Here is a 112,832-nt window from a genome sequence, read left to right as displayed (position 1 = left end):
CGCCTGGTGGGCGAACACCGGCCAGCGTTGCGGGTCGCGCCCGGCCGTGAGGTCGCAGGCGAGCACGGTGGCGCCGAGCCGGCCGGCCAGCGCCCCCGGCCCCTCGCCGACGGTCGCCTGGAGTTCCGCGAGGTGGGAGGCCGCCTCGTCGCTGGCGCTGATGCGTACGGGCACCCCGTCGGACCGCAGGGAGACGCTCGCGCCGCTCACCGGCAGCAGTTCCACCAGCGCCGCGCACATCCGGCCGGGGATCTCCTCGGGCCGTGCCCCGCGCAGTCCCGCGATCACGGCCTCGGCCCGGGCGTGGTCGTCCCCGGACCCCGAGGCACCGCCGAAGAACCCATCGCGGTCGTCGCCGGACCGCACGGCCACCGCCTCCTTCGGTCACAGCCGTACCCTGACGTCTCCCCCTCGGACATGGCACGCATTCGCGAACTTCCCGCAGTACCCGTGCGACCACGGCCGAAACGTCGTCGCCCGCCTCAGCCCCGCCCCGCCACAACACCGCACCGAACACCCGCCACAACACCACCGCACCGACCCCACCGGTCACAACGCAGCAGCACCCACCCCACCGGTCACAACGCCGCAGCACCCACCCCACCCGTCACAACACCGCAGCGCCCCTCACAACGGCGGCTGTGCGGGAGCCGGCCCCAAGGTGGTGGTGCCCGGCGCCGTGCGGTGACCGAGCCCGGTCCGGTAGGCGTCCAGTGCCGCCTCCACCCGCCCGGTGCGCCGCAGCAGGTCCCCCAGCAGCCGGCACAGGTCGGCGAGGTCACCCGCGGCCCCGGCCCGCTCGAGCAGACTGAGCGCCCGTACGTAGTGCTCCTCGGCGGTCTCCGTGTCGCGGGCGTCCTCGGCGATGATGCCGAGGAGGCGGTGGGCGGCGGCGGAGTGCAGCGCGCCGCGTTCGGAGTTCAGGTCGCTCAGGGTGTCGTGGAGGAGGGCCGCGGCCTGTTCGGACTTGCCGCGGCGGTGCAGTACGTCGGCCAGCTCGACGGCGACCTGGCTGCTGTAGAGGGCGGCCCGCTTGGCGGTGAGCATCTCCAGGGCCTGCCGCAACTCCGCCTCGGCACGCTCCAGTTCGCCGTTCTGGGCGCACACGTACCCGCGCATCCAGTGGCAGTTGGCGAGTTCGGTGCGGATCTGCAGGGTGCGGTACAGCTCGGACGCCTTGGCGAGGGAGGCGTCGGCCTCGGCGATACGGCCCTCGGCGAGCAGGGTGCGCGCGACCGAGCGGTGCATGCGGGCGACGAGCGCGGGGTCGCCGGAGTGGGGTGCGAGGGCGAGGGCGAGTTCGGCGGCCTGGGCGGCGCGGGCGTGGGCGCCCATGTCCATGTAGGGGCCGATGATGCTGGCGTACAGCAGGAGCAGGGCGTCGGGGTCGTGCAGCCCACCGCGGTTGAGCTCGTCGAGGGTGGACTCCAGCAGGTAGACGGCGTAGCGGAGTTCGCCCGCCAGGTAGTGGGAGACGGCGCGTCCGCGCAGGGCCGGGACGCGGGCGGGCAGCGGGGCGTCGGCGAGGGTCTTCTCCGCCCGTTCGAAGTACCGGCGGGCGTCGGTGAGTTCGCCGGTGTCCAGGGCCGACTCGCCCAGTCCCAGCAGCGCGGCGGCCTGTACGTCGGCGAGGTCGTGCCCCTCGGCCTCGGCGAGCAGCGCGTCGTACTGCTCGGCGGCCCGCTCGGCCTCGCCGCCGGCGAGCGTGCGCTGGGCCTCGGTGAGCCGGAGCCTGAGGTCGGTGGCGAGCCGGGCCGGACGTCCGGTGGCGAGTTCCTCGTACGCGACCCCGAGCCGCTCGGCGATGTGTCTGAGCGCCTCGTCGGAGGCGCGCACCCGGCCGGCTTCCAGGGTGGAGATGTAGGCGGGGGTGTAGGCGGGCTCGGCGAGCTGCTTCTGCGTCAGCCCGCGTGCGGCTCTGAGCTGCTGCACCCGTCTGCCGATGACCTCCGGTTCGTCGCGGTCCGCCATCCCCAACTCCCCCTGGCCCTCTTGCTGTTAGCCCCCGTCCGCCCCTAGGTTAAGCCACGGATTAAACATGCTTAACCCGTTGCTGTAATCACCGCTGTTGCGAGGTCGCCGTGAACGAACGCACCAGCCCCACCGAGCGCTACGCAAGAGGCTTCGCCGCCGCGCTGATCGCCGTGGCGACCCTGGTCCTGGCGGCGAACGCGGGCCCGGCGAGAGCGGCGAACGATTCGAAGCCGGCGGCCCAGATCCACCAGACCGAACAGGCCGAACAGACCCAACAAATCCACCGAACCCGGCACAGCGACTGAGGACGCCCCCTCCCCGGGAAACTCCACAACGCACAACCCACACCGCGCCGCACACCGCACACCGCGCGCCGCACACCACTCGCCGCGAACAGCATCCTCACAGCTTGATCGGTTCCGCGAAATGCCCCCGCGAATTTGACAGAAAGGCCTTTCCAATAAGGCCTCGGCCCTGCCAGTCTTCGGGCCGCCCGGATGTCATGTCCGGGACGAGCCCGTTCGTCGACTGGAGCCCCCCATGCCCCACCGCCTCGCCCGTTCCGCGGCCGTCGCGGGCAGCGCCGCGGTCCTCGCCGTCGCCCTCGCCGGCAGCGCCTCCGCGGGCGTGCTGCAGAACCTGCCCGAGAACGCGACCGCGTTCCAGAAGAACTTCGAGCCCCTCTACGACTACGACACCGAGAGCTGCTACCCGGCCGCCGCGATCGACCCGGGCGGCAACCTCAACGGCGGCCTCAAGCCGACCGGTTCCATCACCGGTGAGTGCCGCAGCGGGCACCTGAACCACGCGAACACCTACTCGCGGGCCAAGTGCAACAACGGCTGGTGCGGAATCGTCTACGCGAGCTACTTCGAGAAGGACGAGGCCTCGCCCGGCATCGGCCACCGCCACGACTGGGAGTGCATCGTCGTCTGGGTCAAGGAGGGCGCGGCCACCCCGTCGTACCTGTCGGCCTCCGCCCACGGCGGTTTTGACACCGAGCCGGTCGCGAACGTGCCGATGAGCGGACAGCGCGTGCAGGTCGTCTACCACAAGGACGGCGCGAGCACCCACGCCTTCCGCTTCGCCAAGTGGGGCGAGACCGCGGAGAACGACACCGGCGCCTGGCACCAGGAGAACCTGCTCACCTGGGACGACATGGCGTCCAACCTGCGGACGATCCTCAACGGTTCCGACTGGGGCAGCGCGAACCTCCCGCTGCAGGACTCCAAGTTCTCCGACCACCTGAACAAGGCCAAGCCGAGCGGCATCACCTTCGACCCGTACGCCTGACGCGCGGCCGCGGCCGGCGACGGAGGCTTCCCCTGCCGTCGGCGGCCGCTTTGCGTACGCTGCGGGGATGACCTCTGCCGCCGCGCGCACCGCCCTCGACCTGACCGCCGACCTGCCGGTGACCGCCCTGGAGGACCTCTACCGGGACCTGCACCGCCACCCCGAGCTCTCGTTGCGGGAGCACCGCACGGCAGGACGGCTCGCCGAGCAGCTGCGCGAGGCGGGCTACGAGACCGCGGAGGGCATCGGCGGCACCGGCGTCGCCGGGCTGCTGCGCAACGGCGACGGGCCGACCGTGCTGCTGCGCGCCGACATGGACGCGCTGCCGGTCGTGGAGGACACCGGGCTGCCGTACGCCTCCGAGACCCCCGGCGTGATGCACGCCTGCGGGCACGACCTGCACGTCACCTGGCTCGCGGGCGCGGCCCGGGCGCTGGCGGCGGGGCGGGAGACCTGGAACGGCACCCTGCTGGTGGTGGGCCAGCCCGCCGAGGAGTCCGGGCAGGGAGCCGAGCGGATGGTCGCGGACGGTCTCTACGAGCGGTTCCCGCGGCCGGACGTGCTGCTCGGGCAGCACGCGGCGCCGGGCCCGGTCGGGTTCTACGCCCACTCCCCGGGCCTGATCATGTCGGCGTCGACGGACGTCGACATCGTCGTGCACGGGCGGGGCGGGCACGGTTCGCGGCCCGAGACGACCGTCGACCCCGTCGTCACGGCCGCCCACCTCGTCACCCGGCTGCAGACCGTGGTCTCCCGCGAGATCCCGGCGAAGGAGTCGGCCGTGCTGACCGTGGGCCGGATCGAGGCGGGCACCCGGCACAACATCATCCCGTCCGAGGCGCGCATCGCCCTGAACCTGCGCACCCAGTCCGAGGAGGTGCGGGCGCGGATGCTCGCGGCGATCCGCCGTATCGCGGCCGGCGAGGCGCTCGCCGCCGGGTGCCCGCGGGAGCCGGAGATCACGGTGGGCGCGACCTTCCCGGTCACCGTCAACGACGCGGACACCGACCGCCGGGTCGCGGCCGTGCACGAGGAGGTGCTCGGGGCCGGGACGGTCCTCGACTTCGGGCCGGTGATGGGCAGCGAGGACTTCTCGCACCTGGCGCAGGGCGGTATCCCGTACTCGTACTGGTTCGTCACGACGACCCGGGCGGATGTGTGGGAGGCGGCCGAGGGTGCGGACCTGATGGAGAAGTTCCTGGCGGTCCCCAGCAACCACAGTCCCCACTTCGCCCCCGACCTCGCCACCGTCGCCCCGGGCGTACGCACATTGGTGTCGGGCGCGCTGGCCTGCCTCGAGGGATGAGGGTCCGGGGACCCTAGTCCGGCAGGGCCTTGCGCAGGGCCCGGTCGAGGGTGCTCGCCAGTTTCTCGTCGGTCGGCGGGCTGTCGCCGAACAGGGCGTCGAGCTGGGCGATGAAGGTCTGGGTGAAGGCGCCGTAGAGGGGCGTGCGGGGGCGCTGGACGGCCCTCTGCAGGGCGGGCAGCAGGATCTTGCGGGCGTATCCGGGGCGGCCGTCCGCGTCGCGGGGCATCGGGTCGGTGCGCTCGCCGGTGGGTGAGGCGGACGGCGCCGCGGTGCCCGTGGTGCAGCGCAGGCGGCGATCCCGGTAGGCGGAGGTGCGGGTGGCCGCGAACCCCGCGTCGAGCAGGCAGCGTTCGCTCTCGGCGCTGGTCAGGTAGGAGATCAGCTCGGCCGCCTTGTGCGCCCGCGGGGACGAGGCGGTCACCGCCAGGTTCTGCCCGCCCAGCACCGCGGCGCCCGGCAGCGGGGCCACGCCCAGCTGTTTCTCGGTGAAGGTCTGGAACAGGCTGCGGTAGCCGTAGGGCCAGAAGCGCAGGAAGGCGGTCCGGCCGTCCGCGAAGTCGCTCATCGATGCGGGCTCGTCGGAGTGCACGGCGGCGGGGAGGAGGTAGGGCGTGGCGGTGCGCCGGCGCAGCTCCGCGATGCCCCGCGCCAGATCGTCGACGTCGGCGTCGTAATGGCCCTCGGCGTCGGTGAGCTTCAGTTCGGGCACCTCCGTCTCGAACGCCTCGATCGCGTTGACGGTACGGCCCTCGTAGCCGGCCAACTGTGTGGTCCAGCCCCTCCGGTAGCCCTCGGGGGCCAGGTCGTCCACGTCGCCGATCAGCGCGTCGATGTCCGTCCAGGACGTGTCCTTCGCGCTCAGGTCGGTCTCCCGGACGCCCGCCTTCCGCAGCCAGTCGCGCCGGTAGAAGAGCAGCCCGACGTCGCTGTTGAACGGCACCGCGTACACCTTGCCGTCCCAGCGGGCCGTGCTGGCGACGGAGTCGATGACGTCGTCCGGGATCAGCGAGCCGGGCAGCGGGCGCACGAGGTGGGCGGCGGCGAACTCCGGCACCCAGGTGACGTCCAGGTTCACCACGTCGTACGAGGCGCTGCCGGACTGCAGGGCGCCGAGCAGCTGGCTGCGCTGTTCGTCCGCGCTGCCGGAGAGTTCGACCAGGCGGGCGTGGTAGCCGGTGTTCGCCTTGTCCTGCTGCCGGTTCCAGGCGTCGATGAGCTGCTCGCGAATGCCGTTCTTGCCGGTGACGTCCCGGCCGCTGGCGATGACGATCTCGCCGGGCACCTCCGGGGAGGAGGACGCGTCGGTGTGTCCCGTCGCGTTGGTGCAGGCGGCGAGCAGCAGCAGGGCGGCCGCGGCCGCCAGGCGCCGTAGGACCATCAGTCCTCCCCCGTTCCGGTGCGGGCGACCTCGTCGGTCAGGCCCGTGCCCAGGTCGTCGTCGGCGTCCAGGCAACGGCCGCCGCTCGCCGCGGAGACGAGGGCGTCCGGCCTGCCGCGGTCGCAGCCGCCGCTCACCAGGGACACCATGGTCACCGGCACCCGCCCCTTGCCGGCGCGGGCCTTGTTCAGCACGTCGTCGAGGGCGGCGCCGGTCAGCCGGCCGTCGTCCTCGTCGTCGGTGATGTACACGATCAGCTCGGGGCGGTGGTCGTCGGTGCCGCGGCGGTGCATCTCGTCGAGGGCGGCGGTCAGGGCGGCGGGCGGGTCGGCCTCGGCGTCCCGGAACCTCGCTCTGTCGACGGCCTGTTCGGCTTCCTTGCGCGTGTGGTGGTCGAAGGGCAGGAGCGTCGCGTACGGCCGCTCGCCCAGTCCCGACACCGTCCATATGCCGAACTCGTCGCCGGACCCGAGGCCGCCGAGCGACTGCCTCAGCAGTCCGGGCCCGCCGCTGGGCCCGTCCCACAGCCCGCCCATGGAACCGGAGTTGTCGAGCAGGTAGAGCACCCGGCCGGCCCCGTTGGCGCCCCGGTACTGCTTCAGCGCCTTGTCCAGCGCACCGCTCGCGGCGCCCTCGGTGCGCGGGGACGGGGCGTGCAGCACTCCGTCGGCCGCGTCCTCGTCGTCCAGCAGCGCCCGGTGGCCGGTGTCCCGGAACCCGTCGCGCGCGAACACCGCCCGCCCGCCGGAGCCGGCCAGCCAGGTGCCGAACGCCTCCGCGGCCCTGTCGCGGGCGGCGCCGTCCCGGTCGCCGTGGTCCCAGCGCACCCGCACGAAGGTGGGCTCGACGCCGGGCACGTCGTCCGGGTACCGGGCGGTGCGCCGCTCGCGGGTCGTTCGGTCGCAGCCGACGCCGGTCCTCAGCAGGAACTCCGGTACGAGGGCGGCGGTGCCGGCGTCCGACGACGGGTCCTCGGGCAGCGCGCACATCAGGTCGGCGGCGGTCCGGGAGGGCGGCCCCGCCTGGGAGACCAGGCGTTCGGCGCGGCCGGGGTCGGTCGGCTTCGCGGTGCCGGTGCCGTACAGGCCCGTCGTGGCCAGCAGCGCGGCGTCGGCGTACTCGGGGTCGGGCCGGCGCACCCGGAAGTCGGCGGTCCGCGCGGTCAGGGCGGCCAGCATCGCCGACAGCGGCCGCCCGGTGCGCGGCCCGGCGCCGGTGACGGTGTCCGGGACGGCGAGCACGACCGGCGAGTAGGCGAGCGGCCTGCCGGCCGCCACCAGGTGGGCCACGGCCGCGGTGTCCTGGCCGTCCTTGACGCGGTCGACGTCGGCGGGTGTGGCGGGGATCCACACGTCCGGCTGCGGCCCGACGTCCCGCTGCGGGTTGACGTCCGGGTCGTTCGGCTCCCGCCAGTCCTCGGTCTGCCGCCTGAGCGCGGTGACCGCGTCGGCCGCGCCCGCGCCGTAGACGGTGATCCGGCTGCGCCGGCAGCCGTGGCCGTCGGTGTTCGCGTCCGAGGTGAGATAGGCGTCGGCCGCCGCGGTGACCGTCGGCTCCAGGTCGGGGTCGGTCAGGACCCGCAGTTCCAGCGGCGGGGCGCAGGAGGCGGAGCCGCGCAGCAGGGCGGAGACGCCGATGGAGCCGGCGCCCAGGACGGCGAGGGCCAGGGCGAGGACTACGCCGATACGGGCGGGGCGGGACAGCTTCCTGAACCGGTCGGCACCGCGCCCGGCCCGTGCGCGGAGCGCGGCGAGCGGGACGGTGAGGGCGTTGCGGACGCGGTGGGGGAGCGTCGGGCGGCGGGCGGGCGGCAGCCGGGACTGGTCGTCGGAGGGCCCGGGGCTGTCGGTGGACGACGTCGGGGCGCCGGGCCGGATCGTGATCGGCAGCGTCGGCCGGGTGCGGGGCGGCTCCGGGGGGACACCCCGCGCCGACAGCAGTACGTCCGCCTCGGCCTCCATCCTGCTGAACGGGCGCCACGGTCTGTCGCGCAGGGTCCGCAGGTCAAGGGCCTCCATCCGGGCGCGTAAGTCGGCGGCGAGCCGGCCGAACCCGACCTCGCCCTCCCGGCCGAGGAGGTGCACGAGTTCGGCGGTGAACGGGGTCGGCGTGGTGTCGTCGCCCGCGTCGATGCGGTGGTTGGGCTGCACGCTCATCAGCAGCAGCACGCGCCGGCGGTCCTCGAAGGGCTCCCACTGCTCCCAGACGTGGGAGGCGTTGCCCGCGTAGCAGCAGTCGAGGATCACCACGATCCGCTCGGCCCGGCTGGCGGCCAGCATGCCCAGGACCGTGTCGAAGGTCTCGGCGCCGGGGAAGACCGACGCCTCGCCGCGGTAGACCTCCGCCCCGCGCAGTTGCAGGAACAGCGGTTCGGCGGCGCTGGGCACCGCCGCGTGCCCGGCGAAGTACACCAGCAGCAGGCCCTCGGCGCCGTTCGCGGCCCCGCGCAGGGCGTTGTGGAAGGTGCCCACGTCGGGCGAGGCCAGGGCGGTGACCTGGTCGGCGCCGAAGACCTGCCCGTCCCGCAGCGCCTCCTGGAGCAGGGTCAGGTTGTGCGCCACCGCCGGCAGCGGCCCGGGTACGCCGTGCGGCGGTCGGACGTGGTCATACTCGCTGACGCCGACCAGCAGTGCCCGGTTGGCCTTGCCACGCGGGTCCACGCGGTTCACGGCACTACCTGTCGTCGGCCGCACCGCCGACCTGGGCCTCGGGCGGATCGCCGGCCTCGACGCTGCGCCGGTTCTCCTGCCAGGCCACGACCGCGAGCCGCACCGCCACCATCAGTTCCTTGAAGGCGGCGGAGGCGGCCCCGCCGATCAGCACGACGACGACCTCCGTGCCGAAGCCCATCGGCGTGCCGGGGTCCTCGTTCCTGCGGTCGCGCAGTTCTATCTGCAACTCGCCGCGCCGCAGCCGTTCGGCGAGCGGTTCCTCCCGCTCCAGCCACTGCCGCAGCGCCACGACGTCCCGGTCACCGGCGGTGCGGTCCAGGCGTACGCGTATCTCCTGGTCGGCCACTCCATCCCCCTCAGCCATGACTCACCATCATGGCACCACGGTTGCTCAGAGGGGAGGGGCTGTCACCGTGCGTCGCAAGTGAGTTGTCAGCTCTGCGTCTGCAACTGCCGCAGCTGCCGCCGGACATGGTCCAGCGCGCCCTGCCGCCGCCCCGGCACCCGGGCGCGCAGGTCGGCCAGCGCGGGCCCGGTCCGCCGCGCCTCCTCCGCGTCGCGGATCTGCCCCCACTGGTGGTGCGCCCGGTCCACGGCCGCCTCGACCGCGGGCGCGTCCACGGGCTGCCCGGCCGACAGCCGGGCCAGCGCCACCAGCATCCAGGCCCGGCAGCTGCGCACCGGATCCCCGGCCAGCATGGCCAGATCGGCGCGCACCTCGGCCCAGTGCAGGGCCTGTTCGGAGCCGGCTCCGTGGGCCTGTACGGCGGCCCGCTCGTGGCCGGCGGCGAGGGAGTCGGCCTCGGGGTGCCGGCCGGCCTGGACGGCGGCGGTGATGGCGGCGTGCGGGTCCGGCCTGGTCAAGGGGGCCGGAGGGACGCCGACGGCCGGTTGCCGCGCGGCCGTCAGCACGATGCCGGGGCCCTCCTCGGCGATCCGCGCGAGGGCCTGCTGGTGCAACTGCTCCACCGGCGGCCGCCATCCGCTGCGCAGGATGGTCGCCACGGCCCTCATGTACGTCGGCACCGCCACCGCCCGCCGGGCCGCGCCCGGTGCGACACGGCCGTAGACCGCGTTGTTGTGGCCGGAGTCGAGACGGTTCGCGGCCAGCCACTCCCAGGTCTCGGCGTCGGCGTGCAGGTCGGCGAAGAGCGTCGTCGAACCGGGCGGGCGCAGCCGCAGCTCCTCCTTGAGCCAGTGCCAGGGGAGCCCGGTGTAGCGGACGGTGGAGGGGGTGGTGCGGGCCAGCGCCAGGTGCGGCAGCCGCTGCCGGCGGTCGAGCTGGAGCTGACCGGTGACGAAGACGGTGAGCGGGCCGGGTGCGCCCGCGGCGGCGCGCAGCCGCGTCAGCACGGCCTGCGGTTCCAGCGGGTCGGCGAGCTCGACGACGTTCGCGGTGTCGGTGCCGGACAGTACGGCGGGCGGGACGGCCGCGAGGACGGGAAGCACGGACGCCGCGTCCACCAGGCACCCCTTGCCCGCCGGGGCGGCGGCGAGCAGCAGCACGGTTCCGGGCATCGTTCCCTCCCCATCCCCCGTCGATCACGTACGTCAGCACCGTAACCGCTGCGACTGCTAAGCAGGCACGGCAGGACCGCGAACGTCCGCTTCCTCCCCTCCCGCCGACTTGCCAGGGCCCTCGCACAGGTGTGCCCTGGAAGGCAGGGGCGAGGAGAGAGAGGAGTGCTCTCATGGCTCATGCGGCACCCCCGCACGGCGGAATGATGGAGAAGGTCCGGGCCAACCGGTCCGCCCGGCCCACCCGCACACCCGACCTGTTCGACGAGCGTGTGCACACCGTGGGCCGGTACGGGATCCCCGTGGTCCTCGGACTCGTGTACGGGTTCTGGGCGGCCTCCAACCGCCGTCACGGCGGCGAGATCACGGGCTGGAACATCCTGTTCGGCTTCGTCACCGCGGCCGTGTTCATCGTGCTGTGCATCGCCGTCGCGACCTTCGCACCGCTGCTGAAGCGGGAGTTGCACTCGCTGGTGAAGTCGGCCTTCGCCGGCGCGGCGGTCGGCTTCCTCTACAGCCAGACCGGGGACTCCGTGCTGCGGTCGGTGGCGCTGGGCGTCGGGGTGACGGCGGCCGTCTTCCTGGTGTTCTTCTACCGCTACTACACGCGTGAGGACGCCGAGGGGCACCGCATCCGCTGACGTGCGGGCACGGGTGGGCCCCGGCCGTGACGGCCGGGGCCCACCCGCTCCCTCACCTTCCGGTGGTCACGGTGACGGTGACGCTGGTGGTCACCGCCCATGTCCCGCCCCAGCTCGGGTCGTTCCAGTCGGCGTTGGTCCAGTTGCCGTCCCGCCACCGCGGACAGGGGTCCGCGCAGGTCGGCACCCAGCGGCCGCCGGTGTCGACGAACTCGGCGCTGGCCCAGCCCTGGGCGCCGACGAGCCAGTACCAGTACGGATTGCGGTCGACGCTCTGCCCGCGGACCATGCACTGGACGCGGTCCTGGCTGCCCGGCAAGAGCCGGTCGACGACCGGTGAGTCGACGGTGGGTCTTGCCCGGACGTTCAGCGCGGTGCGGGAGACTACGGTGCCCCAGATCGGACCGCCGCTGCCTCCAGGGTGGGAGGGCTGGGCCGCCGCTGACGTGCCCGCCGCCGCTGCGACGAGGGTGCCACCGGCGAACAGGGCAGCGGTGAGGGTCCTCAGGGCCGGAGTGGTGCGCATGATCGGCCTCCTTCTCCCCTGCACCATGAGACACCCGTTCGGGTGAACCCTCCACCGGAGAGCGGAACCCCCAGTTCCGGCCTGCTTTCCCTGGCACAGCGCCCGTTGGGCGCGCGGATGCACCCGTATGCAGGAGCACCGCTCGCGCGCCCCGCCCGCAGGACCTTGCCTGAGAGGGTGTCCATACGCCTCAGGAGCGCCCTGTCGGCCGCTCTCATCGCCCTCGCCTGCCTCCTCGCGCCGTGCGGCGCGCTGGCGGCCTGGGCGGCGTACGACCTCGCCGACACGGGCCGCTACGTCAGCACGATGGCGCCGCTCGCCGGGGACCCCGCGGTGCAGGGCGCCGTCGCGGACACCGTGGGCGCCCAGGTCATGGACGAGGTCGGGGACCGCCCCGAGGTCCGCCCGATGCGCTCCGCCGTGGGCCCCTACGTGCACGACGCGGTCCGCTCCTTCACCCGCACCGAGACCTTCCGCGCGGCCTGGGACACCGCCAACCGCGCGCTGCACGACGCCGTCCTGCACGCCCTGCGCGACGACCGCGAGCGCGCGGTACGGGTCGACCTCGCGCCGGTCACCGCCCAGGTCAAGCGCCGCCTCACCGACCAGCACATGCCGCTCGCCGCCCGCATCCCGGTCGAGCACACGGCGGTCGACGTCCTCCCGGCCCAGGACCTGGACCGGCTCCGGAAAGGGTTCCACGTGCTGGAAGTCGCCGGTTTCTGGCTCCCCTTGGCGGCCGTGGTCTTCGCCGTCGCCGGTCTCGCGGTGGCCGCGTGCCGCCGCCGCGCACTGACCGCGACCGGCCTCGGCACCGCGCTCGGCGGCGCGTGCCTCGCCCTCGCCGTCGCCGTCGGCCGCCGTCTCACCCTCGCCGACCTGCCCGAGGCGGCCCACCGCCCGGCCGCTGGCGCGGTCTACGACGCCCTCACCACCACGCTGCGCGAGGCGTCCTGGCTGCTGGTCACCCTCGGCCTGGCGGTGGCCCTGGCCGCCCGCCTCAGCCGCCACCTGCCCACACGCCCGCGCAGACCCGGTACGCCGGAGGCCGGCCCACGACTCCCCGACCTGAGCGTGACCATCGCGTCACCGACCGAAGCCCAGCCGATCGCCCGTCCCTGACGGAAATGAGCGCGAAAGCGTAGGCTCGGGACGCGTGGATCATCCAGCCCGTCCCGCGTTTGAGGACGAGGCCCGTTCAGGGCCGAAGCGGGGGCCTGGGGGCGGCAGCCCCCGGCAACGGCCGTACCGACGCCGGGGCCCCGCCAGGAGGCTCGGTGCCTGGTGCGCGGGTCTGCTGCTGGCGAGCACCAGCACCGTCGTCGCCTGCCGCGCCGCCGACACCGACGCCCTCACCCCCGTCACCCAGCTCCTCGCCTTCCTGCCCTGGCTGCTCGTCCCCACCGCGCTCGCCCTCCTCCTCGCCCTGCTCGCCCGCTGGCGGCCGGGCATGGTGTGGGCGCTGCTCGTCCTCGCGTTCCTGGCCTGGTTCATCGAGCCGTACGGCAAGGTCGACGAACCCGGCGGCACCCCCCTCGCCGAGCTCAGGGTGCTGACGTCGAACGTCGAGTTCGGGCGGGGCACGGCCGCCCTGGTCCCCGAGATCCGGCGGCACAGGCCGGACATCGTGTTCGTCGAGGAGTGCGAGTACACCTGCCAGGCCACGCTCCGGCGGGAGTTCGGCACCGCGTACCCGTACCGGCAGGCCGTCGTCGCCGGCGGCTCCCAGGGGTCGGTGGTCCTGAGCCGGCTGCCCCTCACCGGCACGGACGGGGTGAACGGCGAGATGGGCATGCCCGGCGCCGTCGCCGACGTACGCGGGCACGACGTACGGCTCCAGCTCGCGCACCCCATGCCCCCGCTGCCCGGGCAGGTCGGGGTGTGGCGCCGTGAGCTCGGCCGGCTGCGGTCGGCCGCCGCAGCCCGCGCCGATACGCCGATGATCCTGGCCGGCGACTTCAACGCCTCCCAGGACCACGCCGCCTTCCGCCGCATCCTCGACACCGGCCTGCGCGACACGGCCCGGCTCGCCGACCACGACCGCACACCGAGCTGGCCGTCGCGCACGACCCCCGTCTTCGGCGCCCAGATCGACCACGTGCTCGTGTCGGAGGACTTCTCCGCGAACAGCGCCCGCTTCCTGGACCTCGCCGGCACCGACCATCGCGCGCTGCTCGTGGACATCACCCTGCACCGGCGCGGATGAGGCCGGCCCCGGGTGGACACAGACGGGTGCGGGCCGCCTCGTGCAGGAAAGGCGGCCCGCACCGTGTGGGGGGTGGGGTCAGGTCTCGAGGGGGTCAGCTCTTGCTCAGGGCCTTGTCGAGGGCGGCGGCGAGGCCGTTCGCCCACAACTGGTTCACGCGGGCCCGCTCGTTGGCGTCGGGCTGGGAATTGGTGCACGACGGCCCCGGACCGCCGCCCGACATCAACTCGCTGCACGGGCCCGAGTAGTGGTCCGGCAGCCCCAGGACATGGCCCGTCTCGTGGGCGGTCACGCGCGTGGAGTCGTACTGCCGGTTCTGCGCGTAGTCGAGGAAGACGTAGCCGCTGCCGTGCCCGTCGGTGGAGGCGTACGAGCCTCGGGAGTCGTTGCCCTCGCGGTAGCTGAAGTCGGCGTTCGAGGACGAGCCCGACTGCAGCTTCACGTTCGACACGGCGCTGTTCCAGATCTGCGCGCTGCGGGATATCTGCGCGCTGAACGTCGGCGCGCGGGAGGCGTCGTAGACGACGGTGACGGCGGCGGCGCTGTCCGGATGGGCGGCGCGCTTCTCCGCGACCGACTTCAGGACGGCGTCGAAGAAGGCCCGGTTCGCCTTGGCTTCGACGGGAGAACCGGTGTAGCCGGAGTACGGGGCGGGAGCCGGCGCGGCGGTGGCCGGAACCGCCGTACCGAGACCGAGGACCGCGAGGCCGACGACGGCCGCGGCCGCCGTACGGGAGAATGACGAATGCATCGAGGACTCCTTGGTGGGGGGTGAGTCGTCGATGTGAGTGTCGGCGCCTGTGGGGCGGCTGTGATGATGGCAACCGGCGATAGCACGGCCGTATCACCGGCCGTGTCACCGCCCCGGTCCGGGCCCGATTCGCCTGTGCACGGCGGGATTTGTGCGTCTGGTGAAACCTTTGATTCCGCTTTACGCTCCGAGGGCATGGAGCTTGAGGTGAGACACCTCCGGGCGCTGTGCGCCATAGCCGACACCGGCAGTCTGCACCGCGCCGCGCGCCAACTGGGCGTCGCTCAGCCGTCGTTGAGCACCCAACTGCGCCGCATCGAGCAGGAGCTGGGCGGCACCCTGTTCGTCCGCGCCCGCACCGGCTGCCGGCCCACCCCGCTGGGCAGCCTGGTGCTCAGCCGCGCCCGCCCGCTGGTGGCGGAGATGCGCTCGCTGGTCACCGAGGCGAGGGCGGCGGCGACCGGCGGCCAGGAGTTCCGCGTCGGCTCCACCGCGAGCAAGGCCCTGGCGGGCTGGCTGCGCCGGCTCCGCGCCCGCGGCCAGGAACCGACCCTGCACATGAACGTCTCGCCGAACGCCCTGCTGCGCATGGTCGCCGACGGCCAGCTCGACGTCGCCTTCGTGCACGAGGTCGAGGGCAGCCCGCTGCGCGTCCCCGAAGGACTGCGCGTACGCGTCCTGATGGACCGCGAACCGCAGTTCGTCCTGCTGCCCGTCGACCACCCGGCCGCCGCCCGCCCGGCCGTCCACGTCCGCGAACTGGCCGGCGACCGCTGGATGATCGATCCCACGGTGGACGGCGAGTGGGAGGCCGTGCAGCGCATGTTCCGCGCGGCCGGCATCAGCCCGCACGTCCTGCACGGCGACTACCACACGGCGGCCGCCCTGGTGGCGACCGGCGAGGTGGTCACCGTCTGCCAGCCGACCGCGCTCTCCCGCCCGGACATGTCGGTGCGCCGCCTGCACGGCGACCCCCTCGGTGTACGGCTGCTCCTCGCGGCCCGCACGGAGACGGACCTCGACGGCGCGCTGCCCGCGCTGGAGGAGGCGTACCGGGAGGCGGCGAGACTGGCGCCGGCGTACCGGGACTGGCTGGAACTGGAGGGTGCGGGGAGCACACCGCCCCCTCGCACTCCGGTTCCCGCTCTCCCGTAGACGACTTCCGGCCGCACGCGAAGCCTCAGGCGCCCCAGTCCCCCAGTCCCCCAGTCCCCTCAGACGCCGATGTCGCGACCGTCCCGACGCCATACGGCGACCACGGCCGGCCGGGTGATCCTCCCGGGCCCGTCGGGCCAGGTGCTCGCGGGCTTCTCCACGGACGCCCCGTCGATCTCGCCCGGATGCTGTACGGCGACGAGCACGCGCCGCCGCTGGATCACCGGCCCGCAGGTCTCCGCACCGGTCGGCACGGTGAGGAACTGCTTCAGCTCGCCCCGCCGCTCGCCGCAGGTGGCGACGCCGAACAGTCCGTCGTGGGAGCCGAGTTGGTTACCGTCGGTGGAGATCCAGAGGTTGCCGTGCGGGTCGAAGGCGACGTTGTCCGGGCAGGAGATCGGGCTGACGGCGTCCTTGGGGAACCCGGCGAAGTAGGTGGCGGGATCATCGGGATCACCGGCGACGAGAAAGAGCGACCAGGCGAACTCCGTGCTCTCGGGCCGGTTGTGCCGCTCGGTCAGCTCAAGAACGTGCCCGTGCTTGTTGGCGTTGCGCGGGTTGGCCTCGTCGGCCTTCGCGTTCGCGCCGATTCCGCGGTTGCCGTTGTTGGTGAGGGCGACGTACACCTTGCCGGTGTGCGGGGAGGGCTGGATGTCCTCCGGCCGGTCCATCTTGGTGGCGCCGACCTTGTCCCCCGCGAGCCGGGTGAAGACGAACACCTCGTCGGCCGACATGCCCTCGACGTGCGAGACGGCGCCGTCGGCGGTGGCGGTGGCGGTGGCGAGCGGGATCCACTGGCCGCCGCCGTCGAACTCGCCGTCGGTGGGCAGCTTCCCGCTGCCGTCGATCTCGACGGCGGGGGAGTCACCGGTGAGCCGGGCGACGTACAGCGTGCCCTCGTCGAGCAGCGACAGGTTGTGCTCGCGCACGGCCCGGCCCGTCCCGTGCCTCATGCGCTTGCTGCCGACGAACTTGTAGAAGTAGTCGAACCGCTCGTCGTCGCCGGAGTACACGACGGGCCGCCCGTCGGCGGTGAGCCGCACGGTCGCCGCCTCGTGCTTGAACCGGCCGAGGGCGGTGTGCTTGCGGGGCGTGGAGTCCGGGTCGTACGGATCGAACTCGACGACGTACCCGAAGCGGTGCACCTCGTTGGGCTCCTGGGCGAGGTCGAACCGCCTGTCGAAGCGCTCCCACTTGCGCTCGGTCGCCCCCGTCCCGACGCCGTACCGCTTGTCCGTGGCCCGCGATCCGTTGGCGAAGTACTGGTTGAAGTTCTCCTCGCCGTGCAGGGTCGTCCCCCAGGGGGTGGTCCCGCCGGAGCAGTTGTTGAGGGTGCCGAGGACCTTGGTGCCGGTCGGGTCGGCGGACGTCCTGAGCAGCGGGCCGCCCGCGGCGGGCCCGGTGAGCCTGAACCCGGTGGTGGCGGTGACGCGCCGGTTGAGGTGGTGCCGGGGCACGGGGGTCAGCCGTCCCGTGCCGCGGTCCTCCTCCACCACGACGGCGGACAGTCCGTGCGCGGCCCAGGCGACCTCGACCTGCTCCCGGGTCGGGCGCTCGGCGTCGTAGCCGCGGAACATCAGGATCTCGTCCGTGTACTCGTGGTTGGCGACGAGCAGCTGCCGTCCCCGCTCGCCCGGAAGGGGCAGCAGGGCGAGGAAGTCGTTGTTGTACCCGAACTGTCCGGCCTGCGCGGCTGCCGTCTGGTTCGCCGGGTCGAAGGCGGGAGCGCCGCGCAGGATGGGCTCGCCCCAGCGGATGACGACGTTCTGCGCGTAGCCGTCCGGGACGACGACGGCGTCGACCGTGTTGGGTGCGACGGCGTCGAACCGCAGCCCGCGGGCGCCCTGGCCGCCGGGTTTCGGCTTCCCGTACGGCTGCGCGCCCGCGGCGGCCGGATCGGCGCCGGCGAGACCGGCCGTGCCGGCCGCGGCCGCGACGGTCACCACGGCGGCGGCCCGCACCAGCGAACGGCGGCCGACGGCGGCGGCGATGACATCGCCGACGTAGGGGTTGGCGCTGGTGTTCGGCACCTCGTGGAAACAGGCGTCACCGCACCGGAACCGGCAGGTCATGGCGGACCGCCCGCCTGAATGCGAGATGATCGGCAGCAGCTTGCGCACTTTGCTCTCCCCTTGCGATCCCTTGGTGTGATCGTGACGGTAGGGGTATACCCGCGCGGGGACGCTGCGACCGGGTGAACGAGGAGTGAACGCGGGTGAGCCGTGGGGCCGTTGACAAAGGCGGGTGCCCCGTCTACTGCCCCTCCCCAAGATCGCCATCCGGGGCCGCTAACCTTACGTGTCCGTCCTGGCCAGTGATTGACGGTTTCAACTCACGCGAAGGGTTGCGCGCATGGGCATTCTCACTCTCCTTCGAAACGCATTCGGCAGGTCACGCAAGGGGCGTGCCGCCGAAGCAGAGGGTGCCGACCGAACCCTTACGCAGCCGGCTCCCGAGCCGACGGCGTCCCCCCGGCTCCCGTCCCCCCGCACCGAATCGACCCCGGACGCTCCCCGCGACGACGAACACGAACTCGTCGCCGCGGCCTTCGACAACGTCTCGGTCCCCAAGCCGCCGGAGTCGCCGGAGCCGACCCCGGCTGCGGAGACGGTCGCGGAGCCGACCCCCGAGGCCCCGTCCGAGGAAGCGGCTGAGCCGAAGACCGAGGCGACTGCCCCGGAGCCGACCGAGCCGGCGACCGAGCCGGCGGAGGAAACCGCCGAGCCGAAGGCCGAGCCGGTCGAGGCGAAGGCCGATGAGCCTGAGGCCGAGGCGGTCGAGGCGAAGGCCGACGAGCCGAAGACCGAGGTCGAGGCGGAAGAGGACGCCGAGCCCGAGGGCAAGACGGAGGAGCCGGAGCCCACCGCTGCCGAGGCCCCGGTGACGGAGGAGCCCGTCACCGACAGCGAGCCCGAGGCTGCCGCATCCGACCCCGAGCCGGTGGCGGAGGAGCAGAAGCCCGCGCCCCCGGCGGCCGAGGAGCCGGTGGCCGATACCGAGGCCGAGAACAAGCCGGCCACGGAGGAGCCGGCCGCCGAGGAGGCCGCCCCCGACGCCCCGGCCGCAGAGGCCGAGCCGAAGCCCGAGCCCGTCGCGGAGGCCACCCCCGCGACCGAGGCCCCGGTCGTCGAGGCCGAGCCGGAGGCTGCGCCCCTTACGGAGGCCACCCCCGAAGCCCCGGTCGCCGAGGAACCCGTCGTCGAGGACGAGCCGGTCGCGGAGGCCCCGCAGGAGACCGCCCCCGAACCCGAGGCGGCCGCCACGGACGCCGCCGCGGCCGCCGATGGCGAGGACGCCCCACAGGAGGCACCCGCACCCGACGACGAGACCGTCACGGGTGGTGCGGGTGGGAACGACCAGCCCGCCGAAGGCGAAGCAGAGGCCGTATCGCCCCCGCCCGCCGTCGCAGACACCGCCGCGGACACCGACGCCCCCGCCACCGCCCTGGCGAAAGCCAACCTCACCGGCACCCGAGCAAAGCTCTACCTCGTCCTCGACCGCTCCGCGAGCATGCGCCCGTACTACAAGGACGGCTCCGCCCAGGCCCTCGCCGACCAGACCCTCGCCCTGGCAGAGCACCTCACGGACGAGGCGCCCGGCGTCCACGTCGTCTTCTTCTCCACGGAAGTGGACGGCACCGTCGACCTCACCCCCGCCTCCCCCGAGAACGCGATCGACGAGGCACACGCGGGCCTCGGCCGGATGGGCCGCACCAGCTACCACGCCGCGGTGGAAGCGGTCCTCGCCCACTACGACGAGCACGCCACCCCCGGCACCCCCGCCCTGGTCGTCTTCCAGACGGACGGCGCCCCGGACGCGAAGACCCCCGCCACCCAGGCGCTCACCGACGCCGCGAAGTCCCACCCCCAGGTGTTCTTCTCCTTCGTCGCGTTCGGCGACCACGACAACAAGGCCTTCGACTACCTCCGCAAGCTGAAGACCGACAACACGGCCTTCTTCCACGCGGGCCCGACCCCCCTGGAGCTCACGGACGCCGAGCTCTACGACGGCGTACTGATCGACTGGCGCCCGTAACCCCGCACCCGTCGGACGACAAGCGGCCGCCCCTTCCCACCCTGTAAAAGGGGAAGCGGGCGGCCCACCCGTGTCGGCTACGATTTCAAGGTTCGCAAAGAACCGAGAACCCCGAAATCCGACCTGGGAGCAGCCCCCGATGGCTCGACACCTCATCACCAGCGCCCTTCCGTACATCAACGGAATCAAGCACCTGGGCAACATGGTGGGGTCCATGCTCCCGGCGGACGTGTACTCCCGCTACCTCCGCCAGCGCGGCCACGACGTCCTGTACATCTGCGCGACGGACGAGCACGGCACCCCGGCCGAGCTGGCCGCGAAGGAGCAGGGCCTCCCGGTCGACGCGTTCTGCGCGCAGGCCCACGACGCCCAGAAGGCGGTCTACGACGGCTTCGCGCTCGCCTTCGACTACTTCGGCCGCAGCTCCAGCGCGCAGAACGTGGAGATCACCCAGCACTTCGCCCGCCGCCTCAACGAGAACGGCTTCATCGAGGAGCGGGCGATCCGCCAGGTGTACAGCCCCGCCGACGGCCGCTTCCTGCCGGACCGCTACGTCGAGGGCACCTGCCCGCACTGCGGCTACGACAAGGCCCGCGGCGACCAGTGCGAGAACTGCACCCGCGTCCTGGACCCGACCGACCTGATCAACCCGCGCTCGGCGATCTCCGGCTCCACCGACCTGGAGGTCCGCGAGACCAAGCACCTCTTCCTCCTCCAGTCGAAGCTCCAGCACGAGGTCGAGGAGTGGGTCTCCCGCCACGAGGACGACTGGCCGCAGCTCGCCTCCTCGATCGCCCGCAAGTGGCTGAACGAGGGCCTGCACGACCGCGCGATCACCCGCGACCTGGACTGGGGCGTGCCGGTCCCGGCGGACACCTGGCCGGAGCTGGCGGCCGAGGGCAAGGTCTTCTACGTCTGGTTCGACGCCCCGATCGAGTACATCGGCGCGACGAAGGAGTGGGCGGACCTCGACCCGGCGAACCGCGACTGGAAGTCGTGGTGGTACGACGTCGACACCGACGTCCGCTACACGGAGTTCATGGCCAAGGACAACGTCCCCTTCCACACGGTGATGTTCCCGGCCACCGAGCTGGGCGTGCGCGAGCCGTGGAAGAAGGTCGACTACGTCAAGGCCTTCAACTGGCTGACGTACTACGGCGGGAAGTTCTCCACCAGCCAGAAGCGCGGTGTCTTCACGGACCAGGCGCTGGAGATCCTCCCCGCCGACTACTGGCGTTACTTCCTCATCGCCAACGCCCCCGAGTCCGACGACTCGTCCTTCACGTGGGAGCACTTCACCGCCACGGTCAACAAGGACCTGGCCGACACCCTCGGCAACTTCGTCAACCGCGTCCTGTCCTTCTCCCGCAAGCGCTTCGGCGACGAGGTCCCCGCGGGCGGGCAGCCGGGCGAGGCGGAGACGAAGCTGGGCGAGCAGATCGCGGAGCTCCTCGCGGAGTACGAGTCCCACATGGAGTCCCTGCAGTTCCGCAAGGCCGCCGCGGCCCTGCGCGCCCTGTGGTCGGCCGGCAACTCCTACCTGGAGGAGAAGGCCCCCTGGCTGGAGATCAAGACGGACAAGGAGGGCGCGGCCCTCACCCTGCGCACGGCGATGAACCTCATCCACCTGTACGCGGTGGTCTCGGAGCCGTTCATCCCGGCGACCTCGGCCGCCATGCGCCAGGCGTTCTCCCTGGCCGACGACACCGCGTCCTGGGTCACCCCGGCCGAGGCCCGCACCCTCGCCGCCGTCCCGGCCGGCACCCCGTTCACGGTCCCGCCGGTGCTGTTCGCCAAGCTCACGGACGAGGACCTGCAGGCCTACAAGGAGCGCTTCGGCGGCGAGCCGGAGCAGTAACACGCGGAGGAACCGTGGAGACGGGACTCGGGAAGCCGAACAGCTTTCCGAGCCCCGTATTGTTCCGCCATGGCAGTGCCCGAAGTCGTCCCGATCGCCTACGAGCCCAGGAGCCGGACCGAGTCCATCGGCCGGTACTCCGAGGGGCAGTTCCTGGCGTCGCTCACGTACGCCTTCCCCGCCGGATTCCGTCTCGACCACGGCTGGGAAGAGCACAAGCGTCTCTACACCGTCCTGCACACCTTCGACTTCGAGGGCCGCTACCGCGACTCGGAGATCTGGTGTGCGGGCACCTGGGCCGAGCAGTTGCAGGATCCGGACGGTGACGCGTCGGTCCTCCAACGCGCCCGCGTCCACCTGGCCAAGCTGCTGCGCAGCCTGCCCCGCCGCTCCTACACGGACATCGCGATACGGCCGTTCCAGGTCACCGTCGACGACGTGGTGTTCGGCCTGGTGACCGGCGAGGACGAGGAGGGCAGCTGGGCCGAGCTCTACCCGGACCGCCTGTTCTTCTCCTCGCCGTGGGACGGCTCCTACGACACCTAGGACAGGATCCCGGCGCCGGTCGTGGAAGCCAGCTCGGTCGGCAGGTTCTTCGCCGAGGTCTCCAGGCCGGCCGTCAGCGTCGGCGTCCAGTTCACCGTGGTCTTGATCTTCTTGGAGTTGGCGGCGTTGTAGGCGGCGACGACATCGGTCGCGGTGCCGTTGACCAGGTTGCCGCTGCCCGCGATGGAACCCGTGCCGTCACCGCTGACGAGCTTGGCGACCTTCTGGCCGGAGGGGATCTTCCAGTAGTTGGCCTGCGCGACGACCTGCGCCTTGGCGCGGGAGTTGATGCTGTACTGCAGGTCGTAGCCGTTCACGGGCGCCGTGTCGTACACGTTGTTGTAGATGTGGATCTGGCCGAGCCGGGCCAGCGGTGCCCGCTGCACGACGCCCTTCCACACGTTGTGGTGGATGGAGACGCGCAGCTTGCCGGTGCTGTCGGTGTCGCTGCTGCCGATCAGCATGGTCTTGTCGTGGTCGGTGAACCGGTTGCGTTCGACGGTGACCAGGTCGGAGCCCTTGGTGATGTCGAGCTCTCCGTCGTGGATCTGGTACTGGCGGCCGTAGTACGTGGGGTCGGCGGTGTCGAGGCCCGGCGCGTCGGTGAACGTGTTGTGGTCGGCCCAGACGTGGGTGGCGCCGCGCAGGGTCACCGAGTCGTACTGCGAGTTCCAGTTGCCCTTGTCGCCGTCGGTCGGGTCCCACTGCGGGAAGCAGTCCTGGGTGGCGGAGAAGGTGAGGTTGCGGACGATGACGTTGTCCACCTTCTGGATCTGCAGCATGCCGCCGGTGATGCCGGCCCTGGTGCCCGGCACGCCCACGATGCTGGTGTTGGCCGGCACCTTGAAGACGATGTTCTCGGCCTGCTTCTGCTGCGCGGCGGCGCGCGCGGCCTCCTGGGTGCCGGAGGGCAGCTTGGAGCGGCCGTAGGTGGCGGGGTCGAAGGCCTTCAGATAGGCGGCCAGTGAGTAGCCGGTGCCCTTCGCATAGTCGGCGCAGGCCAGCTTCTTGCCGGAGTCGTCGGTGTTGGCGTCGATGGTGCCCTTGACCTTGATGATCCGCGGGGTGGTGTCCGACGCGGATCCCAGGGCCTTCACCAGTTGGGCGCGGGTGGAGACGGTGAAGGTGTGCGCGGCGTCGGCCTTCGCGCCGCCGGTCGTACCGGTACCGGAGGAGGCCCAGCCGTCCTTGGCGGCGAGCGTCTGGTGGTACAGGTCGACGGTCGTCGTCCCGGCGTTCGCGTTCATCACGAGAACACCGGCACCGACACCCGCGGCGACAGCGGCGGCGGACACGACGAGAACACGCCGCTTGCGAAGAGACCGGCGGTGGGTGGGAGCGGCCACGGGACGTCCTTACGTACGGGTGGGAACTGTGCGGATGGAGAAGCTCCGGCGAAGGGGCTTTCGATCCGTCAGTTGCCGCTGGTGCACGTGAGGTTGCCGGGGCCGCGGACTTTTCTGCCGGGCGGGTTTCAGGAGGCTCAGGCGGTCATTTCCAGGCCCAGCGCCTCGCGGGCCGTCCGGACGTGGCGCAGGCCCTCCTGGGCCGTGCGGGTCGCCTGTTCGTACTGTGCGGTCGTACGGGCCTCGGTCAGCTGGGTGCGGGCGGTGCGGTGGCACTCGGCGGCCTCGGTCAGGGCCCGGCCGGCCGTCTCGCCCGCGGTCACCCAGCCGGCGGTGCCGGGCGGCATCAGGCTGCCGCCCAGCCGGATCAGCCAGCGGTTGGCCTCGGCCTCCGCGTCCAGCCGGGAGCCGTCCCGCCCCGTCCGCCCGCGCCGCAGCAGGGTGACGGCGACGACCGCCGCGGTGATCAGCAGTGCCGAGAACGCGATCGCGTGGCCCATGGTTTCCTCCTCGCCCGGCGGCCCGGAGGGCGGCCCTTCCTCGTGGTGTCGTCCCCCATGAGACGCCAGGGCTCTGTGCTCCTCCCCCGGGATTGCTGTGGGCCTCCAGTGAGGTTCCCCAGACCGGCCGGGCAAACGGAAGGGCCCGAAACCGGCGTCGGTCTCGGGCCCTTCGGGTTCGCTCGGGGTTACTTCGGCTGCGGCTTGCGCACCGACAGGTGCAGCTCCTTCAGCCGCTCCTCCTCCAGCTCCGTCGGCGCGCCCATCATCAGGTCCTGGGCGTTGCCGTTGAGCGGGAAGGCGATGGTCTCGCGGATGTTCGGCTCGTCCGCGAGGAGCATGACGATGCGGTCGACGCCGGGGGCGATGCCGCCGTGCGGCGGGGCGCCGAAGCGGAAGGCGCGCAGCATGCCGGCGAACTTCTCCTCGACCGTCTCGCGGTCGTAGCCCGCGATCTCGAAGGCCTTCAGCATGATCTCCGGCTCGTGGTTCCGGATCGCGCCGGAGGACAGCTCGACGCCGTTGCAGACGATGTCGTACTGCCAGCCCAGGATGTCCAGCGGGTCCTGGGTCTCCAGGGCCTCCAGGCCGCCCTGCGGCATGGAGAAGGGGTTGTGCGAGAAGTCGATCGCGCCGGTGTCCTCGTCCTTCTCGTACATCGGGAAGTCGACGATCCAGCAGAACCGGAAGACGCCCTCCCCGAAGTGCCCGGCGCGCTTGGCGGCCTCGACGCGGACCGCGCCCATGATCTTCGAGACCTCGTCGAACTCGCCCGCGCCGAAGAACACCGCGTGGCCGGCGGCCAGCGACAGGCGCTTGGTCAGCTCGGCGACGTTCTCCTCGGTCAGGAACTTGGCGATCGGGCCGGAGAGCGAACCGTCCTCGGCCACGCGCACCCAGGCCAGGCCCTTCGCGCCCTGCGAGACGGCGAAGTCACCGAGCTGGTCGAAGAACTTGCGGGGCTGCGCGGAGACGTCCGGCACCGGCAGCGCGCGCACGTGCTTGCCGGCGAAGGCCTTGAACTCCGAGCCCTCGAAGATGTCGGTGATGTCGACGAGCTCCAGCTGGGCACGCAGGTCCGGCTTGTCGGAGCCGTACTTCAGCATCGCCTCGCGGAACGGGATCCGCGGGAACGGGGAGGTGACGTGGCGGCCGCCGCCGAACTCCTCGAACAGCTCGGTCATCAGCTGCTCGATGGGGCGGAAGACGTCCTCCTGCTCGACGAAGCTCATCTCGACGTCGAGCTGGTAGAACTCGCCCGGCGAGCGGTCGGCGCGGGCGTCCTCGTCGCGGAAGCAGGGCGCGATCTGGAAGTAGCGGTCGAAGCCGGAGATCATCAGCAGCTGCTTGAACTGCTGCGGCGCCTGCGGCAGGGCGTAGAACTTGCCCGGGTTCAGCCGGGAGGGGACCACGAAGTCGCGGGCGCCCTCGGGGGAGGTCGCCGACAGGATCGGGGTCGCCATCTCGTTGAAGCCCAGCGCCGTCATCTTGTGCCGGATCGCCGAGATGACCGCCGTACGCAGCATGATGTTCTTGTGCATGCGCTCGCGGCGCAGGTCGAGGAAGCGGTACTCCAGGCGCCGCTCCTCGTTGACCCCGTCCTCGGCGTTGATCGTGAAGGGCAGCGGGGCGGCCGTGCCCAGCACCTCGACCTCGCCGACCTCGATCTCGATCTCGCCGGTGGGCAGATCGGGGTTCACGTTCTCGGTTCCACGTGAAACAACGCCGCCGTCGACGCGGACGACCGTCTCCTTGGACAGCTTGTCCAGGGCCTCGTACGCGGGGGTGCCGGGACGGGCGACGAGCTGCGTGATGCCGTAGTGATCGCGCAGATCGATGAAGAGGATGCCGCCCAGGTCGCGCCGATTGTGCAGCCAGCCACTCAACCGGACGTCGGTGCCGACGTCAGAGGAGCGGAGCTCGCCGCAGGTGTGGGACCTGTACCGATGCATCGTCGTTCATCGTCCTTCGTGGTGGGGTGGTGTGCGCCGGGTTTGCCGCCCGGCCTGAACGGGCGCACGGCCCGGACCTCCCAAGGGTACCGGCCGCCCCACGGTCGGCTCCCCACCATTTCGTGGCGGTCTTGACAGACGCGTGACGAGCGGCACTCCTGGTGCGGATCGGTGGCACTCCTCGATCACCTCTCCATAAAGTGGGGCAATGCGCACTGGCGAGCCCTTGCCGCCCGTGGGGGAGGTTCTCGCCACCCTCGCGACCGGCCTGTGGACCTGGGACACCGCCACCGAGCTCGTCACGGTCGACGCCGAGGCGGCACGGCTGCTCGGGCTGCCCGCCAAACAGGCCACGCTCACCGAGGCCCAGGCCCGGGCCCGGCTGCACCCGGTCGACTGGAACGAGATCATCAGCGTGGTGGGTCTCGCCGTCGCCGAGCGCACCCTCGCCGAGGTACGCATCCGGATCATGGACGAGCACGGCCGGGTGCTGCGCGTCGTCCGCTCCCGTTCCAAGCCGTCGTACGACAAGGAACGCCATGCCTTCCAGCTGATCGGCACCCTGCAGGAGGTCACCGAGCCCACCCCGGGCACCCCGGCCGGGCGCAGCGCCGTCACCGGTGACTGGCGGCGCTCCCGGGAGGCGTTCCTGCTGGACGCGGGCCGGGCGCTGGCCGAGGCGCGGTCGACGGAGGAGGTACTGCGGGTCGCGGCGGGCCTGTCGATGCCGGGCTTCTCGCCGGACGGGCTGGCGGTCTTCGGCGTCGAGGGCGAGCGGGTGACCATCGTCGGCCTGCACGGCTACCAGCCCGGCGACGAGGACCCGTTCGCCGCGATGCCGCTGGACACGGACCACCCGGCGGCCGAGGTCATACGCTCCGGCCGCGCGGTCTATCTGTCGACCCCGTCCGACTACAAGACCCGCTACCCCGTCATGTGGCAGCTGGTGGAGAGCTTCGGCCGCCAGTCGTGGGCATTCCTGCCCCTGATCGTGGCCGGCCGCACGATGGGCGCCTGGATGGCGTCCTTCGCCTATCCGGTCGCCTTCACGCCCGACGAGCGCTCGGTCCTGACCACCGTCGCCCGGATGCTCGCCCAGGCCCTCTCCCGCGCCGGCGCCGCGGAGACCGAGCGGGCCCTGACCGACGGCCTCCAGCGCTCCATGCTGCCGACGCTCGGCCCGCAGATACCGGGCATGAACGTCGCCGCCCGCTACGTCCCCACCGGCGGCGGCCTCCAGGTCGGCGGCGACTGGTACGACATGATCCCGCTGCCGGGCGGCAGGTTCGCACTGGCCATCGGGGACGTCCAGGGCCATGACGTGCGCGCCGCCGGACTCATGGGCCAGCTCCGTATCGCCCTGCGCGCCTACGCCTCCGAGGGGCACCGGCCCGACGCGGTCCTCTCCCGCGCCTCCCGCTTCCTGCACGGCATGACCGACGGCGACGGCGACGGCGACTCCGCCGACCCGCGCTTCGCGACCTGCCTCTACGTCGAGGCCGACCCGGCCACCGGCACCCTCGACATCGCCCGGGCCGGCCACCCCGACCCGGCGATCCGTCTCGCCGACGGCACGGTGCTGGCCCGCCCGACCGCCGGCGGTCTGCCGCTGGGCATCGACCCGGACGCCGACTACCCCACGACCCGTTTCGCCCTCGAACCCGGCGAAACGATGCTGATCTGCACCGACGGCCTCATCGAGACCGGCGGGCACGACCTGGACAGCGGCTGGCAGCGCATCCGCGAGATCCTGGAGGACCACAAGGGCGACCTGGAGGAACTGGCCGACGCCCTGGTCCAGGGCGTGCACGGGCCGTCCTCGCACCACACCACGGGCCCGCTCGCCGACCGCCGCGAGGACGACATAGCGGTGCTGCTGCTGTGCCGGCCGGGGGAGGGCTGCGGCGAACCGGTGACGGCGACGGCGCCGCAGATCCGGCGCACGATGCTGTCCGTCGCCCAGACCGAGCCGGAACGGGTGGCGGTGGCCCGCCAGCATCTGCGCGAGCTGCTGCACGACTGGCGCTCGCAGGACCAGATCGACTCGGCGGTGCTGCTGCTGTCGGAGATGCTGACGAACGTCCTGGTCCACACCGACGCCGACGCCCTGCTGCTGGCCGAGGTCCGGGGCGAGCCGGGCAGCCGCCGGATGCGCGTGGAGGTCAACGACACCAGCGACGACCTGCCGCACCGGCGCCGCCCCGGGGAGCTGGCCTCCTCCGGCCGCGGACTGGTCCTGATGGAACTGCTCGCCCAGGCGTGGGGCGTGGAGCCGCGGGGCGAGGGCAAGAGCATCTGGTTCGAACTCTACGAGGCCGAGGAGGCGGTCACCCCGTAGGGTGCCGCCTCCTCGGTGATCGCCGTACCGGCCTTACAGCCCGCCCTCGGTCATCCCGTGCACGGCGGGGATGGTGCCCAGCCGTCCCTTCTGGAAGTCCTCGAAGGCCTGCTGCAGTTCCTCGCGGGTGTTCATGACGAACGGGCCGTAGTGGGCCATGGGCTCACGGATCGGCTGTCCGCCCAGCAGCACGACCTCCAGGTCCGGGGTGTGGCTGTCCTGCTTCTCGTCCGCGCGGACGGTGAGCGAGGAACCGGCGCCGAAGACCGCCGTCTGGCCGAGCTGGACCGGACGCCGCTCGGTGCCGACCGTGCCCCGTCCGGCCAGGACGTACGCCAGGCCGTTGAAGTCCTCCCGCCAGGGCAGGGTGAGCTCCGCGCCCGGCGCGAGCGTCGCGTGGATCATCGTGATCGGGGTGTGGGTGATGCCGGGGCCCTGGTGGCCGTCCAGCTCACCGGCGATGACCCGCAGCAGCGCGCCGCCGTCGGGGGTGCTGAGCAGCTGGACGTTGCCGCCGCGGATGTCCTGGTAGCGCGGCGCCATCATCTTGTCCCTGGCCGGGAGGTTCACCCACAGCTGCAGACCGTGGAAGAGGCCGCCGGACATCACCAGGGACTCCGGCGGGGCCTCGATGTGCAGCAGGCCGGAGCCGGCCGTCATCCACTGGGTGTCGCCGTTGGTGATGGTGCCGCCACCGCCCTGGGAGTCCTGGTGGTCGAAGATCCCGTCGATGATGTAGGTGACGGTCTCGAAGCCGCGATGCGGGTGCCAGGGGGTGCCCTTGGGCTCGCCCGGCGCGTACTCCACCTCGCCCATCTGGTCCATCATGATGAACGGGTCGAGGTGCTTGTAGTTGATCCCGGCGAACGCCCGGCGCACCGGGAAGCCCTCGCCCTCGAAACCGCTCGGCGCGGTCGTGACGGCGAGCACGGGACGCGCCACGGCGTCGGCCGGCGCGGCGACGCGGGGCAGGGTCAGCGGGTTCTCGACGGTCACTGCAGGCATGTCGGTACCTCCTTGTGCGGCCAGTTTAGTTGAGCATTGAACTTTCTGCCACCCCACAACAGAAGGAGCCCGGAGGACATTCCCTCCGGGCTCCACCCGCGCGCGGTCGTCAGCCGTCTGCGGAGCATCGGCGTCTAGCCGTACATCCGTCTCATCGCGAACTCCACCATCTGCTCGACCGCCTTCGCGTCGAACACCATCCGGTGCTCGCCCTCCATGTCCAGGACGAAGCCGTAGCCGGTCGGGAGGAGGTCGATCACCTCGGCGCCCGTGATCACGAAGTACTTGGACTCCTTGCCGGCGTACCGGCGCAGCTCCTTGAGGGAGGTGAACATCGGGATGACCGGCTGCTGGGTGTTGTGCAGGGCGAGGAAGCCGGGGTTGTCGCCGCGCGGGCAGTACACCTTGGACGTGGCGAAGACCTGCTGGAAGTCCTCCGCCGACATCTGGCCGGTGGTGAAGGCGCGCACCGCGTCCGCCAGCGAGGGCGGGGACGGCTCGGGGTACAGCGGCGGCTGCTGGCCGTACCCGCCCGCCATCTGCTGCTGCGGCGGGACGCCGTACTGCTGCTGGGCCCCAACGTTCTGGTCGTAGCCGTACATGCCCCACAGAGTACTGACCCCGCACGAGGGCTCGGTCACAGATGTCCGGAACGGGGTTGCTTCTTATTACCGACGGGTAGCATCATCGGAGCTACTTGTTGGTACGTGAACTAGAAGCAGGCGCGAGGATCCACATCAGTGCCTCGCCGATCTCTCTTACGGAGCTGTCGCCATGGGGCACTACAAGTCGAATCTCCGCGACATCGAGTTCAACCTGTTCGAAGTCCTCGGACGGGACCAGGTGTACGGCTCCGGTCCGTTCGGCGAGATGGACACGGAGACCGCGAAGAGCATCCTCGAGGAGCTGACCCGGCTCGCGGAGAACGAGCTGGCGGAGTCCTTCGCGGACGCCGACCGCAACCCGCCGGTCTTCGACCCCGAGACGAACACCGCGCCCGTCCCGGCGTCCTTCAAGAAGAGCTACAACGCCTTCATGGAGTCCGAGTACTGGCGCCTGGGCCTGCCCGAGGAGATCGGCGGCACCACCTCGCCGCGCTCCCTGATCTGGGCCTACGCGGAGCTGCTGCTCGGCGCGAACCCGGCCGTGTGGATGTACTCCTCCGGCCCCGCGTTCGCCGGCATCCTCTTCGAGGAGGGCAACGAGCAGCAGAAGCACATCGCGAAGATCGCCGTGGACAAGCGGTGGGGTTCGACGATGGTGCTCACCGAGCCCGACGCGGGCTCGGACGTCGGCGCCGGCCGCACCAAGGCGGTGCAGCAGGAGGACGGCTCCTGGCACATCGAGGGCGTGAAGCGCTTCATCACCTCCGGTGAGCACGACATGGAGGAGAACATCCTCCACTACGTCCTCGCCCGCCCCGAGGGCGCCGGCCCCGGCACCAAGGGCCTGTCCCTCTTCCTGGTCCCGAAGTACCTCTTCGACTTCGAGACCGGCGAGCTGGGCGAGCGCAACGGCGTCTACGCCACGAACGTCGAGCACAAGATGGGCCTGAAGGCCTCCAACACCTGCGAGATGACGTTCGGCGACAAGCACCCCGCCAAGGGCTGGCTGATCGGCGACAAGCACGACGGCATCCGCCAGATGTTCCGGATCATCGAGTTCGCCCGCATGATGGTCGGCACGAAGGCCATCTCCACGCTGTCGACGGGCTACCTGAACGCGCTGGAGTACGCCAAGGAGCGCGTCCAGGGTCCGGACCTGGCGAACTTCATGGACAAGACCGCGCCCAAGGTCACCATCACCCACCACCCCGACGTGCGCCGCTCGCTCATGACGCAGAAGGCGTACGCGGAGGGCATGCGCGCGCTGGTGATGTACACCGCCTCGATCCAGGACGCGATCCAGATCAAGGAGGCGAACGGCGAGGACGCCAAGGCCGAGCACGCGCTCAACGACCTGCTCCTGCCGATCGTCAAGGGCTACGGCTCGGAGAAGGGCTACGAGCAGCTCGCCCAGTCGCTGCAGACCTTCGGCGGCTCCGGCTTCCTGCAGGAGTACCCGATCGAGCAGTACATCCGCGACGCCAAGATCGACACCCTGTACGAGGGCACGACCGCGATCCAGGGCCAGGACTTCTTCTTCCGGAAGATCGTCCGCAACCAGGGCGCGGCGCTGAACTCCCTCGCCGAGGACATCAAGAAGTTCCTGGCGCTGGGCTCCGGCGGCGAGGAGCTGGCGGGCGCCCGCGAGCACCTCGCGAAGGCCGCCGTCGAGCTGGAGGCGATCGTCGGCCTGATGCTGACCGACCTCGCGGCCACGGAGCAGGACACCAAGAACATCTACAAGGTGGGCCTGAACACCACCCGCCTGCTCATGGCCTCCGGTGACGTGGTCGTCGGCTACCTGCTCCTCAAGGGCGCCGCGGTCGCCGCCGAGAAGCTGCCGTCGGCCTCCGCCAAGGACAAGGCGTTCTACAGCGGCAAGATCGCGGCGGCGAAGTTCTTCGCGGCCAACGTCCTGCCGGGCGTCACCGGCGCGCGCAAGCTCGCCGAGAACGTCGACCTGGACCTGATGGAGCTGGACGAGGCCGCCTTCTAGTCACCCCCCACAAGGGCCCGCTCCCCGTACTTCCAGTACGCGCGGAGCGGGCCTTCGTACGTCGTTAAGGTGAACCCCATGAGCGAACCCCCCCGCTTCGACCGCGGCCACACCGACGACCTCATGTCCTTCCTGACGGCGAGTCCCTCGCCGTACCACGCCGTGGCGAGTGCCGCGGAGCGGCTGGAGAAGGCGGGTTTCCGGCAGGTCTCGGAGACGGACGCCTGGGACGGGACGACCGGCGGCAAGTACGTACTGCGCGGCGGCGCGATCATCGCCTGGTACGTCCCCGAGGGCGCGGCGCCCCACACGCCGTTCCGTATCGTCGGCGCCCACACCGACTCCCCCAACCTGCGGGTCAAGCCCCTGCCGGACACCGGGGCGCACGGCTGGCGCCAGGTGGCCGTGGAGATCTACGGCGGCCCCCTGCTCAATTCCTGGCTGGACCGCGACCTGGGCCTGGCCGGCCGGCTGACCCTGCGGGACGGCTCGACCCGCCTGGTGAACATCGACCGGCCGCTGCTGCGGGTGCCCCAGCTCGCCATCCACCTGGACCGTTCGGTCTCGGCGGAGGGCCTCAAGCTGGACAAGCAGCGTCATCTGCAGCCCGTGTGGGGGCTCGGCCACGACGTGCGCGACGGAGACCTGATCGCCTTCCTGGAGGAGGAGTCCGGTCTGGGCGCCGGCGAGGTCACCGGCTGGGACCTGATGACGCACTCCGTGGAACCGCCCGCCTACCTGGGCCGGGACCAGGAACTGCTCGCCGGGCCCCGCATGGACAACCTGCTGTCCGTGCACGCGGGCGTGGCCGCGCTGACCGCGGTGTCCGCCGGGGGCTCCGGGCTCCCCTTCGTCCCGGTGCTGGCCGCCTTCGACCACGAGGAGAACGGCTCGCAGTCGGACACGGGCGCGGACGGCCCGCTGCTCGGGAACGTGCTGGAGCGCTCGGTGTTCGCGCGCGGCGGCTCCCTCGAGGACCGGGCGCGGGCCTTCGCGGGCACGGTCTGCCTCTCCTCCGACACGGGCCACGCGGTGCACCCCAACTACGCGGAGCGGCACGACCCGACGCACCACCCGCGCGTCAACGGCGGCCCCATCCTCAAGGTCAACGTCAACAACCGCTACGCCACGGACGGTTCGGGCCGCGCGGTGTTCGCCGCCGCCTGCGAGAAGGCGGGCGTGCCGTTCCAGTCCTTCGTCTCCAACAACTCCATGCCGTGCGGCACCACCATCGGACCGATCACCGCGGCCCGGCACGGCATCCGGACCGTCGACATCGGCGTCGCGATCCTGTCGATGCACAGCGTGCGCGAACTGTGCGGCGCGGACGACCCGTTCCTGCTGGCCAACGCGCTCGTGGCCTTCCTGGAGGGATAGGTCCCGTGACCGGCGTCCGCTGGGTGAGCTCCGGGAGGAGGACCACGTCGACGTGACGTGAGCTACGGCCTCCGCATGGTCAGGGCGCGTCCGGGTACACGGAGTTGACCGGAAGTCCGGAACCACCGGACCGGACAGGGAGGCGACGCCATGGGCCTCGGCGGATGCATCATCCTCATCGCCGCGGGAGCCATCCTCACTTTCGCGACCGACTGGCACATGCAGGGGGTCAATCTCGACCTGGTCGGCATCATCCTCATGATCGTCGGGCTGATCGGTGTGAGCACCTTCAGCAGCATCGCCCGACGGCGCCGCGTGGTGGTACCGCCCACGACGCCGGTCATCGACGAGGAGCGCGCCACGCATCGGCGGGACGGCTACAGCGACGGTTACGGCGTCTGATCGGGACGCCCCCGCGTCCATGCCGACGAGCATCAGGGCAGGGCGGGTCCGTCCCCTCGGCGACGAGGGGACGGACCCGCCCCGGTCCTGCGGCCGGCGGTTCCGGTCACCCGGACCCTGCTCAGCCCTGGCGGACCACGTCCGCGCCCGGGCCACCGGAGAGGGTGTCGTTGCCGGGGCCGCCGTACAGCCTGTCGTTGCCGCTGTTGCCGTAGAGCTTGTCGTTGCCGCTGTTGCCGTACAGGACGTCGTTGCCCTTGCCGCCGTAGAGGGAGTCGGCGTCGGATCCGCCGGTGACGGTGTCGTCGCCGTCGTCGCCGGACAGGTACTGGGCGCCGTTTCCGCCGTGCAGCACGTCGTTGCCCCGGCCGCCCTGCACGATGTTGTCGCCGCCGCTCGCGGTGATCGTGTCGTTGCCGTCCTCGCCCCAGGCCAGGCCCTCCGCGCCGACGGTGATCGTGTCGTTGCCCGCGCCGCCGGAGACGTAGGCGCCGTCGAGGCGGCCGGAGTCGGTCGCCCGGTCGTTGCCGGCGCCCAGGGCGATCTGCGCGTAGGTGTAGATCTGGTCGGTGCCGTTGGCGTACTTCAGCGTGTCGTTGCCGTCGCCGAGATCCACGATCACACCCGGGTAGGGGTCCTGGCTGTCCACGAAGGTGACGGTGCAGGAGACCTTGGTGAGGTCCGAGGCGGCGGGGTGGACGCAGTCGTGGCCCGCGGCGATCGGGACGACGTCGTCGATCAGGTACGTGATGCCCGTCTTGTCGGCGGTGAGCGACGCGGTGACGGCGGCCTTGTTGGCCTGGCCGGCGGCGGCCCGGTAGGTGAGCTGCCAGTCGTACTGGTTGACCGAGGCACTGGCCGACGCGGTCGCCGCTCCCGCGGTGCCGGAGAGGGCGAGCGGGGCGGCCAGGGCCGTGCCGAGGACGAGGGCCGCCGCCGAGACGGTACGGGTCACCCGGCGGCGGACGGGACGAGAGAGCATGACGGACCTCCGGAAGGAAAGCGCGGCGCTGTGCGCCCTGTGCCTGATCCGACTCGGCGGTACCGTCTTTGGTTGGACAACTGCCGCACACACGAGCGAAGTTCACCTGCGGGACACCCCTCGGCCCGGTCGAGTACGGGGCCCGGTCAGGTCGGGGCACGGCCGCGTGCGTGGCGAAGGGGCGTCAGCCCGTCGGCCTACCGGCGGCGTTCCGGGCCCGCGGCCGGGGAAGGGGTGGGGACATGAGATTCCAGGTACGCGACCGGCTCCTCGGCTTCGGCGAGGACTACTGGATCGAGGACGAGCGCGGTGACAAGGCGTTCCTCGTCGACGGCAAGGCCATGCGCCTGAGGGACACCTTCGAGCTGAAGGACACCCAGGGACGGGTCCTGATCGACATCCACCAGAAGATGTTCGCGCTGCGCGACACCATGGTGATCGAACGGGACGGCGAGGCCCTGGCCACCATCAGGCGCAAGCGCCTGTCCCTGCTGCGCAACCACTACCGGGTGTCCCTGGCCGACGGCTCCGAACTCGACGTCAGCGGCAAGATCCTGGACCGCGAGTTCGCCGTCGAGTACGACGGTGAGCTGCTCGCGGTCGTCTCCCGGCGCTGGCTGCACGTCCGGGAGACCTACGGCGTCGACATCGTCCGCGACGACGCCGATCCGGCGTTGCTGATCGCGGTGGCGGTGTGCGTGATCCACTTGGCGGAGAAGGACCGGGACGACTGACGGCCCGGTGCTCCGTCAGACCCGGTGCGGGGGTTCCAGGCCGAGCATGCGGTCCTTCAGGGCCGGGAACTGCTCCCGGGTGGTGGCGACCTTCGCGGGGTCGAAGTCCACGGTGAGGATCTCCTCGTCGGCTCCCGCCTCGGCCAGCACCTGGCCCCAGGGATCCACCACGATCGAGTGACCCGCCTGCGGAACCCCCGCGTGCGTCCCGGCCGTTCCACAGGCGAGCACGAACGCCTGGTTCTCGACCGCCCGCGCCCGGGCCAGCAGCGTCCAGTGGTCCCGACGGCGCTCGGGCCAGCCCGCCGGGACCACCAGGGTCTCGGCGCCGGCGTCGACGAGGGCACGGAAGAGTTCGGGGAAACGGAGGTCGTAGCAGGTGGCGACGCCCAGGGTCGTCCCGGGCAGCCGGACCGTCACCAGTTCGCTGCCCGCGCCCATCAGCACGGCCTCGCCCTTGTCGAAGCCGAAGCGGTGGATCTTCCGGTAGGCGGCGGCCAGGTCGCCGGACGGCGAGAAGAGGAGGGAGGTGTTGTAGAGCGGCCCGTCGGGGTCCCGCTCGGGGATCGAGCCCGCGTGCAGCCACACGCCCGCGTCGCTCGCCGCCTTGGCCATGGCCTCGTACGTCGGCCCCTCCAGCGGCTCGGCCTCGGTGCCGAACTCCTCGTACGCGAAGGCGCCCGTGGTCCACAGCTCCGGCAGCACGACCAGGTCGGCCCCGGCCTGCTCCCTCACCAGGGACGCCACACGCCCACGTCGGGCTTCGACCGATTCGCCCTCTTCTACGGCGATCTGGATGAGAGAGGCGCGCACACTACCACCGTCCTGGCATTCGAGCCGTTGATACGGGCCTACGATCGTCACACGAAAGCACTGCCGGGGTGCCTCACAGCAGCGTAACTTGGGGGTCCCCCCGGTTCGAGCACAGCCGAGAATCGGGGGAGTCTCAAGACCGCGCCGAGTGCAGCCACCTCCCACTGGCAACGCCGCCACCAACCGCCCGTGTACCGACCGCCGAGGGGTCCCGTTCCGTGAGTCTGCATCCCACCCTCCAGCCCTACGCCGACGCCTGGACCCATTCCATCGAAGCGATATCCGAGCTGGTGGGCCCACTCGTGGAGGGAGAGTGGAACCGGCGGACGCCGTGCCCCGGCTGGTCGGTCCGCGACATCGTCTCCCATGTCATGGGACTGGACTGCGAGATGCTCGGCGACCCGCGGCCCATCCACACGCTGCCGCGCGACCTGTTCCACGTCACCAACGACCACCAGCGCTACATGGAGATGCAGGTCGACGTGCGCCGCCACCACACGGCGCCGGAGATGACCTCCGAGCTCGAGTACGTGATCATCCGCCGCAACCGCCAGCTGCGCAACGAGTCCCGGGACCCGGGGACCAAGGTGCGCGGCCCGCTCGGCACCGAGCTGACGCTGGAGGAGTCCATGCGGGCCCACGCGTTCAACGTGTGGGTGCACGAGCAGGACCTGCGCGCGGCCCTCGGCCGTCCGGGCAACCTGGACTCCCCCGGCGCGCACATCGCGCGGGACGTGCTGCTCGGCGAACTGCCCGTGGTCGTGGCCGAACGGGCGGACGCGCCGCGCAGTTCGGCGATCGTCTTCGACGTGCACGGGCCCATCGAGTTCCTGCGCACCATCCGGGTCGACATCCAGGGCCGCGGGACCCTGGAGACGGCCCCCGCGCTCGGCCCCGCCGCCACGCTCACCCTCGACTGGGAGACGTATGTGCGCCTGGCCTGCGGCCGGGTGACGGCGGACGCGGTGGCGGACCGGGTGAAGGCGGAGGGCGACCCCCAGCTGACGGCGGCGATCCTGCGGAACTTCACGGTGACCCGGTAGGACGACGCGTGGGGCCCGGCTCCACCGGCACAGGGTGCTCCCTGTGCCGGTCCCCGGCAGAACCCCGCTGGTGGACCGTGCGCGTCAGGCGGGTACGTGCACCGTCTCCACCCGGCTGGCCACCAGCCGTTCCCGCTCCCGCCGGGCCACCCGCCCGCGCAGCCGCAGGATCTGACTGACGCCCAGCGCCTGGAGCACGAACACCGCGGAGAACGCGACGGTGTAGTCGTCGCCGGTCGCGTCCAGCAGGACGCCGATCAGGAACAGCGTGGTCATGGAGGCCACGAAACCGCCCATGTTGGTGATGCCGGAGGCCGTGCCCTGCCGCTCGGGCGGGTTGGCCGGACGGGCGAAGTCGAAGCCGATCATCGACGCCGGTCCGCAGGCCCCGAGCACCGTGCACAGCACGACCAGCAGCCACATCGGCGCGCGCTCGCCCGGCCAGGCCAGCGTCACGGCCCACATCAGCGCCGTCGCGCCGACCGTGCCGAGCGCCAGCGGCAGCCGGGCCACGTGGTGCCGGGCGACGATCTGGCCGTAGACGAGCCCGATCAGCATGTTCGACAGCACGACCAGGGTGAGCAGTTCGCCCGCCGCGGCCCGGGACAGGCCCTGCGCCTGGACCAGGAACGGCAGGCCCCACAGCAGCAGGAACACCATCGCCGGGAACTGGGTGGTGAAGTGCACCCACAGGCCGAGGCGCGTGCCCGGCTCCCGCCAGGAGGCGGCGATCTGACGGCGGACGTAGGCCGCCCCCTGGTGCGGCACGGGCTCCGGCTCATGACCCTCGGGGTGGTCCCGGAGGAACAGCAGCATCAGCACGAGGACGACGACACCGGCGAGCGCGCTGCCCGCGAACGCCGCGGTCCAGCCGACGCCGTGCAGCAGCCGGGCGATGACCAGGGTGGAGACGAGGTTGCCCGCCATGCCGACCAGGCCCGCGAGCTGGGCGACCAGCGGGCCGCGCCGGGCCGGGAACCAGCGGGTGCCGAGCCGCAGCACGCTGATGAACGTCATCGCGTCGCCGCAGCCGAGCAGGGCGCGGGAGGCGAGGGCGGTGCCGTAGGAGGGGGAGAAGGCGAAGCCGAGCTGGCCCGCGGTGAACAGCACGACCCCGATGGTCAGCACCTTCTTGGTGCCGAGCCGGTCCACCAGCAGGCCGACCGGTATCTGCATACCGGCGTAGACCAGCAGCTGCAGGATCGAGAAGGTCGACAGCGCCGAGGCGTTCACATGGAAGCGGTCGGCGGCGTCCAGGCCGGCCACGCCCAGGGACGTACGGAAGATGACGGCGACGAAGTAGACGGAGACGCCGACCGACCAGACGGCCATCGCGCGCCGGCCGCCCGGCGGATCACCCGGGAGGGTGATCGTGGCGGACGAGGAGGAGCGGCTCATCGGACCTCACCCCGGGCGAGGTGCGAGAACCAGCTGACGTGCCGGTGGACCACTCCGACCGCGGCATCCGGGTCCCCGGACCGCAGTGCCTCCAGGATCTCCTCGTGCTCGGCGAGGGTCTTGGCGATCCGGTCCGGGTGGGAGTGCATGATCGCCACGCCCATGCGCAACTGGCGGTCGCGGAGCTGGTCGTAGAGGCGGGAGAGTATCTCGTTGCCGCCGCTGCGGACGATCTCGGCGTGGAAGCAGCGGTCGGTGACGGCGGCCCCGGCCAGGTCGCCGGCGGCGGCCTGCTCCTTCTGCCTGGCCAGCAGCTCCTCCAGACGGCCGATCAGCCCGGCGGGCGCCGGTACGGCCTTGCGGGCGGCGTGCTCCTCGACCAGCAGGCGGGTCTCGACCACGTCCGCGATCTCCTGGGCGGAGACGGGCAGGACCAGCGCTCCCTTCTTCGGGTAGAGCCTGATCAGCCCCTCCACCTCCAGGCGCAGCAGCGCCTCGCGCACCGGTGTGCGCGAGACCCCGACGGCATCGGCGAGTTCACCCTCGGTCAGCAGGGTCCCGCCCTCGTAACGGCGCTCCAGGACGCCCTGCTTGACGTGCGTGTAGACGCGGTCGGCGGCAGGTGGTTGCTTCGCGGTCAGGGTGCCGGGGCTGGTCATGCGAACAGCATAGATACAACACGTACGCATGAGGATCCCCGTCCATCATCCGGACCCTTCTGTACCAAGGTCGTCACAGAAGGCAGTCCCGGCTCAGCGGGCGCACAACCATCTGTGCTAATTACGTGTCACACACGTGCGGCCCCACTTTCCCCCCTCCAACTCGGCCGCATTTCAGGGGCATTCGACGTAATCGGGGTATTTGAGTTGAAAACCGCCATCCAGGGCTTCCGTGTCCGCAGAGCCGCAGCCGTCGCCGTCACGGCCGGCGCAGTGCTCGCCACCGGAGCTCTCACCGCGGCACCGGCGCAGGCTGTCACGACGCCCACCATCACCGCCAAGGGCGGTTACCTGATGAACAGCGCCACCGGCAAGACCCTCTTCACCAAGGCCGCCGACACGAAGCGGCTCACGGCCTCCACGACGAAGATCATGACCGCGAAGGTCGTGCTCTCGCAGTCGAACCTGAACCTGGACACCAAGGTCACCATCAAGAAGGCCGTCAGCGACTACATGGTCGCCAAGGGATACCCCTCGTCGGCCCACCTGATCGTCGGCGACAAGGTCACCGTCCGTCAGCTGCTGTACGGGATGATGCTGCCGTCCGGCTGCGACGCCGCGTTCGCGCTGGCCGACAAGTTCGGTTCCGGCACGACGTCCTCGGCCCGCACCAAGAACTTCATCGGCAAGATGAACACGATGGCCAAGAGCCTCGGCATGACGAACACGCACTTCGACTCGTTCGACGGCCTCAGCAACGGCTCCAACTACTCGACGCCGCGCGACCTGACGAAGGTCGCCCGGAGCGTGATGAAGAGCACCACGTTCAAGACCGTCGTGAAGGCCAAGTCGTACACGGCGAAGACGATCACGAGCTCCGGGTCCACGCGCACGATGAGCACCTGGACGAACACCAACACGCTGCTCGGCTGGAACGGCACGCTCGGCATCAAGACCGGCTCGGGCCCCGACGCCCACTACTGCCTCGTCTTCGCCGCCACGCTGAACGGCGAGTCGGTCATCGGCGCCGTCATGACCGCCCCCTCGGCGACCGACCGCACGTCGGACGTGAAGAAGCTCATCAACTACGGCTACGCGAAGATCAGCTGACCCTTACGCATGACCGCGACGGCCGACGGTCCGTGGGACCCCGGGGTGAGCGAGCCCTCGTATCTCGCCGCCGTCCGGGAGTCCTACGACACCGTCGCCGACGCCTACGCCGAGCAGGTGCCGCGGCCGGCGGACCTGGATCCGCTGGACCGCGCACTGCTGGGCATGTTCGCCGAGACGGTACGTGAGGCCGGCCTGGGCCCGCTCGCCGACCTCGGCTGCGGGCCCGGTTTCGTGACGGCCCATCTGGCCGGCCTGGGCGCCCCCGTCTTCGGCGTCGACCTCTCGCCGAGAATGGTCGAACTGGCCCGACGCGCACATCCGGACCTCGCCTTCGCGGTGGGCTCGATGACCGCCCTCGGCATCGGCACCGGAACCCTCGGCGGCATCCTGGCCCACTACTCCACCCACCACACCCCGCCGCGGGAACTCCCCGTCCTCTACGCCGAGTTCCACCGCACCCTCGCGCCCGGCGGCCTGCTGATGCTGGCGGGCCACGCGGGCACCGGAGAACGGACCCGCCCGACACGGGCCTACGGCGGCCTCCCGGTGTCGTACGAGTCCCATCTGCTGCCCGTGGATCGGCTCGCGGAGCTGCTGGAACGGGCCGGGCTGACCGTGACCGCCCGGGTGGTGCAGGAGCCGGAGAAGCCCAGCGGGCGCACATACGTGACGTTGCTGGCACGAAAACTCGCGAACGTTCAAGCCGAATAGGTGAACTTCGCTCGCATAAGTGAACATCATTGCGCCGACTGGCATATTCGATTTTCTCCGCCCTAAGTTCCGCAGCGGAGGTGGTTCACATGATCGAACCCAGCAAGCACCGGCCCAGCCCTCGCGCGCAGCAGGACGCGATCGACGTCAGCGACTTCGTCTACGCGGCCACCGGAGCCCGCGTCCGGAGGCTGACCATGCCGGACGGGACGCACTGGTTCCCGGCGGTGGACGTGTGCAAGGAGTTGGGCTACACGACTCCTCGGAAGGCTCTCCTCGACCATGTCCCGGAGGAGCATCGAGAGATTCTCGAGACAGTGACTGGAGGTCACGGTCTCAGCGTTCCCGCAGGTAGGGAGTGGCGGCGAGACCTGAATCTGATCGATCTGCAGGGTCTGATTCTTCTCGTCAGCGCCTGTACCAAGCCAGAGTGTGCGCCCTTCAAGCAGTGGGTCGCCGAGGTGATCGAGACCGTGCAGCGAGAGGGTTCCTACAGTCTCGAGGAAGCCGAGGTGCAGCCGTCCGACCCGGGTGCGCCGACCGCCTACGTGATGCCCGAGCAGGTCGTGGAGGCCATCGTCCGGCTCGAGGCACACAATCTCCAGCTGGACGAACGGCTCGCCGATGTGCAACAGCAATCACTCGCCCTGCAACAGGAGATGGCGGAGACGCAGCGGCAGAACCTCGTCGTCCAGCAGGCCATCGCCCAGGCCATCGAACGCATCGCCGACCGGCTCGACCTCCTCACGCTCGACCGTCCAGCGGCCACACCGCGCCTCTCCGCGCAGCCGACCACGGAATCCGTCCTGGCCGACTGGCGGCAGCGGCTGTCCGTGACGTCGGACGTGTGGGCGGTGGCCGTGGTGATCGCGCCGGTTCTCGTGGAACAGGGCGAACTGCGTCAGCCGCTGGAGTCGATCGCGGCCCGGACCGGCCTCACGGTCCAGCGGGTCAACGAGTGCCTGCGGCTGCTGCGCAAGTACGCGTGCATCCATCCCCGCGGTGCCACCGAAGACGGTGCACCGGTGTATGTGCTCGACCGGCCCTGAGCCGGCGGGCGGCGCAAAGGGATGAAGGGGCGGCCGCAACGAGAGCTTGCGGCCGTCCCTTCATAGTTCAACGTATCCCGTCGCGACGGGTCACGCCCAGCTGATCAACCTCTTCGGCTGCTCCAGGATCGCCGCCACGTCGGCCAGGACCTTGGAGCCGAGTTCGCCGTCGACCAGACGGTGGTCGAAGGACAGGGCCAGGGTGGTGACCTGACGCGGCTTCACCTTGCCCTTGTGGACCCACGGCTGGAGCTTGATCGCGCCGACCGCGAGGATCGCGGACTCGCCGGGGTTGAGCAGGGGGGTCCCGGTGTCCACGCCGAAGACGCCGACGTTGGTGATGGTCACCGTGCCGCCCTGCATCGCGGCGGGCGAGGTCTTGCCCTCACGGGCCGTCGCCACCAGTTCGCCCAGGGACTGCGCCAGTTGCGGCAGCGTCTTGGCATGGGCGTCCTTGACGTTCGGCACGATCAGACCGCGTGGGGTGGCCGCCGCGATGCCCAGGTTGACGTAGTGCTTGACCACGATCTCCTGAGCCGCCTCGTCCCAGGACGCGTTGATGTCCGGGTTGCGCTTGACGGCGACCAGAAGGGCCTTGGCGATCAGCAGCAGGGGGTTCACGCGCAGGCCCGCGAACTCCTTGTCCTGCTTGAGCTCCTCGATCAGCTTCATGGTGCGCGTCACGTCCACCGTCACGAACTCCGTGACGTGCGGCGCCGTGAACGCCGAACCGACCATCGCCTGAGCCGTCGCCTTGCGCACACCCTTGATCGGCACCCGGGTCTCACGGGTCGCGTCGTACGACGCGACCGGCGCGGGAGCCGCCACGGCCGGCGTCTCCGCCGGGGCGGGGGTCGTCGCGGGGGCCGGCGCTGCCACGGCCGCGTGCACGTCGTCCCGCGTGATGATGCCGTCCGGGCCGGACGGGATCACCGTGGCCAGGTCCACGCCCAGGTCCTTGGCCAGCTTGCGCACCGGCGGCTTGGCCAGCGGGCGCGGCCGGTCGGTCGTCACCGCCGGCGCGGCGGCCGCCGGGCCGTGGCCGTTCAGCTCGGTCTGGATCGCCGTCGACGCCTGGGCGACCGCGACCTCCGGGCCCTTGCGCGGGCGGCGCTTGGTGGAGGACGTGGCGACGCCGTAGCCGACGAGGACCGGCTGGCGACCCTCGGGCTTCTTCTCCTCGGCCTCGGGGGCGGCGGGGGCCGCGCTCTCGGCCGGGGCCGGCTCCGCGGGGGCGGCGCCACCCGACACGTCGACCGAGATGATCGCCGTGCCCACGTCCACCGTGGTGCCCTCGGGGAAGCGCAGCTCCCTGACGACCCCGTCGTACGGGATGGGCAGTTCGACGGCCGCCTTGGCGGTCTCGACCTCGCACACCACCTGCCCGTCGGTGACCGTGTCACCGGGCTGGACGTACCACTTGAGGATCTCCGCCTCGGTGAGCCCCTCGCCCACGTCCGGCATCTTGAACTCGCGAACGGATGCTTCCGTCATCGTCGTCACGACCCTCTCCTCAGTACGCCAGGGCGCGGTCGACGGCGTCGAGTACCCGGTCCAGGCCAGGCAGGTACTCCTCTTCCAGGCGGGCCGGCGGGTACGGGGCGTGGTAGCCGCCCACCCGCAGCACCGGGGCCTCCAGGTGGTAGAAGCAGCGCTCGGTGATCCGGGCGGCGATCTCCGCGCCCGAGCCGAAGAACACCGGTGCCTCGTGCACGACCACCAGCCGGCGGGTCTTCTCCACCGACGCCTGGATGGCGTCGAAGTCCAGCGGCGAGACCGAGCGCAGGTCCAGCACCTCCAGGGACTTGCCCTCCTCGGCGGCCGCGTCGGCGACCTCCTGGCAGAGCTTCACCATGGGGCCGTAGGCGACCAGGGTGAGGTCCGTGCCCGCGCGGACGACCTGCGCCTTGTGCAGCGGGCCGGGGATCGCCTCGGGGTTGACCTCGGCCTTGTCCCAGTAGCGCCGCTTGGGCTCGAAGAAGATCACCGGGTCGTCGCTCTGGATGGCCTGCTGCATCATCCAGTACGCGTCGGAGGCGTTCGACGGCGAGACCACCTTCAGGCCGGCCACGTGCGCGAACAGCGACTCGGGGGACTCGGAGTGGTGCTCGACCGCGCCGATGCCGCCGCCGTAGGGGATGCGGATGACGACCGGGAGCTTGACCTTGCCCAGCGAGCGCGCGTGCATCTTCGCGAGCTGCGTGACGATCTGGTCGTAGGCGGGGAAGACGAAGCCGTCGAACTGGATCTCCACCACGGGGCGGTAGCCGCGCAGGGCGAGGCCGATCGCGGTGCCGACGATGCCGGACTCGGCCAGCGGGGTGTCGATCACCCGGCTCTCGCCGAAGTCCTTCTGCAGACCGTCCGTCACCCGGAACACGCCGCCGAGCTTGCCGACGTCCTCGCCCATGACGAGGACCTTGGGGTCGGACTCCAGGGCGCGGCGCAGCGACTCGTTGATCGCCTTGGCCAGAGCCATCTTCTCGGCTGCCATGTCAGGCCCCCTCTCCGTCGGCGAACGACGCCTGGTAGGCGGCGAACTGGGCTCGCTCCTCGTCGACGAGCGCGTGCCCGTCCGCGTACACGTTCTCGAAGATGGCGAAGTGGTCCGGGTCCGGCATGGCACGGACCGCCTCGCGCACTCGCTTGCCCAACGCCTCGGACTCGGCCTCGAGTTCCGTGAAGAATCCCTCGTCCGTGTGGTTCGAGGCCTCCAGGTACCGGCGGAGCCGCAGGATCGGGTCCTTCGCCTCCCAGGCCAGCCGCTCCTCGTCGCCCCGGTAGCGGGTGGGGTCGTCGGAGGTGGTGTGGGCGCCCATGCGGTAGGTGTAGGCCTCCACCAGCGTCGGTCCCTCACCGCTGCGGGCCCGCTCCAGCGCCCACTTGGTGACGGCCAGGACGGCCAGGACGTCGTTGCCGTCGACCCGCACGCCCGGGAAGCCGTAGCCCTGCGCGCGCTGGTACAGCGGGACGCGGGTCTGCTTCTCGGTCGGCTCGGAGATCGCCCACTGGTTGTTCTGGCAGAAGAACACCACCGGGGCGTTGTAGACCGCGGAGAAGGTGAAGGACTCCGCGACGTCGCCCTGGCTGGAGGCGCCGTCGCCGAAGTAGGCGATCACCGCGCTGTCAGCGCCGTCCTTGGCGATGCCCATGGCGTAGCCGGTGGCGTGCAGGGTCTGGGAGCCGATGACGATCGTGTAGAGCTGGAAGTTGTTGCTGTTGGGGTCCCAGCCGCCGTTGTTGACGCCGCGGAACATGCCGAGCAGGTTGGCCGGGTCGACGCCGCGGCACCAGGCGACGCCGTGCTCGCGGTAGGTGGGGAAGACGTAGTCGTCCTCGCGGGTGGCGCGGCCGGAGCCGATCTGGGCGGCCTCCTGACCGAGCAGCGACGCCCACAGCCCCAGCTCGCCCTGGCGCTGCAGCGAGGTGGCCTCGGCGTCGAAGCGGCGGGTGAGCACCATGTCGCGGTACAGGCCGCGCAGCTCATCGGGGGTGATGCCGGCGACGTACTTGTCGTACTCGGCGTTCTTGACGCGCTCGCCCTCGGGCGTCAGCAGCTGTACCAGCTCGGGCTCGGCGCCCGGCGTGTTCCTCGCGGTCGTTCGCTTGCCGGCCGTGCTCTTGGTCCCGGCGCTGCGTCGCGGCTTGCGCGCGGCAGTGCTCTCCACGGTCACGTGTGCTCCTCCGTCGGTCCGGCCACCCGGGTTCGCCGGATGCCTGGGGTTCCCCCCAGCTCCGTTCAGGAGCCTGGGGGAGCGGCTCACCTGAAGCCCTACGGACGCACAGGGTGGGTGCGCCCGGTCGGGAACAGGCGTGACAGGTGCCCCGGCGAGCGCCCTGCAGAAGGCACGTTACCCAGTGCTCCACATTTCTGTGAAACCCCTCCTGACCTGGGATTTTGCTTGGATTTCCAAGTAAATCGCAGAAGGCGGGAACAAGTCCTGGTCACAGCCTTGCAGGGGGCCGGAACAACGGCACGTTATCCCGGTGACCCAGGTCACGGGAAGGGTCCATTTCCGTGGCGGGAGATCCGCTTCCCGGGTGAGAACGGCTCCTGAGCGCCGGGCAGCGGTTCGGGACCGTGCGATCGACCGACGGTGCCCTGGATCGCCACTTCGAGCACACGCCGTGACCGAATGCGACTGCCTGTGACAACCCCCAGCTCACAGGCCTGGCCGGTGCCCTACCATCTGGCGCGTGCCGCGCTCCCATGTACCACCCCACGCGCCCCCGCTGGGCGCCCTGCTGCGCCACTACGCGGCCGGCAGCGCCGTCGACTGCGAGCCCGTCGACCAGGGACTGCTGAACCGCGGCTACCGCCTGTGCACCACCCGCGGCCGGTACTTCCTCAAGCACCACTTCGACCCCGAGACCGCCGACCCGGCCGCCATCGCCCGCCAGCACCGCGCCACCCAGCGCCTGGCCGACCTGGGCGTCCCGGTGGCACCGCCGCTGCCCGGCCGGGACGGGCGCACGGTCGCCGTGGTGGGCGGGCACGCCTACGCCCTGCATCCCTGGATCGAGGGGCGGCACCGGCACGGCGGCCAGCTCACCGCCGGCCAGTGCGCGCGGCTGGGGGCGCTCCTGGGGGTCGTACACGCGAGCCTGGAGCGGGTGATGTCGGCGCACGCGCGGGCGTGCGCGGAGGCGCCGGAGGCCGCCGACAGCGCCGATCCCGCCGACACCTTCACCCTCATCGACGACCTGCTCGGCCGGGTACGGCGCCACCACCCCGCCGACGCCTTCGACGAACTGGCCCGCCACCGGCTCCTGGAGCGGCGCGCGCTGCTGGAACAGCACGCCGACCGGCGTCCCCCGCGCGGGAGCTCGGTCGGCTGGGTGCACGGCGACTTCCACCCGTTCAACCTGCTCTACAAGGGCGACGCCCCCGCCGCGATCGTGGACTGGGACCGGCTGGGCCTGCGTCCGCGCGCCGAGGAGGCGGTCCGCGCCGCCGCGATCTTCTTCGTACGACCCGTCGGCGCGCTCGACCTGCCGAAGGTGCGGGCGTACGCGCGCGCGTACCGGCGCACGGCCGGGGCCACGCCCTCCCAGCTCGCGGCGGCCGTGCACCGCGTGTGGTGGGAGCGGCTGAACGACTTCTGGATGCTGCGCTGGCACTACGAACGCGGCGACACCCGCGCCGACCCCCAGTTCCCGGCCGCCTCGGCGCTCGCCGTGTGGTGGACGCGGGAGTACGACGCGGTGTGCGAGGCCTTCGCGGGGTGACCGAGGGTCAGAGGCCTCCGCCGAGCCCGGAGGTACCGCCGTTGTCGCTGCCGGCCGTCGGGCCCGTCGGCGTGTCCGACGGCTGCGGCGGCGCGCTCGACGTCGGCGCGGACGGCGTCGGGTCGCTCGTCGTCGGCTCGTCGGTCGGCTCGCTGCTCTTGCTCGCGGACGGCGTGGACGACGGGGTGTAAGAGGGCGTGTAGTCGCCCGATCCGTTGCCCGCGGTGCCGCTGTCCGTGGACGTGTCCGTGGGCTGGTCGGTCGACTCGTCGCTCGGCGTCTCGGAGGCCGTGTCGTCCTTGGTGGACTGCGAGGTGGTCGGCGACTTCGTGGGCTTCCCGCCGCCCGAGCCGCCGGTGTTCTGCAGCGCCAGCGCGACGCCCGCGGCGATCGCGATCACCGCGAGGACGGCCAGGATCCACAGCTTGCCGCGGCCGCTGCCCCGGTTGCCGTGCCCCTCGAAGCCGCCGTCGTCCCCGCCGCCGTAGCCCTGGGGCAGGATCGGCTGCGGGATCTGCGTGGTGCCCGCGCCCGAGTCGGCGGGGTGGGGCATCACGGTCGTGCCGGCGAAGCCCGCGGCCGGGGTGTGCCGGCCCTCGTGCACGGCCACCGGGCCGGTGTTCCAGGTGCCGGTGTGGCCGCCCTGGTCGTAGAGCATCTGCAGGCCGTACTGGACCAGACCGCGCATCTCCTCGGCGGTCTGGAAGCGGTCGTCGGGCTCCTTGGCGAGGGAGCGCATGACCAGGCCGTCCAGCTCCGGCGGGCAGCCGCCGTCGGAGACCTGCGACGGCGGCACGGGGATGTCCTGGACGTGCTGGTAGACCACCGACAGCGGGGTCTCGCCGACGAACGGGGGCCTGAGGGCGAGGAGTTCGTAGAGCAGGCAGCCGGTCGCGTACAGGTCGGAGCGGTGGTCGACGGCCTTGCCGAGCGCCTGCTCCGGGGAGAGGTACTGCGGGGTGCCCATGACCATGCCGGTCTGCGTCATCGTCGTGGACGCGCCGTGCAGGGCGCGGGCGATGCCGAAGTCCATCACCTTGACGGCGCCGTTGTTGGTGATGATGACGTTCGCCGGCTTGATGTCGCGGTGCACGATGCCGTGCTGGTGCGAGTAGGCCAGCGCCTCCAGGACACCGGAGACGATGATCAGGGCCTGCTCGGGGCCCGGCGCCTCGGCGTTGAGCAGGAGGTCGCGGATGGTGCGGCCCTCGACGATCTCCATCACGATGTAGGGGACGCTCTGGCCGCCCACGTAGTCCTCGCCGGAGTCGTACACGGCGACGATGGAGTGGTGGTTGAGGCCGGCCACCGACTGCGCCTCACGCGTGAAGCGGGCCTTGGAGACCGGATCCTCGGCGAGGTCGGCGCGCAGCAGCTTCACCGCGACGGTGCGCCCCAGACGCACGTCCTCCGCGGCGAACACCTCCGCCATGCCGCCCCGGCCGAGTCTGCGGGTCAGCCGATATCGGCCGTCGCCGACCAGGCCGCCGTTGCCCCACATCTCCGGCGCATCTGACATACCGCCGCCAGTCGCCTCGGGGTCGGACGGGCCCTGAGCGCGCTGCTGCTGCTCCATCAGTCCTCGCCGTCGTTTCTGCCCGCGGTGCGCGCGGTGTTGTTACGGTCTCCGTCGGCCACGCTACAGCCTCAACGCAAGCCGCCGGTCCGAGAAGGGGACCGGAACCGGCACGAGACGGACCGGCCATCAAACCGTCACCCGGTGCCCACGTGCAAATTTCGTGTACCGGCCGTACAGCCTCTGTAACGCTCGCGCGACGCTTCTTTCGCGTACGGTCACGGATCGGGCACCGCGCTTGACGTGTCAGTGCCCTCGGGCAGACTTGGCCGGGAATGAGCCATTCGATCAGCAACGAGCGGGCCGGCGCCGGAAGGCCGATGGGGGACACGGACACATGAGCCAGGACGGCGCACAGGACCGGTACGCGGGTCAGTCGCTCGCCGGCGGCCGCTATCAGTTGCGCGACTTGCTCGGCCAGGGCGGCATGGCCGCCGTGCATCTCGCCTACGACTCGGTGCTCGACCGGCAGGTCGCGATCAAGACCCTGCACACCGAACTGGGCCGGGAGCAGGCCTTCCGGGAGCGCTTCCGCCGTGAGGCGCAGGCGGTGGCCAAGCTCACGCACACCAACATCGTCTCCGTCTTCGACACCGGCGAGGACACCGTCGCCGACGCCACGACGCCGTACATCGTCATGGAGTACGTCGAGGGCCGCCCGCTCGGTTCCGTGCTCGACGAGGACGTACGGCAGTTCGGCGCGATGCCCGCCGACAAGGCGCTCAAGGTCACCGCGGACGTGCTGGCCGCGCTGGAGATCAGTCACGAGATGGGCCTGGTCCACCGGGACATCAAGCCGGGCAACGTGATGGTGACCAAGCGCGGCGTGGTCAAGGTGATGGACTTCGGCATCGCCCGCGCCATGCAGTCCGGCGTCACCTCCATGACGCAGACCGGCATGGTCGTCGGCACCCCGCAGTACCTCTCGCCCGAGCAGGCCCTCGGCCGCGGGGTCGACGCCCGCTCCGATCTGTACTCGGTCGGCATCATGCTGTTCCAACTGGTCACCGGGCGGCTGCCGTTCGACGCGGACTCGCCGCTGGCGATCGCCTACGCGCATGTGCAGGAGGAGCCGGTCGCCCCCTCCTCCATCAACCGCTCGCTGCCGCCCGCGGTGGACGCGCTGATCGCCCGCGCGCTGAGGAAGAACCCGAACGAACGCTTCCCGAACGCCGTCGCCATGCGGGACGAGTGCCTGCGCGTGGCCGCCTCCTTCCAGGCCGCCCCGCCGAGCATCGTCACCGGCACGCCGAGCACGAGCGGCGCCGGTGTCGGGGCCGCGGTGTTCCCGCCGGTCAGCCAGGCGACCCCGCCGCCCGGCCCGGTCCAGACGCCGTACCAGCCGACCCCGGTGCCCAACCCGTACGGCACGCCCGCGCCGACTCCGTCGTACGGCTATCCGCAGCAGGGCGGCTACCAGACCCCGGCGCCCTACACCCAGCAGCCGCAGACCCCGCCGCCGTACAACATCACGCCGCAGCCCTCGACGCCCGTCCCCTCGTCCGGCGACCGGGGCAACAAGCCGGTGATCGTCATCTCGATCATCGTCGGGATCATCGCCGTCACCGGCCTGCTGGCGGCGCTGCTGTTCAACAGCGGCGGGAGCGGCAGCAACGACAACAACAGCGGGGGCAGCGGCGGTGCCGGCGCCGACCCGACCACGTCGACCACGCACGCGGCGGACTACCGCGGACCGGACAAGACCAAGGTGATCGACAAGACGGAGTGCACGGACCCGCAGGAGTCGTACACCGACGAGAACAAGATCGAGGTCCCGGACTTCCGGTTCAAGTACATCGACTCGGTGAAGGCCTGCCTGGACGCGGCCGGCTGGTCGTACAAGGTCGAGAACTACGACGAGAACACCTACGGCGAGGGCGCGGTCATCGACCAGGACCCGGCCGCCGACACGGACGTCGACCCGGACAGCATGCCGACGATCACGCTCCAGGTCTCGACCGGCAACCCGTCCTGACCCCGCGCACGAACGAAGGGCCCGGCAGCCTCCTGGCCGCCGGGCCCTGTGCTTGTCCGTCCGTACATTCCCGGGGGCCGGTACGTCCTTACAGGTAAGGTCCGCCCGAACGGCCCTGCGCGTGGCCGTCCTCGCCCATCTCATGACCGCCGACGCCCGGCGGGAGGGCGCGGCGCATCTGCTCCAGCTGGGCGCGCGCGGCCATCTGCTGGGCGAACAGCGTGGTCTGGATGCCGTGGAAGAGGCCCTCCAGCCAGCCCACCAACTGGGCCTGCGCGATCCGCAGTTCGGCGTCGCTGGGGGTGCCCTCGTCCTGGAACGGCAGGGACAGCCGCTCCAGCTCCTCCACCAGCTCCGGCGCCAGACCGTCCTCCAGCTCCTTCACCGAGCTGCGGTGGATGTCCTTGAGCCGGGCCCGGCTCGCCTCGTCCAGAGGAGCCGCGCGCACCTCCTCCAGGAGCTGCTTGATCATGCTGCCGATCCGCATCACCTTGGCCGGCTGCTCGACCTGCTCCGTCACCGGAATCTCGCGGGAGTCGTCGTCGCCTCCGCCGCCAATCGCCATGCCGTCCTGGCCCACGACCAGGATCTGTGGATTCTCCGGCGACCGTTCGTTCCTCGGCATCTCCATGCCGCCATTCTCTCGCACCCGTGCATCTCATCACCGTGGTGCCCCCCGTGAAGGGTGATCCACCGTTTCCGGCGCCGGGGATTGCGTCACGCGCCGCCCTCCTTCGTGACGGTCAGCCGCAGCAGCCGGGTCTCGCAGTGCTCCAGCCAGCGGATCTCGGCCTCCGTGTGGCAGATCAGCTGCTCCAGCACCAGCAGCCGCGCCACCTCGTCCGTCCGGGCGGGCGTCCCTGACAGCACCTGGGCCCGCTGCCGCACGTACTCGTGCAGCGCGTCCGTCACGTGCCGGCGCTGCACCTCGACGACCTTCCGTATGTCGACGCCTGGCGCCCCGACCGCCATGGCCAGCTTGATCGCCAGCTCGTCGCGCGGCGGACTGGCCCGTTCGACGGGCCGGGTGAACCAGGCCCGCAGCTCGGCCCGCCCGGCCGGGGTCAGCGCGTACAGCACCCGCCCGGCCTCGTCCTCGCCCTCCTGCGCCACCATCCCGTCCCGTTCCAGCCGGCCGAGCGTCGTGTAGACCTGCCCGATGTTGAGCGGCCAGGTCGCCCCCGTCCGCTCCTCGAACTCGGTCCGCAGCCGCGAGCCGTAGCGGGGGCCGCGTTCCAGGAGCGCCAGGAGCCCGTGACGTATCGACATACCCGGATTGTGCAGTGGGTCCGGCTTGTTTGGCGGATCCCGGAATGCCGGGCGGCCCCCATGGTGTGACGCTGGTCACGTGACTCGATGGCTGCGTGACGCGGGGGCTTCAGGACTGCTGGTGGCGGTGGGGGTGCTGGGGCCGCTGTGCGCGGGCGGGGTGTCGTACGCCGGTGTGCCGGCGGCCGGGGCGGGGGGCGGCCACGGGGCTCCCGGGCCGTATGCCTCCTCGGCCCCGCGGTGGGACGGCGGCGGTCCGGCGCCGTGGACGCGAGAGACGGACCGGGCGCACGGGAGCGCGCCGGCGCGGGCCGGAGCTCCCGCGCACCGCGTCGACCCGCACGAGGCCGTACGGGTGCCCGTCCCCGTACCTTCCAGGGACGGGCGCGCCGCCGAACCGTCACGGGCCGGGAGTGTGGCCGGGCAGGGGCGGCAGCGGCCCGGACGGCCGGAGGAGGACACGCCCACGGCCGATCCGACGGATCAGGGGCAGGACGAGGCGAACACGGCCGACCCGGAGGAGAACGCGGACGACGGAGGTGCCGTCGAGAGCCCGGAGGCCGTCGGATCGGCTCCGGCCGGGCCGATCACCCCCGCGGCCTCGTCCGGGCCGGTCCGGCAGGCCGTCACGCGTGCCGTGGCCCCCACCGAGCCCGTCCTGCGGATCCTGCCGCTGGGCAGCGGCCTGGTCCTGATCGGTCTCGGCCTGGGCCTCGCCTTCGTCGGACTACGGCTGCGGCGGGCGTAGCGCCTTCCGCCGCCCCGGGCCTCACACGACCAGCAGCACCTTCCCCATGTGCCCGCTCTCCTCGACCACGCGGTGCGCGGCCGCCGCGTCGCTCATCGGCACTTCGCGGTCGACGACCGGACGGACGTGGCCGCCGGTCAGCAGGGGCCAGACGTGTTCGCGTACGGCCGCCACGATCGCCGCCTTCTCACCGAGCGGACGGGCCCGCAGCGAGGTAGCGCTGATGGCGGCGCGCTTGTTCAGCAGCGCGGCGATGTTCAGCTCGCCCTTGATGCCGCCCTGCATGCCGATGATCGCGAGCCGGCCGTTGACGGCGAGGGCCTGGACGTTCCGGTCGAGGTACTTGGCGCCCATGTTGTCGAGGATGACGTCGGCACCGGCCCCGTCCGTGGCCCGCTCGATCTCCTCGACGAAGTCCTGCTCCCGGTAGTTGACCAGGATGTCGGCGCCCAGCTCGGCGCAGCGGTCCAGCTTCTCCTTGGTGCCCGCGGTCACGGCGACCTTGGCGCCGACGGCCTTGGCGAGCTGGATGGCCATCGTGCCGATGCCGCTGGAGCCGCCGTGCACCAGCAGCGTCTCCCCCGGCCGCAGGTGAGCGATCATGAAGACGTTCGACCAGACGGTGCACACCACCTCGGGCAGCGCGGCCGCCTGCCGCAGCTCCACCCCTTCGGGCACCGGCAGCAGCTGGCCTGCCGGAACGACGACCTTCTCGGCGTAACCGCCGCCCGAGAGCAGCGCGCACACCTCGTCGCCGACGGACCATCCGGAGACGCCCGGGCCGAGCGCGGCGATCCGGCCGGAGCACTCCAGGCCGGGGTACGCGGACGCGCCGGGAGGCGGGTTGTAGAAGCCCTGCCGCTGCAGGATGTCGGCGCGGTTGACGGCGCTGGCCACCACCTCGACCAGGACCTCGCCCTCACCGGCCTCCGGATCGGGGACCTCGTCCCACACCAGCGCCTCGGGTCCACCAGGTTCGGGAATCGTGATCGCATGCATGTAGGCGACGCTACCCCTCGGCCGTGTCAGTCCCGCGGTATGGGCCGCACGTCGGGCGTGACCTTCGCGTCGTGCGTCGCCCGCACGATCGTGATCAGACGGTCCGTCAACTGCAGGGTGCCGATCGCGGGATCGTCGTATCCGAGCACCCGGTGTCCGCGTACGACGCTCACCACCAGGTCGTCGGTCTCCCGCGGTCCCCTGCCCACCTCGGCCTTCACCACCGGCCGTTCGACCATGTCGAGCCCGCTGCCCTGCTGGATGAGGTCCTCCATCACCATGCCGGCGGCGGGGCTGAGCACGGACAGGCCGAGCAGCCGGCCGGCCGCGCTGGCGCTGGTGATGACGGCGTCGGCGCCGGACTGCTGCAGCAGCGGGGCGTTCTCCTCCTCGCGCACCGCGGCCACGATCTTCGCCCCCCGGTTGAGCTGCCGGGCCGTCAGCGTCACCAGCACCGCCGTGTCGTCGCGCTGGGTCGCGATGATGATCTGCCGCGCCCGCTGCACCTCGGCCCGCTTGAGGACCTCGCTGCGGGTCGCGTCGCCTATGACACCCGCGTAGCCGTCGGCCGTCGCCGCGTCGATCACCTTGGAGCTGGGGTCGACCACGACGACCTGCTCCTTCCTCAGTCCCGTCGCGCAGACGGTCTGGATCGCCGAGCGCCCCTTGGTGCCGAAGCCGACGACGACAGTGTGATCGCGCAAGGTGGACCTCCAGCGATTCACCGAATGTAACCTAAGGACATGGACAAAGACCTTGTGCAGAAGGCCCGTTGGGGCAACTTAGAGGGGCAGCACTGGGCAGGACTGGTGCGACTGTCCTTCGAGGTCGACGAGGCACCCGCAGACCCGGAGAGCGACGCCAGCGACACCGCAGAGGCCAAGCCCGCGTTCCGGCCCATGACCGGGCGGGACATCAAGAGCCGGGACGAGCAGGAGAAGGACAACCGGAAGTTCGTCGAGGGACGCGGCGGACGGTATGTCTACACCTACGAGGAGCCGGACACGAGCGCTTGGAAGCGCAAGCGCGTGCGCCTGCCCAACGGGGAGATCGGGTACCGGGTGATCCGGCCGGTCTTCGAGGGCGCGTTAGAAGATCTCAAGCGCGGGGTCGCGCCGAACGGCGAGCGCATCGACGGCTTGATCGTCTACGACATCGACCGACTCACCCGCGACAACCGCCACCTTGAAGACGCCATCGAGGTAGTCCAGAACTTCGGGCGTCCGATCATCGACATCACCGGTTCCCTCGATCTCCTGACGGAGAACGGCCGTACGGTCGCCCGCATCGTGACCGCCACCAACGCCAAGCAATCGGCGGACACGGCCCGACGAGTCGCGCGCAAGCACAAGGCGCTGCAACAGGCGGGGATTCCCACGGGAGGCACACGCGCTTTCGGGTGGAAGGAGGACAAGCGGACACTCGAATCGACAGAGGCTAAGTGGCTGGAGTGGATCGTTGACTCACTCCTGGCAGGGACCCCGATCACCGAGGTGATCAACGAACTCAAGCGGCAGGGGGTCGGGACCGTCACCGGCGCGGAGTGGTCGCGCGAGGCCGTCAAGGCCATGGTTCGGAACCCTCGCATCTGCGGCTACCGCTCCCGCCAGGCCATCGACGTCGACCCCGTCACCGGCTTGCAGAACAAGCGCGTTGAGATCGTGATCGACGAGAAGGGCAAGCCGGTCAAGGGACAGTGGCCGCCGATCGTTCCCGTGGAGAAGTGGGAGGCCGTGACCGAGTTGCTGGGCGAGAATCCCGCTCCGGGTTCAGCGCACAACACCCGCAAGCACCTGGCGCGTGGGACGCTCCGCTGCGACAAGAACGGATGCAGCGCGCCTCTCCGCGTCGTGAAGGCCCCGAAGAGCCGCAACAAGCCTGAGGGGTACTTCTACTACACGTGCCCGAGCAGCGGCAGCGTTCCCTCAGGCTGTGGCGGGACGAAGATCGGCGGCCCGGAGGCCGACAAAGCCGTTTCCATGATGGTGATCGCGAAGCACCAGGAGGAAGCCGCCAAGCGCAAGGGGGACCAGCAGCCCGTCACATGGAACAAGGAAGAGGACCTGACGCGCGTCCTGGAGGACATCGACGATCTGAAGGCCGCGCGCAAGTCCCGGACCATCACCGCAGAGACGTACTTCTCCGAACTTGCCGAGTACGAGGCCGAGAAGAGGCGGCTCACAACAGAGCGGAACCGCTTCCTGCGCAGCCAGGTCGCCTCGAAGCGTGAGCCCGTGGATCTCGCCGAGGAGTGGGAAGACCTGACGCTCATCCAGAAGCGCGCCTACGTCGAAGACCTGTTGATCGCCGTGCTTGTCGCACCCGCAGTCGGACGCGGGAGGCCCGTACGCGAGCGGCTGACTCCGGTTTGGAGGCCGAAGGGGGAGGCGACGGAGGCAGAGCCTCAGGGCGACTACGAGTGATCGCGGCATCAGGATGAGTAGGACGCCCAGCGACGGGCAGACCGAGGATCGTGTTTGCCCGTCGCCAGTCGTCGTCAGACCACGCGGGCGCCTTGCGCGCTTGCTCTCGGGCCCATGCCCAGTCGTCGTCACCTTCCAGGGGAAGTCTCAAACGGACCTCCCCTCATGGCCCTCCCATTCGTCGGCGGCGACCTCCCGATTGCGCGCGATGTCATCTGCGATGCCAGCGGCGATGAGCGCCGCGCCGGGGGTGTGGCCGGAGCCGACGTAGCGCCACTGCCGTTCGGTGACCGTGTCGGGCATGTCGGCGTGGCCCATGTGCTGGGCGCGTTCGGCGCGGAGTGCTGCGTAGGTAGTGGAGTAGGCGCGGGACTTGGTGAGGATGTGGCCCCGGTAGCCGAGGGTGTGGGTCCAGGCGCGGAGGCGGAGGGGTTCGTACTCGGGGAGGCCGCCGAGGCGCCAGCAGGTGCGCATGAGGGTGCGGACGTGTGCGCTGACGGGGGTCGACTCGATGTCCGCCCAGGTGGTGGGCGGGTGGTCGAGGCCGGCGCCTGTCTCGCTGGCTCCCTTGGTGACGTACTTGGCCACGTAGGCGGCCACGGCGTCATCGTCGAGCCCGTCCGCGTCGGCGTGCAGAGGCCGGACGTCAACCTGGGCGCCCCAGCGCAAGGCCAGCTCACCCACGGCCGGGCTGTAGGGAGTGTGGACCAGCACCCTCAGGGCGGAGGCGCGCACCGCAGCGGTGAGCAGTTCCGCCGTGCCCCAGGCCGGGGGTTCGTCGTCGGGGCCGTCCGGTCCGTCGAGGCGGACGACGGCATGGACGTGGACGGCCGCGCGCTGCTGGTACTCAGCGACGCGGGCGAAGGAAAGCCGGGCGTGTCGGGCGAAGTGGGACTGTACGAGGCCGACCGAGGAGGCCAGGCGTCGCCGTACGTCGATGACGAACCGGTCCCACAGCTTGGAGGCGTGTGCGTGCCACAGCACGTGGGCGGTGTAGTCGTAGCAGTCGGGGCAGAGCGGCTGGCCGACGATTGCGGCGTCCGGGGCGTGGATGGCGCTGCAGCCGAGGGAGCGGCCGTGTTCGCAGACGCCGCCGTCGCGTCGGGGGCGGCACTTTTCCACAGCCCTGTGGACCGTGCCGAAGGACGGGGCGGTGAGGGTGACGAAGAGCCGGGGTCGGTGGCGGACGGCGGCGGGGACGTTCTTGCCTCCGAGCAGGCCCGCGCGGACGAGGTGGAAAGTGTCTCCGGCGTGGAGGCGGGAGCAGGCCGGGCAGATGGTGGCGCGGCGGTTGCGGCAGCGGACGAGGAGGCGTTCGCCGGGCTCGTGGCGGGTGTCGTAGTGGCTCAGGATCTCGCCGGTTGTGCCGTCCAGGGTGGTGGTGGAGCCGGAGAGGTGAATGGGGTGGGCGCAGCCGCCGGTCGCGTGGATCTGCTCCAGCCAGCGGGGGAAGTCGGGGTCTTGGGCGATGCGGATGGCGTCGCGGTCGGTTTCGGGGAGCTGACGCAGGCGCGCCGCGCGGTCGAGGGCGGCGCGCCGGTCAGCCGAGGTGGTCTCGGACTGCGGGGTGATGGTGGTGACCTTCCGGGGTGGGCCGCCGAAGCGGCACGGTGGGTGGGTGGTGGTGCGCCGGTGTCCATGGGGTTGTCCTCTCGGTGGTCCGGTCGGTGGGGTTGTTGGTCAGCGGATGGTTCCGGTGCCCCGGCAGACGCGGCAGCGCCGCAGCCGTCCGGTCCAGGTCCTACGTGCTCCGTCGCCCTTGCAGTTCGGGCACCTCACGCGAGGCATGGGCATGGCGGGTGCGTCCTTTCTGCTCAGTGGTGGGAGAAGCCGGTGATCAGCCACGTGACGAGGCCGTGGATGGTGAAGACCACGGGCGTCTGGCCGAGGTAGACGCCGAAGAGGCTGACACAGACCGCTTCCCAGGCGCGCACGTCGCGCGAGCGGACGAGGAGGACGGTGATAATCCCGAAGATCACCGCGAACGTGAACGCCGTTCCTTCGCTGATCACTTGCTCTCTCCTTCCAGCACCGCGAGGGCGCGGGTGATGGCGGGCAGATCCGGGGTCATCGCTGCGTGCTTGCGGGCCGTCGACACGGCTTCCTCGGTCGGGGTGAGGTGGGAGCGGGCACGGCTCCAGCCGCCGTCCGGCCCGGTGCACACGGCAACCCCGCGTTCCTCCGCCGTGATCGACTGGGCGACGGCAACGGCGTCCTTGTTCAGGTCGCCCAGGGTCATCTCTGCCGTGCCGGGGTCGTTGACGCGGTGGCAGATCCGGCCGCCGAGCTGCGCCCGCAGCGCGGTGACGCCGGGGCCGAGGTCGGAGCCGACCCGCTGTCCGGCGACGACCAGGTGCAGGCCGAGCGCCGCCCCGAGCTGAGCCAGCCGCAGCAGGAGCGTCGAGCACTGCTCCGCTTCCGCCTTGCTCTCGCGGGTGCCGTCCGAGAGGTACAGTTCGGCGATCTCGTCGACGATCACGACGACCGGTACCGGCCGCAGTTTCTCGGGCAGCTCCCAGATCGAGCGGACACCGGCCGCCCGGCACGCGCTCATCCGGTCCTGCATGTCGACCGCCAGGGCGGAGAGCACGGCGACCGCTTCACGCCTGCACGTGGCCAGCGCGCTCAGCCGTCCGGCGAACAGGCCGAGTTCCATGCCGCCCTTGCAGTCGATTCCGACCAGGGCGACCGACTGCGGAGCGAGCTGGGTGATCAGCCGGGCCAGCAGCGTCGACTTGCCCGACCGGGTGGCCCCGGCGATCAGCCAGTGCGGCACGAGCCGCAGGTTCATCACCCAGGCCCCGCCCGACTCCAGGACGCCGATGAGCGCGCAGAGGAGTTCGGCCGGAGCCATGGCTAACCCAGGCCGCTGAAGCGGATCGGTGGCGGTCGCGGTCAGCAGTACGAGCCCGCGTTCCGGCGAGGTGACCCGGACCGCGTGCACCTTCCACGCGTGCACCAGCGCATCAGCCGCCTTCATGTACGTCGCCGGGGTCTGGCCCGCGTGCAGCCGCACCATCACCCTCAGCCCCATGCGGGTGACACGCGGGAACGACATCCGGGGAGTGATCGGCCGCAGCGGGTCACCCTTGACCACCAGATCCCCGAGCAGTCCGCGCGGCGGACGACGCGAGACCGCAAGGTCGTTGAGCAGGGCCACCTTGCGCCAGGTCGCCAGCACCCGGCAGACGGTGAGCGGGTAGCCGACGAGGTACCAGTGCCAGACCGGGCGATGCCGGCGCACGAGGTCACCGACGACGAGCACCCAGGCCAGGACCGCCAGGGCGAGGGCGAGCAGGATCGGTCCCATCACGCGTCACCGCCCTTGCCCTGCACGGGAGTTCCGTGCGCGGGGGTGATGGTGTCGGCGCGGAAGCTGACGCCGTTGCGGTCGCCCATCGTCCAGACGAACGCCGTCAGTCCGCTGACCTTGACGACCTGGCCCGCTTCCAGGCCCTTGGGCTGGCCGCTGACGGCGATCTCGATCACGGAGATGCGCCGCCCGTCCGGCCGCACGGTGACGGCCACGGTGTAGACCGGGTTGCCGTCCCGGTCCTTCTTCACCTCCTGTGTCTCAGAGTTGGAGAACTTCACTTCAGGCGCGTTGGCGCACCGCAGTACGCCCAGCCGCGCCGTGTCCACGGGTATGGACTGCATTTCGTTGGCCTCCCTGGCCAGTCAGGACGCCAGCTCTGATACTGACGTCACTTGTCCTTACGAGTTACAACTATGAAGTGCTGTACGGCGAGGGTGCAACTACTTATGCTGACGAGTGATGTCGCGCGTGCGACGTGCCTACGACCTCAACCCGTCGGAGATGCCGCCATGTCGGAGATCCAGCGCCCCGGAGCCCTCTACCAGCAGGTGGCCGCCGCCATCCGCGAAGCGATCCTCGCGGGCGAGTTCGCACCCGACTCCCTGTTGCCGTCCGAAACCCAGCTCATGGCCCGCTACGACGTCTCCCGCCCCACCGTCCGCAACGCCATCGCAGCCCTGCGCGCGGAAGGTCTCATCGACGTCCGGCACGGCAAGGGCAGTTTCGTGCGCTCCAGCGGACAGCCAGTGCTGACCATCGAGCGCCGCATCAGCCGCACCACCGAGGGCAAGTTCGTCATGCCAGGCGGCGACCTCTGGCAAGAGGCCGAGGAACCGGCCGCCTACCGCACCCACACCACGACGGAGACGAGCCGACTCCTCCAACTTGGAGAAGAAGAAGCCTTGTTCGGCTGTGACCGGCTGCTGATCGACCCGAGCACGGGCACCCGTGCGATGCACCGGACGCTGATCCCTCTTGAGGTCGCGGACGGTATCCCGATCCTTGCGGAGGAGCCGTGCAAGCGCCCGGCAGCGATCTACCGTCTGCTCACCGAGGACGGCCACAAGCTGACCTGGTCCGAGACCGTGCGCGCCCGCATGCCCCTGCCGGACGAGCGGACCGCGCTGAAGCTCCCGGACGCGACCCCGGTCCTGCACCTTGCCCGGGTCACGCACGACACCGACGGCCGCCCGCTGTTCCTCGAAGAACTCCGCGTCGGGGCGGACCGTGCCGAAGCCGCCTACCGGATCACCGCCGACAAACAGCCCACCCGACGCACCCGCGCCTGAGTGCGGACGGCGATCGGTCGAAACAGCCTTCACTTCCTCAAGGGCGCGCCTGCGGCGCGCCGGGGCGCCCGGCCGCCCCGGCCGGGCATGCGGCGTGACCGCCGATCCCGTCCGGACGCCCGACGCCCCACACCGCAGCACGCCCAAGGAGTCGAGGCGACGACCGGCCGCCGCGGGCCGGGGCGTGGTGGGCTGGGGGTCGACGGCCGCCGAGACTTTAGGCAGCCACCCTGGGGCGAGCCTCGAAGAACAGGGGGCCGATCGGGCTATCGCGGGCAGCTCCAAGGACTGCCCGATCCGCTGGCGAGCGTAAGGCCCCCTGTTCACTCGCCCCAGGGCAGCTCCCGCCCAAAGTCTCTCCGGCCGGCGACGTGCCCACCCGCACCGCTCACCAGCGAAAAGACGCCTCACGCTGCACCATCCCCGCCATCCACGCGCGCGTCCAGTACCTCAGCAAGCCGCCGGACCGCATCGGGCCAGCCCGCCAACCGGACCACCCCACGCCCGTCCTCCCCCGTCGAGGCGACGGCACGCACGGTCGACAGTTCAAAGCCCGCGCCCAGCAGCGCCCTGTTCAGCCGGTCGGCAGCCTCGCGCGCATCACGCCACCCGGCGATGTAGTCGATGCCCGACACCCACAGGCCGGAGTCCACGCCTGCCACGTCGAGGCCATCGTTCAACCAGTCCTCACCGGAGCCAGTCACCCTGTCCACCTCTGCCCTGATCTAGGTAACGGATCGTCAACTTCCTTGGACCCGGGGCGAAACGCAGCGCGACGGCCCCGGTACCATCAGGCACCGGGAACCGTCGCGTTCCCAGCCGGACCACCCGTTCGCTTACCAGGGCAGTGGGTGGTCCGGCCCTTATCGGGTTATGAAGCGCGGCCCCACCGGGAGGGGAGCCCCCGGACAGCTGAGGGAGCCGCGCCCCTTGGCCGGAGCGGTCAGACTCCGGCCGGTTCCGGGCCGCCGCCCACTCCTGATCGCGGAGGAGTGAAACACGCAGCAGCGGCCCGGCGTCTTGCTGTCAGGCCAGGTGATCGGCCCTCAACTGATCAAGATCGAAGCGGCACCAGACGGTCTTGCCGCCCCTCGTCCCCGGCGACCACCACACCGACTCGGCCAGCCGTTGAGCGATGAGCAGCCCCCGTCCCCGATCCGGCAGCAGCGCCTCGATGAAGCCGCCTGCCAGTTCGGGAGAAACGAAGTCACCCGGCGGAAGATCAGGGGGTGTCGAGTCCTCATCCGAGACCCCGAGCACCAGCACCTCAGGCCACGTCATCAAGGTCACGTCGATACGCCGCCCGGCACCCGGCTGGGCCAGGCGATCGTCAGGCAGCGCGTGATGCACGACGTTGCCGACCAGCTCCGACACCACGAGTTGCGCGGCATCAACCGCGTGCGCCAGCCCCCACGTCTGGAGATAGGAGCTGACCATGTCCCGCGCGGCTTTGGCACAGTCCGGCGACTCGGCATAGACCGTCAGAGAACGGAAGTGCCCGTTCGCCGGGTCGTGGATCGAGCGACGCGATGCGCACACGGTCGGGGTGTTCGCTGCGTGTTTGCTCTGCTGTGCCTCCACCGCGTTCCCTCCCGAACACTGACGGGCCCTGTAGCCCGTCAATCTGTGCAGACCAGTGAACGGCGCGGGAAGCCAGGCCGGGAGTGTTCACCAGGGGGTTCACGTGAACACCGGCAAACGCAAAGGGGGTTCACCAATGAACCCCCCAACGCGATACTCCTGTGACAGGATGAACACTCGCCGTCATTCTCGGGTTGGCAGGGGAGCATGAGCCGAGAGCCGAACGCGCCGTTAATCGCCGTCATGGACGAAGCGAAGGTCTCCAACAAGGGCCTTGCGAAACGGATGACGGACGAGGCCGCCCAACGCGGTATCGACCTGGGCACGACGCACATCGCCGTGAAGCGCTGGCGCGACGGCGCAGGAATCAAGCCGGAGACAGCAGCGCTCATGGCCGACGTCCTGTCCGCCAAACTCGGGCGCCACGTCGCCCCCGGCGATCTCGGATTCTTCCACCACACCACGTCGTCGACGCCCGAACCGGTCGGCTACCCGGGCACCGTGCCCGACGTCCTGTCCCTGCTGGACGGACTCACCCACCAGCAGGCCGACGCCCCCGCGTCAGAGCAACTGATCGTCGCGGATGGCGACCTCAACTCCGCCGTACTGTCCTGGATGATCGGCCGCCCGGACGGCATCCAGGCAGACAGGCCGACGCCCCGGCGAGTGGGCATGCGCGACGTCCGCGCGGTCAGGGAAGCCGCAGGCTTGTTCATGCAGCTCGACTTCAAGTACGGCGGAGGCCATGGCCACAAGGCGCTGCGCCACTACTTCCGCGAAGACGTACTGCCCCTGCTGGACGCCAGCTACAGCGAGAAGGTAGGCACCGCGCTCTTCGGCGCCGCCGCCGAGATCTCCCAGTTGCTCGCATGGACCGCGTACGACGTCGGCAACCACAAGCTTGCCCACCGCTACCTGACCTCGACGCTGCGCTTGTCCCAGGTCATCGACGACCGCATGTTCGGCGCCCGCATCCTGGGCAACCTCAGCCACCAGGCCAACTACCTCAGCAACCACGCCCAGGCCATCCAGCTGGCCCGCGCCGCCGTCGAGGGCGCCAAGGGCCGAGCCACCCCACGCGCCATGGCGTTGAACTCAGCGATGGAGGCCCGCGCCCTGTCCAATGCGGGCGACGGCATCGCAGCAGCCCGCGCCATGAAGGAAGCAGAACGCCACTTCGGACACGCAGACGCAGGCGAAGACCCGGCATGGCTGGGCTACTTCGACGAAGCGGAACTCATGGGAGAACTCTGCCACTGCTTCCGCGACCTCAAGATGCGCCGAGAAGCCGTCGACCAGGCCCAGCGCGCCGTCGACAGCACCGACCCGAAATACGCCCGCACCCTGGGCTTCTGCCGCATGGTGCTCGCCCAAAGCCAGCTCCTGAACGGCGAGTTGGAAGCCGCCGTCACCACCGCGAGCCTCGCAGTCGACGGCGGCGACTCCCTCCAGTCCACCCGCTTCCAGCGCTACATCACCGACTTCCAGACCGAGGTCAGCGTGCACGCCACCAACCCCACCGTGGCCGACTTCAACGAGAAGGTCCACGCCGCACTCACCCGCCTCGACGAGGACGACGACTAACCCCTACCAGGGCCGCCAGTCCCGAGGCCCATCATCGTTGCGCAGACCGGCTATGCGCCGGCGGTACTCGGCCGCCGTTTCCGCGTCCTCCCGTACGTTCTGCATGAGCCAGGTCGTCATGCCGAACTCCTGGATGCCCCGCAGCGTCTCGTACCCGTGCCAGTCGTACAGGTCCCGCCCGTACGCGGCCACGAAGTCGGCATACTGCTCGTCGGTCTGCCACCCAAGGCTGTGATGCTCCACGGCCGTGACCATCAGATCCCACTCAGGATGGTCGTAGCAGAAGGCCTCGAAGTCGATCAGGATGACGCGCCCCTGATCGTCCACCATGAGATTCTGCACGTGAGCGTCTCCGTGCACCGGCCCCTTGGGAGTCTCGAACTTCAACTCGGCGTATTTGTCCTGCAGTTCCCGCCACCGCTTCCGTAGAAAGACCTTGTCGGCTTCGGGGATCACGGCCCGGTCGAGCCGTAGCTGTTGCTTGTCAAACGGGGCGAACGACGGGAGTACGAGTCTCTCCGGCACGGTCAGCGAGTGCAGCTCCCGCAGGACGCCGCCCAACTCCCCATACGTCGCCTTACGATCCCCCTCGACGATCAGGTGCCAGAACGTCACGGGGTGGCCATCGATCAAGAACGGCTGTTCCAGCTCCTCGACGATCCGAGCGGCCGGGAACCCTTCCCCTGCCAGCCACCGTGAGACGGCCACCTCAGTGCGGGCGGTAGGCAGCCACTCTTCCCCCCGCGCCACACGCACGATCACCGGCACGGACGCCAGCCGAAACAGCGCGTTCTCCCCGAGCCGGATCAACTCCGCGCCTCTGTCATCGAGCCCCGCAGCCCGGCACGCGGCAGCCATCACCCGCGCAGCCCCCGCCGACGTGAACCCCTCTTCCGATCGAGCAGCGTCAACCGCCATGCCCGTACCAGCTCCCCTAGTCGCGCGCGATCAACCAGCGCACGCCCACGGGTGACCAACCCAACGTACGCCAGACACGCCCACGACCGTACCGAGGAGACACCCACACGAGCGAGGGGGCGCAGTAGAACAAGCAAGTGCAACGCGCCAGCGCTATCCAGTCATCCCCTACCTCGTGCCGAAAAAATCGAATTCGTGAAAAGGAGCGGAAGCGGATTCCCGCCACCGATGCTCAGTTGTGGCAATGTGGGGCAGGCAGCCGATGTCCTAGTCAAAGCTCGGAACTGCTTCCAGGAGGTTGGGAACCCCACACGCACTGGCGAGCAGATCGGCATAGGCCGCGAGAATGCGGCGTGTGTCCTGCAGCGCCGCGCGCAGGTCATCAGCCTCCGGCCAGGAACGTTCATGGTCGCGGCGGGATCGGTCGTCAGGCCGCTGACTCTCCCAGTTTTCCAGGGCCGGATGCCAGCTAGCGAGCAACGGTCGGATGCCAAAGTTAAGCATCGCTACCGCAAGGTAGCCAAAGTTGTACTGCCCATTGCGTTTAGGTTCCGCCACTTCAGGACCGTGCCTTCGCAACACATCACGTGTCGTCGCGAACAAGGAATAGAGGCTGTCCATCGCCTCCCGCAGTAGGCCCTCTTCGGCCCGCAATGGGACCACCGAGACCCGGGTAACCAATTCCACATACAGTTCCCAGGCTGCACGCCGCTCAACATCGTTCGGCTCCCAGGTACCCGATATTTCAAGTACATGCAGGTTAATCTTCACATCGACACTCTTAGGGGTCCGCACCATCCCGACACCTTCCAATTTCAGTAGATGGGTCCGACAACCGATAGATGGGTCCGACAACCGATCCACGCGATCAGCAAAAAGATTGACTCGCATAGACAACCAACACCATGCTCAGAAGTCCATATCGTCCTCTAGATAGGCTCCCTGCGTTTCCCTCTCGATCTTAATCTCAATCTCCTTGAGGGATTCCTGCAGTTCGGCTCTCTCGCCGTGAGATAGGGCCCGATTGTCGAGAATTCCGCGAATAGCATCTCGCTTCAGCATGAGATGCACTGGAAGACCTGGTTGGGAAATTTTTGCAATATAATCAAGCGCCTCGTCGAAATTTCCTTGCGTGATGGACAGGCGGGCCCGCAGCCCCAGGCGAACGTCGGGCTTCTGTAGACGGTAATGCTGGTCGAGACGATCAAGAACCTCTATCGCTTCGCTCGTTCGATTCGTCCCGATGGCACAGCGCACAAAATTGGCGAGGATTTCGAACGAAGGGCGATCGGCAGAATTACAGGCGCTTTTAGCCTTCTCGTAAGCCTCTTCCGGATTACCAAAGGCGTATTCGACGCGAGAGGCTCGATGATTCCAGAATACCGGTTCATCTACCTCGTACAGCAAGCCTAGTAGCTCGCGAGCCTTAACTTCATCACGACGCATACAGGCGATCCTGATACGGAGGTCAATGATGAATTTATTATCCGGTTGCTTGGCTTGCGCCACCGCGATGTGTTCCTCCGCGCGGTCGAGATTCTTCAATTGCAGATAGCAGTCAGCCATATCGCGGTGTACCGCAACACCCCCTCTGCCGAAGCTCAATGATTTTTCGTAGTACTGGACCGCTTTCCTGTGATTCCCCCGGTGCCTCTCCAAGAACCCGCCGAGATAGAAGGCATCCGCGAACTGCGCCATCCGCTTAAATTGGCCAATTTGGGTCTCCGCAGACTCGTAGTCGCCCAGCTTGATCATCGATTGCGTCAATAGGATGCGCACAGAATGCAAGTTCGGACGGGACTCAATAACAGTCTGGGCCGCATTGCGCGCGCTCTCATAGTCCCGATTTTCGTGGTAAAAGCGCTCCGCCAGGCGCACATAGTCGGCGGTGAACGAATGAGCCCGCCTCGATTTTTCACGGCCGGCGAGGTTGAGAGCTCGGAAGAGGACTCGCTGCAATGCCAGATAGTCGCTTCCGTCGACTGACACCTTAAGGAAATCGTCGAGCGCTTCAGCCACCGCTGCGTATTCAACTGGAGTGCACGACCTGTATTCCCGCTGGACAGCTACAGCAACGGGTCCTGAAATTTCATACCACCCTGCATCGCTAGGTACGATCAATGAGACATCGATGAGGCGCATAAGCGCCTCGCCGATCTCTTGTTCACTCGTTCCTACCACCGTTTGCAAGATTGGAAGTGGCAGTGGGCTGTTGGCGGAGATGATACGCAGGATCTTCCGCTCCAACTCACTTATGGAGCTGTTACGCAAGTACTTAACAAAAGGCCGAGCCCCAAACTCACTCAGTAGGGCATTCTGTCCGACCGCGACATCTGGTCCATACGATCGTACGAGTTCCATCGCGTACGTGACAGAGGGGGGATAACCACGCACCGCAGCGGTGATCTTACGAGCAGCATCAGCTTTAGTTTTGAGTCCCCAAGCTCGCGACACGAGGGCGATCAGTTGGTTAACGTCTGAATCGGTCAATTGACGGACATCGACGACAGGCAGACTCAGATCGTATTCCAACAACGATCTGCGTTCCGGGCGGCGATTCGTCATCAGCGCCATCGTCAAATCGGCATAATCCTTCAACGAGGTGAGAATCGGCAGGATAGCCTCGGAGATTCGTCCGTCATTGTCCAGCAGTCCACCTTCGTCGTAGAGAACCGGCATCTCGCGATACTGAGTAGTCATTGTCAGGAAGGCGTCGAGAATAAGCCTCAAAGCATCACTGTCGGTGTATTGTTCAACCTTCCTGACAATGGAAATAGAATCTTCCGGTGTGCCTACAGATTCGATCCGTGCCGAGACCTTCGCTGCAATTGTCTGGATGGTGTCACCAGGCTCAACTTGAACAGGGATTAGGCGTTCAAAATTCAAGGATGTGCGAGCAACGTTGGAGAGTACAGTCTTACGCCCGATCCCCAGCAGTCCAGACACGCAGACAACTTGGGGCAATTCCGTCGACTCGAAGGGAACAAAAGCCCGTTGCAGTTCCGCGATTTCTCGCCCTCTTCCAACGAAGAAGGAGTTCTGATTCTCACGCACAAGGTCGTCTACGAGGCTACTGATCTTCCGAGCCACTGGAGAGGAGGACGTGGAGGTAATTGATTTAGCCCGGTTCAACCAGTCGGGAATCTCGTCCCTACTGATCGTTTGATCCATCAGCACAACGAGAGTTTTCTTGATTCTACCAAGAGCGCTGTGCAATCTGGCTTCATCTAGCTCGTGGCGCACCCAATTAGAATTTAAAGAATTTCGAGTCAGGAATAGCACAAATAGACCTGACTCCCTGATGGCGATATCGATGGAGGATAGGATGTCGTTTCCTGAGGCGAAACTGTGCTTATCGATATGAACAAACGGGCGCCCCACCTTCGAAACAACTTCGCTGACAAATTTCTCATCCTTCGTCGAGTACGAGAAAAATGCTTTGATCACGATTCGCTCACCTCGATAGCCATCGGACACGAGTAGGACTAGTTGGGTGTTCCGGCTTCAGTTAAGTGAACCTGCCCCCGTCTCTAAGGCTACGCCGGATTAGGCGCACTTGACAGGCTCTGCCAAGGAAACTCCCTCCGAAGGACCACGGCGAAGACAGGCGCACCGTGGGACAACTCGCCAACGGCACCACTCCAAGACTTTCGTCGCTGTAGGGCGAAGGGGCTTGGCCCCAGGCAGTCATGGGCAGCCCTGTTAGTGGCAGCAGCGTCTTGCCGGTGTTGCTCAGCTGTGGCCGTGTCGTGTTGGGGACGCACCCGGCAGTCGAAGGGGCCTCAAGGCCGGTTGATCACTGGTCAGCATGCGCCGCCTCTGGCGATCAGGTGAGGGAGTTTGTGGTACATCTGGCAAACCGTTGACTCCAGCGGTTCAGACGCCATTCCTCCCGGGTCCGTTCGGTGAGGACCTCGAGGGTGGTGCCGACCAGGATGATCAGGAAGAGCACGCGCAGGGGCGTGATGACGAAGATGTTGGTGAGCCGGGCGGCGTCGCTGACCGGGGTGATGTCGCCGTACCCGGTGGTGGAGAGGGTGACGGTCGCGTAGTAGAAGGCGTCGAGCAGGTCGACCGAGCCGTCGGAGTTGTCGTTGTAGCCGTCGTGGTCGGCGTAGACGATGAAGGCGGTCGCGACCAGGACGAGCAGTGCCAGCGACAGCCGCTTGGCGACCTGCCGGATCGGCCGTTCGACCACCTTCCGCGGGAGCTTCACCCGATGGGTCACGAGATGTTCGTCCGCCTGGCGGGTGATCGCGTCATGGCCCGGAAGTTTCACGTGAAACACACCCCGATTCCGGCGGACGCCCAGGGCAGGTCGAGGAGTTCGAGCTCCTCACCCGCACGGGCACCGCCGGGCGGTACGACGGCGAGGGCGTCGGCCGCCGCGATGCCGCGCAGCATGGCCGGACCGTTGTAGTGCAGCGGCACGGCCCGGTCGCCGCGCAGGACGACGGGGATGAGCCGGGTGTCGTACGGGTGCCCGTGGGCCTCGTCCCGCAGCGGCAGCGTGTACGCCTCGGGGGCGGGCCGGGCCGCGAGGGTACGCAGCAGGGGCTCGGCGAGCGTGAGCAGGCCGGAGACGGCGGCCAGCGGGTTGCCGGGGAGGCCGACGAGATGCCGGCCGTCGCCGACGCGGGCCAGCAGCATGGGGTGGCCGGGGCGCACCTTGACGCCGTCCACGAGGAGTTCGGCGCCGACGCGTTCGAGGATGGGGTGGACGTGGTCGACCGGGCCGGCCGCGGTGCCGCCGGTGGTGACGATCAGGTCGGCGGTGGAGCCGGTGACGGCCTTGTGCAGCGCCTTGGCGTCGTCGCCGAGCCTGCGTACGGCGGTGACCTCCGCGCCGAGCGCCCGCAGCCAGGGCGGGAGCATCGGGCCGAGGGCGTCCCTGATCAGGCCGTCGCGGGGGCGGCCCTCGGTCAGCAACTCGTCGCCGAGAACGAGGACTTCGACGCGGGGGCGGGGGACGGCGGCGAGGGTGTCGTAGCCGGCGGCCGCGGCGAGGCCGAGGACGGCCGGGGTGACGACGGTGCCGGCGGGAAGGAGCTGGTCGCCGGAACGGCACTCCTGGCCGCGCGGGCGGATGTCCTGGCCGTGGTGCATGTCGCGGAGGGCGTGGAGACGGCCCTGGGCGTCGGTGCGGCCGTGCTCGGTGCGCAGTACGGCGGTGGTGTCCGGGGGGATCCGGGCGCCGGTGGCGATACGGACGGCCTCGCCGTCGGTGAGCGGCTGCGGTTCGCCCTGCCCGGCCAGCACTCCCTCGTCCCGTACGTCCCAGGGGCCGGGGCCGGCGACCGCCCAGCCGTCCATGGCCGAGGTGTCGAAGGAGGGCAGGTCGGTGAGGGCGTCGAGCGGGGCGGCGAGGGTGAGGCCGAGAGCCGCGTCGAGGGGGACGGAGACCGGGTCGCGGCGTGCGGCGCGCGTGCCGGAGCGGGTCGCCCGGGCGGCGATCGCGCGGGCCTCGGGCCACGGGGTGGCCCGGTGCTGGGCGTCCGGTGTGCCGGGGCCGGCCGGGTGGGTGTGCTGCGCGGCGGGCGAGGGCACATGGCCGCCGGGGCCGTTGTGCTCGTTCACGAGCGCCAGCACCTCCTCGACGTCGAGGTCCTCGGCGTCCTCGCCGGTCCGGGCGGAGCGGGCGGTCATCCGGCGTCCGGTCGGCTGTCGGGCGTGGCGTCCGGGGCGGCGTCGGCCTCGGCGTCGGCGGCCTCGTCGGCCCAGCGCAGGGCGAGGGCGGCGGCCTTGCGGGTCGCCTCGGCGACGGCTTCGGGGCCGCCCCCGGCCCGTCCGGCCGCGTAGCCGACGAGGAAGGTGGTCAGCGGTGCCGCGGGCCTGGCCACGCCGTGGGCGGCGTCGCGGGCGAGGTCGAGCAGGGCGGCGGTGTCGACGTCGAGGTCGATGCCCAGCTCGTCCTTGGCTGCGGAAATCCATTCATCCAACACGTGCCCATGCTCCCTGATGCGTGCCCTGGCGGTGGCGATGTCGTCCCAGGTGTCGCAGTCGAAGGACGCGACGGGGTCGGGGACGCGGGTGAGGTCGAGGCCGGCGGTCAGCCGGCGGAGGGGAAGGCCGGTGAGGCCGGTGTGCTCCTCGGTGAGACCGGACAGTCCGCGGTGCAGCGCGGGCCTGCGGTAGGCGGCCACGAGGGGTTGGTCGCGGCCGTCGGCGTCGGTGAGGAGGGCGCCGTCGGCGGTGCCCGCGCGCAGCGCCGAGAGCAGCCGCCGTACCGTCGGCGCGCCGAGGAAGGGCAGGTCGGCGGAGAGGACGACGACCTGTTCGGCGGTGGTGTGGCGCAGGCCGGCGTCGAGCGCGGCGAGCGGGCCTCCGCCGGGCGGGTCCTCGCGGGCCCACAGCACGGGCCGCGGGGTGGGGCGGGGGTCGGCCACGACGACGGTCGTGCGCGCGTCGGCGCAGGCGGTGAGCACCCGGTCGAGCAGCGCGCGCCCGCCGACCTGCACACCGGGCTTGTCGGCGCCGCCGAGCCGCCGCGCGGCGCCCCCGGCGAGCACGACGGCGTCGTAGGCCGTGCCGAGGGCGTCCGAGCGCTCGTACGAGGTCACCTCATGAGTATGCGTGCCGTCGCGATCACAGGGAACGTGCGGGTGGTCCCTGCGTCACAGGGTGCGCAGGGGCGTCCTCCGCCGCGTCACAGCGTGCGCAGCAGCACCGCGGGCTGTTCCACGCAGTCCGCGACGTACCTCAGGAAGCCGCCCGCCGTGCCGCCGTCGCACACCCGGTGATCGAAGGTGAGCGAGAGCTGGACGACCTGGCGCACCGCCAGCTCGCCCTCGTGCACCCACGGCTTGGGGACGATGCGGCCGACGCCGAGCATGGCGGCCTCGGGGTGGTTGATGATCGGCGTGGAGCCGTCGACGCCGAACACGCCGTAGTTGTTCAACGTGAAGGTTCCGCCGGTGAGTTCCCCGGGCGTGAGGCCGCCCGTGCGGGCCGCCTCGGTCAGCCGGGCGAACTCAGCGGTCAGCGCCTCGGCGTCGCGCGCGTGGGCGTCCCGTACGACCGGTACGACCAGGCCGCGTTCGGTCTGCGCTGCGAAGCCGAGGTGCACCTCGTCGAGCTGGACGACCTCCCTGGCCGCCATGTCCACCGTGGAGTTGAGCTCCGGGAAGCGGGCGAGCGCGGCGGTGCAGATCCTGGCCAGGAGGGCGATCAGGGAGATCTTGGCCCCGCCCGCCGCGTTCATCGCGGCGCGCGCCCGCATGAGCTCGGTCGCGTCGGCGTCCACCCAGCAGGTCGCGTCCGGGATCTCGTGCCGGCTGCGGGAGAGCTTGTCGGCGACGGCACCGCGGATGCCCTTGAGGGGGATACGGGTTCCTCCGGAGACGGCCGGTGCGGTCACCGGAGCGGCAGGCGCCGGCGCAGGTGCCACGGGGCGTTGTGCGGCGGCGCGCAGCGCGTACTCGACGTCGGCGCGCAGGATCAGTCCGTCGGGGCCGGAGCCGGTCAACTCCCGCAGGTCCAGGCCGTTCTCGCGGGCGAGGCGGCGGACGAGGGGCGAGATGACAGGTACGGGACCCTCGGGCCTGACCGGGTCCGCGACGACGGCCGTCGCCACCGTCCCGTTGTGCCGCTGCGGCCCCCGCTCCACGGCGGGCGCGACCCTGCCGTCGGCACCGTCGTCGGCGGGTCCCCCGGCCGGCCGGCCCGGCACCGTCGGCCGCACCCGCCGCCTGCGCGCCGGAGGCGCACCGGTGCCGTATCCCACCAGCACGTTCCCGGAGCCCTCGGAATCGCCGGCGGAGGACTGCGGGCCCACCGCAACCGTCAGCAGCGGGGCACCGACGGGCAGTTCCGTGCCCTCCTCGCCGAAGCGGGCGGTGACCACGCCGCCGTAGGGGCAGGGCACCTCGACCATCGCCTTGGCCGTCTCGACCTCGACGACCGGCTGGTCGACGGCGACGACGTCGCCGACCTGCACCAGCCAGCGCACGATCTCCGCCTCGGTGAGGCCCTCCCCGAGGTCGGGGAGCTTGAACTCCAGCACCTGTGCCATCAGCTCTCGGCCTCCCACTGCAGACGCCCGACGGCGTCCAGGATCCGGTCCACGCCGGGCAGGTGGTGACGCTCCAGCATCGGCGGCGGGTACGGGATGTCGAACCCGGCCACGCGCAGCACGGGCGCCTCCAGGTGGTGGAAGCAGCGCTCCGTGACGCGGGCCGCGATCTCCCCGCCCGGGCCGCCGAACCCGCCCGACTCGTGCACGACGACCGCGCGCCCGGTGCGCCGTACCGAGGCGGCGACCGTCTCGTCGTCGAACGGCACCAGCGAACGCAGGTCGACGACTTCGAGGTCCCAGCCCTCGGCTTGCGCCGCCTCGGCGGCTTCGAGGCAGACGGGCACCGACGGTCCGTAGGTGATGAGCGTGGCGCTGCGGCCCGGGCGCCGCACCACCGCGCGGCCTATCGGCTCGACGGCCGCCGGCTCCTCGGGGTTCCAGGTGTCCTTCGACCAGTACAGCCGCTTGGGTTCGAGGAAGACGACCGGGTCGTCGGAGGCGATCGCGGCGCGCAGCAGGCCGTAGGCGTCGGCGACGGTGGCGGGCGTGACGACATGGAGCCCCGGAGTCGCCATGTAGTACGCCTCGGAGGAGTCGCTGTGGTGCTCGACGCCGCCGATGCCGCCGCCGTAGGGGACGCGGATGGTGATCGGCAGGGGCATTGCGCCGCGGGTGCGGTTACGCATGCGGGAGACGTGGCTGATGAGCTGCTCGAACGCCGGGTAGGCGAACGCGTCGAACTGCATCTCCACCACGGGGCGCAGGCCGTACATCGCCATGCCGACCGCCGTGCCGAGGATGCCGGCCTCGGCGAGCGGGGTGTCGGTGCAGCGGTCCTCGCCGAACTCCTTCGCGAGCCCGTCGGTGACGCGGAAGACGCCGCCGAGGGTGCCGACGTCCTCGCCCATGACGTGCACGGACGGGTCGGCTGCCATGGCGTCGCGCAGCGCGCGCGTGAGGGCCTGCGCCATGGTGGCCGGCTTGAGGGCGACGGTGGTCATCAGTGGCCGCCTTCCTGTTCCGCCGCGAGCTCGGCCGCCAGCATGGCCTGCTGTTCGCGCAGTTGCGGGGTGGGCTCGGCGTAGACGTGGGCGAAGAGGTCCATGGGGTCGAGCACCGGGTCCTGGTTCATGCGTTCGCGCAGGTCGGCGGCCATGGTCTCGGCGGCGTCGCGCGCCTGCCGTATGCCGTCCTCGTCGATGAGGCCGCGCTCGGTCAGCTCGTGCTCCAGAAGGGTGATCGGGTCGTGCGCGCGCCAGGCCTCGACCTCGGAGTCGCCCCGGTAGCGGGTGGCGTCGTCGGCGTTGGTGTGGGCGTCGATGCGATAGGTGATCGCCTCGACCAGCGTGGGTCCGCCGCCCTCACGCGCGCGCCGTACGGCGTCGGTGAGGACCTCGTGCACGGCGGCCGCGTCGTTGCCGTCGACCAGGCGGCCGGGCATGCCGTAACCGACGGCCTTGTGGGCCAGCGACGGGGCCGCGGTCTGCTTGGCGAGCGGGACGGAGATCGCGAAGCCGTTGTTCTGGACCAGGAAGACGACCGGGGCCTGCCAGACGGCGGCGAAGTTCAGCGCTTCGTGGAAGTCGCCCTCGCTGGTGCCGCCGTCGCCGACCATGGCGAGCGCGACGACGTCGTCGCCCTTGAGGCGGGCGGCGTGCGCGAGGCCCACGGCGTGCGGGAGCTGGGTGGCGAGCGGCGTCGACAGGGGCGCCACGCGGTGCTCACGCGGGTCGTAGCCGGTGTGCCAGTCGCCGCGCAGGAGGGTGAGCGCCTGGACGGGGTCCAGGCCGCGGGCCACGGCGGCGAGGGTGTCGCGGTAGCTGGGGAAGAGCCAGTCGCGCTCCTCCAGGGCGAGCGCGGCGGCGACCTCGCTGGCCTCCTGGCCGGTGGTGGAGGGGTAGACGGCCAGCCGGCCCTGCTTGGTCAGCGCGGTGGCCTGCGCGTTGTAACGGCGGCCGCGCACCAGCTCGGCGTACAGGCGGCGCAGCAGCACCGGGTCGGCCTTCGCCGCCCGCTCGGTGCCGAGGACGCGGTAGGGCTCCGCGTCGGGCAGCAGCGGCGCGGGGTCTGTGCGGGGCTGCCAGGCGGGCGGCGGCGATGGCCGATACGCGCCCCGCTGCTCCATGACCGTCATGACGGCACCTCCTCATGGGGGTGGCTACGGGAGGCGTGTCGGCTGTGACCCGCCTCACCTACCGATTGTTCGGTCGTCGGCACATTTTGGCTACAGGCCCCTTCAGGCTGTGGACAATCGGTTCTGCACAGCCTCAAATGAACGCAGTACGTCCATGGTAGGGAGGCGGGGGGACATGGCACCTGAACAAATGGCCGAGGGACCGGAGAGCACGGTCCCCCTGCCGCCGCCGCGTCCCCTCGATGCGATCGATCTGGACATCCTGCAGATGCTCCAGGCCGACGGCCGGGCGTCGATACGGTCGGTCGCCGAACGCGTCCATGTCTCGCGCGCCAACGCCTACGCCCGCATCAACCGTCTCATCGAGGACGGCGTCATCCGCGGTTTCGGCGCCCGCGTCAACCATGAGCGCGCAGGTCAGGGCACGTCGGCGTACATCACCCTGAAGATCGTCCAGAACTCCTGGCGCACGGTGCGCGAGCAGCTCAGGCAGCTGCCCGGTGCCTCGCACATCGCCCTGGTGGGCGGCGACTTCGACGTGCTGCTGCTGGTGCACACGTCGGACAACAGGGCCCTGCGCGAGCTGGTCCTCACCCGTCTGCAGGCCATGCCGGAGGTGCTGAGCACCCGCACGCTGCTGGTGTTCGAGGAGGAGGACCTGGAGCCGCAGGGCTGACCTCAGGGGCGGCGCAGCCCCGAGAACACCAACTGCACGACCGCGTCGGCCACTTCGCGCTCGTTCATCCCCCGCCCGTCCGGGCGGTACCACTCCACGATGGAGTTGATCATCCCGAAGACCAGCCGGGTGGCGAGCCGCACCTCCACGTCGCCGCGCACGTCCCCGTCGGCGGCCGCGGCCTTCAGCAGTTCGGCGACCCGGTGGTCGAAGTCGCGGCGGCGCTCCAGGGCCCACCGCTCGGTGTCGGTGTTGCCGCGCACCCGCAGCAGCAGGGTGACGTACGGGAGCTCGCCGATCAGCACCTCGACCATGCGCCGTACGACGTACTCCAGCCGACCGGAGGCCCGCCCCACGCGCGCGTGCTCCTCGTCGAGGATGCCGAAGAGACCGTCCAGCGCGCGGCTGACGGCGCGGCGCAGCAGCTCCTCCTTGCCGGCCACGTGGTGGTAGATCGACGACTTGGAGATGCCGGCCGCCCTGGACAGGTGCTCCATGGAGGTGCCGTCGTAGCCGCGCTCGTTGAAGACCTGTACGGCGACGGACAGCAGCGTCTCCGGGGTGTACGTGTCGCGCTTGGCCGTCGTCATGACTGGCTGCCCTCCCGCTTGTCGGAGGCGTACGCGTGGCGGTACAGCGCGAGGGAGGGCGCGTAGCGGCCGGAGGGATCGCGCAGGTGGAGGTCGTCGAGGAGGGCGTAGGCCCAGTTGCGGCCCAGCCTGCGGCTCCATTCGAAGGGGCCCAGGGGGTAGTTGACGCCCAGCCGCATCGCCGTGTCGATGTCCTCCTCCGTGGCCACTCCCTTGGCGACCGCGTCGTGCGCGAGGTCGACGATGCGGGCGACCGTGCGCGCCACGATCATCCCCGGCACGTCCCCGATGACGCTGACGTCCTTGCCGAGCGCCTGGAAGAGGCCGGTGGCCTCGGCCAGGGTCTGCTGGGCGGTGTCCTGGGAGGCGGACAGGGCGATACGGGTGGCGCGGCGGTAGTCCAGGGCGAGGTCGAAGTAGACGACGTCCCGGAACTCGACCGAGGTCTGGCCGTCGGCGAGCGCGAGCTGGCCGCCGCTCGGCAGCACCAGCCGGGTGCCGTGGTCCTCGTCCTCCTCGCGGACCTGGATGCCCGCCTCACGGATCAGCGCGAGCAGTTCGGAGGCGGGGCCCAGGTCGCCCTCGACGACGACGTACGCGGGCGCCTGCGCCTTCTCCGCGGTGTGCGGTTCGGCGCGCTCGGCGCCGTCGGCGTAGTCGTACCAGCCGTGCCCGCTCTTGCGGCCCAGCCGGCCCGACTCGACCAGGCGGCGCTGGGCCAGCGAGGGCGTGAAGCGCACGTCCTGGAAGAAGCTCTGCCACACCGAGTGCGTGACCGACTCGTTGACGTCCTGGCCGATGAGGTCGGTCAGTTCGAAGGCCCCCATCCGGAAGCCGCCCGACTCGCGCAGGATCGCGTCGATGGTGGCGGGGTCGGCGCCCTGGGCCTCGTAGACCGCGAAGGCCTCGGCGTAGAACGGCCGTGCGATGCGGTTGACGATGAAGCCGGGGGTGTCGGCGCAGGCCACCGGCGTCTTGCCCCAGGCGCGCGCCATCTCGTACGCGCGCGTGGCCGAGGTGACGTCGGTGGCGAACCCGGAGACGACCTCGACCAGCGGCAGCAGCGGCGCGGGGTTGAAGAAGTGCAGGCCGACGAAGCGGCCGGGGTGGCGCAGGGCGCCGCCGATCGCGGTGACCGACAGGGACGAGGTGTTGGTCGCGAGGAGGCAGTCCTCGTCGACGATGTCCTCCAGCGCCCGGAACAGCTCCTGCTTGGCGTCCAGCCGCTCCAGGACCGCCTCGACGACCAGGGAGCAGTCGGCGAGCTCGGTGAGGTCCGCGGCGGGCAGCAGACGCTCCCGTGCCGCGTCGCGCTCGGCACCGGTGAGCCGGTCCTTCTCGACGAGCCGGTCGAGGCGGGCGCCGATGGCGTCGGCGGCGTCCCCGGCCCGCCCGGGCAGGGCGTCGTACAGCCGTACGCGATGGCCGGCGACCAGCGCGACCTGGGCGATGCCCTGGCCCATGGTGCCGGTGCCGACGACGGCCACGGGGCTGCTGAGGTCCAGTGCTGTCATGTGCGCGATCCTCCCGCACGGGGATTTCCACAGATGCGGCGGACCCCCTTGTCCCGACCGATCGTTCGGTTACTCTAACTCTGACCGGCTGTTCCTGCCCATATTTCTGCCCAGGTCATGAGCTCGACGGAGAGTTCACAAGACGAGGAGTTGGTCCCGCATGGCCGCCGAACTGACCGCGCACGAGCTGATCGCCAAGCACCGGCCCACCCTCGATCAGGCGCTGGAGGCGATCCGCACACGCGCGTACTGGTCCCCGCACCCCGAGCACCCCAAGGCCTACGGTGAGAACGGCAGCCTGGACATGGCCGCGGGCAAGGCCGCCTTCGACGCGCTGCTCGGCACCCGCCTCGACCTCGGCCAGCCCGGCACGGACGACTGGGTGGGCGGCGAGGTCTCGCCGTACGGCATCGAGCTGGGCGTGGAGTACCCGCACGCGGACGTGGACGTGCTGCTGCCGGCCATGAAGGCGGGCCAGAAGGCGTGGCGGGACGCGGGCGCGGAGGTGCGCGCGGTGGTGTGCCTGGAGATCCTCAAGCGGATCAGCGACCGCACCCACGAGTTCGCGCACGCGGTCATGCACACCTCCGGGCAGGCGTTCATGATGGCGTTCCAGGCGGGCGGCCCGCACGCGCAGGACCGCGGTCTGGAGGCGGTGGCGTACGCGTACGTGGAGCAGGTCCGCACGCCCGACACCGCGGAGTGGACCAAACCGCAGGGCAAGCGGGACCCGCTGGCGCTCACCAAGCAGTTCACGCCCGTCCCGCGCGGGATCGCCCTGCTGATCGGCTGCAACACCTTCCCGACGTGGAACGGCTATCCGGGCCTGTTCGCCTCCCTGGCCACCGGCAACGCCGTCCTGGTCAAGCCCCACCCGCGCGCGGTGCTGCCGCTCGCGCTGACCGTCCAGGTGGCGCGCCAGGTGCTCGCCGAGGCGGGCTTCGACCCGAACCTGGTGGCGCTGGCGGCCGAGCGGCCCGGCGAGGGCATCGCGAAGACCCTGGCCACCCGCCCGGAGATCCGGATCATCGACTACACGGGTTCGACGGCGTTCGGCGACTGGCTGGAGGCCAACGCCCGTCAGGCGCAGGTCTACACGGAGAAGGCCGGCGTCAACACCGTGCTGGTGGACTCGGCGGCGAACTACAAGGGCATGCTCGCCAACCTCGCCTTCTCGCTGTCCCTCTACAGCGGCCAGATGTGCACCACCCCGCAGAACCTGCTGATCCCCCGCGACGGCATCCGCACCGACGAGGGCCCCAAGACCTTCGACGAGGTGGTCGCCGACCTCGCCCGCGCGGTCGACGGCCTGCTCGGCGACGACGCGCGCGCGAACGCGCTGCTCGGCGCGATCGTGAACCCGGACGTGAAGTCCCGTCTGGAGGCGGCGGCCGGACTCGGCGAAGTCGCCCTCGCCTCGCGGGAGATCACCAACCTTGAGTTCCCCGGCGCGGTCGTGCGCTCTCCCGTGATCGTCAAGCTGGACGGCGCCAAGCCGGACGACGAGGCCGCCTACATGAGCGAGTGCTTCGGGCCGGTCTCCTTCGCGGTCGCCGTGGACTCCACCGCGGACGGCGTGGAGCTGCTGCGGCGCACCGTGCGCGAGAAGGGCGCGATGACGGTCGGCGCGTACACGACCGACGAGGAGGTCGAGCAGGCCGTCCAGGAGGTCTGCCTGGAGGAGGCGGCCCAGCTGTCGCTGAACCTGACGGGCGGGGTGTACGTCAACCAGACGGCCGCGTTCTCCGACTTCCACGGCTCGGGCGGCAACCCGGCGGCGAACGCCGCGCTGTGCGACGGAGCCTTCGTGGCGAACCGCTTCCGGGTGGTCGAGGTCCGCAGGGAGGCCTAGGGTCTGTCGCCTCCGGGCCGGCGGGGATCCGACGCCGGGGCCTGAAATCCCGTCAGGCTCCAGTGGTACAGCGTCATGGCCACGCTCGTCGCCAGGTTGTAGCTGGAGACCTGCGGGCGCATCGGCAGGGCCACCAGGTGGTCGGCACGCGCGCGCAGTCCGGCGGACAGGCCGCTGCGCTCGGAGCCGAAGGCGAGGACGGCGTCGTCCGGGAGCTTGATGCCCCGGACGTCGTCGCCTTCGGGGTCCAGGGCGAACAGCGGTCCCGGCGGCAGCTCCTCGACGGACACCCGCTCCACCGCGGTCGCGAAGTGCAGGCCCGCGCCGCCGCGCACGACCGTGGGGTGCCAGGGGTCGAGCGTGCCGGTGGTGACCACCCCCGTCGCGCCGAAGCCTGCGGCCAGGCGGATCACCGCGCCCGCGTTGCCGAGGTTGCGCGGGTTGTCGAGGACCACGACGGGCGTGGCGCGCGGGGCGTGCGCCAGCTTCCGGAGATTCGCCTCCCGGGAGGGCCGTACCGCCAGGGCGGCCACGGCGGTGGGGTGCGGGCGCGGGACCAGACTCCGGTACGTCGGCTCCGGCACCTCCGTCAGGAGCGCGGCCAGCGTCTCTCGTACGTCGGAGGCCAGCTCGTCGGCGAGGGCCAGCGTCGCCCGCCGGTCGGCGGTGACCGCCACCGGGACCTCGGCACCGAAGCGCACGGCGTGCTTGAGGGCGTGGAAGCCGTCCAGCAGGACGGCGCCCTCCGCGAGCCGGCGCCAGGTGCTCAGCGGTTCCGGGGCGGGGTCGGTCATGACGTGCAGCCTACGTGCGCGCGGAGGGCGCTCACGCCGTGGAGCCGGCGTGCGTGGGTTCGGCGCTCTCCGCGGCCCGTGGCTCGGGCAGCGGCGTCCGGCCGGCCCGCGTGCGGAGGCGGTCACGCGCGCGTGCCGCCGCTCCGCCCAGCAGAAGCAGGAACGGCGTCGGCAGGAAGACGGCGTCCGTCGCGATCATCGCCAGCGAGAAGAACGGCAGCCCGAGGACCACGGCGATCACCGCGTGCTCGGTCATCATCACCGCCAGCAGGACGTTCTTGAGCCTCCGGTTGAGCAGCGTGAACGGGAAGGCGACCTGCACGATGACCGTTCCGTAGGTCACGAGCATCAGCATGGTTCCGCTGGACGACATCAGGTCGCCGAGGGCGGGCCAGGGCGAGAAGTAGTCCAGGTGTAGCGGGTAGTAGACGGCGGTGCCGTCCTGCCAGCGCGTGCCCTGGATCTTGTACCAGCCGGCCGTGGAGTAGATCATGCAGGCCTCGGCCATGATCACCAGCAGGGCGCCGTTGTGCGCGAGGTTGGCGACGACGTCCAGCAGGATGCGCGGCTCCCGGCTCTTCGCCCGGCGTGCCACCACCCACCACACGGCCTGAGCCACCCACGTCAGCCACAGGATGACGGGCACCGTCGGGTCGATCCCGTCGAAGCGGCCCCCGGCCGTCACCGCGACCAGCGCGAAGCCGAGCACCGCCCACAGGGCGGGACCGGTCCGGTCCACCACGCGCTCTCCACGCGCGCGTGCCTCGTCGGCCAGCCGCCTGCGCCGCGCGTCCAGCGACCACACCTGGCCGCACCGCGTGAAGACCAGGTAGACGGACATCAGGTGCAGGACGTTGTCGCCGCCGTCCCCCATGAAGACGCTGCGGTTCTGCAGCGAGACGACCCCGACCATGAACAGCACGGACATGGCGCGGGTGCGCCAGCCGAGCAGCAGCAGCGCGCTCGCCAGGACGGCGATCACGTAGATCAGCTCGAACCAGATCTGGGTGTCGGACCACATCAGGGCCGTGAAGGCGCCGTTGGAGGTGACGAGCTGGTGGGCCAGGCCCCAGCTCCACGGGGCGTCGGGTCCGTACATCTCCTGGCGGTGCGGGAACTCGCGCAGCAGGAACAGCAGCCAGGTCGCGCTGAAGCCGATGCGGATCACGGCGGACTGGTACGGGCCGAGCGCCGACTCGGTGATGCGGGCGATGCCGGCGGAGACCGACAGGGCGAAACGGTTCACTCGGCACCCCCGGCGGTGTCGGCGGCCGTCACGGGCCACCAGGGCAGCATGCGGTACATCGGCTGGTTCGAGACCCTCTCCGTGCTCCAGGGCGGCGGGGGCACGTTCGTGGTGCTCGAACGGACCTGGACCTGCGTGATCGTGCCGCCCTTTCCGGCCGCTTCGTCACGGTCCAGCCGCAGCACCACGATGCGCCGCATGTACGTCTCGGCGAGGGAGCCGCGGGTGCCCGTCGCGCGGTTGGAGGCGTCGTGCGTGGCGACGAAGAAGTCCCAGGCGCGGCGCAGTTCGTTCTGCTGGGTGTGGCTCGGCACCGGGTTGGCGTCGATGGCGCGGCCGTCCTCGGCGGACAGGTCGTACCAGCCGGTGGTGCGCACACCGCCGTCCGCCGTCTTCACCTCGGCACGGACCTGGACCGCGATGTTCTGCTGCAGCGGGTTGGGCGCGAACAGCTTCCAGTTCTGCTCGAACTCCGGGTAGATCCAGTCGTCGATCGCCTTGCCGTGCGCCTTGGTGAGCGTGTTCGACGGCGCGACGTGCAGGAACACCATGCCGATGTGGACGAAGACCACGACGGAGACGACGGCGACCGCCAGGGCCGCGGCTATCCGATAGCGCAACGACAGGGCGGCGACACCGCCGCGGGGTTCGGGGAACGTGTCGGTGACGACGACGGTCAGCGGCCCGGAACCGGCCCCGCCCGCCGTCGGGCCGTCATCGGCGCCGTCGTCGGGCACGGACCCCTCCGCCTCCGGCCGCGGACCGGGCACCTCGGCGATCCGGTGGGCTCGCGCGGGATCAGGGGCGCCGGCAGCCTCGGTGGGGCCGGCTGACTCCGCGCCGCCGGTGGTTTCCGGAACACCGGTGGTCTCAGTTGAACCGGCGGACTCACTGGCACCGCCGGACTCCCTCGCACCGCCGGACTCACTCGCACCGGCGGACCTCATTCCCCCGCCAAAATCCAAGCCACCGCCCGACCCCGAGCCCCCGCCCGACTCCGCCCCACCGGCCGGCTCGGGCGCCCCGCCGGGCCCGTCCAGCCCGTGCCGGGCGTGCGAGCCAGTGTCGTACGCGTCCATTCCGCCCCGTTTCCCGTTCCGTGTCCGTCTTCCGGCTGTACGGCCGTGGGCGCCGAGTCGCCCGTACGTGCCGCTCCACCGCAGTCGCACGGAACGGTACTCAGACCCGCATGCGACGCACAGCCCCCACCCGCCCCATCCCCATGGTCCACAGGGCGTGGTCCACAGGGCACGGCCGCAGGTTATCCACAGCGGTTGACACCTTACGGCGCCCGACCCACCATGGAATCGCACGGACCGAACGATCGGTCGGTAGAGAATTCCGGGCAGAGCCCAGGTCGAGGGGGCCACATGGCGACAGCAGCCGCGCACCAGACGTACGGCGCCGAGGAGGCGGGTGCCGACACCACCGCGTACGAGCGCGCCTTCGACGCCGCGGTGGCCGCCGACGAGCGCATCGAACCCCGGGACTGGATGCCGGACGCCTACCGCGCGACGCTGGTGCGGCAGATGGCGCAGCACGCCCACTCCGAGATCATCGGCATGCAGCCGGAGGCCAACTGGATCACTCGCGCCCCCTCACTGCGCCGCAAGGCGATCCTGATGGCCAAGGTCCAGGACGAGGCGGGGCACGGCCTGTATCTGTACAGCGCGGCCGAAACGCTCGGCACCAGCCGCGAAGAGCTGCTCGACAAGCTCCACGCCGGCCGCCAGAAGTACTCCTCGATCTTCAACTACCCGACCCTGACCTGGGCGGACGTGGGCGCGATCGGCTGGCTGGTGGACGGCGCCGCGATCACCAACCAGGTGCCGCTGTGCCGCTGCTCCTACGGCCCGTACGCGCGCGCGATGGTCCGCATCTGCAAGGAGGAGTCCTTCCACCAGCGCCAGGGCTACGAGCTGCTGCTCGCCCTCAGCCGCGGCACCCCGGAGCAGCACGCCATGGCGCAGGACGCCGTCGACCGCTGGTGGTGGCCGTCCCTGATGATGTTCGGCCCGCCCGACGACGAGTCGGCGCACTCCGCGCAGTCGATGACGTGGAAGATCAAGCGGCACTCGAACGACGAGCTGCGCCAGCGCTTCGTCGACATCTGCGTCCCCCAGGCCGAGTCGCTGGGTCTCACCCTCCCCGACCCCGACCTGAAGTGGAACGAGGAGCGGCAGCACTACGACTTCGGCCCGATCGACTGGACGGAGTTCAAGGAAGTCCTCAAGGGCAACGGGCCGTGCAACGAACAGCGGCTCACCCAGCGCCGGCGGGCCCACGAAGAGGGCGCGTGGGTGCGGGAGGCGGCCGCCGCCTACGCGGCCAAGCACAACGACACCACGGGAGCGATGCAGGCATGACGAACACCGACTGGCCTCTGTGGGAGGTCTTCGTGCGCTCGCGCCGGGGCCTCTCCCACACCCACGCCGGCAGCCTGCACGCGCCGGACGCCGAGTTCGCCCTGCGCAACGCCCGCGACCTGTACACCCGGCGCGGCGAAGGCGTCTCGATCTGGGTCGTCCCGTCCGCGGTGATCACCGCGTCCTCGCCGGACGAGAAGGACCCGTTCTTCGAGCCGGCCGCCGACAAGCCGTACCGGCACCCGACGTTCTACGAGATCCCGGAAGGGGTGAAGCACCTGTGACGGCATCACGGACGACGCCCGTCCCCACGACCGCCGCCATCGCCCTCGGCGACGACGCCCTGGTGCTCTCCCACCGTCTGGGGGAGTGGGCGGGCCACGCCCCCGTCCTGGAGGAGGAGGTCGCCCTCGCGAACATCGCGCTGGACCTGCTCGGCCAGGCCCGCGTGCTGCTGTCCATGGTCGGCGACGAGGACGAGCTGGCGTATCTGCGCGAGGAACGGTCCTTCCGCAACCTCCAGTTGGTCGAGCAGCCCAACGGCGACTTCGCCCACACCATCGCCCGCCAGCTGTACTTCTCCACCTACCAGCACCTGCTGTACGCCGAACTGGCAGCCGGCGACGGCCAGTTCGCCGGTCTCGCCGCCAAGGCCGTCAAGGAGGTCGCCTATCACCGCGACCACGCCGAGCAGTGGACCCTGCGGCTCGGCGACGGCACCGAGGACAGCCGCGAGCGGATGCTGCGGGCGACGGCGGCCCTGTGGCGGTTCACCGGCGAGATGTTCCAGCCGGTGGACGGACTGGACGTCGACCCGACCGCGCTGGAGGCGGCCTGGCTGGACGCCGTCGAGGGCGTGCTGCGCCGGGCGACCCTCACGGTCCCCGAGGGACCCCGGTCCGGCGCCTGGACGGCCGGCGCGGGCCGGCAGGGCGTGCACACCGAACCCTTCGGCCGGATGCTCGCCGAGATGCAGCACCTGCACCGCAGCCACCCGGGGGCGTCATGGTGACGGCCACCGGGACGACGGCGCTGGAGGCGGAGCTCCTGGGCATCGCCGGATCGGTTCCCGACCCCGAACTGCCCGTGCTCACCCTGCGGGAGCTCGGCGTGGTCCGCGCGGTGCACCTGCGCGGCGCGGACTCGGTCGAGGTCGAGCTGACGCCGACGTACACCGGCTGCCCGGCGCTGGAGACCATGTCCCTGGACATAGAGCGAGCGCTGCACGCGCACGGCATGCGCGAGGTCGAGGTCCGCACGGTGCTCGTGCCCGCCTGGTCGACCGACGACATCACCGACGAAGGACGGCGCAAACTGCGGGAGTTCGGGATCGCGCCGCCGCGCACCCGGACGGAGACCGGACCGGTACCGCTGTCACTGGGCCCGACACGGACGGCCGACGACGGCCCGCAGGCCGGCTCGGCCCCGCACCGGTCCCCCGACGCCGACCCCGTCCACTGCCCCCACTGCGGCTCTCCCGACACCGAGCTGCTCAGCCGCTTCTCCTCCACGGCCTGCAAGGCGCTGCGCCGCTGCCTCGCCTGCCGTGAACCCTTCGACCACTTCAAGGAGCTGTAGATGGCCCGCTTCCACTCGCTCCCCGTGGCGGCGGTCGAACGGCTCACCGACGACTCCGTGGCCCTCACCCTCGCCGTACCGCCGGAACTGCGCGAGGAGTACCGGCACGCCCCGGGCCAGCACCTCGCGCTGCGCCGAAACGTCGACGGCACGGAGATCCGGCGCACCTACTCGATCTGCTCCCCGGCACCGGCCCCCGGCGACGAGGGCCCGGCCACCCTGCGGGTCGGGGTGCGGCTGGTCGACGGCGGGGCCTTCTCGACGTACGCGCTCAAGGAGATCGACCTCGGCGACGAGCTGGAGGTGATGACACCGGCCGGCCGCTTCACCCTCGATCCGGCGCCCGGCCTGTACGCGGCAGTAGTCGGCGGCAGTGGCATCACCCCGGTGCTGTCGATCGTCTCGACGCTGCTCGCGCGCGAACCCCGGGCCCAGTTCTGTCTGATCCGCAGCGACCGTACCGCCGCCTCGACGATGTTCCTGGAGGAGGTAGCCGACCTGAAGGACCGCTACCCCGGCCGGTTGCAGCTGGTGACGGTGCTGTCCCGGGAGGAACAGCAGGCGGGGCTGCCGTCCGGGCGGCTCGACCAGGAGCGGCTGACCGGACTGCTCCCGGCCCTGCTGCCGGTGGGGCAGGTGGCGGGGTGGTTCCTGTGCGGGCCGTTCGGGCTGGTGCAGGAGGCGGAGCGGACGCTGCGCGCGCTCGGCGTCCCGCGCGCCCGCATCCACGAGGAGATCTTCCACGTGGACACCGCCGCCCCGGCCGCCGCCCCCGTGTCCGCCCCGGCCCACAGCTCGGTCACCGCGCGCCTCGACGGCCGCGGCGGTACCTGGCCCGTGCGGGACGGCGAGTCCCTGCTGGACGCGGTCCTGCGCAACCGCTCCGACGCGCCCTACGCCTGCAAGGGCGGGGTGTGCGGGACGTGCCGGGCGTTCCTGGTCTCCGGCGAGGTGCGCATGGACCGCAACTTCGCGCTGGAGAAGGAGGAGACGGAGGCGGGATACGTGCTGGCGTGCCAGTCGCATCCGGTGACGGAGAAGGTGGAGCTGGACTTCGACCGTTGAGGGCGACGCGCCGTTCCCTTCTCCTAGAACCTGTTCTATCTTGACGGTCCGTCAGATCAGCGGACCCTCCGGAGGGACAGGACCGTGGACTTCACCTTCACCGAGGAGCAGCAGGCGGCGGCCGAGGCGGCGCGCGGGGTGTTCGCCGGGGTCGCGCCGGACACGGTGCCCTCTCCCTCGCTCGTCGCGGGCGCCGTCGCCGACGACTTCGACCGCGCGCTGTGGGCGAAGCTCGCCGAGGCGGACCTGCTGAGCCTGCTCCTCGACACGCGGTACGGCGGGGCGGGCCTGGACGCGATCGCGCTGTGCCTGGTGCTGCGGGAGTCGGCGAGGAAACTGGCCCGGGTGCCGCTGCTGGAGAGCAGCGCCGCCGCCGCTGCCGTACAGGCCTACGGCAGTGAGGAGGCGAGGGCGGCGCTGCTGCCGGGGGCGGCCCGCGGGGAACTGGTGCTGACCGTCGCCGCGCACGGCCGCACCGGGCACGACCCGGCCGAACTCGCCGTCAGCGCACGGCAGGACGGTGACCGCTGGCTTCTCGACGGCGTGCAGACCGCGGTGCCGTGGGCGCACAACGCCGACTTCGTGCTGCTGCCCGCCCGCACCACCGCGGACCGGACGCTGCTCGCCGTCGTGCCGCGCGTCCACGAGGGCGTCGTGCTCGCCGAGCAGGTCTCCACGTCCGGCGAGCGACTCGGCGAACTGCGCCTGGACTCCGTGCGCGTCGCGGCCCGCGACGTCATCGACGCCGACGGCGCCTGGGAGTGGCTGCGCGACCTGCTGACCACCGGGACCTGCGCCCTCGCGCTCGGGCTGGGCGAGCAGGTCCTCGCGATGACCAGCGCATACGCGGGCAAGCGGGAGCAGTTCGGGCACCCGATCGCCACGTTCCAGGCGGTGGCCGTGCAGGCCGCCGACCGCTACATCGACCTGCGGGCCATGGAGGCCACGCTCTGGCAGGCGGCCTGGCGGATCGCCTCCGGTGCGCCCGGCGCGCTGCCCGCCTCGGGGGACGTGGCCGTCGCCAAGATCTGGGCGTCGGAAGGGGTGCGCCGGGTCGTGCAGACGGCGCAGCATCTGCACGGCGGCTTCGGGGCGGACGTAGAGTACCCGCTGCACCGGTACCACGCCTGGGCCAAGCACCTGGAGCTGTCGCTCGGCCCGGCGGCGGCGCACGAGGAGGCCCTCGGCGACCTGCTGGCGGCACACCCGCTGGGCTGAGAGCCCGCGGCGCCGCCTACAGCACCAACCCGGGCCGGCCCTCGTCGGTCACGACGGGCCGGCCGGCGGCCGCCCACACCTGCATGCCGCCGTCGACGTTCACCGCGTCGATGCCCTGCTGGACCAGGTACATGGTGACCTGGGCCGAGCGGCCGCCGGAGCGGCAGATCACGTTGACGCGCCCGTCCTGCGGCGCGGCCTCGGTCAGCTCGCCGTAACGGGCCACGAACTCACTGATGGGGATGTGCAGCGCCCCTTCGGCGTGACCCGCCTTCCACTCGTCGTCCTCGCGGACGTCCAGCAGGAAGTCGCCGTCCTTCAGGTCCCCGACCTCGACGGTGGGCACACCAGCTCCGAAACTCATGCTCCGACGCTACCCGACGCCACCGGCCACGACAGCGCCCGGCCGACCGGCGGGGACCGGCCCGGCTAGCCGCCGAGCAGTTCCGCCAGTTCCCGCTCCCGCTGGGCCACGTCCGCCAGCAGCTGCTCGGCGATCTCCTCGAGGAGGCGGTCGGGGTCGTCGGGGGCCAGCCGGAGCATCGAGCCGATCGCGCCCTCCTCCAGGTCCTTGGCGACCAGCGAGAGCAGCTCCTTGCGCTGGGCCAGCCATTCGAGGCGGGCGTAGAGCTCCTCGCTGCGGCTCGGGCCGCGCTCGGCCGGCGCCGGACCCTTGGCCCACTCCTCGGCCAGCTCCCGCAGCAGCGTCTCGTCACCGCGGGCGTAGGCGGCGTTGACCCGGGTGATGAACTCCTCGCGCCGCTGCCGCTCGGAGTCGTCCGGGGCCAGGTCGGGGTGGGCCTTGCGGGCCAGTTCGCGGTAGAGCTTGCGGGCCTCGTCGCTCGGGCGGACCCGCTGCGGGGGCCGCACCGGCTGGTCGGTGAGCATCGCGGCCGCCTCCGGGAACAGTCCCTCCCCGTCCATCCAGCCGTGGAACAGCTCCTCGACCCCCGGCATGGGCATGACCCGCGCCCGGGCCTCGTCCGCCCGGCGCCGGTCCTCCGGGTCGCCGGTCCGCTCGGCCCTGGCCTCGGCGATCTGGGCGTCCAGCTCGTCCAGGCGGGCGTACATCGGGCCGAGCTTCTGGTGGTGCAGCCGGGAGAAGTTCTCGACCTCGATCCGGAAGGTCTCCACCGCGATCTCGTACTCGATCAGCGCCTGCTCGGCGGCGCGCACGGCCCGCTCCAGGCGCTCCTCGGGGCGCGGCGCACCCTCCTGGGGCGTCGCCCGCGGTTCGCCGGCGACCCCACCCTGCTCAGCTTCCGGGCTCGTCACCCGACCAGCCTAGGCCACGGCCGCTCCGGGCCGACCCGGCGCGGCCCGTCCGCCCTCACACGCCCATCTCCGCCGCGACCCGCCCCGCCCGCACCGCCGCCACCAGATCCGCGTGGTCCGCCTCGGTCCGGTCGGCGTACGCGACCGCGAAGTCGGCCATCGCCTCGTCCAGTTCGTCGTTCTTGCCGCAGTAACCGGCGATCAGCCGCGGGTCGGCGCTGTGGGAGTGGGCGCGGGCCAGCAGGGCGCCGGTCATGCGGCCGTAGTCGTCGATCTGGTCGGCGGCCAGGGCCGCGGGGTCGACGCTGCCCTTGCGGTTGCGGAACTGCCGTACCTGGAAGGGCCGGCCGTCCACCGACGTCCAGCCCAGCAGGATGTCGCTGACCACCTGCATCCGCTTCTGGCCGAGCACCACCCGGCGGCCCTCGTGCTCGACGGCCGGCACCTCGAAGCCCGCGGTCACCAGGTGCGGGACGAGGGCCGACGGCCGCGCCTCCTTCACCTGCAGCACCAGCGGCTCGCCCCGGTGGTCCAGGAGCAGGACGACGTAGGAGCGCGTGCCCACGCTGCCCGTGCCGACGATCCGGAAGGCCACGTCGTGCACCGCGTGCCGGGCCAACAACGGCAGCCGGTCCTCGGAGACAGTCCCCACGTACTGTTCGAGGGCCGTGGCGACCGCGGCCGCCTCCTCGTCGTCCACCCGCCGCAGCACCGGCGCCGCGTCCACGAAACGGCGCCCGCCCTCGGCGGTCTCCTCCGTCGCCTTCGCCGCGAACCGCCCGCTGGTGTTCGCCCGCGCCTTCTCCGAGACCCGCTCCAGGGTGCCGAGCAGGTCATGGGCGTCGGTGTGGGAGACGAGCTCCTCGTCCGCGATCGCGTTCCACGCGTCCAGCACGGGCAGCTTGGCCAGGAGCCGCATGGTGCGGCGGTAGGCGCCGGTCGCGTCGTACGCGGCCTTGCGGCAGCAATCCTCGTCCGCGCCGGCCTCCCGGCCCGCGAGCACCAGGGAGGCGGCGAGCCGCTTGAGGTCCCACTCCCAGGGGCCGCTGACCGTCTCGTCGAAGTCGTTCAGATCGATGACCAGACCGCCCCGCGCGTCCCCGTACAGACCGAAGTTCGCGGCATGCGCGTCTCCGCAGATCTGCGCGCGGATCCTCGTCATGGGTGTACGCGCCAGGTCGTAGGCCATCAGGCCCGCCGAGCCGCGCAGGAAGGCGAAGGGCGTCGCGGCCATCCGGCCCGCCCGGATCGGCGTGAGCTCGGGGATCCGGCCGCGATGGGACTCCTCGATCGCCGCGACGGCGTCGGGCCGGGCGTCGTCCAGGTCGAGCGCGGCATGCGTGCCGCGCGGGACCAGGTCGCGCAGCGCCTTGCCCTCCTGCTTGGGCGAACCCTCCACGGGCCACTCGGCGAAGCCGCGCACCCGGGGCAACCGGCGCACGCCCGCCCCCGCAACACCCTCAGTCACACCGACCGCCTCCCCCGTACATCCGCGCACGCGCGCCCACGAACATCAACTCGTGGAGACCGTACAGCCGGTGGCCGGAACGCGTCAGACCCCTGTGGACAACTCTCACCCTGTGGAAAACTCCGGCCGCCGACCCCGGACCGGACCCGTGTCACATGCGTGTGATTGTCCTCACCAGGTAATACGGCTCACACCGCGCCGGACAACGCGGAAGCCCCCAGGTCCGAGACCTGGGGGCTTCCGGCTGGTGCGCGAGGGGGGAGTTGAACCCCCACGCCCTTGCGGGCACTGGAACCTGAATCCAGCGCGTCTGCCTATTCCGCCACCCGCGCATTGGGTGTGTCCTCGGGCTCCTTCCCTCTGTGGGGCCGGCGCCTTCCGACACGCAGAACATTAGCACGCTGGCGGGGGTGGGTTCACATCCCTTACCCCGGGGCAGCCGCCGACCAGGGAGCTCTCCCGATCCGGCCCCGCCCCGGCCGATCATCGGAGCGCTCCGCTCCGTATCAAGGAGTGCCGGTTCTCGTATCAACCTCGTACCGGTACGGCCCGTCTCCACAGGAGCCGGGCAGGGTCCACAGTCAGGTGCGGGACACTTGTCTGCGGCCGCCTCTACGATCCTGGGCAGAAGGAGTTCGAGGGACGAGTTCGAAGGGGAGCTTCGGAGGGAACCTCCGGAGGGAACTTCGACAGGCGTCGACACCCGTCGACGGGGCCGACAGGGGGAACCAGCCGATTACCCGGCGCGTGGATACGATCAGTAAGCAGTACCAGGAAGTGCAGTACCCGCAAGGCGGGACGAAGGACGACAGAGACTACGGAGGAGGTGCCCCATGGGAGTCCTGAAGAAGTTCGAGCAGCGTCTCGAAGGTCTGGTCAACGGCACCTTCGCCAAGGTGTTCAAGTCCGAGGTCCAGCCCGTGGAGATCGCCGGCGCGCTGCAGCGCGAGTGCGACAACAACGCGACGATCTGGAACCGCGACCGGACGGTCGTCCCCAACGACTTCATCGTGGAGCTGAGCACGCCGGACTTCGAGCGGCTCAGCCCCTACTCCGGCCAGCTCGGCGACGAGCTCGCCGGCATGGTGCGCGACTACGCCAAGCAGCAGCGCTACACCTTCATGGGCCCCATCAAGGTCCACCTGGAGAAGGCAGACGACCTCGACACCGGCCTGTACCGGGTGCGCAGCCGTACGCTCGCCTCCTCCACCAACCAGCAGGCCCCCGGAGCCCCGGCCCCGGCGGCCCCCGCGGCTCCGGCCGCGGGCCGTCCCGGCGGTTACGGCTATCCGCCCGCCGCCGCCCCGGCGGGGGCCCCGCCCATGCCGGCCGCACCGCCGCCCGGCGGCCGCGGCGGCAGCGCGCCCTACCTGCAGCGTCCCCCGGCCGCCCCGGCGGCCGGCGGGCGCACCCGCTACTGGATCGAGATCAACGGCGCCCGCCATCAGATCTCCCGCCCGACGCTGGTGCTGGGTCGCAGCACCGAAGCCGACGTGCGGATCGACGACCCCGGCGTCTCGCGTCGGCACTGTGAGATCCGGACCGGAACGCCCTCGACGATCCAGGATCTCGGGTCCACCAACGGCATCGTGGTGGACGGGCAGCACACCACCCGCGCTACGCTCCGCGACGGCTCGCGGATCGTCGTGGGCAGCACCACCATCATTTACCGGCAAGCCGAAGGGTGAAGCGGGGGCAATGTCAGAGCTGACCCTCACGGTCATGCGGCTGGGTTTCCTGGCCGTACTGTGGCTGTTCGTGATCGTGGCCGTGCAGGTCATCCGCAGCGACCTGTTCGGTACGCGCGTCACCCAGCGCGGCTCGCGACGGGAGGCCAACCGGCCCCAGCAAGCCGCACGGCAGCAGCAGGCGGCACCGCCGCCGCAGCGCCAGCAGCAGGGCGGTGGCGGCCGTCAGCGCCGCAACGCCCCCACCAAGCTCGTCGTGAGCGAGGGCACCCTCACCGGCACCACCGTCGCGCTGCAGGGCCAGACCATCACCCTGGGCCGGGCACACGACAGCACGATCGTGCTGGACGACGACTACGCCTCCAGCCGCCATGCCAGGATCTACCCGGACCGCGACGGCAACTGGATCGTCGAGGACCTGGGCTCCACCAACGGCACGTACCTCGACCGGAGCCGGCTGACGACCCCCACGCCGATTCCGCTGGGCGCGCCGATCCGCATCGGCAAGACAGTCATCGAGCTGCGGAAGTAGTACGACAATGAGCGAGCGGAGCGAGCACGCAGCGGCGGCCCCCACGACGGGCCCCGGCGCGCTCCCGACCGGAGGGTGGGCACCGTGCGGATGTACCCGGAGCCGACGGGCGAGGTGCGCATGAGTCTGTCACTGCGCTTCGCCGCCGGATCGCACAAAGGCATGATCCGGGAGGGCAACGAGGACTCCGGATACGCCGGCCCGCGCCTGCTCGCGATCGCCGACGGCATGGGCGGTGCCGCCGCCGGCGAGGTCGCCTCCTCCGAGGCCATCTCCACCATCGTCGCCCTCGACGACGACGTGCCCGGCTCCGACATCCTCACCTCCCTCGGCTTGGCGGTGCAGCGCGCCAACGACCAGCTGCGCTCGATGGTCGAGGAGGACCCGCAGCTGGAGGGCATGGGCACCACGCTCACCGCCCTGCTGTGGACCGGCCAGCGCCTCGGCCTCGTGCACGTCGGCGACTCGCGCGCGTACCTGCTGCGCGACGGCGTCCTCACCCAGATCACGCAGGACCACACCTGGGTGCAGCGGCTGGTCGACGAGGGCCGCATCACCGAGGAAGAGGCCACCACCCACCCCCAACGCTCGCTGCTGATGCGGGCGTTGGGCAGCGGCGAGCACGTGGAGCCGGACCTGTCGATCCGTGAGGTCCGGGCCGGCGACCGCTACCTGATCTGCTCCGACGGCCTCTCCGGCGTCGTCTCGCACCAGACCCTCGAGGACACCCTGGCCAGCTACCAGGGCCCCCAGGAGACCGTCCAGGAGCTCATCCAGCTCGCGCTGCGCGGCGGCGGTCCCGACAACATCACGGTCATCGTCGCCGACGTCCTCGACCTGGACACCGGCGACACCCTCGCCGGGCAGCTCTCCGACACCCCGGTCGTGGTCGGCGCGGTCGCCGAGAACCAGAACCACCTCCACCACGACCCCGGGATCATGCAGACGCCCGCGGGCCGCGCCTCCGGCCTCGGCCGCCAGGTGCCCGGACAGGGCGGCGGAGGCGGCGAGTTCGGCCCGCCCGGCTCCGGCGACACCACCGGCTACATCCCGGCGGGCAGCTTCGGCGACTACACCGACGACGACTTCGTCAAGCCCCGCAAGGGCCGCAGGTGGCTGAAGAGATCCTTCTACAGCGTGCTCGCGCTCGCCGTCATCGGCGGCGGTCTGTACGGCGGCTACCGCTGGACGCAGACCCAGTACTACGTCGGCACCAACGGCGAGCACGTCGCGCTGTACCGGGGCATCAGCCAGGACCTGGCCTGGGTCTCCCTGTCGAAGGTGGAGAAGGACCACCCCGAGATCGAACTCAAGTACCTGCCGCCTTACCAGCAGAAGCAGGTCAAGAACACGATCGCCGAGGGCGGCCTGACGGACGCCCGGAAGAAGGTCGACGAGCTCGCCGTACAGGCCTCCGCGTGCAAGAAGCAGGCCGAGCAGGAGGCGGCGGAGAGCAAGAAGAACTCCAAGACCGGAGAAGGCCAGGCGGGCGGCACCACGGGAACCAGCAGCACCTCCCTCACGTCCAAGGCCACGTCGTCACCGACGCCGTCGTCGACGGCATCGTCGAAGTCGAAGTCCCCGAGCCCGAACCCGTCCGCGACCACCGCCACTCCCAGCCCCGGCCCCAGCCTCTCGGAGGAAGAGCAGAAGGTCGTCTCGATGTGCGGTAAGCAGTAGGCAAGCCGTGAGAGGCCCTGTCACACGATGAGCAGTACTACCAACACACCGACGCACCACACGTCCACGATCGGCGCGATCGGCGCACCGAGCAGACGGAACACCGAGCTGGCGATGCTGGTGTTCGCCGTCGTCATCCCCGTGTTCGCCTACGCCAACGTGGGCCTCGCCATTGACGACAAGGTGCCGGCCGGCCTGCTGAGCTACGGCCTCGGGCTCGGACTGCTCGCGGCCATCGCCCATCTCGCCGTACGGAAGTTCGCGCCGTACGCGGACCCGCTGCTGCTGCCGCTGGCCACGCTCCTCAACGGTCTCGGCCTCGTGGTCATCTGGCGGCTCGACCAGTCCAAGCTGCTGCAGTCGCTGCCGAACTACTTCACGGCCGCGCCCCGCCAGCTGCTGTACACCGCGCTGGGCATCGGCCTGTTCGTCGTCGTGCTGATCTTCCTCAAGGACCACCGCGTCCTGCAGCGCTACACGTACATCTCGATGTTCGGCGCGCTGGTGCTGCTCATCCTGCCGCTGGTGCCGGGCCTGGGCGCCAACATCTACGGCGCCAAGATCTGGATCCGCGTCCCGGGCCTGGGCTCCCTGCAGCCCGGTGAGTTCGCGAAGATCGCCCTGGCGATCTTCTTCGCGGGCTACCTGATGGTCAAGCGCGACGCCCTCGCCCTCGCCAGCCGCCGCTTCATGGGCCTGTACCTGCCGCGCGGCCGCGACCTCGGCCCGATCCTCGTCGTCTGGGCGCTGTCGATCCTCATCCTGGTCTTCGAGACCGACCTCGGTACCTCGCTGCTGTTCTTCGGCATGTTCGTCGTCATGCTGTACGTCGCCACCGAGAGGACCAGCTGGATCGTCTTCGGTCTGCTGATGTCCGCGGCCGGCGCCGTCGGCGTGGCCAGCTTCGAACCGCACGTCCAGCAGCGTGTCCAGGCCTGGCTCGACCCGATGAAGGAGTACAAGCTCAGCCAGGCCGGTGTGGCCGGCCACTCCGAGCAGTCGATGCAGGCACTGTGGGCCTTCGGCTCCGGCGGCACCCTGGGCTCCGGCCTCGGCCAGGGCCACTCCGACCTCATCCGGTTCGCCGCCAACTCCGACTTCATCCTCGCCACCTTCGGCGAGGAGCTCGGCCTGGCGGGCATCATGGCGATCCTGCTCATCTACGGCCTGATCGTGGAACGCGGCGTGCGCACCGCCCTCGCCGCCCGCGACCCCTTCGGCAAGCTCCTCGCCGTGGGCCTGTCCGGCGCCTTCGCCCTCCAGGTCTTCGTCGTGGCCGGCGGTGTCATGGGCCTCATCCCGCTGACCGGTATGACCATGCCGTTCCTGGCCTACGGCGGCTCCTCGGTGCTCGCCAACTGGGCCCTCATCGGCATCCTGATCAGAATCAGCGACACCGCACGCCGCCCGGCGCCCACCCCCGCCATCAACCCCGACGCCGAGATGACCCAGGTGGTCCGCCCGTCATGAACAAGCCCCTGCGCCGGATCGCGATCTTCTGCGGTCTTCTGGTCCTCGCCCTGCTCGTCCGCGACAACTGGCTCCAGTACGTCAAGGCCGACAGCCTCAAGGACGACCCGAAGAACCGCCGCGTCACCATCGCCCGCTACTCCACCCCGCGCGGCGACATCATCGTCGACGGAGACCCGATCACCGGCTCCACCGAGTCCAGCAAGAGCGGCCTGAACGACCTGAAGTACAAGCGCACCTACAAGAACGGCGCCATGTGGGCGCCGGTCACCGGGTACGCCTCCCAGGCCTTCGGCGCCAACCAGCTGGAGTCCATCGAGGACGGCATCCTCTCCGGCACCGACGACCGGCTGTTCTTCCGCAACACCTTCAACATGATCACGGGCAAGCAGCGGCAGGGCGGCAACGTCGTCACCACCCTCAACGCCGCCGCGCAGAAGGCCGCGTACGACGGTCTGAAGTCCCAGGGCGGCAAGGGCGCGGTCGCCGCGCTCGACCCGGCCACCGGCAAGATCCTGGCGCTGGCCTCGTACCCGTCGTACGACCCCTCGACCTTCGCGGGCAACTCGACGTCGACGGACTCCAAGGCCTGGACGGCGCTGCAGAAGAAGAACAACCCCTCCGACCCGATGCTCAACCGGGCGCTGCGCGAGACCTACCCGCCGGGCTCCACCTTCAAGGTGGTCACGGCCGCGGCCGCGCTGGAGAACGGGCTGTACAACTCCGCCGACGAGAAGACCGACTCGCCGCTGCCCTACATCATGAAGGGCACCACGACCGAGCTGAAGAACGAGGGGAACATCCCCTGCAAGGACGCGACGCTGCGGGTCGCGCTGCGCTACTCCTGCAACACCGTCTTCGGCAAGATCGGCGCCGACCTCGGCAACGAGAAGATGCTCGCGGAGGCGAAGAAGTTCGGCTTCGACTCCGAGCAGTTCACGCCGGTCCGCTCCAGCGCCTCGGTCTTCTCCGACAACATGAACTCCTCGCAGACGGCGCTGTCCTCGATCGGCCAGTTCAACACGGCTGCGACCCCGCTGCAGATGGCGATGGTCGCCTCCGCGGTCGCCAACGACGGCAAGCTGATGAAGCCATACATGGTCGACAAGCTGCAGTCCTCCAATCTCGACACGATCTCGCAGACCGAGCCGCAGGAGATGAGCCAGCCCCTGTCGGCGCAGAACGCGCAGACCTTGCAGTCGATGATGGAGACGGTCGTCAAGCAGGGCACCGGCACCAATGCGCAGATCAACGGCGTCACCGTGGGCGGCAAGACCGGTACCGCCCAGCACGGTGTGGAGAACAGCGAGAACCCGTACGCCTGGTTCATCTCCTACGCCAAGCTCGCCGACGGCTCGAAGCCCGTCGCCGTGGCCGTGGTCATCGAGGACGACAAGGCCAACCGTGACGACATCTCCGGCGGCGGCCTGGCCGCCCCGATCGCGAAGAGTGTGATGGAGGCGGTCATCGGCTCCAAGAAGTGACCCCGCTCACGTCGCCTTCACATCGGTGCACGTTGCGATACCGGTCCTGTATCGGGTGACGCACTTGGCCAGGTCACACAAAGCTAGCCGGGTACGGTAGGCCCGGACGGCAGCCTCCGACCGCACACCCGTGTCGGTCGGGACCGACGGAGAGGGCTGGTAGGAAGCATGGAAGAGCCGCGTCGCCTCGGCGGCCGGTACGAGCTGGGCCAGGTGCTCGGCCGTGGTGGCATGGCGGAGGTATACCTCGCGCATGACACCCGGCTCGGCCGCACCGTGGCGGTGAAGACGCTGCGCGCCGACCTCGCGCGCGACCCGTCCTTCCAGGCCCGGTTCCGCCGGGAGGCCCAGTCGGCCGCCTCGCTCAACCATCCCGCGATCGTCGCGGTCTACGACACGGGCGAGGACTACATCGACGGGGTCTCGATCCCGTACATCGTCATGGAGTACGTCGACGGCTCCACGCTGCGCGAACTCCTGCACTCCGGTCGCAAGCTCCTGCCCGAGCGCGCGATGGAGATGACCATCGGCATCCTCCAGGGCCTGGAGTACGCCCACAGGAACGGCATCGTCCACCGCGACATCAAGCCGGCCAACGTCATGCTCACGCGCAACGGCCAGGTCAAGGTCATGGACTTCGGCATCGCCCGCGCCATGGGCGACTCCGGCATGACGATGACGCAGACCGCGGCGGTCATCGGCACGGCGCAGTACCTGTCGCCGGAGCAGGCCAAGGGCGAGCAGGTGGACGCGCGGTCCGACCTGTACTCGACGGGCTGTCTGCTGTACGAGCTGCTGACGGTCCGCCCTCCGTTCGTCGGCGACTCCCCGGTCGCGGTGGCGTACCAGCACGTCCGCGAGGAGGCGCAGCCGCCGTCCGTGTTCGACCCCGAGATCACGCCCGAGATGGACGCCATCGTCCTGAAGGCGCTGGTCAAGGACCCGAACTACCGGTACCAGTCGGCCGACGAGATGCGCCTGGACATCGAGGCCTGCCTCGACGGCCAGCCGGTCGCGGCCACCGCGGCCATGGGCTCGGTCGGCTACGGCGGCTACCCGGACGACCAGCCGACGACGGCCCTGCGCGCCGACGCGGGCGCCGGCGCCACGACGATGCTGCCGCCCATGGGCGGCCCGGACGACCAGGGCTACGGCTACGACGACCGCGTCGACCGCCGCCGCCAGAAGAAGTCCAACACCTCCACGATCCTGCTGGTCGTGGCGGGCGTCCTGGTGCTGGTCGGCGCGATCCTGATCGGCAAGTGGGCGTTCGGGGGCGGGGGCGTCGGCAACGGCACCGTCCAGGTGCCCAACCTGGTGAGCCTGAAGCTGGGGGACGCCGAGAAGCAGCTGACCAACAGCGACCTGACTGTGGGCTCGGTCACCAAGAAGCCTTGCGAGGCCCAGACCAAGGGCACCGTCTGTTCCCAGGACCCGACCAAGAACTCCGAGGTGAAGAAGGGGACTGCGGTCAACCTCGTGGTGTCGACGGGGGCGCCGAAGGTTCAGGTGCCGGGTGTCGTCGGGCTCAGCCTCGACGAGGCCAAGCAGAAGCTCGGGGGTGACAACTACGGGTTCAAGGTCGAGGTGAAGACGCGGGAGTCCTCGGAGCAGGCGAACCAGGTCCTCGAGCAGGACCCGATCGGCGGCAAGGAGGTGGAGAAGGGATCCACGATCACCCTCACCGTCGCCAAGGCCCCGTCGACCGTCGCCGTCCCGGACGTCACCGGCAAGAGCTGCGACGACGCCAAGGCCGCTCTCTCCGACGTCGGTCTGAACGGCAACTGCGTCAACACGCCGACCACCGACGACAACCAGGTCGGCAAGGCCATCTCGACCAACCCGGCGAACGGCACCCCGGTCAAGAAGAACACCACGGTGCAGATCAGCATCGGTCAGAAGCAGCAGCAGACGGCGGTCCCCAGCGTCGTCGGCCAGCGCGTCAAGGACGCCAAGAAGGCCCTGCAGCAGGCCGGTTTCAACAACATCCAGTTCGCCAACGGCAGTGACCAGAGCGACGACGCGTTCGTCCTGCAGCAGGATCCGCAGGGCAACACAGGGGTCGACGACCCCGCGAACACGACGATCACTCTCGTGACCGTGGGCGGCGGCGGAAACAACGGCGGCAACAACAACGGCGGCATCTTCGGCTGACGCCGAGGCGGATGCCCGCCGACACAGAAGAAGCCCCGGTCCTCCGTCGGAGGACCGGGGCTTCTTCGCCGCCTACCGCAGTTCCTTCGGCGGCGTCCGCTTGCTGTCCACCTTCTCCACCCGGACCAGCTCGCCCCACACCACGTACCGGTAGCGCGAGGTGTACACCGGGGTGCAGGTCGTCAGGGTGATGTAGTGGCCGGCCTTCGTCTTCCCCGACTCCTTCGGGACCTGCGAGAGGACCTTGACGTTGTACTTCGAGGTCTCGTCGAGGATGTCGTAGACCTTGTAGACGTACCACTTGTCCCGCGTCTCGAAGACGATCGGGTCGCCCTTGCGCAGCTTGTCGATGTTGTGGAACTTGGCGCCGTGGCCGTCCCGGTGGGCGGCGAGGGTGAAGTTGCCCTTCTTGCCCGTCATCGGGAGCGCCGCCTTGATCGGGTCCGTGTAGTAGCCGGCCACGCCCTCGTTGAGGACGTCCGTCGAGGTGCCCTTCTCGACCAGGACCTCGCCGTTCTTCATGGCGGGGACATGCAGGAAGCCGACGCCGTTCTTGGTGTCCAGCGCGCCGGGGCCGCTGGGCTCGTGGGCCCAGGTGTCGCGCACCTTGTCCGCCTGCTTGTCCGCTGCCCGGTCGGCGATGACGTTCGTCCACCACAGCGAGTAGACGACGAAGAGCCCGAGGATCAGGCCCGCGGTGATGAGGAGTTCGCCGAAGACGCTCACCGCCATGGCGATACGGCCTGTGCCGCGCCGGCGCCGTGCCGGGGGTGCCGCGGTGGCGTCGGTGTCCTCTTGTGTGCCGTCGGTGGTCGCTGCCACGTTCATCTGTCCCTACTGGACGAGCGCATCCGGCTTGCCCTTGCTGCGCGGCCGTTCCTCGACCATCTTGCCCCAGACGATCAACCGGTACTTGCTCGTGTACTCCGGCGTACAGGTGGTGAGGGTGATGTAACGGCCCGGCTTGGTGAAGCCGGACTGCGGCGGCACGGGGTTGATCACGCTCGTGTTGCTCGGCGACGTCACCGGCAGCATGGACGTCATCTTGTAGACGTAGTAGTCGTCCTGCGTCTCCACGACGATCTCGTCGCCCGCCTTGAGCTTGTTGATGTAGCGGAACGGCTCGCCGTGCGTGTTGCGGTGGCCGGCGAGCGCGAAGTTGCCGGTCTTGTCCGACGGCATCGCCGTCTTCAGCTTGCCCTCGCTGTAGTGGCCGACCATGCCCTTGTCCAGGACCTTCTTGTTGCTGACGCCCTGGGCGATGGGCACGACCACGTCGAGTTCGGGGATGTGGAGGATCGCGAAGCCCTGACCGGGCTGGAACTCCCCCGGCTCGCGCTTCCCGCTCGCCCAGTCCTTCTGCAGGCTGCTCGTCTCCTTGTCCGCCTGTGCGTGCGCGCGGACGTTCGTCCACCACAGCTGGTAGGACACGAACAGCAGCATCAGCACACCGGTGGTGATGAACAGCTCTCCGACGGCCCGGCTCGCGATGACGCCGGGACTCGGCTTGCGGGCGCGGGCCTGCCGACGGGCCTCGACGCGGGAGAGGGGCGCGCCGGAACCGGACGATCCGAAGGAATCGGATGATTCGGCGCTCTCCGCCGACTCCGATGCCGCGTGTGCGCCTCCATGACGCCCACCACGGCGCTTGGCGGCCTTTCTGCGGGCCGCTCGTCCGCCCGAAGGGGTTCCCGATACCGGTGTTGCTGTTGGGGCGCCAGAAGGCGATATGGACGCGCCCAGCGGCGGATCGGGGATCCGCAGCGCCACCGTCTCCTCGTCGATCGGCGGCAGATACGGTTCGTACGGCTGCTCCGTCACCGGCGCCGCGTACGGCTCCTCGGCCGGTGTGGCGTATCCCCCCTGCTGCCCCGCCGCGTCCCCGTACCACTCCTCGAACGCACCGGACGCCTCGTAGGGCTCCTGCCCGTACGAGGCGTCGGTCTCGCGCTCGGGGCGCAGTGCGGTCACGCCGTGGCCCTGCCCACCACCGGGGCGAGCCCCGCCGACCTCGCCACCGCGCCCTCGTCGCCGCACTCGACCAGCCAGTTGGCCAGCATCCGGTGTCCGTGCTCGGTGAGCACGGACTCGGGGTGGAACTGCACGCCCTCGACCGGGAGTTCACGGTGGCGCAGGCCCATGATGATGCCGTCCTGCGTGCGGGCCGTGACCTCCAGCTCGGCCGGCACGGTCAGGGGCATCGCCGCCAGGGAGTGGTAGCGGGTCGCCGTGAAGGGGCTGGGCAGGCCGGCGAAGACGCCCTTGCCCTCGTGCTCCACCAGCGAGGTCTTGCCGTGCAGCAGCTCCGGCGCGCGGTCCACGACACCGCCGTACGCCACCTGCATCGACTGCATGCCCAGGCACACGCCGAAGACCGGCACACCGGTGGCGGCGCAGTGGCGGGCCATCTCGACGCAGACGCCGGCCTCCTCGGGCGTGCCCGGGCCCGGCGACAGCAGCACTCCGTCGAAGCCGTCCTGGGCGTGCGCGGTCGCCACCTCGTCGTTGCGCAGCACCTCGCACTCGGCGCCCAGCTGGTACAGGTACTGGACCAGGTTGAAGACGAAGCTGTCGTAGTTGTCGACGACGAGAATGCGAGCGCTCACTGGTTGTCCACCGTCACATCGTTGAAGGGCAGCAGCGGTTCGGCCCACGGGAAGACGTACTGGAAGAGGACATAGACCACCAGCAGCACGAGTGCGAGCGCGATCAGCGCCCTCACCCACACGTTCCCCGGCAGATGCCGCCAGATCCAGCCGTACATGCCGTCCCTTCCGTTCCGCCACGGCTCCAGACTCACGCCGTATCCGCACCAGACTAACGGCGCAGCGCCGCCGGTTCGCCTTCCTCTACAGGCTGTGTGCTGTCCAGGTGCGCCCACACGATGAGCCGGTGACTGTGCCCCCACTCGGGATCGCAGGTGGTCAGCGTCAGATACCGGCCCGCACGCGTATACCCCGACTTACGTGGGACAGGGTCGATCACCTCAACGTCGGTGGGAACGGTTTTGTAGGGGCCTTTGTCGATCCGATACGTGAACCAGTTCGTCCCGTCGGTCAGGACAACGGCGTCCCCGGGCCGCAGCTTGGGGAAGTCCACGAACGGGTCGCCGTACGTGCGCCGGTGCCCGGCGACCGCGAAGTTGCCCACCTGGCCGAGCCGCGCGGTGTCCGCGTAGTGCCCGAGGCCCTTCTTGAGGCTGTTCACCTCGGTGTTCTCCAGCACCGGTTTGTTCCACGTGAAACCGAGCCGCGGGATGTACATGATCGCGAAGGGCTTGCCCGCGACGTACGGGGCGGGCCGGGCGGGAGCGGCGGAACTTCCGCTCGCGGCCCCGGCGGTCGACTTCGGGTGTGCCGTCTGCTTCGACCACTGGTCGTGCAGCACGTCGATCTGGTGGTTCATCGCGCCGTCCGCGCGCACGCCGGTCCAGAACAGCACGTAGACGACGAAGAGGCAGATCAGGGTCCCGACGGTGATGCACAGCTCGCTGAGGGTCCTGACGACAACGCGCACCGGCAGCTCCCGAACTGCTCAGTTCACTCCACAGGCTGGGCGTAGTGCAGATCCACTGTGCCCGAGTAGCCGGGAAGAGTCACCGTCCCGTCCTGCGTCACTTTCCAGCCGAGGCCGTAGACATTCACGTAGACCATGTAGTTCTGGATCGCGGCGGAGTCGGACAGCGCCCTGTTCAGCTTGTCCGGGTCCCCGACCGCGGTGATCTTGTACGGCGGTGAGTAGACCCGGCCCTGCAGGATCAGCGTGTTGCCGACGCAGCGCACGGCGCTGGTGGAGATCAGCCGCTGGTCCATGACCTTGATCCCCTTGGCGCCGCCCTGCCACAGGGCGTTCACCACGGCCTGCAGGTCCTGCTGGTGGATGACCAGGTAGTCCGGCTGCGGCTCGGGGTAGCCGGGGAGCTTGGCGGTGGCGTTCGGCGGGGCGTCGTTGAGGGTGACGGTGATCGCCGTGCCCTTGACCTTCTGCGTGCCGGCGCTCTTCTCCAGGGCGGAGAGCTTCTCGTCCTGCGCCTTGCTGCTGCCGTCGTCGCGTTCGGCGAGCGCCTCGACGTCACGGCGCAGGGAGGCGTTGGCGTCGTCCAGTTCCTTGTTCTTCCGGCTGCGCTCCTGGATGAGGTCCGAAAGCTTCAGCAAGGACGTGTCCGTCCGGATATTGGTGCCCTTGGCCGTATTGAAACTGGTGAAGAAAATGAGTCCCGCGAGGGCGAAGACCGCCACCGTGAGCACCCGCACGGGCCGGAAACGGCGCCCTGGGGCAGCACTGGATCCGGACCGGGGGGAGTCGGCAGAATTGCTCAACGTACCCTTATCTCCTTCGGCACCGCGGAAGCACTACGCTAACGGACGCCCGGGGGAGCGCTAAGAGTCCCCTTGTACGCTGCTCCGGAGCCAGCCACAGATCCCTGCGCGGCCACGCAGCGCATCGACAGGAGAGACCCTCGTGCCGAAGTCACGTATCCGCAAGAAGGCCGACTACACGCCGCCCCCGGCGAAGCAGGCGACCGCCATCAAGCTGACCAACCGCGCCTGGGTGGCGCCCGTGATGCTGGCCATGTTCGTCATCGGGCTCGCCTGGATCGTCGTCTTCTACGTGACCGACGGTTCACTGCCCATCGACGCACTGGACAACTGGAACATCGTGGTCGGCTTCGGCTTCATTGCCGCCGGATTCGGTGTCTCCACCCAGTGGAAGTAGCTCTGCCCAGGGGTATGCGCCGAGTTATCCACAGCCCGTGAAATATCCACAGGAGCCCTGGGGATAAAGAACGACGATCTGTGGATAACCAGTCCGCCATTGACGCCGGTACGACTGTCGCACCCATCTTCGCAAGCTTGTTCGCCCCCTGCCTGACCTGCGGGAACACCGCTCAGTGACAGGGGGCACAGCTGTTCCCGGGCATCATGCACAAGATTCGCCACACGCTGTGGACAACCGGGCACGTCAGGTGAGCTGAGCCGTCCTGAGCAGGGTGACCACCACCACGGCGACCAGCACGAGGGCGCTCGTTCCGTACTGCACGAGGGCGCGGCGCTCGCGCGGGGCGTGCACCATCCCGTAGCCCGTGACGACACCGGCCACCAGGCCGCCGATGTGGGCCTGCCAGGAGATGCCGCCCCAGCCGAAGGTGATGACCAGGTTGATGGCCAGCAGGGCGATGATCGGCCGCATGTCGTAGTTGAGCCGGCGCATCAGCACGGCGGTGGCGCCGAAGAGGCCGAAGACGGCACCGGAGGCGCCGAGGGTGGCGGTGCTCGGGGAGGCCAGGAGATAGGCCAGGGCGCTGCCCGCCAGTCCGGAGACGAAGTAGACGGTCAGGTAGCGGGCGCGGCCGAGTGCGGCCTCGAGCGGGCCGCCCAGCCACCACAGGCTCAGCATGTTGAAGGCGATGTGCCAGATCTCCTGGTGCGTGAACATCGTGGTGACCATGCGGTACCACTCGCCGCCCGCGACGCCCTGGGTGGGTGTGTAGGGGGCCGGCGGCCAGGCGCCGAGGAGAACCAGGTCGTTCAGCAGCGAAGGCCGCACGTGCACCGCGATGAAGACGGCGACGTTGAGGCCGATGAGGATCTTGGTGCACAGCCGCGGGTCGGCCGTGACGGTGCCGCCGGCCACGGTGCGGGGCCGGGAGGCGGCCGGGGCGTGGCCCGTACCGGAGTCGCCGCGGGCGCATTCGGGGCACTGGAAGCCCACGGACGCGTTGACCATGCACTCGGGGCAGATGGGGCGCTCGCAGCGCGTGCAGCGGATCCCGGTCTCGCGGTCCGGGTGGCGGTAGCAGCCGGGCACGCTCTGGGCGTCCTGCGAGCTGCCTGCCGCGTGTTCCATGACATCCCCTAGGTCGTCGTCCGGGTGCCGGGCACGAACGCACCGCCCCGCCCATCTTTACGGATGAGCGGGGCGTTTGGTTCCTGCCGTGCGGGGACTCGCCTCGTGGGGGAGTCGTCCCTCGCGGTCTCAGCCCTCGCGGGTCTCGACGACGACGGACTCGATGACGACGTCGTTGACCGGACGGTCGGTGCGCGGGTTGGTCTGCGCGGTGGCGATCGCGTCCACGACCTTCTGGCTCGCCGCGTCGGTGACCTCACCGAAGATGGTGTGCTTGCGGTTCAACCACGTCGTGGGCGCGACGGTGATGAAGAACTGCGAGCCGTTCGTGCCCGGACCGGCGTTGGCCATGGCCAGCAGGTAGGGCTTGTTGAAGGAGAGGTCCGGGTGGAACTCGTCCTCGAACTGGTAACCGGGACCGCCGGTACCGTTGCCCAGGGGGTCGCCGCCCTGGATCATGAAACCGCTGATCACCCGGTGGAAGACCGTACCGTCGTAGAGCCGGTCCGTGGACTTGGCGCCGGTGGCGGGGTTGACCCACTCACGCTCGCCCTGGGCGAGCTCGACGAAGTTCCGGACCGTCTTCGGGGCGTGGTTCGGCAGGAGCCGGACTTCGATGTCGCCGTGGTTGGTCTTCAGGGTGGCGTAAAGCTGCTCAGCCACGATCTGCCTTCCGTTGTCTTCCTGTGACCCCCCGATCCTCGCACGCCACGCGCCCCGCGTCGCCCGGCACCTGCTTCCCGGCGCGGATCCGGGGTATCCGGTTGCGGAAAACCGGCTCGTACCCCCGGGTACCGAAGCGCTGCGCGGCGATCCGTGGCATTGTCGACGACAAGCTCTCGTTGCCCCGTATTCATCCTCATGACCCGGATGCCCGCCCTCGCATGCCTGGCGATTCATTGGCAGGCATGATCCGTAAAAGGGTGGAAAGTCGAATTACCGTACGCCACCGAGGAGGAGGAACCCGTGACCCGCATCGACAGCGTGCGCGCCGCGACCGGTTCGGCGAAGGACAGCGTGCTGCACGCCGCGGAAGTGGTGGCGCCCTACGCCGAGACGGCCAAGGACAGGACCGCGCACTACGCACAGGAGGCCCGCGTACGGCTTGCGCCGGTAGTGACGCAGGCCGCCGGTCAGGCCCGCGTCCAGTACGGCGCCTACGTCGCACCGCGCATCGAACAGGCCCGTACGCATGTGCCGCCGAAGGTCGACCAGGCCGCCCAGGACGCGGCCGCCCTCACCCGCAAGGCGGCCCGGCAGGCCGCCGAGTACTCCCGGCCGAAGATCGAGCAGGCCGTGGCCGCGGCCGGGCCCGTCAGGGACGAGGCCACCGCCCGCGGTGTCGCCGCACTGGCGGCGCTGCGCGGCCAGGTCACCGCGAAGGAGATCCAGAAGCTGATCCGCAAGCACGAGCGGCGGGCGCGAGCCGGTCGGGTCGCCCGCGTGCTGCTGGTGGTCGGCGCCGTCGCGGGCGGCGCCTTCGCCGCCTGGAAGTGGTGGGACAAGCAGGCCAACCCCGACTGGCTGGTGGAACCGCCGGCGGCGACGGAGGTTCCGGAGTCGAGCCGGCTGACGTCGGTGGACGGCAGCGGCCAGTCGGCTCTGGATCCTGAGGTACAGGCCAAGGAGGCCGAGGAAGAGGCCGCTCGGCACGACGAGGGGAACTGACGCCCTTCGGCGCCGACAACGCCGTGGGGCGGGAGACTTGAGGGTCTCCCGCCCCACGGCGTTGTTTCACGTGGAACATCGCCTCCGCGCCGTCCGTTCGCGGTGACGTTTGCAACGACCCGTGCCCACAAGCGCCCCACGCGACCTGCACGGTGATCCCGCGGACCGGGTCTGTCCGTGACGTTTGCGCAAACCCACACGCCGGCTACGGAGCCGGGCCCGTGACGCACGTCACGCCCATCGGCCGTTCGGGTGGCCGGACTCGGGGGCCAGGGGCGTCGGTCCCGTCCACGGACCGCGAGGGGGCGCGGCGCCGAAAGGCCGACCAGACCGCGAGGGGTGGCCGCAGCGCCCGAGAGGCCGTAGCCGGCCCCTGATGATCGCCTGCCGCGTCCCCGGTCCGCCGCGTGGAGGCCCGCTCCCCGCCGCGCAGTGCGGCCGACGGCACGCAAAACCCCTCCGCCCGCGTCGTGCCAGGTCGGAGGGGTTGAGGAGTGGAGCCTAGGGGAGTCGAACCCCTGACATCTGCCATGCAAAGACAGCGCTCTACCAACTGAGCTAAGGCCCCGTGAGCGAGACGCCCTGCCGGAAGAACCACATACCGACGGCCGCCGGGGACCAGAGTACCGGGTCACCCCCGGGATCTCGCAAAAAGATTGGGGGTCCCCGCAGGCGACCACGCTCCGTAAGATGCTCGGCGTGGTTCGCTACAGCGAACCACAGTACTTGGGGAAGCGATGGGGAGACGCAATGGACGCCGCACAGCAGGAAGCGACCGCGAGAGCGCGGGAACTGCAGCGGAACTGGTACGGGGAGCCTTTGGGGGCGCTCTTCCGTAAGCTCATAGACGATCTCGGTCTCAACCAGGCTCGTCTGGCGGGGGTACTCGGTCTGTCCGCTCCGATGCTGTCGCAGCTGATGAGCGGTCAGCGGGCGAAGATCGGCAATCCGGCGGTCGTTCAGCGGGTGCAGCTGCTGCAGGACCTGGCGGGGCAGGTCGCGGACGGCAGTGTCAGCGCCGCTGAGGCCACCGACCGCATGGAGGAGATCAAGAAGTCCCAGGGGGGATCAGTGCTCAGCAACACCACGACCACGACCAGCAGTTCGGGTGCTCCGACGGTCAAGCGGGTGGTCCGTGAGATCCAGTCACTGCTGCGGTCCGTGGCCGCCGCGGGCGACATCATCGACGCCGCGGACACGCTCGCCACGACCCACCCCGAACTGGCGGAGTTCCTGCGCGTGTACGGCGCCGGCCGCACCTCGGACGCGGTGGCGCACTACCAGTCCCACCAGAACTGAGCCGAAGGCCCGGTCCGCCGAAGGGGGTTCGGCGGACCGGGCCACGGACGAGGCGGATGCCGATGCCGCTGGGGAGTTCCGGAGCAGGGGGGCGCGAGGGGGAGTCGTATCGCTCGTCGAGGGGGAAGCAAGGGGGGTAGCCGCAGGGGGAGGAGCGACGCACAGCCATGGGTGAGGTCTTCGCCGGCCGGTACGAACTGGTCGACCCGATCGGGCGCGGAGGGGTCGGCGCCGTCTGGCGCGCCTGGGACCACCGCCGTCGCCGCTACGTGGCCGCCAAGGTGCTGCAACAGCGTGACGCGCACTCGCTGCTGCGCTTCGTGCGCGAGCAGGCTCTGCGGATCGACCACCCTCATGTGCTCGCGCCCGCCAGCTGGGCCGCCGACGACGACAAGGTCCTGTTCACCATGGACCTGGTCGGGGGCGGCTCACTGGTCCATCTGGTCGGCGACTACGGGCCCCTGCCGCCGGCGTTCGTCTGCACGCTGCTCGACCAGTTGCTGTCGGGGCTGGCCGCGGTGCACGCGGAGGACGTCGTGCACCGTGACATCAAGCCGGCCAACGTGCTGCTGGAGGCGACCGGCACGGGCCGCCCGCACCTGAGGCTGTCCGACTTCGGCATCGCCATGCGCATGGGCGAGCCGCGGCTGACGGAGACCAACCTCGTGGTGGGGACGCCCGGTTACCTGGCACCCGAGCAGATGCTGGGCGCCGAACCGGACTTCCCAGCGGACCTCTTCGCGGTGGGCCTGGTCGCGCTGTATCTGCTGGAGGGCGCCAAGCCGGACACCAAGGCGCTGGTGGAGTACTTCGCGGCGCACGGGACGCCGAGCGCGCCCAAGGGCATTCCCGAGCCGCTGTGGCAGGTCGTGGCGTCGCTGCTGCAGCCCGACCCGCAGACGAGGTTCCGCACTGCCACGGGGGCGCGCAAGGCGCTCGCCGCGGCCGGGGAGCTCCTGCCGGAGCCGGGCCCGGACGACGAGTTGATCGAGATATTCGACCAACTCGGCCCACTGCCGCCCGGTTTCACCGCCGACGGACCCCTCAAGCGGGCACCGGGGGTCGGACCGAGGCCGGGAGCGACCTTCGCCACCGGGGACGTACGGAGAGAGCCGGCGTCCTGGCCGGACGAGCGGGAGGCGCCTTCAGGGCCGCGCGGGCCGTCCGGACCGGGCGGGGGCACGGATGCGGGGATCGGCTCGATGCCGGCGGAGGAGCACGCGCCGCTCTCGAGGACGGCGTCGCCCCTGGGGCCGGCGCCGGGGACGGGATCCACGCCGCCGGGGTCACGACCGGACACCGACCCTCGCCGAGACACTGGGCCCCGGCAGGCGGCCCGCACCCCCGCTCAACCGCCGAGCATGTCGGACACCGGCAGCTTCCAGCTGCCGCCCCCGCAGGACACCGGTGCCTCCCCGCGGACTCCCGCACCTCCGGCGCGGCCCCCACAGCCACCGCTGTACGCCGGGCCCCAGGCCCCCTCCGTCCCACCGCCGGTCCGCTACTCCCCCGACGACGCCACGTACGTCCTGTCCTCCCCCCGGACCGCGCCAGCGGCGCCCGATCAGCGCGCCGACGCCTCCACGGCTTCGTACACCGCCGAGGTTCCGCAAGTTCCCCGTCCCGCGCCGGAGGTCCCCAGCGGGGCCGGGCGCCGGGACCGTCGTGCCGGTCATCGCGCACGCCGACCGGGCCCACCCGCCAAGGTGGTGTTCCCGCTGCTGCTGCTGGCGCTGGCCTGTTACGCCGTGGGGTTCTGGGCCCTGGCCCGCATCTGAACCGCGGCCCGCCGCCGGGCCGTCAGTGTCCACCCGCCGAGGACGGCCAGCAGCACGGTCCCCGCCCCGATCCCGCCCACGGCGAGGGCCCTCATGGCGGTGTCGCCGCTCCCGGTCCCGAGGTCCACCCCGGTCGCCCGTTCCCGCGGGCTGACCTGGAAGAGGTTCTGCGGGACGGACTGGCCCGCGTAACCGGGGCCGTCCTGCGCCGCACCCTTGATCCGTACGCGCAGGATCAGTCCGAAGGGGCCGTCGCCGAAGTCGTCGGCGACCGCGGCGGAGAGGTGCACGGCGAGGAAGTACGAGCCCGCGAAGCGCATGCCCTTGATCCGGGGGATGCCGGTGTAGCGGTTGCGGTAGTCCACCGGTGGCACCGGGGCGAGAGCGGCCGCCCGGCGACTGCCGTCGTATCCCCTGTCGGTGTCCTCCACGGGGGCGCGCACCGGGTTGTAGAGGGTCAGGTCCAGGGCGTCGGCCGTGTAGCCACGTGCGTCGCCGCCGGCGGGGTCCAGTTCGGCCGTGGCGGACAGCTGCTGGCCCCAGTCGACGGGGACCCGGTAGAAGAGCGTCTGCCCGGGCGAGAGACCGGTGCGCCAGACACCTGGGCCCAAGGAGGCCGCCTGGGCGAATCCCGGGCCGCCCGGGCGGGACCGGGCCTCGCCGGTGGGGGGAGCGGGTGTGGCGGAGTCCCAGGACCGGGGGGCGGTCGCCTCCCCGGTCTGCCGCAGGCCCGGCTCGGTCGCGGCGGTCAGCTCCAGGTCCCAGTCGCCGCCCGGGGAGGCGGCGGTGCCGACCCGCTCTACGACGACGTAGTACGTACCGCCGTCCGTGCACAGCGGGGTGCGCGGGGAGGTGGTGCGCGCACCCGACGCTGTGATGGGGTGCGGGCTGCCGGACGCGCCGAAGCGGGCGGTCTGGGTGGAACAGGAGTGGCCGTCGGGGGTCCGCACCGACACCTTGAGACCGTCGCTCAGCGAGAGCTTGTCGTCCGTGCGCGGGACGGCGGTGGCGGAGACATAGGCGTTGGAGTCGGCGTCGAGTTCGAGCCGGTAGTAGCGCGTCGCGGCCCGGGGGAGGGAGCTGCGGTAACTCCCGCCGGGCTGGAGGGTCTCGGCCTCCGTGGGCAGCGTCGCGCCTTCGATCGGCCTGGCGTCCGGGGCGAAGCCGTACGAGGAGGACGAGGCCTCGGCCGCGAAAGCCGATGTGCCGACCGCCGATGTGCACAGCACCGCTGCCACGGCCGCCGTACGCCACCCCATCTCGCGCCACCCCCCGTCGTCACGGCCCTCCAAGGCGGGACCGTCGCCCATCCTGCCCCGCGGCGCCGCGCGTCACCCGCGCATTGCGGACGAGCGTCCGAAACGCCCGCCTCCAGGGACTTCCCTAACCCCTCGGACGACTCGCGGCAACACAAAACCCCGACCGTCGGACGGCCGGGGTCTGCTCAGAATCGGATGTCGGTGCTCAGGAACCCGTGGGCACGGAGTCAGTCGCCTCCGTCCACAGATCCTGCTCGGCGCGATCCGCCTGGATCTGGCGGTACACGAGGAGCCCGCCGATGGCGGCCAGTGCGACCAGGAGAAGCTTCTTCACCGCGCGACCTCGTCTTTCCTTGACGTAGGGGACCTCTGGCGCCCGACTATACACACCGACCGATACCGATCGGTGACCTGTGCGGGCCCCTCAACTTCCCTCCGCGGGAACGCAGTAGAACCGGAGCCGACCGCTCCTATCTGACGGTGATCACACCCGTACGGACGGTCACTTGATCCCTGCTTGCGTATCCTCTTCCACTTTTCCGGCCTCTTGCGGCCATTCGTGTGGTGTTCATCTGAAGATCGACGCGCCACGGGCGTCGGTCCACCACTTCGCGAGCCCCATACACATCATGAGGAAAGTACGCAAATCGCCCAACCCGAAAGTGAGGGACCATGGCCCGCAACCAGGTCATGAAGCTCTGGACCGCCTTCGTCACCGCCTTCCTCGCGCTGTGCACGGCGCTCGGACTCGTCACGACCACCGCCGCCGCGGCCGTAGCGCGGACCGAGGCGACCGGCAACACCGCCGCCGATGCCGGCACCGGTGTCATGGCGCACCACGTGACGATGCCGACGGCGTCGCACCAGTGGTCGTGGTCCCACACCGCGGCCCTGCCTCCCACGATGAAGCAGCGCATCGGTGCCGAGGCCCACGGAAAGGCCCCCAGCTGCCGCCACCGGCCGCTCGACGAGACGGACGCGACCACGCAGGACGGCTCCTCCGAGCCGGCCACCGCCGCCGCTCCGTGCGCGTGACCCGACGGACGCCACGGATCACCTGAGACTCCTCGCAGTACCCGCAGTACCCGCAGTACCCGCAGCACCCGCAGCACCCAAAGACGTGAGACACCCGCACTACCCGCAACACCCAAAGACTTGAAGCGCCCGACGTGTCGAAGCAGCCGCACATGTACTTCACCGCATCGCCGACGCCCTCGCCCCCACGAGGACTTCCGTCAGGACTTCCGCCAGGACTTCCGTCCGGCCCCCCACCAGGACCTCCGTCCGGGACAGGCCCCCTAGGAGTTGTCTTCAAATGGGTCACGCCCACATCAGGAGCGAGGCGAGGGTGACAGCTGCCTGGTAGGACTCGGCGGTCTTGTCGTAGCGGG

101 protein-coding genes, 2 tRNA genes and 2 pseudogenes (1 of these 105 running past the window's edge) are annotated in these 112,832 nt (G+C 70.6%); 44 read left to right on the top strand and 61 right to left on the bottom strand.

The genetic code is table 11. From position 1 onward, the window contains the following. Positions 1–366: the 5' portion of a GAF domain-containing protein gene (locus ACIGDI_RS32325; protein ID WP_399904075.1), read on the bottom strand. It extends 393 nt beyond the left edge of the window; 366 of the gene's 759 nt are visible here — the first part of the coding sequence; its start codon is at positions 364–366; its stop codon lies off the left edge, out of view. 261 nt (positions 367–627) lie between these two features. Next, complete coding sequence (locus ACIGDI_RS32320; protein WP_399904073.1) at positions 628–1,971, bottom strand: helix-turn-helix domain-containing protein; 1,344 nt, start codon at positions 1,969–1,971, stop codon at positions 628–630. Between the two features lie 110 nt (positions 1,972–2,081). Between ACIGDI_RS32320 and ACIGDI_RS32315 the strand changes: the two genes are divergently transcribed. The 3 genes from ACIGDI_RS32315 to ACIGDI_RS32305 all read left to right on the top strand — a co-directional run bounded on the left by ACIGDI_RS32315 (position 2,082) and on the right by ACIGDI_RS32305 (position 4,573). Beyond that, entirely contained in the window at positions 2,082–2,279 is a 198-nt protein-coding gene (locus tag ACIGDI_RS32315; RefSeq protein WP_399904070.1) for a hypothetical protein, read from the top strand. 235 nt (positions 2,280–2,514) lie between these two features. Continuing rightward, a complete protein-coding gene (locus tag ACIGDI_RS32310) occupies positions 2,515–3,267 on the top strand; it encodes an NPP1 family protein (RefSeq protein ID WP_399904067.1) in 753 nt (250 codons plus the stop codon). Positions 3,268–3,334: 67 nt separating this feature from the next. Further along, on the top strand, positions 3,335–4,573 hold the full coding sequence (locus ACIGDI_RS32305) for an amidohydrolase (protein WP_399904064.1): 1,239 nt from the start codon (positions 3,335–3,337) through the stop codon (positions 4,571–4,573). Positions 4,574–4,586: 13 nt separating this feature from the next. On the opposite strand, the gene ACIGDI_RS32300 is transcribed toward ACIGDI_RS32305, so the two are convergent. From ACIGDI_RS32300 to ACIGDI_RS32285, 4 genes are all read right to left on the bottom strand, one after another. Then, positions 4,587–5,954 (bottom strand): extracellular solute-binding protein, encoded by a 1,368-nt coding sequence (locus ACIGDI_RS32300; protein WP_399904061.1) that lies wholly within the window; start codon positions 5,952–5,954, stop codon positions 4,587–4,589. Continuing rightward, positions 5,954–8,623 carry a substrate-binding domain-containing protein gene (locus ACIGDI_RS32295; RefSeq protein ID WP_399904058.1) on the bottom strand — a complete coding sequence of 890 codons (2,670 nt, stop codon included), beginning with the start codon at positions 8,621–8,623 and terminating at the stop codon, positions 5,954–5,956. Before ACIGDI_RS32295 ends, ACIGDI_RS32300 begins: the two co-directional genes overlap by 1 nt. A 4-nt stretch (positions 8,624–8,627) precedes the next feature. Further along, the gene (locus ACIGDI_RS32290) at positions 8,628–8,990 is read right to left on the bottom strand and encodes a hypothetical protein (RefSeq protein WP_351466316.1); all 363 of its coding nucleotides are present in this window, start codon (positions 8,988–8,990) and stop codon (positions 8,628–8,630) included. Positions 8,991–9,058: 68 nt separating this feature from the next. Continuing rightward, positions 9,059–10,144 carry a hypothetical protein gene (locus ACIGDI_RS32285; RefSeq protein WP_399904055.1) on the bottom strand — a complete coding sequence of 362 codons (1,086 nt, stop codon included), beginning with the start codon at positions 10,142–10,144 and terminating at the stop codon, positions 9,059–9,061. Positions 10,145–10,317: 173 nt separating this feature from the next. Here ACIGDI_RS32285 and ACIGDI_RS32280 point away from each other — a divergent pair, with 173 nt between their 5' ends. Beyond that, complete coding sequence (locus tag ACIGDI_RS32280; RefSeq protein ID WP_399904052.1) at positions 10,318–10,785, top strand: hypothetical protein; 468 nt, start codon at positions 10,318–10,320, stop codon at positions 10,783–10,785. 52 nt (positions 10,786–10,837) lie between these two features. Here the strand turns inward: ACIGDI_RS32280 and ACIGDI_RS32275 are convergent, their stop codons facing one another. After that, a complete protein-coding gene (locus tag ACIGDI_RS32275) occupies positions 10,838–11,311 on the bottom strand; it encodes an SH3 domain-containing protein (protein WP_399904050.1) in 474 nt (157 codons plus the stop codon). 177 nt (positions 11,312–11,488) lie between these two features. Here ACIGDI_RS32275 and ACIGDI_RS32270 point away from each other — a divergent pair, with 177 nt between their 5' ends. Together ACIGDI_RS32270 and ACIGDI_RS32265 are read left to right on the top strand one after the other, a co-directional pair. Next, positions 11,489–12,433: a hypothetical protein gene (locus ACIGDI_RS32270; protein ID WP_399904047.1), complete on the top strand. Its 945-nt coding sequence runs from the start codon at positions 11,489–11,491 to the stop codon at positions 12,431–12,433. Positions 12,434–12,605: 172 nt separating this feature from the next. Continuing rightward, positions 12,606–13,517: an endonuclease/exonuclease/phosphatase family protein gene (locus ACIGDI_RS32265; RefSeq protein WP_399904558.1), complete on the top strand. Its 912-nt coding sequence runs from the start codon at positions 12,606–12,608 to the stop codon at positions 13,515–13,517. Positions 13,518–13,611: 94 nt separating this feature from the next. Here the strand turns inward: ACIGDI_RS32265 and snpA are convergent, their stop codons facing one another. Next, a complete protein-coding gene (gene snpA / locus ACIGDI_RS32260; RefSeq protein ID WP_399904043.1) occupies positions 13,612–14,268 on the bottom strand; it encodes a snapalysin in 657 nt (218 codons plus the stop codon). 195 nt (positions 14,269–14,463) lie between these two features. Between snpA and ACIGDI_RS32255 the strand changes: the two genes are divergently transcribed. Further along, on the top strand, positions 14,464–15,423 hold the full coding sequence (locus ACIGDI_RS32255; protein WP_399904040.1) for a LysR substrate-binding domain-containing protein: 960 nt from the start codon (positions 14,464–14,466) through the stop codon (positions 15,421–15,423). 59 nt (positions 15,424–15,482) lie between these two features. On the opposite strand, the gene ACIGDI_RS32250 is transcribed toward ACIGDI_RS32255, so the two are convergent. Next, positions 15,483–17,543 (bottom strand): PhoX family protein, encoded by a 2,061-nt coding sequence (locus tag ACIGDI_RS32250; protein WP_399904036.1) that lies wholly within the window; start codon positions 17,541–17,543, stop codon positions 15,483–15,485. Positions 17,544–17,775: 232 nt separating this feature from the next. Here ACIGDI_RS32250 and ACIGDI_RS32245 point away from each other — a divergent pair, with 232 nt between their 5' ends. From ACIGDI_RS32245 to ACIGDI_RS32235, 3 genes are all read left to right on the top strand, one after another. Continuing rightward, complete coding sequence (locus ACIGDI_RS32245) at positions 17,776–19,458, top strand: VWA domain-containing protein (RefSeq protein WP_399904033.1); 1,683 nt, start codon at positions 17,776–17,778, stop codon at positions 19,456–19,458. Between the two features lie 139 nt (positions 19,459–19,597). Further along, positions 19,598–21,316 (top strand): methionine--tRNA ligase, encoded by a 1,719-nt coding sequence (metG, locus tag ACIGDI_RS32240; protein ID WP_399904030.1) that lies wholly within the window; start codon positions 19,598–19,600, stop codon positions 21,314–21,316. Between the two features lie 69 nt (positions 21,317–21,385). Next, entirely contained in the window at positions 21,386–21,862 is a 477-nt protein-coding gene (locus ACIGDI_RS32235) for a hypothetical protein (protein ID WP_200702586.1), read from the top strand. On the opposite strand, the gene ACIGDI_RS32230 is transcribed toward ACIGDI_RS32235, so the two are convergent. From ACIGDI_RS32230 to aspS, 3 genes are all read right to left on the bottom strand, one after another. Beyond that, a complete protein-coding gene (locus ACIGDI_RS32230) occupies positions 21,859–23,208 on the bottom strand; it encodes a polysaccharide lyase family 1 protein (protein ID WP_399904027.1) in 1,350 nt (449 codons plus the stop codon). The two genes, ACIGDI_RS32235 and ACIGDI_RS32230, sit on opposite strands and share 4 nt — an antisense overlap. Positions 23,209–23,345: 137 nt before the next feature. Beyond that, complete coding sequence (locus ACIGDI_RS32225) at positions 23,346–23,708, bottom strand: hypothetical protein (protein ID WP_399904024.1); 363 nt, start codon at positions 23,706–23,708, stop codon at positions 23,346–23,348. Positions 23,709–23,896: 188 nt separating this feature from the next. After that, positions 23,897–25,660 (bottom strand): aspartate--tRNA ligase, encoded by a 1,764-nt coding sequence (gene aspS / locus ACIGDI_RS32220; RefSeq protein ID WP_399904021.1) that lies wholly within the window; start codon positions 25,658–25,660, stop codon positions 23,897–23,899. Between the two features lie 208 nt (positions 25,661–25,868). Between aspS and ACIGDI_RS32215 the strand changes: the two genes are divergently transcribed. Continuing rightward, positions 25,869–27,998, top strand: a complete 2,130-nt coding sequence (locus ACIGDI_RS32215) for a SpoIIE family protein phosphatase (RefSeq protein ID WP_399904018.1) — start codon at positions 25,869–25,871, stop codon at positions 27,996–27,998. Positions 27,999–28,031: 33 nt separating this feature from the next. On the opposite strand, the gene ACIGDI_RS32210 is transcribed toward ACIGDI_RS32215, so the two are convergent. Continuing rightward, on the bottom strand, positions 28,032–29,003 hold the full coding sequence (locus tag ACIGDI_RS32210) for a pirin family protein (protein ID WP_399904015.1): 972 nt from the start codon (positions 29,001–29,003) through the stop codon (positions 28,032–28,034). A 134-nt stretch (positions 29,004–29,137) separates the two neighbouring features. Next, positions 29,138–29,605, bottom strand: a complete 468-nt coding sequence (locus ACIGDI_RS32205) for an SseB family protein (protein WP_399904012.1) — start codon at positions 29,603–29,605, stop codon at positions 29,138–29,140. A 172-nt stretch (positions 29,606–29,777) separates the two neighbouring features. Here ACIGDI_RS32205 and ACIGDI_RS32200 point away from each other — a divergent pair, with 172 nt between their 5' ends. The 3 genes from ACIGDI_RS32200 to ACIGDI_RS32190 all read left to right on the top strand — a co-directional run bounded on the left by ACIGDI_RS32200 (position 29,778) and on the right by ACIGDI_RS32190 (position 33,383). Further along, complete coding sequence (locus ACIGDI_RS32200) at positions 29,778–31,604, top strand: acyl-CoA dehydrogenase (protein WP_399904009.1); 1,827 nt, start codon at positions 29,778–29,780, stop codon at positions 31,602–31,604. Positions 31,605–31,682: 78 nt separating this feature from the next. Then, positions 31,683–32,981 (top strand): M18 family aminopeptidase, encoded by a 1,299-nt coding sequence (locus ACIGDI_RS32195; RefSeq protein ID WP_399904006.1) that lies wholly within the window; start codon positions 31,683–31,685, stop codon positions 32,979–32,981. A 150-nt stretch (positions 32,982–33,131) separates the two neighbouring features. Continuing rightward, entirely contained in the window at positions 33,132–33,383 is a 252-nt protein-coding gene (locus ACIGDI_RS32190; protein WP_058924231.1) for a DUF6458 family protein, read from the top strand. A gap of 121 nt (positions 33,384–33,504) precedes the next feature. On the opposite strand, the gene ACIGDI_RS32185 is transcribed toward ACIGDI_RS32190, so the two are convergent. Continuing rightward, complete coding sequence (locus ACIGDI_RS32185; RefSeq protein WP_399904003.1) at positions 33,505–34,365, bottom strand: calcium-binding protein; 861 nt, start codon at positions 34,363–34,365, stop codon at positions 33,505–33,507. 242 nt (positions 34,366–34,607) lie between these two features. Here ACIGDI_RS32185 and ACIGDI_RS32180 point away from each other — a divergent pair, with 242 nt between their 5' ends. Then, positions 34,608–35,099, top strand: a complete 492-nt coding sequence (locus ACIGDI_RS32180; protein ID WP_200702577.1) for an LURP-one-related/scramblase family protein — start codon at positions 34,608–34,610, stop codon at positions 35,097–35,099. A gap of 15 nt (positions 35,100–35,114) precedes the next feature. Here the strand turns inward: ACIGDI_RS32180 and ACIGDI_RS32175 are convergent, their stop codons facing one another. Further along, the gene (locus ACIGDI_RS32175; RefSeq protein WP_200702576.1) at positions 35,115–35,912 is read right to left on the bottom strand and encodes a carbon-nitrogen family hydrolase; all 798 of its coding nucleotides are present in this window, start codon (positions 35,910–35,912) and stop codon (positions 35,115–35,117) included. A gap of 218 nt (positions 35,913–36,130) precedes the next feature. On the opposite strand from ACIGDI_RS32175, the gene ACIGDI_RS32170 reads away from it, so the two are divergent. Then, positions 36,131–36,955: a maleylpyruvate isomerase family mycothiol-dependent enzyme gene (locus tag ACIGDI_RS32170; RefSeq protein ID WP_399903999.1), complete on the top strand. Its 825-nt coding sequence runs from the start codon at positions 36,131–36,133 to the stop codon at positions 36,953–36,955. Between the two features lie 84 nt (positions 36,956–37,039). Here the strand turns inward: ACIGDI_RS32170 and ACIGDI_RS32165 are convergent, their stop codons facing one another. Both ACIGDI_RS32165 and ACIGDI_RS32160 read right to left on the bottom strand, forming a co-directional pair. Beyond that, the gene (locus ACIGDI_RS32165) at positions 37,040–38,353 is read right to left on the bottom strand and encodes a nitrate/nitrite transporter (protein WP_399903996.1); all 1,314 of its coding nucleotides are present in this window, start codon (positions 38,351–38,353) and stop codon (positions 37,040–37,042) included. Further along, positions 38,350–39,012 carry a GntR family transcriptional regulator gene (locus ACIGDI_RS32160; RefSeq protein ID WP_399903993.1) on the bottom strand — a complete coding sequence of 221 codons (663 nt, stop codon included), beginning with the start codon at positions 39,010–39,012 and terminating at the stop codon, positions 38,350–38,352. The genes ACIGDI_RS32165 and ACIGDI_RS32160 overlap by 4 nt, the downstream gene beginning before the upstream one ends. A 207-nt stretch (positions 39,013–39,219) precedes the next feature. Here ACIGDI_RS32160 and ACIGDI_RS32155 point away from each other — a divergent pair, with 207 nt between their 5' ends. From ACIGDI_RS32155 to ACIGDI_RS32145, 3 genes are all read left to right on the top strand, one after another. Beyond that, entirely contained in the window at positions 39,220–40,122 is a 903-nt protein-coding gene (locus tag ACIGDI_RS32155; protein ID WP_399903990.1) for a D-alanyl-D-alanine carboxypeptidase family protein, read from the top strand. Positions 40,123–40,167: 45 nt separating this feature from the next. Further along, positions 40,168–40,836, top strand: coding sequence for a class I SAM-dependent methyltransferase (locus ACIGDI_RS32150; RefSeq protein WP_399904555.1), 669 nt, complete (start codon positions 40,168–40,170; stop codon positions 40,834–40,836). A gap of 89 nt (positions 40,837–40,925) precedes the next feature. Continuing rightward, positions 40,926–41,885: a Bro-N domain-containing protein gene (locus ACIGDI_RS32145; RefSeq protein ID WP_399903987.1), complete on the top strand. Its 960-nt coding sequence runs from the start codon at positions 40,926–40,928 to the stop codon at positions 41,883–41,885. A 90-nt stretch (positions 41,886–41,975) separates the two neighbouring features. On the opposite strand, the gene ACIGDI_RS32140 is transcribed toward ACIGDI_RS32145, so the two are convergent. From ACIGDI_RS32140 to pdhA (ACIGDI_RS32130), 3 genes are read right to left on the bottom strand one after another with little or no spacing between them, the layout of a single operon-like run. Beyond that, the gene (locus ACIGDI_RS32140; RefSeq protein WP_399903985.1) at positions 41,976–43,388 is read right to left on the bottom strand and encodes a dihydrolipoamide acetyltransferase family protein; all 1,413 of its coding nucleotides are present in this window, start codon (positions 43,386–43,388) and stop codon (positions 41,976–41,978) included. A 10-nt stretch (positions 43,389–43,398) separates the two neighbouring features. After that, positions 43,399–44,379: an alpha-ketoacid dehydrogenase subunit beta gene (locus ACIGDI_RS32135; RefSeq protein ID WP_058924242.1), complete on the bottom strand. Its 981-nt coding sequence runs from the start codon at positions 44,377–44,379 to the stop codon at positions 43,399–43,401. 1 nt (position 44,380) lies between these two features. Further along, positions 44,381–45,559 (bottom strand): pyruvate dehydrogenase (acetyl-transferring) E1 component subunit alpha, encoded by a 1,179-nt coding sequence (gene pdhA / locus ACIGDI_RS32130; protein ID WP_399903981.1) that lies wholly within the window; start codon positions 45,557–45,559, stop codon positions 44,381–44,383. Positions 45,560–46,082: 523 nt separating this feature from the next. On the opposite strand from pdhA (ACIGDI_RS32130), the gene ACIGDI_RS32125 reads away from it, so the two are divergent. Continuing rightward, complete coding sequence (locus ACIGDI_RS32125) at positions 46,083–47,114, top strand: phosphotransferase (protein ID WP_399903978.1); 1,032 nt, start codon at positions 46,083–46,085, stop codon at positions 47,112–47,114. Positions 47,115–47,121: 7 nt separating this feature from the next. Here the strand turns inward: ACIGDI_RS32125 and ACIGDI_RS32120 are convergent, their stop codons facing one another. Beyond that, positions 47,122–48,690, bottom strand: a complete 1,569-nt coding sequence (locus ACIGDI_RS32120; protein WP_399903975.1) for a protein kinase — start codon at positions 48,688–48,690, stop codon at positions 47,122–47,124. A gap of 337 nt (positions 48,691–49,027) precedes the next feature. Between ACIGDI_RS32120 and ACIGDI_RS32115 the strand changes: the two genes are divergently transcribed. Next, a complete protein-coding gene (locus ACIGDI_RS32115) occupies positions 49,028–50,665 on the top strand; it encodes a protein kinase (RefSeq protein WP_399903972.1) in 1,638 nt (545 codons plus the stop codon). 88 nt (positions 50,666–50,753) lie between these two features. Here the strand turns inward: ACIGDI_RS32115 and ACIGDI_RS32110 are convergent, their stop codons facing one another. Then, complete coding sequence (locus ACIGDI_RS32110) at positions 50,754–51,296, bottom strand: bacterial proteasome activator family protein (protein WP_200702565.1); 543 nt, start codon at positions 51,294–51,296, stop codon at positions 50,754–50,756. Between the two features lie 86 nt (positions 51,297–51,382). Further along, positions 51,383–51,934 (bottom strand): PadR family transcriptional regulator, encoded by a 552-nt coding sequence (locus ACIGDI_RS32105; protein WP_399903968.1) that lies wholly within the window; start codon positions 51,932–51,934, stop codon positions 51,383–51,385. A 79-nt stretch (positions 51,935–52,013) separates the two neighbouring features. Between ACIGDI_RS32105 and ACIGDI_RS32100 the strand changes: the two genes are divergently transcribed. Continuing rightward, a complete protein-coding gene (locus tag ACIGDI_RS32100) occupies positions 52,014–52,682 on the top strand; it encodes a hypothetical protein (RefSeq protein WP_399903965.1) in 669 nt (222 codons plus the stop codon). A gap of 21 nt (positions 52,683–52,703) precedes the next feature. Here ACIGDI_RS32100 and ACIGDI_RS32095 read toward each other — a convergent pair whose 3' ends face one another. Both ACIGDI_RS32095 and ACIGDI_RS32090 read right to left on the bottom strand, forming a co-directional pair. Further along, a complete protein-coding gene (locus ACIGDI_RS32095; RefSeq protein ID WP_399903962.1) occupies positions 52,704–53,681 on the bottom strand; it encodes an NAD(P)H-quinone oxidoreductase in 978 nt (325 codons plus the stop codon). A 26-nt stretch (positions 53,682–53,707) separates the two neighbouring features. Further along, positions 53,708–54,406: pseudogene (locus ACIGDI_RS32090) on the bottom strand (potassium channel family protein); the annotation flags it as partial. Between the two features lie 18 nt (positions 54,407–54,424). On the opposite strand from ACIGDI_RS32090, the gene ACIGDI_RS32085 reads away from it, so the two are divergent. After that, the gene (locus ACIGDI_RS32085; protein WP_399903959.1) at positions 54,425–56,104 is read left to right on the top strand and encodes a recombinase family protein; all 1,680 of its coding nucleotides are present in this window, start codon (positions 54,425–54,427) and stop codon (positions 56,102–56,104) included. Between the two features lie 147 nt (positions 56,105–56,251). Here ACIGDI_RS32085 and ACIGDI_RS32080 read toward each other — a convergent pair whose 3' ends face one another. The 4 genes from ACIGDI_RS32080 to ACIGDI_RS32065 form a co-directional block, all read right to left on the bottom strand. Further along, on the bottom strand, positions 56,252–57,613 hold the full coding sequence (locus tag ACIGDI_RS32080; RefSeq protein ID WP_399904552.1) for a replication initiator: 1,362 nt from the start codon (positions 57,611–57,613) through the stop codon (positions 56,252–56,254). Positions 57,614–57,918: 305 nt separating this feature from the next. Then, a complete protein-coding gene (locus tag ACIGDI_RS32075) occupies positions 57,919–58,116 on the bottom strand; it encodes a hypothetical protein (RefSeq protein ID WP_399903958.1) in 198 nt (65 codons plus the stop codon). Then, positions 58,113–59,414, bottom strand: a complete 1,302-nt coding sequence (locus tag ACIGDI_RS32070) for an FtsK/SpoIIIE domain-containing protein (RefSeq protein ID WP_399904549.1) — start codon at positions 59,412–59,414, stop codon at positions 58,113–58,115. The genes ACIGDI_RS32075 and ACIGDI_RS32070 overlap by 4 nt, the downstream gene beginning before the upstream one ends. Beyond that, complete coding sequence (locus ACIGDI_RS32065) at positions 59,414–59,761, bottom strand: hypothetical protein (protein WP_399903955.1); 348 nt, start codon at positions 59,759–59,761, stop codon at positions 59,414–59,416. Before ACIGDI_RS32065 ends, ACIGDI_RS32070 begins: the two co-directional genes overlap by 1 nt. Before the next feature lie 168 nt (positions 59,762–59,929). On the opposite strand from ACIGDI_RS32065, the gene ACIGDI_RS32060 reads away from it, so the two are divergent. After that, entirely contained in the window at positions 59,930–60,709 is a 780-nt protein-coding gene (locus ACIGDI_RS32060) for a GntR family transcriptional regulator (protein WP_399903952.1), read from the top strand. Between the two features lie 407 nt (positions 60,710–61,116). On the opposite strand, the gene ACIGDI_RS32055 is transcribed toward ACIGDI_RS32060, so the two are convergent. Continuing rightward, the gene (locus ACIGDI_RS32055; RefSeq protein WP_399903950.1) at positions 61,117–61,413 is read right to left on the bottom strand and encodes a hypothetical protein; all 297 of its coding nucleotides are present in this window, start codon (positions 61,411–61,413) and stop codon (positions 61,117–61,119) included. 322 nt (positions 61,414–61,735) lie between these two features. Next, positions 61,736–62,290, bottom strand: a complete 555-nt coding sequence (locus ACIGDI_RS32050) for an ATP-binding protein (protein WP_399903948.1) — start codon at positions 62,288–62,290, stop codon at positions 61,736–61,738. A gap of 207 nt (positions 62,291–62,497) precedes the next feature. Between ACIGDI_RS32050 and ACIGDI_RS32045 the strand changes: the two genes are divergently transcribed. After that, positions 62,498–63,874 carry a sporulation protein gene (locus ACIGDI_RS32045; RefSeq protein ID WP_399903946.1) on the top strand — a complete coding sequence of 459 codons (1,377 nt, stop codon included), beginning with the start codon at positions 62,498–62,500 and terminating at the stop codon, positions 63,872–63,874. Between the two features lie 3 nt (positions 63,875–63,877). Here ACIGDI_RS32045 and ACIGDI_RS32040 read toward each other — a convergent pair whose 3' ends face one another. The 9 genes and pseudogenes from ACIGDI_RS32040 to pdhA (ACIGDI_RS32000) all read right to left on the bottom strand — a co-directional run bounded on the left by ACIGDI_RS32040 (position 63,878) and on the right by pdhA (ACIGDI_RS32000) (position 74,940). Then, a complete protein-coding gene (locus ACIGDI_RS32040; RefSeq protein ID WP_399903943.1) occupies positions 63,878–64,792 on the bottom strand; it encodes an aminoglycoside phosphotransferase family protein in 915 nt (304 codons plus the stop codon). Positions 64,793–65,059: 267 nt separating this feature from the next. After that, the gene (locus ACIGDI_RS32035) at positions 65,060–65,563 is read right to left on the bottom strand and encodes a hypothetical protein (RefSeq protein WP_399903941.1); all 504 of its coding nucleotides are present in this window, start codon (positions 65,561–65,563) and stop codon (positions 65,060–65,062) included. Between the two features lie 138 nt (positions 65,564–65,701). Beyond that, complete coding sequence (locus tag ACIGDI_RS32030) at positions 65,702–68,239, bottom strand: tetratricopeptide repeat protein (RefSeq protein ID WP_399903938.1); 2,538 nt, start codon at positions 68,237–68,239, stop codon at positions 65,702–65,704. Positions 68,240–68,660: 421 nt separating this feature from the next. Then, positions 68,661–69,071, bottom strand: a pseudogene (locus tag ACIGDI_RS32025) (potassium channel family protein); the annotation flags it as partial. After that, positions 69,068–70,438 carry a molybdopterin molybdotransferase MoeA gene (locus ACIGDI_RS32020; RefSeq protein WP_399903936.1) on the bottom strand — a complete coding sequence of 457 codons (1,371 nt, stop codon included), beginning with the start codon at positions 70,436–70,438 and terminating at the stop codon, positions 69,068–69,070. The pseudogene ACIGDI_RS32025 and the gene ACIGDI_RS32020, both read right to left, overlap by 4 nt. Further along, positions 70,435–71,352: an NTP transferase domain-containing protein gene (locus ACIGDI_RS32015; protein ID WP_399903933.1), complete on the bottom strand. Its 918-nt coding sequence runs from the start codon at positions 71,350–71,352 to the stop codon at positions 70,435–70,437. Before ACIGDI_RS32015 ends, ACIGDI_RS32020 begins: the two co-directional genes overlap by 4 nt. An 86-nt stretch (positions 71,353–71,438) precedes the next feature. Continuing rightward, positions 71,439–72,803 carry a dihydrolipoamide acetyltransferase family protein gene (locus ACIGDI_RS32010; protein ID WP_399903930.1) on the bottom strand — a complete coding sequence of 455 codons (1,365 nt, stop codon included), beginning with the start codon at positions 72,801–72,803 and terminating at the stop codon, positions 71,439–71,441. Further along, positions 72,803–73,807 carry an alpha-ketoacid dehydrogenase subunit beta gene (locus tag ACIGDI_RS32005; protein ID WP_200701902.1) on the bottom strand — a complete coding sequence of 335 codons (1,005 nt, stop codon included), beginning with the start codon at positions 73,805–73,807 and terminating at the stop codon, positions 72,803–72,805. Before ACIGDI_RS32005 ends, ACIGDI_RS32010 begins: the two co-directional genes overlap by 1 nt. Next, positions 73,807–74,940, bottom strand: a complete 1,134-nt coding sequence (gene pdhA, locus ACIGDI_RS32000) for a pyruvate dehydrogenase (acetyl-transferring) E1 component subunit alpha (RefSeq protein ID WP_399903927.1) — start codon at positions 74,938–74,940, stop codon at positions 73,807–73,809. Before pdhA (ACIGDI_RS32000) ends, ACIGDI_RS32005 begins: the two co-directional genes overlap by 1 nt. A 175-nt stretch (positions 74,941–75,115) precedes the next feature. Between pdhA (ACIGDI_RS32000) and ACIGDI_RS31995 the strand changes: the two genes are divergently transcribed. Continuing rightward, positions 75,116–75,616: an Lrp/AsnC family transcriptional regulator gene (locus ACIGDI_RS31995; protein ID WP_374192148.1), complete on the top strand. Its 501-nt coding sequence runs from the start codon at positions 75,116–75,118 to the stop codon at positions 75,614–75,616. A gap of 2 nt (positions 75,617–75,618) precedes the next feature. Here ACIGDI_RS31995 and ACIGDI_RS31990 read toward each other — a convergent pair whose 3' ends face one another. Both ACIGDI_RS31990 and ACIGDI_RS31985 read right to left on the bottom strand, forming a co-directional pair. Then, positions 75,619–76,206 (bottom strand): TetR/AcrR family transcriptional regulator, encoded by a 588-nt coding sequence (locus ACIGDI_RS31990; protein ID WP_200701900.1) that lies wholly within the window; start codon positions 76,204–76,206, stop codon positions 75,619–75,621. Beyond that, positions 76,203–77,720 carry a 3-hydroxyacyl-CoA dehydrogenase gene (locus ACIGDI_RS31985; RefSeq protein WP_399903923.1) on the bottom strand — a complete coding sequence of 506 codons (1,518 nt, stop codon included), beginning with the start codon at positions 77,718–77,720 and terminating at the stop codon, positions 76,203–76,205. Before ACIGDI_RS31985 ends, ACIGDI_RS31990 begins: the two co-directional genes overlap by 4 nt. 160 nt (positions 77,721–77,880) lie before the next feature. Here ACIGDI_RS31985 and paaN point away from each other — a divergent pair, with 160 nt between their 5' ends. Beyond that, entirely contained in the window at positions 77,881–79,572 is a 1,692-nt protein-coding gene (gene paaN, locus ACIGDI_RS31980; RefSeq protein WP_399903920.1) for a phenylacetic acid degradation protein PaaN, read from the top strand. On the opposite strand, the gene ACIGDI_RS31975 is transcribed toward paaN, so the two are convergent. The 3 genes from ACIGDI_RS31975 to ACIGDI_RS31965 are packed head-to-tail and all read right to left on the bottom strand — an operon-like array spanning position 79,569 to position 82,349. Then, on the bottom strand, positions 79,569–80,366 hold the full coding sequence (locus tag ACIGDI_RS31975) for a TrmH family RNA methyltransferase (protein WP_399903917.1): 798 nt from the start codon (positions 80,364–80,366) through the stop codon (positions 79,569–79,571). The genes paaN and ACIGDI_RS31975 overlap by 4 nt on opposite strands. 31 nt (positions 80,367–80,397) lie before the next feature. Beyond that, a complete protein-coding gene (locus ACIGDI_RS31970; RefSeq protein WP_399903914.1) occupies positions 80,398–81,612 on the bottom strand; it encodes an HTTM domain-containing protein in 1,215 nt (404 codons plus the stop codon). Then, positions 81,609–82,349, bottom strand: coding sequence for a DUF5819 family protein (locus ACIGDI_RS31965; protein ID WP_399903911.1), 741 nt, complete (start codon positions 82,347–82,349; stop codon positions 81,609–81,611). The genes ACIGDI_RS31970 and ACIGDI_RS31965 overlap by 4 nt, the downstream gene beginning before the upstream one ends. A gap of 633 nt (positions 82,350–82,982) precedes the next feature. Here ACIGDI_RS31965 and paaA point away from each other — a divergent pair. From paaA to ACIGDI_RS31935, 6 genes are all read left to right on the top strand, one after another. Next, a complete protein-coding gene (paaA, locus tag ACIGDI_RS31960) occupies positions 82,983–83,978 on the top strand; it encodes a 1,2-phenylacetyl-CoA epoxidase subunit PaaA (RefSeq protein ID WP_390628533.1) in 996 nt (331 codons plus the stop codon). Continuing rightward, positions 83,975–84,262, top strand: a complete 288-nt coding sequence (gene paaB / locus ACIGDI_RS31955) for a 1,2-phenylacetyl-CoA epoxidase subunit PaaB (RefSeq protein ID WP_200701893.1) — start codon at positions 83,975–83,977, stop codon at positions 84,260–84,262. The genes paaA and paaB overlap by 4 nt, the downstream gene beginning before the upstream one ends. After that, complete coding sequence (paaC, locus tag ACIGDI_RS31950; protein WP_399903908.1) at positions 84,259–84,990, top strand: 1,2-phenylacetyl-CoA epoxidase subunit PaaC; 732 nt, start codon at positions 84,259–84,261, stop codon at positions 84,988–84,990. Before paaB ends, paaC begins: the two co-directional genes overlap by 4 nt. Beyond that, complete coding sequence (paaD, locus tag ACIGDI_RS31945; protein WP_399903905.1) at positions 84,984–85,556, top strand: 1,2-phenylacetyl-CoA epoxidase subunit PaaD; 573 nt, start codon at positions 84,984–84,986, stop codon at positions 85,554–85,556. Before paaC ends, paaD begins: the two co-directional genes overlap by 7 nt. After that, a complete protein-coding gene (locus tag ACIGDI_RS31940) occupies positions 85,557–86,621 on the top strand; it encodes a 2Fe-2S iron-sulfur cluster-binding protein (RefSeq protein ID WP_399903902.1) in 1,065 nt (354 codons plus the stop codon). It begins immediately after the preceding gene. A gap of 84 nt (positions 86,622–86,705) precedes the next feature. Continuing rightward, complete coding sequence (locus tag ACIGDI_RS31935; RefSeq protein WP_399903900.1) at positions 86,706–87,839, top strand: acyl-CoA dehydrogenase family protein; 1,134 nt, start codon at positions 86,706–86,708, stop codon at positions 87,837–87,839. A 16-nt stretch (positions 87,840–87,855) separates the two neighbouring features. Here ACIGDI_RS31935 and ACIGDI_RS31930 read toward each other — a convergent pair whose 3' ends face one another. The 4 genes from ACIGDI_RS31930 to ACIGDI_RS31915 form a co-directional block, all read right to left on the bottom strand. Next, positions 87,856–88,185: a rhodanese-like domain-containing protein gene (locus tag ACIGDI_RS31930; RefSeq protein ID WP_399904546.1), complete on the bottom strand. Its 330-nt coding sequence runs from the start codon at positions 88,183–88,185 to the stop codon at positions 87,856–87,858. A gap of 83 nt (positions 88,186–88,268) precedes the next feature. Beyond that, positions 88,269–89,114 carry a J domain-containing protein gene (locus ACIGDI_RS31925; protein WP_200701888.1) on the bottom strand — a complete coding sequence of 282 codons (846 nt, stop codon included), beginning with the start codon at positions 89,112–89,114 and terminating at the stop codon, positions 88,269–88,271. A 55-nt stretch (positions 89,115–89,169) separates the two neighbouring features. Further along, a complete protein-coding gene (locus ACIGDI_RS31920; RefSeq protein WP_399903897.1) occupies positions 89,170–90,582 on the bottom strand; it encodes a DUF2252 domain-containing protein in 1,413 nt (470 codons plus the stop codon). Between the two features lie 245 nt (positions 90,583–90,827). Beyond that, positions 90,828–90,914, bottom strand: a tRNA-Leu gene (locus tag ACIGDI_RS31915). 501 nt (positions 90,915–91,415) lie between these two features. Here ACIGDI_RS31915 and ACIGDI_RS31910 point away from each other — a divergent pair. The 6 genes from ACIGDI_RS31910 to pknB all read left to right on the top strand — a co-directional run bounded on the left by ACIGDI_RS31910 (position 91,416) and on the right by pknB (position 99,590). Continuing rightward, the gene (locus tag ACIGDI_RS31910; protein WP_142153669.1) at positions 91,416–92,270 is read left to right on the top strand and encodes a DUF3662 and FHA domain-containing protein; all 855 of its coding nucleotides are present in this window, start codon (positions 91,416–91,418) and stop codon (positions 92,268–92,270) included. A 10-nt stretch (positions 92,271–92,280) separates the two neighbouring features. After that, positions 92,281–92,802: an FHA domain-containing protein gene (locus tag ACIGDI_RS31905; protein ID WP_200701885.1), complete on the top strand. Its 522-nt coding sequence runs from the start codon at positions 92,281–92,283 to the stop codon at positions 92,800–92,802. 90 nt (positions 92,803–92,892) lie between these two features. Continuing rightward, positions 92,893–94,482: a Stp1/IreP family PP2C-type Ser/Thr phosphatase gene (locus ACIGDI_RS31900; protein ID WP_399904543.1), complete on the top strand. Its 1,590-nt coding sequence runs from the start codon at positions 92,893–92,895 to the stop codon at positions 94,480–94,482. A 27-nt stretch (positions 94,483–94,509) separates the two neighbouring features. Beyond that, positions 94,510–95,952 (top strand): FtsW/RodA/SpoVE family cell cycle protein, encoded by a 1,443-nt coding sequence (locus ACIGDI_RS31895; protein ID WP_399903894.1) that lies wholly within the window; start codon positions 94,510–94,512, stop codon positions 95,950–95,952. Beyond that, positions 95,949–97,436 (top strand): peptidoglycan D,D-transpeptidase FtsI family protein, encoded by a 1,488-nt coding sequence (locus ACIGDI_RS31890; RefSeq protein ID WP_399903891.1) that lies wholly within the window; start codon positions 95,949–95,951, stop codon positions 97,434–97,436. The genes ACIGDI_RS31895 and ACIGDI_RS31890 overlap by 4 nt, the downstream gene beginning before the upstream one ends. A gap of 168 nt (positions 97,437–97,604) precedes the next feature. Further along, the gene (gene pknB, locus ACIGDI_RS31885; RefSeq protein WP_399903888.1) at positions 97,605–99,590 is read left to right on the top strand and encodes a Stk1 family PASTA domain-containing Ser/Thr kinase; all 1,986 of its coding nucleotides are present in this window, start codon (positions 97,605–97,607) and stop codon (positions 99,588–99,590) included. Positions 99,591–99,662: 72 nt separating this feature from the next. On the opposite strand, the gene ACIGDI_RS31880 is transcribed toward pknB, so the two are convergent. From ACIGDI_RS31880 to ACIGDI_RS31855, 6 genes are read right to left on the bottom strand one after another with little or no spacing between them, the layout of a single operon-like run. Further along, positions 99,663–100,412 (bottom strand): class E sortase, encoded by a 750-nt coding sequence (locus ACIGDI_RS31880; RefSeq protein WP_399903885.1) that lies wholly within the window; start codon positions 100,410–100,412, stop codon positions 99,663–99,665. Between the two features lie 12 nt (positions 100,413–100,424). Continuing rightward, positions 100,425–101,561: a class E sortase gene (locus ACIGDI_RS31875; protein ID WP_399903882.1), complete on the bottom strand. Its 1,137-nt coding sequence runs from the start codon at positions 101,559–101,561 to the stop codon at positions 100,425–100,427. After that, positions 101,558–102,196, bottom strand: a complete 639-nt coding sequence (locus ACIGDI_RS31870; protein WP_399903880.1) for an aminodeoxychorismate/anthranilate synthase component II — start codon at positions 102,194–102,196, stop codon at positions 101,558–101,560. Before ACIGDI_RS31870 ends, ACIGDI_RS31875 begins: the two co-directional genes overlap by 4 nt. Next, positions 102,193–102,390, bottom strand: a complete 198-nt coding sequence (locus ACIGDI_RS31865) for a hypothetical protein (protein ID WP_399904582.1) — start codon at positions 102,388–102,390, stop codon at positions 102,193–102,195. Before ACIGDI_RS31865 ends, ACIGDI_RS31870 begins: the two co-directional genes overlap by 4 nt. A 17-nt stretch (positions 102,391–102,407) precedes the next feature. Next, the gene (locus ACIGDI_RS31860) at positions 102,408–103,106 is read right to left on the bottom strand and encodes a class E sortase (RefSeq protein ID WP_399903877.1); all 699 of its coding nucleotides are present in this window, start codon (positions 103,104–103,106) and stop codon (positions 102,408–102,410) included. A gap of 23 nt (positions 103,107–103,129) precedes the next feature. Continuing rightward, positions 103,130–103,909 carry a DUF881 domain-containing protein gene (locus tag ACIGDI_RS31855; protein ID WP_200701876.1) on the bottom strand — a complete coding sequence of 260 codons (780 nt, stop codon included), beginning with the start codon at positions 103,907–103,909 and terminating at the stop codon, positions 103,130–103,132. 142 nt (positions 103,910–104,051) lie between these two features. On the opposite strand from ACIGDI_RS31855, the gene crgA reads away from it, so the two are divergent. After that, positions 104,052–104,306: a cell division protein CrgA gene (gene crgA / locus ACIGDI_RS31850; protein WP_058924281.1), complete on the top strand. Its 255-nt coding sequence runs from the start codon at positions 104,052–104,054 to the stop codon at positions 104,304–104,306. Positions 104,307–104,552: 246 nt separating this feature from the next. On the opposite strand, the gene ACIGDI_RS31845 is transcribed toward crgA, so the two are convergent. Both ACIGDI_RS31845 and ACIGDI_RS31840 read right to left on the bottom strand, forming a co-directional pair. Next, positions 104,553–105,437, bottom strand: coding sequence for a rhomboid family intramembrane serine protease (locus ACIGDI_RS31845; RefSeq protein ID WP_399903873.1), 885 nt, complete (start codon positions 105,435–105,437; stop codon positions 104,553–104,555). Positions 105,438–105,566: 129 nt separating this feature from the next. Then, positions 105,567–106,100 carry a peptidylprolyl isomerase gene (locus ACIGDI_RS31840; protein ID WP_200701874.1) on the bottom strand — a complete coding sequence of 178 codons (534 nt, stop codon included), beginning with the start codon at positions 106,098–106,100 and terminating at the stop codon, positions 105,567–105,569. 303 nt (positions 106,101–106,403) lie between these two features. Here ACIGDI_RS31840 and ACIGDI_RS31835 point away from each other — a divergent pair, with 303 nt between their 5' ends. Continuing rightward, entirely contained in the window at positions 106,404–107,105 is a 702-nt protein-coding gene (locus tag ACIGDI_RS31835; protein WP_399903871.1) for a DUF5324 family protein, read from the top strand. A gap of 495 nt (positions 107,106–107,600) precedes the next feature. Here ACIGDI_RS31835 and ACIGDI_RS31830 read toward each other — a convergent pair. Next, positions 107,601–107,673: transfer RNA gene (locus ACIGDI_RS31830), tRNA-Ala, on the bottom strand. Between the two features lie 182 nt (positions 107,674–107,855). On the opposite strand from ACIGDI_RS31830, the gene ACIGDI_RS31825 reads away from it, so the two are divergent. Together ACIGDI_RS31825 and ACIGDI_RS31820 are read left to right on the top strand one after the other, a co-directional pair. Continuing rightward, on the top strand, positions 107,856–108,404 hold the full coding sequence (locus tag ACIGDI_RS31825) for a helix-turn-helix domain-containing protein (protein WP_399903869.1): 549 nt from the start codon (positions 107,856–107,858) through the stop codon (positions 108,402–108,404). A gap of 167 nt (positions 108,405–108,571) precedes the next feature. Then, on the top strand, positions 108,572–110,182 hold the full coding sequence (locus tag ACIGDI_RS31820) for a protein kinase (RefSeq protein ID WP_399903866.1): 1,611 nt from the start codon (positions 108,572–108,574) through the stop codon (positions 110,180–110,182). Here the strand turns inward: ACIGDI_RS31820 and ACIGDI_RS31815 are convergent. Beyond that, complete coding sequence (locus ACIGDI_RS31815; protein ID WP_399903864.1) at positions 110,146–111,441, bottom strand: hypothetical protein; 1,296 nt, start codon at positions 111,439–111,441, stop codon at positions 110,146–110,148. The genes ACIGDI_RS31820 and ACIGDI_RS31815 overlap by 37 nt on opposite strands. A gap of 205 nt (positions 111,442–111,646) precedes the next feature. Continuing rightward, the gene (locus tag ACIGDI_RS31810) at positions 111,647–111,775 is read right to left on the bottom strand and encodes a DLW-39 family protein (protein ID WP_003999697.1); all 129 of its coding nucleotides are present in this window, start codon (positions 111,773–111,775) and stop codon (positions 111,647–111,649) included. Positions 111,776–112,113: 338 nt separating this feature from the next. On the opposite strand from ACIGDI_RS31810, the gene ACIGDI_RS31805 reads away from it, so the two are divergent. Next, complete coding sequence (locus ACIGDI_RS31805) at positions 112,114–112,476, top strand: DUF6344 domain-containing protein (RefSeq protein ID WP_399903861.1); 363 nt, start codon at positions 112,114–112,116, stop codon at positions 112,474–112,476. Positions 112,477–112,832 lie beyond the last annotated feature (356 nt).

The sequence above is a fragment of the Streptomyces sp. NPDC085900 genome, from assembly GCF_044540925.1.
In the GTDB taxonomy this organism is placed as follows: domain Bacteria; phylum Actinomycetota; class Actinomycetes; order Streptomycetales; family Streptomycetaceae; genus Streptomyces; species Streptomyces gilvifuscus.
The sequence above is the reverse complement of the archived record's forward strand: the minus strand, read 5'-3'. Positions and strand labels throughout refer to the sequence as shown.

What these genes read in the sequence shown, in the direction of transcription:
- ACIGDI_RS32305 (WP_399904064.1), top strand. Translation starts at nt 3,335, where the DNA reads ATGACCTCTGCCGCCGCGCGCACCGCCCTCGACCTGACCGCCGACCTG.
- ACIGDI_RS32205 (WP_399904012.1), bottom strand. Translation starts at nt 29,605, where the DNA reads ATGTACGGCTACGACCAGAACGTTGGGGCCCAGCAGCAGTACGGCGTC.
- ACIGDI_RS32105 (WP_399903968.1), bottom strand. Translation starts at nt 51,934, where the DNA reads ATGTCGATACGTCACGGGCTCCTGGCGCTCCTGGAACGCGGCCCCCGC.
- ACIGDI_RS32195 (WP_399904006.1), top strand. Translation starts at nt 31,683, where the DNA reads ATGAGCGAACCCCCCCGCTTCGACCGCGGCCACACCGACGACCTCATG.
- ACIGDI_RS31805 (WP_399903861.1), top strand. Translation starts at nt 112,114, where the DNA reads ATGGCCCGCAACCAGGTCATGAAGCTCTGGACCGCCTTCGTCACCGCC.
- ACIGDI_RS32310 (WP_399904067.1), top strand. Translation starts at nt 2,515, where the DNA reads ATGCCCCACCGCCTCGCCCGTTCCGCGGCCGTCGCGGGCAGCGCCGCG.
- ACIGDI_RS32255 (WP_399904040.1), top strand. Translation starts at nt 14,464, where the DNA reads ATGGAGCTTGAGGTGAGACACCTCCGGGCGCTGTGCGCCATAGCCGAC.
- ACIGDI_RS31820 (WP_399903866.1), top strand. Translation starts at nt 108,572, where the DNA reads ATGGGTGAGGTCTTCGCCGGCCGGTACGAACTGGTCGACCCGATCGGG.
- ACIGDI_RS32160 (WP_399903993.1), bottom strand. Translation starts at nt 39,012, where the DNA reads ATGACCAGCCCCGGCACCCTGACCGCGAAGCAACCACCTGCCGCCGAC.
- ACIGDI_RS32275 (WP_399904050.1), bottom strand. Translation starts at nt 11,311, where the DNA reads ATGCGCACCACTCCGGCCCTGAGGACCCTCACCGCTGCCCTGTTCGCC.
- ACIGDI_RS31995 (WP_374192148.1), top strand. Translation starts at nt 75,116, where the DNA reads ATGGCACCTGAACAAATGGCCGAGGGACCGGAGAGCACGGTCCCCCTG.
- ACIGDI_RS32085 (WP_399903959.1), top strand. Translation starts at nt 54,425, where the DNA reads ATGGACAAAGACCTTGTGCAGAAGGCCCGTTGGGGCAACTTAGAGGGG.
- ACIGDI_RS31895 (WP_399903894.1), top strand. Translation starts at nt 94,510, where the DNA reads ATGAGCAGTACTACCAACACACCGACGCACCACACGTCCACGATCGGC.
- paaN (WP_399903920.1), top strand. Translation starts at nt 77,881, where the DNA reads ATGGCCGCCGAACTGACCGCGCACGAGCTGATCGCCAAGCACCGGCCC.
- ACIGDI_RS32145 (WP_399903987.1), top strand. Translation starts at nt 40,926, where the DNA reads ATGATCGAACCCAGCAAGCACCGGCCCAGCCCTCGCGCGCAGCAGGAC.
- ACIGDI_RS31940 (WP_399903902.1), top strand. Translation starts at nt 85,557, where the DNA reads ATGGCCCGCTTCCACTCGCTCCCCGTGGCGGCGGTCGAACGGCTCACC.
- ACIGDI_RS31845 (WP_399903873.1), bottom strand. Translation starts at nt 105,437, where the DNA reads ATGGAACACGCGGCAGGCAGCTCGCAGGACGCCCAGAGCGTGCCCGGC.
- ACIGDI_RS32045 (WP_399903946.1), top strand. Translation starts at nt 62,498, where the DNA reads ATGAGCCGAGAGCCGAACGCGCCGTTAATCGCCGTCATGGACGAAGCG.
- ACIGDI_RS32120 (WP_399903975.1), bottom strand. Translation starts at nt 48,690, where the DNA reads ATGGAGCAGCAGCAGCGCGCTCAGGGCCCGTCCGACCCCGAGGCGACT.
- ACIGDI_RS32280 (WP_399904052.1), top strand. Translation starts at nt 10,318, where the DNA reads ATGGCTCATGCGGCACCCCCGCACGGCGGAATGATGGAGAAGGTCCGG.
- ACIGDI_RS32070 (WP_399904549.1), bottom strand. Translation starts at nt 59,414, where the DNA reads ATGGGACCGATCCTGCTCGCCCTCGCCCTGGCGGTCCTGGCCTGGGTG.
- ACIGDI_RS32215 (WP_399904018.1), top strand. Translation starts at nt 25,869, where the DNA reads ATGCGCACTGGCGAGCCCTTGCCGCCCGTGGGGGAGGTTCTCGCCACC.
- ACIGDI_RS32165 (WP_399903996.1), bottom strand. Translation starts at nt 38,353, where the DNA reads ATGAGCCGCTCCTCCTCGTCCGCCACGATCACCCTCCCGGGTGATCCG.
- pdhA (WP_399903927.1), bottom strand. Translation starts at nt 74,940, where the DNA reads ATGACGGTCATGGAGCAGCGGGGCGCGTATCGGCCATCGCCGCCGCCC.
- ACIGDI_RS32115 (WP_399903972.1), top strand. Translation starts at nt 49,028, where the DNA reads ATGAGCCAGGACGGCGCACAGGACCGGTACGCGGGTCAGTCGCTCGCC.
- ACIGDI_RS32200 (WP_399904009.1), top strand. Translation starts at nt 29,778, where the DNA reads ATGGGGCACTACAAGTCGAATCTCCGCGACATCGAGTTCAACCTGTTC.
- ACIGDI_RS31910 (WP_142153669.1), top strand. Translation starts at nt 91,416, where the DNA reads ATGGGAGTCCTGAAGAAGTTCGAGCAGCGTCTCGAAGGTCTGGTCAAC.
- ACIGDI_RS32065 (WP_399903955.1), bottom strand. Translation starts at nt 59,761, where the DNA reads ATGCAGTCCATACCCGTGGACACGGCGCGGCTGGGCGTACTGCGGTGC.
- snpA (WP_399904043.1), bottom strand. Translation starts at nt 14,268, where the DNA reads ATGCATTCGTCATTCTCCCGTACGGCGGCCGCGGCCGTCGTCGGCCTC.
- paaB (WP_200701893.1), top strand. Translation starts at nt 83,975, where the DNA reads ATGACGAACACCGACTGGCCTCTGTGGGAGGTCTTCGTGCGCTCGCGC.
- ACIGDI_RS32235 (WP_200702586.1), top strand. Translation starts at nt 21,386, where the DNA reads ATGGCAGTGCCCGAAGTCGTCCCGATCGCCTACGAGCCCAGGAGCCGG.
- ACIGDI_RS32040 (WP_399903943.1), bottom strand. Translation starts at nt 64,792, where the DNA reads ATGGCGGTTGACGCTGCTCGATCGGAAGAGGGGTTCACGTCGGCGGGG.
- ACIGDI_RS31975 (WP_399903917.1), bottom strand. Translation starts at nt 80,366, where the DNA reads ATGACCGACCCCGCCCCGGAACCGCTGAGCACCTGGCGCCGGCTCGCG.
- ACIGDI_RS32060 (WP_399903952.1), top strand. Translation starts at nt 59,930, where the DNA reads ATGTCGGAGATCCAGCGCCCCGGAGCCCTCTACCAGCAGGTGGCCGCC.
- ACIGDI_RS31815 (WP_399903864.1), bottom strand. Translation starts at nt 111,441, where the DNA reads ATGGGGTGGCGTACGGCGGCCGTGGCAGCGGTGCTGTGCACATCGGCG.
- ACIGDI_RS32190 (WP_058924231.1), top strand. Translation starts at nt 33,132, where the DNA reads ATGGGCCTCGGCGGATGCATCATCCTCATCGCCGCGGGAGCCATCCTC.
- aspS (WP_399904021.1), bottom strand. Translation starts at nt 25,660, where the DNA reads ATGCATCGGTACAGGTCCCACACCTGCGGCGAGCTCCGCTCCTCTGAC.
- ACIGDI_RS32180 (WP_200702577.1), top strand. Translation starts at nt 34,608, where the DNA reads ATGAGATTCCAGGTACGCGACCGGCTCCTCGGCTTCGGCGAGGACTAC.
- ACIGDI_RS32020 (WP_399903936.1), bottom strand. Translation starts at nt 70,438, where the DNA reads ATGACCGCCCGCTCCGCCCGGACCGGCGAGGACGCCGAGGACCTCGAC.
- ACIGDI_RS32320 (WP_399904073.1), bottom strand. Translation starts at nt 1,971, where the DNA reads ATGGCGGACCGCGACGAACCGGAGGTCATCGGCAGACGGGTGCAGCAG.
- ACIGDI_RS31990 (WP_200701900.1), bottom strand. Translation starts at nt 76,206, where the DNA reads ATGACGACGGCCAAGCGCGACACGTACACCCCGGAGACGCTGCTGTCC.
- ACIGDI_RS32210 (WP_399904015.1), bottom strand. Translation starts at nt 29,003, where the DNA reads ATGCCTGCAGTGACCGTCGAGAACCCGCTGACCCTGCCCCGCGTCGCC.
- ACIGDI_RS31825 (WP_399903869.1), top strand. Translation starts at nt 107,856, where the DNA reads ATGGACGCCGCACAGCAGGAAGCGACCGCGAGAGCGCGGGAACTGCAG.
- ACIGDI_RS31905 (WP_200701885.1), top strand. Translation starts at nt 92,281, where the DNA reads ATGTCAGAGCTGACCCTCACGGTCATGCGGCTGGGTTTCCTGGCCGTA.
- ACIGDI_RS32185 (WP_399904003.1), bottom strand. Translation starts at nt 34,365, where the DNA reads ATGCTCTCTCGTCCCGTCCGCCGCCGGGTGACCCGTACCGTCTCGGCG.
- metG (WP_399904030.1), top strand. Translation starts at nt 19,598, where the DNA reads ATGGCTCGACACCTCATCACCAGCGCCCTTCCGTACATCAACGGAATC.
- ACIGDI_RS31985 (WP_399903923.1), bottom strand. Translation starts at nt 77,720, where the DNA reads ATGACAGCACTGGACCTCAGCAGCCCCGTGGCCGTCGTCGGCACCGGC.
- ACIGDI_RS32285 (WP_399904055.1), bottom strand. Translation starts at nt 10,144, where the DNA reads ATGCCCGGAACCGTGCTGCTGCTCGCCGCCGCCCCGGCGGGCAAGGGG.
- ACIGDI_RS31900 (WP_399904543.1), top strand. Translation starts at nt 92,893, where the DNA reads ATGTACCCGGAGCCGACGGGCGAGGTGCGCATGAGTCTGTCACTGCGC.
- ACIGDI_RS31890 (WP_399903891.1), top strand. Translation starts at nt 95,949, where the DNA reads ATGAACAAGCCCCTGCGCCGGATCGCGATCTTCTGCGGTCTTCTGGTC.
- ACIGDI_RS32225 (WP_399904024.1), bottom strand. Translation starts at nt 23,708, where the DNA reads ATGGGCCACGCGATCGCGTTCTCGGCACTGCTGATCACCGCGGCGGTC.
- ACIGDI_RS32245 (WP_399904033.1), top strand. Translation starts at nt 17,776, where the DNA reads ATGGGCATTCTCACTCTCCTTCGAAACGCATTCGGCAGGTCACGCAAG.
- ACIGDI_RS32110 (WP_200702565.1), bottom strand. Translation starts at nt 51,296, where the DNA reads ATGGAGATGCCGAGGAACGAACGGTCGCCGGAGAATCCACAGATCCTG.
- ACIGDI_RS32135 (WP_058924242.1), bottom strand. Translation starts at nt 44,379, where the DNA reads ATGGCAGCCGAGAAGATGGCTCTGGCCAAGGCGATCAACGAGTCGCTG.
- ACIGDI_RS32095 (WP_399903962.1), bottom strand. Translation starts at nt 53,681, where the DNA reads ATGCATGCGATCACGATTCCCGAACCTGGTGGACCCGAGGCGCTGGTG.
- ACIGDI_RS32290 (WP_351466316.1), bottom strand. Translation starts at nt 8,990, where the DNA reads ATGGCTGAGGGGGATGGAGTGGCCGACCAGGAGATACGCGTACGCCTG.
- paaD (WP_399903905.1), top strand. Translation starts at nt 84,984, where the DNA reads ATGGTGACGGCCACCGGGACGACGGCGCTGGAGGCGGAGCTCCTGGGC.
- ACIGDI_RS32300 (WP_399904061.1), bottom strand. Translation starts at nt 5,954, where the DNA reads ATGGTCCTACGGCGCCTGGCGGCCGCGGCCGCCCTGCTGCTGCTCGCC.
- pknB (WP_399903888.1), top strand. Translation starts at nt 97,605, where the DNA reads ATGGAAGAGCCGCGTCGCCTCGGCGGCCGGTACGAGCTGGGCCAGGTG.
- ACIGDI_RS32010 (WP_399903930.1), bottom strand. Translation starts at nt 72,803, where the DNA reads ATGGCACAGGTGCTGGAGTTCAAGCTCCCCGACCTCGGGGAGGGCCTC.
- ACIGDI_RS32005 (WP_200701902.1), bottom strand. Translation starts at nt 73,807, where the DNA reads ATGACCACCGTCGCCCTCAAGCCGGCCACCATGGCGCAGGCCCTCACG.
- paaA (WP_390628533.1), top strand. Translation starts at nt 82,983, where the DNA reads ATGGCGACAGCAGCCGCGCACCAGACGTACGGCGCCGAGGAGGCGGGT.